The following is a 115,343-nucleotide window of genomic DNA, read 5'->3' on the forward strand; positions in this document are numbered from 1 at the left end:
AAACCAGAAGTATCGATCAGAAATTGAAAGTGAGTTGAAAGAAAGCAAACTAGAACTTAAATCTCAAGAAAATCGTTTATTACAAAGAGAACAAACGTTAGATCGTAAAGATGATTCTCTTGAAAAACGTGAAAACTCACTGGAAGAAAAAGAAGAGAAACTTGGTGCTAGACAGCAATTAATTGATGAGCGAGAAAAAGATGTAGAAGAACTAGTTGAAAAGCAACACCAAGAAATAGAGCGTATTGCTTCACTATCTAAAGATGAAGCAAAAGATATCATCATGAAATCAACAGAAGAAGAATTAAGTCATGAATTAACAGTGATGGTCAAAGAATCTGAACAACGTGCCAAAGAAGAATCGGATCGTAAAGCTAAAAATTTACTCTCTCTAGCGATTCAACGTTGTGCAGCTGATTCAGTTTCTGAAACAACTGTATCTGTTGTTAGTTTACCAAATGATGAGATGAAAGGAAGAATAATCGGACGTGAAGGGCGTAACATTCGTACATTAGAGACCTTAACAGGAATCGACTTGATTATCGATGATACGCCTGAAGCTGTTGTACTTTCTGGATTTGATCCAATTCGTAGAGAAATCGCTCGTATGACTCTCGAAAAATTGATTCAAGATGGCCGAATCCATCCAGCTCGTATTGAAGAAATGGTAGAAAAGTCTCGTAAAGAAATGGATGAACGTATTCGTGAATACGGTGAGCAAGCAGCCTTTGAAGTTGGGGCGCACACATTACATCCAGATTTGATCAAGATTTTGGGTCGTTTACGTTTCCGTACAAGTTATGGCCAAAACGTCTTAAATCACTCGATCGAAGTGGCTAAATTAACAGGTGTTTTAGCGGCAGAAATAGGCGAAGATATCCAATTAGCTAAACGTGCCGGTTTATTACACGATATCGGTAAAGCATTAGATCATGAAATTGAAGGTTCTCACGTTGAAATAGGTGCAGAATTAGCAGCCAAATACAAAGAAAATTCAACAGTCATCAATGCTATTGCATCCCATCATGGTGATGTAGAAGCGACTTCTGTTATTTCGGTATTAGTAGCAGCAGCAGATGCATTGTCAGCTGCTAGACCAGGGGCTCGTAGCGAATCAATGGAAAATTACATTCGACGCTTAGAAAACTTAGAAAATATTTCTAATGGATTTGAAGGAGTTGAATCTAGTTTTGCTGTACAAGCTGGTCGTGAAGTCCGCGTGATGGTCAAACCAGATGAAATCACAGATTTAGAAGCTGTTCGTTTAGTTAGAGATATTCGTAAGAAAATCGAAGACGATCTAGATTACCCAGGTCATATCAAAGTGACCGTTATCCGGGAAACGCGCGCAGTAGATTATGCAAAATAATTAAACAAAAAAGAAGGAACAGCTTAAGGCTTGTTGCTTCTTTTTTTACGTTTAAATTAGAAAAAATTCAGAATATTTTTACTAAACTGCTCATAGTGTTTAATTACGAATGCCCATTAACTTTGTTATATTTTGTATAGATTTTACTAAAATTGGGGGGTTTTTATATGAAATTAAAGAAAAGTGCCTTACTAGGAATAATTGCAGTATCCAGCATTGCTCTGGCCGCATGTGGTGGAAACGCTAAAAATGCCAATAGTGGTTCAGGCAGCGATGAGAAAGTATTTAGATTCATTGAAAGACAAGAAATGCCAAGTGCGGATCCTTCACTTGCAACTGATGAAGTAAGTTTTGTTGCGTTGAACAACGTTTATGAGGGAATTTACCGCTTAGATAAAGAGAGCAAACCTCAACCTGCCGGAGCAGCTGAAATGGCTGAAGTCAGTGAAGATGGCTTAACGTACAAAATAAAATTAAGAGAAGATGCAAAATGGACAGACGATAAACCCGTAACAGCGGCAGATTTCGTTTATGGCTGGCAGAGAACAGTTGATCCTGCGACTGGATCAGAATACGCTTATATGTTTAATTCTGTGAAAAATGCTGAGAAGATTTCTAAAGGCGAAATGAAAAAAGAAGAACTTGGTATAAAAGCTGTTGGAGATTATGAATTAGAAATCAATTTAGAAAAAGCGACACCGTATTTCGATTATTTGTTAGCCTTCCCTTCATTTTTACCACAAAGACAAGATATTGTTGAAAAATATGGTAAAGATTATACAACGGCAAGTGATAAAGCTGTTTACAATGGTCCATTTACACTAACAGATTTTGACGGACCAGGAACAGATACTAGTTGGTCTTACACAAAAAATGATAAATACTGGGATAAAGATACCGTTAAACTAGATAAAGTAGCAATTGACGTTGTAAAAGAGGCGCCAACTTCATTGAACCTATTCCAAGATGGTCAAGCAGACGAAGTACCATTATCTGGTGAATTAGCGCAACAAATGAAAAATGAACCTGACTATATTGTCTTAAAAGGTGCAGCAACTTTCTATCTTGAGCCAAATCAAAGAGAAGAAGACTCGCCTTACCGCAATGCCAATCTACGTAAAGCATTATCGTATGCGATTGATCGCAAAGCATTAGTTGATCAAATTTTAGCAAATGGTTCAGCAGTGCCGATGGGATTAGTTCCAGAAGGCTTGGCAGTAAATCCAAAAACAGATGAAGACTTTGCTAAAGAAGCTGGCAATGAAGCGATTTATGATGTTGATAAAGCAAAGGAATCATGGGAAAAAGCAAAAGACGAATTAGGTATTTCTACATTATCAGTCGATTTATTGATCGATGATACGGATAATGCGAAGAAAATGGCTGAATATCTTCAAGGTTCATTATCAGACACACTAGATGGATTAAAAGTATCAGTTAGTCCAGTACCATTTTCTGTTCGTTTGGATCGCTCAAATAAAGGAGACTTCCAAATCGCAGTGAGTGCTTGGGGTGCCGACTATGCCGATCCAAGCAGCTTCTTAGATTTATTTACAACGGACAACTCTTATAACAGAGGACATTATTCAAACGCTGAATATGACAAATTAGTAGAAAGTGCCGCTACAACAAATGCAAACAATCCAGAAGCACGTTGGAACGATATGTTGGATGCAGAAAAAGTGATCATGGGTGACATGGGTGTTATCCCACTTTATCAAAAAGCGGAAGCACACCTCCGTTCTGAAAAAGTCAAAGATGTTGTATATCACTCGACTGGTGCAAAATATGACTTTAAATGGACTTACATCGAAGATTAAAAAAAGTGGGTATTTGTCAACCAATGTTGGTGGACAAAATCCAAAGAATCAAATCGATTGTGATAAAAAGATTGGGACACAAGTGTTTCAAATTGAGAAATAATAAGAAATTTATGTGACCAAGTAGGTAATGTAAAGCACCAGTTCATTACATCCACTTTGCTTTACAGTTTCAGCTTATTTCTGTAGTTCCATCGTTTATTCGCCTTTAGGGTGTGAAACAAAAGTGGATTTTACTTTTGTCTCACACCCTTTGGTCTGTTCTTTTTCTAGAGAATTTTCATTAACATACAGAAAATATCGAGCTAAAATACAAGCATGGGACAAGTTATATATACTTTTGTCTCATGCTTGTGTTTGATTAGATTTAAGATAGGGGATGATGGTTTTCTCAAAAAAATTTTCAGAGATGAATGATAACTATACCATAACGATTATTAAAGGATCTTGATCGTTTATTTTGTCTTTAACTTCAAAGGCCTAAGCAAAAATATCCGTGACTTCTTTATTTAGTGAATTGGCTATATTAAAAGCTAATGAATCGGAAGGTTTATATTTTCCTTTTTCTATACTTTTGATCGTTTGAATAGAGACACTGACTTTATCAGCAAGTTCTTCTTGAGTAAGGTTATTACTTGTGCGGGTTTCTTGTAAATTATTTGTTTTTTTAATTGTTTTTTTCATACCGATGATGTCCTCTCTCTTTTATTATTTATGTTAGTAAGAAAAATAAATGATGGAGCATTTTAATTATTACTAAACCTAAAATAGCAATATTTTTAAAAAGATATACTAATTCACCCTTTATGTGGTATATTCAAAACGTAACAGTATATACATATCCCTCCTACTAGAATCAATTTAAATGAAAGAAATTACTTGTTGTATGACAAATTGTATCAAATAATACTTGAATAATAAATAGATATTCGTTAAAATTGTTTAAAATGATGAAAATAGAGACGATTATACATAAATATAGTATGACATTCAAATAATGAAGAAATTTCATGGCAAAATAGCATGAAAAGGAGAAGGCAAATGGAAATACATGAGGTTTTAAGATTTTTTAGAAAAACGTCGCATTTTACTCAGAAAGAAATTTTACCAAATTTAGATCCTTCTGTTTATTCTAGAATTGAGGGTGGAAAACAAGAAATTAAAATAAACGACATAAAGAATATTATGAATACTTTATCACTCGTTCCAGAGGAAATTTTTTCGAATGCTCCATTAGATTTGGAGCAATACAAATATAAAAAGCTTTTTTCATATTGTTCTGAAAATTTGCAGAATCAAAAGCAAAAACGAAAATTAGTAGACTATTATCAAACGCTCTCTTGCAAAAATAAGAATTTAAGGGAATTGTCTAATTATTTGGCTATTAAAAATTATTTTGCTCAATTTTGGGAAGAAGTCGACAAGATTACTGGAGAAGAATTACAAGAAATATACCAAATTCTATTGAATAAGAACTATTTCCAACACTATGATTATGCAATAATTCTGAATACTATACGGTTATTTGATAAAAAACAAATTGATCTGATTATGACAAAAGTTTTTTCTTCTAGAAATAAAAATTCTGATCTCATCTTTTTAAGTAATTTGGCGCATCATATTATTTTAAATGTAATCACCGTTAGAATTTATGAAAAAGATTATAACAGTGCGTTCAAATACATTTCTTTAGCTAAAAAACATGATCAAAGCGAACAGAGTCTCTATTACCGAATAAATTTTAAATATTTAGAAAACTTACTAGAATACTTAGTCACAGGTGACTATCAATATATGCAGCGAATTCAAGAATATATTCGGTTACTTAAGGATATTGGGGATAATGCTTTAGCTGAACAACTTGAAGCAGAAATAAAAGTAGTTATACACGGTATTTTAGTAAGTTCTAGTCAGAATACTTTTCCAGTTACTTTAATTAAAGGAGATTAAAAAATAGTTGACTCTTTTACTGAGTACAATCTTTTATAAACACTCTTTTATACAAAACTAGTTTTTTTAAAGATTAGCAAATTTCCATCCCTTCCCTTCCACTCCAAAAACCTCTATAATGAAAGCAGAAATCAAAAGAGAAGAGGAAGTTTTTTGCGTATATTATTTATAGGAGATGTAGTGGGATCATTAGGTCGAGATACAATAACGACCTATTTACCAAAATTAAAGAAAAAATATCGTCCTCAAGTAACAATCCTTAATGGTGAGAATGCTGCATCGGGTCGAGGAATTACGGGTAAGATCTATAAGAAGTTTTTACAAGACGGCGTAGATGTTGTCACCTTAGGGAATCACACGTGGGATAATAAAGAGATTTTCGAATTTATCGATGATGCCAAAAAAATGATCCGCCCAGCTAATTTTCCACAAGGGACACCTGGTCAAGGGATGGTATTTGTCAAGGTGAACCAACTTGAACTCGCTGTAATCAATATGCAAGCACGTGTTTTTATGGCGGACATCGATGATCCATTTCGCAAAGCAGAAGAATTGATCACAGAAGCACGTAAGCGAACGTCATTGATTTTCGTCGACTTTCATGGAGAAACGACAAGTGAAAAACAAGCAATGGGTTGGTTTTTAGATGGGAAAGTCAGTGCCGTTGTTGGCACGCACACACATGTGCAGACTAATGATGCTCGAATTTTACCTGCAGGTACCGCGTTTTTAAGTGACGTTGGTATGACTGGACCTTATGATGGAATATTAGGGATGAAGCGCGGACCGATCATTGAGAAATTTAGAACCGCATTGCCAAAACGATTCGAAGTGGTTGAAGAAGGTAGGAGTTTATTATCAGCTTGTGTGATCGATATTGATGATCAGACAGGACAAGCGAAAAAAATCGAACCAATCCAAATCAGTGAAGATCGCCCATTTATGGAATAAGGCATCTAAAAATAAAAAAGTATCCTAATTCATATAAATTAGAAGAGGTTGGGACAGAAGCGTTTATTCGGATTCCTTAAGGTTAGGATATAACTCGCAGAGTTATGTCCTAACCTTTTTTTGCTAAAAAGCAATTAAGCAGGTCTATCAATGGTTAGGTGCAAGAAGTTGGGTTCCTAATTTCGTTTTTTACCAACTATTTCAAATCTCAATCTTATAAACTATACGAATATGGGTTCTATTTTTCTCCACAAACTGTTGATTCTGTTTGAATTATGTTAAAATAAGTAGACTTGTTTTAGTACAAAATCTTACCCAGAATAAAGGTGTGAAATCATGGAGCCATCCATTACAGATAAAAAAATAAATGAAGAATTAACGAAATTATTGACCTTGCTCGGCGAGGACGAATTGATTCAGCGATATAAAGAACTAGAAAAAAAAGTTCAAAATAACGAGAAACTTACAGCCTTAGTTGAACAAATCAAAGCAGCTCAAAAAGATGCCGTTCAATTTGCCCATTACGACAAACCAGAAGCAGAAAAGGCAGCAATCAAGAAAGCGGATGAACTGACGAAAGAATTTGATGAACATCCCTTGGTTGTGGCATACAGAGAACAATTGATGGAAGCGAACGACCTCTTGCAGCACGTCACAGATATGATCCAATATAGAATCAACGAAGAACTAGAGAAGGAAGGGTAACAATGCCGCAAAAAACAAAACACACACCAATGATGGAACAATATTTAGCAATCAAAGACCAATACCAAGATGCTTTTTTGTTTTACCGATTAGGCGACTTTTACGAAATGTTTTATGAAGATGCAATCAATGCGTCGCAAGTGCTAGAACTGACCTTAACAAGCCGTAATCGCAATGCGGATGATCATATCCCAATGTGTGGAATTCCTCACCATGCAGCCCAAGGATATATCGATACATTGATTGAAAAAGGCTATAAAGTCGCTATTTGTGAACAGGTAGAAGATCCCAAAACAACAAAAGGGATGGTCAAGCGAGAAGTAGTTCAGCTAATTACACCCGGAACAGTTATGACCAGTAAAGGCTTAGATGCCAAGGACAATAACTATTTAACTGCTATCGTTGAAGAAAACGGGATTTTTGGATTAGCCTATGTTGATTTAAGCACAGGGGAACTAAAAACAGCCGTACTGAGTGATGAAGATGGTGTGATCAATGAGGCTTCAGCCTTACAAACCAAAGAAATCGTTTTAGGCAGTACATTATCAGAAACACTGCAACAAACGTTAAAGGATCGTTTAAATATTATTTTTTCAGAACAAAACCAAGCAGAAGAAAACGCGGAATTCAGCTTTTTAACGAGTGAATTGACTCATCCGCTAGAAGTAGATGTGACAGGAAAACTGTTGACTTATTTAAGTGTGACGCAAAAACGTGGGTTATCTCATATTCAAAAAGCCGTGGAATACCAGCCTGATCATTTCTTGAAAATGGATCACTATTCTAAATTCAACTTAGAATTAACACAGTCGATTCGGACGGGGTTAAAAAAAGGCACCTTATTATGGTTACTTGATGAAACAAAAACGGCAATGGGTGGCCGTTTATTAAAGCAATGGCTCGATCGTCCGTTGATTCAAGAAAAACAAATCCAAACCCGTCAAGAAATGGTTCAATCTTTATTGAATGCTTATTTTGAACGTGTTGACTTACAATCTACACTGACAAAAGTCTATGATTTAGAGCGTTTAGCTGGCCGTGTAGCTTTTGGCAATGTGAATGGCCGCGATTTGATCCAATTGAAGACATCATTAGAACAAGTACCATTGGTTCGTGAGCTGATCGTGGGCATCAATCAAGGAGAGTGGAATGACCTATTATTAGATTTAAATCCAGCCGAAGATGTCGTGGAGCTGATCAATCGTGCAATCAACGAAGAAGCACCGCTTGCGATAACAGAAGGCAATATCATCAAAGACAATTACAACGAAAAACTAGATGAATACCGGGATGCGATGCGCCACGGCAAACAATGGTTAGCGGAATTAGAAGCCAAAGAACGCCAAGAAACTGGGATCAAAACGCTGAAAGTCGGCTTTAATCGCGTGTTTGGTTACTACATTGAAGTGACAAAATCAAACTTAGCCAACCTAGAAGAAGGTAAATATGAAAGAAAACAAACCCTAGCGAATGCGGAACGCTTTATTACACCTGAACTAAAAGAAATGGAAACCTTGATTTTAGAAGCAGAAGAAAAATCAGTTGATTTGGAATATCAATTATTCCTAGAAGTCCGTGAACAAGTCAAAGCCAATATCGAGCGTCTGCAAAAATTAGCGAAAACAATCAGTGCAGTTGATGTTCTCCAAGCTTTTGCGACCGTCAGTGAAAGATACCAATATGTTCGTCCAACACTTAAAAGTAACAGCAAAGAGCTAAATATCGTTGAAGGACGTCATCCAGTTGTTGAGAAAGTTTTAGGACATCAAGAATACATTCCAAACAGTGTTCGTATGAGCAAAGACAATATTATTTTACTTATCACAGGACCAAACATGTCCGGTAAAAGTACGTACATGCGTCAATTAGCACTGACGGTTGTGATGGCTCAAATCGGTTGTTTTGTGCCAGCTGAATCTGCTGAATTACCTATTTTTGACCAAATTTTCACAAGAATCGGAGCATCAGATGATTTGATTGCGGGACAAAGTACGTTTATGGTGGAAATGATGGAAGCCAATCAAGCATTGCGTCACGCAACACCGAACAGTTTGATTTTATTCGATGAACTTGGTCGAGGAACTGCAACGTATGATGGAATGGCACTAGCACAAGCAATCATTGAATATATCCACCGTGAAGTCAAAGCGAAAACACTATTTTCGACCCACTATCATGAACTAACAGTCTTAGATGAAAACTTAGCTGGATTGAAAAATATTCACGTAGGAGCAGTAGAAAAAAATGGTGAGGTTGTCTTCTTGCACAAAATGATGGATGGTCCAGCCGATAAGAGTTACGGGATACATGTAGCCAAGATCGCTGGCCTGCCAAGTGATTTATTAGAACGCGCCGCAACCATTCTCTCAGCCTTGGAATCAGAAGAACAACCACTAGTTGTTGAATACAAAGACGAAATCAAAGAAGATACAGAACAGTTATCTTTATTTAAAGAAGTATCCACTGATGAATTAGGTGTGATCGATACATTGAAGAAGATAAACCTATTGGAAATGACACCGATGGATGCGTTAAATAAATTACATGAACTACAAAAAAGAATCTAAACGAACTTCAAAAAACTGAGCAAGGAAAGGATCGTAAAGATGGGAAAAATACAAGAATTGTCAGAGCAGCTTGCCAATCAGATCGCTGCTGGTGAAGTAGTAGAACGTCCTGCATCAGTTGTCAAAGAACTTGTAGAAAATGCGATCGACGCTGGAAGTACTCAAATCGATATTTTTATTGAAGAAGCAGGACTTAAAACGATTCAAGTCATCGATAATGGTGAAGGGATCGCAAAAGAAGACATTTTAAATGCGTTCAAACGCCATGCTACCAGTAAAATCCATACACGAGATGATTTATTCCGCATCCGTAGTTTAGGATTCCGTGGAGAAGCCTTGCCCAGTATCGCTTCTGTTTCCGAAATCATCGTAGAAACAGCTGTTTCTGAAGAAGAGGAAGGCAGCTATGTCCAAATGAAAGGCGGTAAAGTCGAAGAACATCGTCCGGCAGCATTAAGAAAAGGAACCAAAATCACTGTTTCAAACCTATTTTTTAATACACCAGCTCGTCTAAAATACGTCAAAACGATCCAAACTGAGTTAGCCAATGTAGGCGATATCGTCAATCGTTTGGCGCTAAGCCATCCCAAAATTGCCTTTCGCTTGGTTCATGACGGCAATAAAATGATGAACACAGCTGGTAATGGTGATTTGAAACAAACAATTGCTGGCATTTACGGCATAGGTACGGCGAAAAAAATGCTGAAGATTGAAGCCGAAGATTTAGATTTTCATTTAACCGGTTATGTTTCATTACCAGAAGTCACAAGAGCGAGTCGAAATTATTTGTCAACGATCATCAATGGCCGTTATATCAAAAACTTTGCACTGAATAAAGCAATTGTAGATGGGTATGGCTCAAAACTTATGGTTGGGCGTTTTCCTCTTGCGGTATTAGAAATCGAGATGGATCCATTGCTGGTGGATGTCAATGTCCACCCAACAAAACAAGAGGTCCGTTTAAGTAAAGAAAAAGAATTGATGACTTTGATCAGTGAAGCGATTCGAGAAGTACTAAGTCACGAGCAACTGATTCCAAATGGGGCAGATAATCTTCGATTTAAAAAGAAAGTCGAGCAACAGTCAGTAGAACAAATGGAAATCCCATTGACAGAAACAGGAGAGACAAGCAAACCTATTCGTAAACCAGGCAGCTTAAGTTATGATGCTAAAAGTGGAAATTTCTTTGTTAAAGAAACATCACCAGATATTCCAGCACACTCGCCTGCTAAGAACTATTCAAAAGAAGAACCACAGACCAAAGAAGAACAAGATAAAGAAGCGTTAATGGCGTATGCGTTTAGCTCACCTGTCGAAAGTGAAGAACCGCAAGTACCTACTAATGATCAAGTGATAGAATCAATAGAACCAGAAGAAATCACTCAGCCTGAAGAGACGACGATCGATGAACAAGTCTATGAAGAAGAATTAAGCCATCATCCTGAATTTGATTTTTCAACAACAAGGGCTAAAAATGATTTGAACAAAGTATTGAATAAATTGTCTGACGAACAGCCTAAAGAACGTTTTCCAGAATTAGACTATTTTGGACAAATGCATGGCACGTATCTGTTTGCCCAAAGTAAGGACGGTCTGTATATCATCGATCAACACGCTGCCCAAGAACGGATCAAATATGAATATTTTAGAGAAAAAATCGGTGAAGTGACAAATGATCTGCAAGAATTATTAGTACCTATCGTAATCGATTATCCAAATAGCGATGCGTTAAAAATCAAAGAGAAAAAAGAAATTTTAGTAGAAGTTGGTATTCATTTAGAAGATTTTGGCCAAAATAGTTTTCTTGTTCGCGCTCATCCAACTTGGTACCCAGCTGGTGAAGAAGAAACCATCATCCGCGAAATGATCGATATGTTTTTAACGACAGGTTCAGTCAGCGTGAAGAAATTCCGTGAAGCCACCGCAATCATGATGAGCTGTAAACGTTCAATAAAAGCCAATCACTATTTGAATGAACAACAAGCCCGTGTGTTATTAAAGGATCTAGAAACATGTGAGAATCCATTTAACTGTCCACATGGCCGACCTGTTTTGATCCATTTTACCAATTCAGATATGGAAAAAATGTTTAAACGAATCCAAGATCCACATTAAAAATAAGGGAAGAAGGTTTTATCTTAATGGCAGTAATATTAGCCTCCCAATCGCCTCGCAGACACGAGCTGTTGAGTCGAATTATTTCTGATTTTACCGTTATGCCAGCTGACATCAACGAAGAAGTTAAACGTTATTTTACGCCAATGGATTATGTCCTGACAATGGCAGCACAAAAAGCAGCCCACATCGCAAAACAATACCCCAATGATTTAGTGATCGGCTCTGATACGATTGTAACGATCGACAATGAAATATTGGGTAAACCAACTTCCAGAGACGATGCTTTTCGAATGTTGCGGCAGTTAAGTGGTCGAACACACAAAGTTTATACAAGTGTCGTATTAATGAAAGGTGATCAAGAATCTTCGGCTACCGTTCCTGCGACAGTCGAATTTTATGACTTGACTGATGAAGAGATCGATCGTTATTTAGATACAAAAGAGTACCAAGACAAAGCAGGAGCTTATGGAATTCAAGAACAAGGTGCGTTACTAGTAAAAAGTATTCAGGGCGATTATTATGCGATCATGGGGTTGCCGATTGCGACGTTATATCGGATGTTGCCAGCTTTTGATGCGTAATGGCCCAATGAAAGAAGGAAACAACAAATGAAATGTTCACAAACAAGAGCGATTCAAACACATATGATTACATATCCTCATTTAAATTTTCATAAGACCTTATTTGGAGGACAATTAATGGCTTGGCTAGATGAAACTGCTGGTATTTCAGCTGTTCGAGTATCTAGGGCAGCTATCGTTACAGCTTCTGTCGATCATTTAGATTTTCTAGCCCCTTTAAAAGCAGATCATTCTGTATGTATTGATACGTATGTATCTGGTGTTGGAACACGTTCAATGGAGCTATTCGCCAAAGTGATTGGGGAGGATTTATTTACAGGAGAACGTTATCTTGCTGGAACGTGCTTTATGACATTTGTAGTGCCTAAAGGAGCTAGTTTGCCCCAAAAAATCGAACCTGAAACAAAAGAAGAACGATTTATTTGTCAAGGTTATGAAGCGAGAAAGCAATTCAGACAAGCCAAAAGACAAGAAAGTATTGATCTTGCCGAAAATATCGATTTAGCTATCCCTTGGAACTAATATATAGAAGCAAACACTGACTTTCTAAACAGGAAGTGAGTGTTTTTTTCTCAATGGTGCTATGATAAGGGTAACTAAAATGTAAGGGTGTGAGTTGTCATGGAAAAACCATCTAAACAAGACTTAAAAGAAAAGCTATCCGATATTGAATATGCTGTAACACAGGAAAATGCGACTGAGCGACCTTTTACTGGTAAATATGATGACTTTTACCAAGAAGGGATTTATGTGGATGTGGTAAGTGGCGAACCACTTTTTAGCTCAAAAGACAAATATGATGCAGGTTGTGGCTGGCCGGCGTTTACCAAACCAATTGAAAAACAAGGCGTCAAAGAAAATTCTGATTTTTCATTAGGAATGCGTCGTGTAGAGGTCCGAAGTAAAGAAGCAGATTCCCATTTGGGGCATGTTTTTACAGATGGGCCGCAAGAACAAGGCGGATTACGTTATTGCATCAATGCTGCAGCTTTACGATTTATTCCAGTGGAAGAGTTAGAAAAAGAAGGATATGGAGAATATAAATTCATATTTGAATAAGTTAAAAGCCTATTTAAGCTAGTAAAGTCTGCTTAGATAGGCTTTTTTAGTTTAGTAAAATAAAAAATAGTTTGTTCGGTTATTTTTATTTTAAATGATTGCTATTTATGCTAATTTCCGTTATTATAAGAATATTCAGAAAATTAAATTTCAGAAAGAAAAATATTATTTATTGAGGAGAAAAAAATGAAAAAAACAACGATTACGAAATTAATCAGCGTTATGATGCTGTCTACATTAGTATTAGCAGCCTGTGGTGGCAATGACAAGACAGGTTCTACAGAAAATAGCAAGGATGGCAAAAAAGCGAGTGGGGAACAGCTTTTCAAATTAGTCGTCCAACAAGAAATGCCGAGTGCAGATTTATCGGTAGCAACAAATACAATCAGTTTTTCAGCGTTAAATAATATATATGAAGGATTATATCGTTTAGATGACAAAAGTAAACCACAACCAGCTGGGGCCGCAGAGCTTGCTAAGAAAAGCGATGATGGCTTGACCTATACATTTAAACTTAGAGAAGATGCTAAATGGTCAAATGGTGATCCTGTGGTAGCTTCTGATTATGTCTATGGATGGCAACGCACAGCGGATCCTAAAACAGCAGCAGAATATGCTTATATGTTTGAATTAGTCAAAAATGGCGCAGATGTCTCTGCTGGGAAAAAAGGATTAGATGAATTAGGGATCAAAGCTATTGGCGATCATGAATTAGAAGTGACGTTAGAGCAAGAAACCCCATATTTTGATTATTTGCTGGCATTTCCTTCGTTTTTCCCGCAAAATAAAAAAATAGTTGAAGAAAAAGGGAAAGATTATGCAACAACGAGTGATGCATCTGTGTATAACGGACCATTTACATTGACTGATTTTGATGGACCAGGAACAGATACCGAATGGTCCTATACGAAAAATGATCAATATTGGGACAAAGATGCAGTTCAATTAGATAAAATCGAGGTAAATGTGGTTAAAGAAGCACCGACCTCATTGAATCTTTTCCAAGATGGACAAGCAGATGATGTAATATTGAGTGGAGAACTAGCGAAGCAAATGGCTGAAGATCCAGAACTTGTGATCGAAAAAGATGCACGAACATCGTATCTTGAATTTAATCAAAGAGATGAAAATTCACCTTACCGAAATGCGAATTTAAGAAAAGCCATCTCTTATTCAATTGATCGCGACGCATTGGTAGACCGAATTTTAGGAGACGGTTCGATTGCATCTACTGGTCTTGTTCCAGCAGGAATGTCCTTCTCGCCAAAAGACAATAAAGATTTTGCTGAAGAGAATAAAAATGTATTGACACATGATACAAAAAAAGCGAAAGAAGAACTAGGAATTGATTCATTTAAATTTGATATTGTAGGCGATGATACAGATTCTACCAAAAAAGTCTTAGAATATATCCAAGGAGCAGTCAAAGAAACATTGGATGGTGTGGATGTAACAGTCACAAATGTACCATTTACCGTTCGTTTAGATCGTGGTAAAAATGGTGACTTTGAAGTTATCATGGGTGGTTGGGGCGCTGATTACGCAGACCCAAGTAGTTTTACTGACTTGTTCTTAACCGGCGGATCTTACAATAGAGGCCGTTACTCAAATGAAAAATATGATGAATTAGTTCAAGCATCAGGTAGTAAGGATGCTTCTAACCCAGAAAAACGCTGGACAGATATGGTGGATGCCGAAAAATTATTGATGGACGATATGGGGGTTTCACCCGTTTATCAAAAAGCTGAAGCACATATGCGCAGCAACAAAGTCAAAGGTGTAGTGGCTCATGGTGCGGGCGCACGTTATGACTATAAATGGACGTATATTTCTGAATAAAAAAATAGAAGTATTTAACCTAGAAAAATAAGAAGGGTTGCTTCTTCAGGCAATGTTTCACCGCATTTAGGGTGTGGGACAAAAGTAGATTTTACTTTTGTCCCACACCTTTCTTCTTTATTCAGCTACTGATTTTCTTGAATCTGTGCTAAAATAGAAACGTATGTGCGTGTAACGCATAAGAAATGTTGGTGCAAGAGGAGTAATTCCTTTTCCAACTTCAACGGTATCGAGAAAGGTGAAATTATGTACGAATATATCCTTGGTAAAGTGACATTTATCAGCCCTTATTATATTGTAGTAGAAACAAATGGCATCGGATTTCAGATTTCTGTAGGCAATCCCTATCGCTATTCTGGAAAAACTGATCAGCAAATTAAAATTTATGTCCATCAAGTCATCCGTGAAGATGCTCATTCTTTATATGGTTTTAGCGATTTAGATGAAAAACAACTTTTTTTAAAACTGATCAGCGTTTCAGGGATCGGTCCTAAAAGTGGTTTAGCGATTATGGCTTCAGAAGATCATGGTGGTTTAATAAATGCAATCGAAAGCGAAGATGCTGCGTATCTAACCAAATTTCCTGGCGTCGGTAAAAAAACGGCACAACAGATGATACTTGATCTAAAAGGAAAACTAGGTGAACTTGAAACCTCAGAAGCAGCTGTTGAAGCAATGGCTAAAACACCAACGAATCAATCAGTGAACCAGTCACTAACAGAAGCGCTGGAAGCACTAAGTGCATTAGGCTATAGCGAAAAAGAAATCAAACGAATCACACCAAAATTAGAAGAACTAGGCAAGTTAAAGACAGATGAATACTTACGTAATGCACTGAAATTCATGATGAAACGCTAAGGAGGAATCGCTATGACAGAAGATGAAAGACTACTTTCTGCTCAAACAAGCGCGGGGGAAGAGTCACTAGAAAAATCACTACGTCCGCAATTTCTCGAACAATATATCGGTCAAGATAAAGTTAAACAAGAACTAACAATCTACATTGAAGCTGCACGTAATCGGGAAGAAGCATTAGACCATACACTTTTATATGGACCGCCAGGTTTAGGGAAAACAACAATGGCCATGGTGATTGCCAATGAAATGCATGTCAATATCCGTACTACCAGTGGACCTGCAATTGAACGTGCAGGAGATTTAGTTGCAATTTTAAATGAATTAGAACCAGGCGATGTGTTATTTATTGACGAAATCCATCGTTTACCTCGAATTGTGGAAGAAATGCTCTATTCGGCAATGGAAGATTTTTATGTGGATATTATGGTGGGACAAGGAACGACCGCTCATCCAGTTCATTTTCCGCTGCCACCGTTTACACTGATTGGTGCAACGACTCGAGCGGGAATGTTATCTGCACCTCTTCGAGATCGTTTCGGTATTATTTCTCATATGGAGTATTATGAAACGCAAGACTTAAAAGAAATCGTATTGCGTTCGGCTGATATTTTCCAAACAGAAATCGTAGAAGAAGGTGCCTTTGAAATCGCCCGCCGTTCTCGTGGAACACCGCGGATCGCCAATCGTTTATTAAAGCGTGTTCGCGATTTCGCTCAAGTCCAGTCAAATGGTACCATCGATCGCAGCATTGCAGATCAAGCGTTGACTTTACTGCAGGTCGATCATCAAGGATTGGACTATGTCGATCAAAAATTATTGAAAACAATGATTGAACTATATGGCGGTGGTCCCGTCGGTTTAAGTACGTTAGCCGTGAACATCAGTGAAGAAACAGAAACGGTCGAAGATATGTATGAACCCTATTTGATCCAAAAAGGCTTTATTAAGCGGACACCAAGAGGACGAATTGCGACAGCTTTGGCCTATGAACATTTTGGTTATGAGTCTTATTATCAAGAATAGAAATAGAGCATAAATGTATGACGCTGGCAATGATCTCAAAATGAACTCTTAAAAAAATAGACTAAGACTAGAGGAGAAAACAGGCTCTTTGTCAACTAATGTTGGTGAAGAAAATCCAAAGAATTAAATCAATGATGAAGCCTAGAGGGAAATGCCTCTAGGTTTTTCTATTTGGTTGAAAAAGAACAGACCCAAAGCATAAAGTAATTCTCAATTTAAAATTATAGAAGTTACGGAAGCCGTAGGCATTTCTCTTTAATACTTTGATATGGTTATTCAAGCATTCTAACGGTCCGTTGGAATAAGGCAAATCCAACGCATTTTTAATGCCCGTTTGAACTTTTTTAAAGGTAGTAATTGTTGTTTGATAATAAGCTGGAAGCCTAGAATAATCTTGTTCTAATAACACGTGAAACCGTGTGTAATCTCTTGTTTGTATGGCATAGAGAAAATCCTGATAACAGGTATAGCCAGCTTTTAATTCTTCATCATAGGCAAGTAATCGATCCACGAGTTCGGTTTCTGTTAAATAAGCACGGAAGGAAGGACGCCATTGGCGTTTTTCAAAATGGAGCTTCGATTGATTCTTTTGAAGTAGTTTCCAGTATTTCTTCAAGTGACGGTATTTTTTTGCTTCTACAGATCCTTGATGGAGAAAGGTATTCATTCGTTGAATGCGGTGTTTTAAGAACGTTCGCCCAATATGTTGCACAATATGAAAGCGATCAAGAACAATCTGAGACTTGGGAAATAGTTTCTTAATTAAAGAAAAATAAGGCGCATACATATCGCAAACAATGTATTTTACACCTTCACGAACAGATAAAGAAAATCGTGAGAAATAGCGTTCTAAAAAAGGCAACTGGCGGTTTTCAACGACATCGAGTAATTGCGTTGTTTGTCCATCCATCATAATGAAACTCATAGAGGCAGCGACTTGTTTCACTGATTTAAATTCATCAAAACAAAGAACTTCTGGCAAGATGAGTCGATTGATTTTTTGGGGTTCGTAAAACTGTTTCAATACGCGATAAACAGAGGAAACAGAGACCTTCTTTTGACGGGCAATTTCGGTCATAGACGAAGTGTTTCGTAGACGCTCGGCAATCGAAAGCTTAACTTTCTTAGAGATCGAGCAACACTTTTCGATAAGACTTGTTTCAGCGACAAAAGTTCTATCACAAGAATGGCAGAAGAAACGACGTTTCTTCAAGCGTAAGTATGTTTGGTATTCAGAAACATCATTCAGTAAAATCAGACAGGTTGTAAAGCTCCAACGAATAATCGATCCGTCTTCATGGGCACCACAATGAGGACAGGAGTGCGCTAAATAGTCCAACGTACCAGAAAACTCCTGGCAGATCCGTCCTTTAATGCGTTCTTTTTTTAAAGAATTTTCATTAAAAGTAATGTTTAAGTCTAGAATATCTAAGGTTTCTTTGATAAGATTTGTATAGGACATCTTGATTTCCCCTTTTGATTGGTTTTAGACGACTTAATTCTAAAGGATATCAGGGTGTCTTTTCTATTATTTTGCATTAAAAAAGATGCCGGTGATTGTTCACCAACATCAAAAAGTATAGAGCCAGAAAACATCTCAATTGATGAGTTTTCTCTCTATTTTTTTGTCATTTTTTTATTCTATCCCAAATTGAGAGGCTATTTAAAATAATAGATAGAAATAATCCACAGTAGATACAAATCAGTTTTATTTTGGGCTTTAAATCCGAATAAAGGCTGTTGGCTCTGCCTTCTTTTTTGTTTTAAGGCTATTTTAAGTCTATTCAATCATTAAAGGAAAATGAGCAAATGATTCAAATAAATCGTATCATTTGCACAAAATATTTTCTGCTTTTATAGTTAGCAGTGTACTTAAGTTAATACAATAAAATGAGCGAAAGGATGGGAATTATGGAAAAGAATACGAGAAAAAAAGGGTTTGTATCGTACTTAACAACGCAAGATGAAGCAGGGGTAAATATCTCTTGGGGGGCAATCATTGCAGGACTGGTTTCCTTCTTTGCGATTTTCTTTACTTTGAGTTTGATTGGATCAGCGATTGGTTTTGGCATGATCGAACCAACGTCGGATAAGCCTTTAGATGGTGTGGAAACAGGACTTATTATTTGGACAGTTGTAACCTTTGTCTTTTCATTATTTTGTAGCGGATTTATTGCAGGGGTAGCAGCTCGTAGAGTTGGTTTAATTCACGGGTTCTTAACTTGGGCAACAAGTGTCTTAGTTTTATTAGCTATTCTATCTTATACAGCAATTGGTGCATTTTCAGCAATCGGTTCATTATTTGGTAACCTTGCTCAAGCAGCAGGAAGTGGTGTACAAACTGTAGCCTCTGGTACGTCAGATACAATCAGTAAAAGCTTTGAAAAATTAACTGATGGTGTTGGAACAGTGAATACTACTGAGCTTCAAGATCAAGTGCAAAAAGTTTTATCTGATACAAATGTTCCAGAATTACAACCAGACTACTTGAAAGATCAAATGAAAGAAGCAACAGATGAATTGAAAAATGCAGGAAAAGAAATTGTAAAAAATCCTGATAATGCAGATCAAATTTTCAAAGATACAGGTGATTCTTTAAAAGAGAAGGCTGAAAAAATAGGTGATTCAGTAGATCGTCAAGCAATTGCGAACGCTGTTGCATCAAATACAGATTTGTCACAAGAAGAAGCACAACAAGCAACTGACAATATTTACAATGAATTACAAACAGCATCTAAACAAGCACAAAAACAAATTGACAACGCACAAACAAGTCTAGAAGAAACGAAAGATGACTTAGATGAAACCATTAAAGAAGCAAGACAAACTGCGGAAGATACATCAAATACAGTAGCAAAAGCCTCTATTTGGGGATTTGTGGCAATGATTCTGGGGATGGTAATTACTTCTCTAGCAGGTTTATGGGGATCAAATTTAGTGAAAGATCCTGTCACTGAAAGTAAATTATAGACAAACATCTATTAGAATTTAAAGGAAAAAAATATAGCGTAGGCTATGCTCTTTCTATTCATTTAAATAATATCTAGTATAGTAACAAAAAATGATTTAGAGAAAATTTCTCTGAATCATTTTTTTTACTATATGATTGCGGAAAAAATTCTTGAACTAGAAAAGAATGAGCAATTTCAATAATTTTGCTATCTATTTTGCAAATCCTAGCACACTGTCACAACTCGGTCTGAACGAGAATTCTAACGGTCCCCTACGTAAAGATGCTCTCTCTAAACAGGTGAATGTTGATCAAGTGAAACACACATTTGTTCCAGCTATCGCTTCCAAAAGAAATCTTATATAGTGAGGTGGAATTTCTGGAGATTCAAACGTTATGAAAATCATGTCGAAATGTTAATTAACTAGTCGATGGTATTTTCTATCAATGAAGAGAAGAAAAAATTTAGTACTATTTGAATGTCAAACAGTGATGAAAGAGGAATAAACAATTTTTAAAATATTTCCATTAAGAAAGGCTATCTCATTGAGAGGCCTTTTTTTTACGGCTAAATATCGTAGATCAAACCCATGAGGAAATGATATTTAAAGTATAAAAAAAATATAAAATGTGTATTGTCATGAAACTTTATGCACTTTTCGTTATAAAATAATATTTATATATATTGTTATTTAAAAAAATATATATACACCCCAATTCAAGGGTCAGACCCCTGAAAATATATATAAATAAGCTATTTTAAGTAAAATAGCTCTATTATAAGTTCGTTGAAATTTATTGATAGATGTAAATGAGAGAGTAATTTATATCTTGGAATTTTATATACCAAGTAAATGATTGTGATTTCTTTGTTAATTATAGATAAAAAAAATGGAAAATACAATAGTTTTTTTATATGTTTCATAAAAAACATCGATAACCCTTTATTATCAAGACTTTACTCTACTTATTTTAATTCCGTCAAATAAGCCGTCAAGAAAGGAAGAACCACATGGCACGTAAAGGTGAAAATATCTATAAACGAAAAGATGGTCGTTGGGAAGGCCGTTATAAAAAAGGACGTAAAGAAAATGGCCAATTAAAATATGGCTATCTTTATGGAAAAACATATACTGAAGTGAAAAATCGCTTATATTCTTATAAATTGAAATACCAAACCATTGTTCAACTCCGTGGAGAAAGTACGTGTACTTATGAGGAATGGGCTCTTCAGTGGTTGACGCAACACCAACATTGCCTAAAAAGTGCTACTTACAGCACGTATCTTTATAAATTGACAAAATATGTGTTTCCAACGATCGGACTGATTTCGTTAAATGAATTAACAAGCGAACAGCTACAAAAACTGATCGATCAATGGCAATACCAGGGCTTGAAGCCGACCACCATCCATGTATTGTATCAAATCATCAAAAAATCATTAAAGGAGGCCTATGAACAAGGACGGATCATCCAAACCCCGTGTCAGCGAATTCGATTGCCCAAAAAGCAAAAAGTCCACGCAAAAGCATTAACCAGAGCTCAACAAACTAAATTAGAAACAAACGTCAAAGCATTACCGCTGTATAAAGGATTACCCGTTTTGTTAGCGCTGAATGCAGGACTCCGTATTGGAGAAATCGCTGCATTACGCTGGGAGGATATTGATTTAGAGCGCCGAACGATTCATGTCCACCAAACGTTTCAACGTGTGCCTATTATAGGAGGAGGAGAACGCACACAATTGATTTTTGATCGTTCAAAAACGGACTGTTCCGACAGAATAGTCCCTATAAGTCATACGTTGTATAAATACTTAAAAAAATGGAAGAGAAAGACCATAAGTAGATATGTCTGTTCGAATAAAAGTACCCCGTGTGAACCAAGACTATTGACCTATTATTTCCACAAAATTCGAAAGAAGTGTGGGATTATTTCCGTACATTTTCATCAATTGAGGCATACCTTTGCGACGCGATGTATCGAGGCCAACGGGGATGTCGCTTCCGTGAGCAAATTATTAGGACATAGTTCCACTCAGACGACATTGGATGTTTATACAGACTCGTTGATTGAAAGTAGACAACGAGTGATTGCACAGATGGATCAAGCAAAATAAAAAAATACAGTTGAAAGAGTAAATAAAAAAACAGTCGTTTTTATTTATGGCTTTTTGCCATACTCTTTTTTGGTAGCGTTTTCTATATTTGGTGTTTTATAAAAAATATGAACTATTTAGTATTGTTTTTTTTTTAAAAACAGATGCTTTTTTATTTTTCTTTTTCTTTTTAAGCCGTCATTTATAGTCATACAAGTAGTCAAACTGCCTGTGTAGCTTGACTTTAAAGTCAACGACTTAGTATATAAAATTCTAGGTAAAAAAAGATATAGATTTAAGCTATTTTATCGATTATTAGGATATTTACTCACTTTTTATAGAATTTAATAAAAAAATGAAATAGGAGAAATATTTATGCTAACTTTAGGAATTTTAGAAACAACATCGTCAACGTATGAAAAAATTAGTCAAGAATTTGAAACAGAACAATATCATTTAAAAAAAATAGAGCATAAAGAGCAAGTGAAAAATGTAGATGGACTAATTATACCTTTAGAAATAAAAGAACAATTGGGACAAGCTGTTGAATGGTTAGTAGCATGTCAACAATTTTCTGCGGTTTTCATATGGGTAATATCTAATGATTTTTTAGACTATGAAGAGAGTATTTTATTGGATCTTGGAGTAAATGCTGTAATTAAGACTGAAGAGAAAGAGTTTCTGCTAAAAAAGATCGTTAAAAATACTTTTAAAAGAATAGAAAATAGTAAGCCGTATCGTAACAATAACTCGTCAGAGTTCTCACTAAATGATGAAAATCAATCAATTATAGTAAAAGGAGATGAACAATTATTGACCGTAACAGAATTTAGGGTAATGAAGTTCTTATATAAAAATAAGAACAAGACAATTTCATATGATGAAATAATGCCCTATATGTGGCCAGGCACTTCATCGGAGAACATCTATAAGTTAACAAACATTATATTTCATATTCGAAAAAAATTAAATAAAAATGCTCCGTGTAGTATAAAAACTATCCGTTCAATAGGATATAGATTAGAACTAGAAAATGAATGTTCCGAGTGAAAATTCAATAATTTTTTGTAAGCAATTCAAAATTTAACTATGAAAGAGACATTTGATAAATATGAGGGAAAAAAAATATAGTTTTTTTAGTAGGAAAGTACGAGTAACTAGAGTGTTAACAATAGTAATGATGATTTGTTGGGTTGTATACAATTTTAAATTTAGTAGATTTTATGAATATTTATATTTTTATATTGATAAAAGTTTACCAAAAGAGTATCAAATTATTTTTTATTTTAGCGAAGAGTGGTCGCGGTCAATAATTTATCTAGTTAATTTTTTATGTTTATCTGTGATAACAATGTTTGTTATTGCCTATGCATATCGTACTGAGTCGAAATCAACAATGACTATTTTGTGTGTCTTATTATCTATAATTATGTTGTTTCTATTTAAAACGTTATGGTGTTTACTTTTTCTAGTTGAGCTACTACTGGCTTTCAGTATTTTCTACATTGTATATATTTTAACTTTTAAAAAATATTCAGAAAATTTAGAAGAAGATTAAAACGTAAACGATAAACATTTTAGTTTTGAAAAATTACTATTTCATGATGGAAAGAGGTTTAGTTTTGAGTAATAAAAAAAAAATTATTTTTGCATTAATTTGTTATTTAGGAATATTTACACCAATTTTGGCAAATGCGAATGAAGAGGATATTGGGTTCATAGTAGAGCCGATTCACAATAATAATCAGATCGATCCTGAGGTATCTTATTTTTATGTAAAAACTGTACCTGGAGAACAACAAGAAATTAAAGTGAAAATAAAAAGTACACGAAAAGAAGAAGTAAAAGTAAAAATCCATGTTGCGAATGCAATAACAAGCGAAAAAGGAACTATAGATTACTCTGCTGATACACAGACATTTAACGACACTTTACAAGCACCATTGTCAGCCATTGTTTCAATAGATTCTCCTGATGTCACAATCGGTAACTACGAAGAAAAAGAAGTGGTATTTAAAGTCACTCCTCCAAAAGAAGATTATCTGGGAGCAAAAATGGGAACGTTAGTTTTTGAAACAACTGAAGAATCTGAGGATGAAAGTAAATCTGGTGTAGATAATAAGTTTTCTTATAGAATCGGCTTAGTAGCCTCAGAATCACCTGATAGCTACATGGATGGTAAAACATTAAATTTGTTAGATGCAAAAGCAAGTATTAAAAGAGGGAAAAAAATGATTTTAGCTACTCTTCAGAATCCAGAGCCTAAAGTATTAGCTAATTTAGCTCTTACTGTAGAGTTAAGAAAAAAGAATGATGAACAAATTATAAAAAAAAGAGAGGTGAGTAACTATACATTAGCGCCTAATAGTAACTTTGACTTTGAAATTGATTATGGTAGTACTGCTATTTCTCCTGGAGATTATGTGCTGAGTGTAAAAGGAACAAATGGATTAAATAGTTGGAATTTAACCAAAGAATTTAATATTTCTGGCTCTCAAGCAAAAAAAATAAATGATGATTATGCGTTGAAAATAGTTACACCAACATGGATTAAAATCTATACGCTTCTCAGTTGTCTGATTACAGTTATTCTTGCATTTGTTTTGCGTAAACGAAGAGTTTATATGGAAGAACAATGGAAAGAAAAACGAAAAAAAATACGAAAAAAAAAGGAACAAAGGAGAGAGAGAAATGAAACATAGGAAAATGTTAGTAACAGCCATTACCGTAAGTATTTTTTTTTTGGAAGTCACAGCGAGGTTCAAGCAGAAAAAAAAGCTTCTACTGATGTAGGAATTTCGTTTGTACAATCAAGTGAGCTACCTAAGCCAATAAATAAAATAGAGCCGAATTTTCCGAACAATAATGAAAGTATGTCTAACACTGATAAGCTCCCTTCAACGGGTGAATTGGTAGGTTCAATTATTGTAGTTCTATTTGGATGTACGGTGATATTAATAGTTTTGGGTATTTTTTTGGTAAGAAAGATTTTTTTAAATAATACTTATGGGAGATGAAAAAATTGCTGGATTACATTTGGATTATCATTTTAGGAATTCTAGGGTTAATTTCACTGTTGATTTTTTTATTAAGTTTATCCAAAGATTCATTTTTAACAAACAAATTGAAAAGAAAGAAAACATTAGCATTAAATTTTTCTTTACTCGCTATTAGTTTAGGAAATTTAAGTGTAATTATTTACTTATTTATACTATTAAAGAATCAAATTGAGCTAATGAATATTTAATATATAGACAATAAAACAATTTAAAACAATAACTCTTTACACGATGTACTACAAAAGAAAAGGATGAACTAAATGAAAAAATTTATGATTATGGGTTTGCTATCAGTTTCAACATTGGCTATGTTTGCTTCAACGGCAGATGCCCAAACTAAAGAAGATAAAACAGATGTAGGTGTGAGCTTTAAATCGGACGGAGCGAACGATAATGGGGAAAATAAACCGTTTAAAAATAATTTATCCCTAGTATGGAAACCAACAGCATTTACTTTTGGAGAACAAAAAGCTGTTGGTGGAGTTGCGACCTATAATAACACCATCAAAGATAATCAATATTTAATCGTGAATGATGATAGAACGGATGCTACTGCTGGCTCTCAATGGCTATTATCAGCAAAACTATCAGATATGGTGGCATCTGATGAAACTAAATTAACTTCAAATATTACATTTAATCTAGGAGATGCGCAAAAATATACAATTGGGACAGCTATTGATCCTGATACAAATGACTATATTCCAGCAGTTCCAGACGCAAGCTCTTTATCTTCATTAGATAGTACTGCAGGAATTACAATTGGAGACAACCAAGTTAAAGCTATTAGTTTAGAAGCAGGAGCAACAGCTCCAGTAGCGCTTATGTCTAAGAAGACTAAAAACACTGTTACTGGTGGAGTAGCTACTCAAATTTCAGATACAAAACTAGTTGTCAAAGATAGTAAAAATGCGGCTGGTAAATCGTTTAAAGGATCAGTTACTTGGACATTAGACGATGCACCAGTGTTTAACTAAGAAAAATTAGTTACTTTAGTATTGGATGATACACCAATATTTAACTAAAAAATAAATAATTGTACGTTGTGTAAAGAGTTATTGTTTTGAATTGTTTTATTTAAGTATATAAAAGTAATTTTTTTATGTGGTTTACATTGTTTTATAAACCGTTTGTGATGTTAACGTATCTTTGTGAGAAGAGGGGTGATAGTAATGAGCAGGGAAAAAAAGTTTAAAATTATATTTATTTTCTTTAATATTTTCTTGTTTTTTATAGGTTCTAAAAACGCATTAGCTGATCAAATAGTTCCAAATAATTTATACGTAGCTTATCCTCAGAATGCTTCGAATCAGTATTTAGATATATCGCAGTCATTGGGAAATGATAGAAATTATCTAATTACTTATGCGGGACACGGTTTAGGAAATCAATTGATGGGCTATGAATATAGGCCTGAAAAAAAAGGTTATATAATTTATTCTGCTCAAGATCAGAATCAGCTAATAGGACAATCAGCTGATTCTGGAAGATCCGAATATATTAAGTCAACAAAATTTTCTGAACAAGTGAATAGTTTGACGGATATTCCAGATGAATTTATTTGGGATATTAACTTGGTTGATAGTTCAGAAGATTCATATACTATAGCAAATAGAAAATCTTCGTTATATATGACGGCTGTAAGTACGTCTAATGATTCTCTTATAAAGTTGAGTCCATACGCAAATAATAGTAATCAATTTTTTAAGCTGCGTACTAAAAATGGTATATATATTATTCGATCACGTAGCCAAAATAATATGGTTTTTGATATTGCTAATGGTGTTGCTGTAAACAATAATGTTATTGCCTACAATTATCATGGAGGGGACAATCAAAGATGGTTAGTCACTTATAATCCACGTAGTAATGCATATATGATAGCAAATTCTAGTAGGAGAAATTTACTTTTTAATCAACCATATAATTCTACTTCTATACCTAATGGCTCACCTAATGTAATAAATAATAACTTACCTTTTGAACGGGGAATACCATGGGGGACTGGATTCCAATTTACGACTGCAGGAGCCCCATTAAATAACAAAGAAGTTGTGAATGTCCAAAGTCAATTGGGAAACTATGTCATTAAAAAAGATAATGTTAATAGTGGTGTAAGTACACTTTCGGCAGTTGCAAGAGATTCTGCTTTGACAAGTCAGTGGGTTTTCGATTTAATTAGTCCGCTTCCTGAACCTACAGTAAGTAATTTAATTATAGACGGATCAGTTTCTGGTGAATCAAATAATTTCTTTGTTGGAGAAAAATTAACTATTTCTGGTGATGTTAGCGCTGTTGGTTTTTATAAATTTGATGTTTATTATAAACTCAACTTAAACTCTTCAACGTTGGTTTCACAAGATACATCTTTGAATAGTGCTTCAGCTGGAAAATTTAAGTATCAAATCGATACGTTAAGTTATTCTGAAGGCATAAACTCTATGGAATATTTTGTTAGAGCGGATAAGGCTTTTCTGTCGAATAAAATTCCTAAAAGATTAAATTTTAAATACCCGACTCCCACTGGAGATGCAGTGCCTCAAAATATAGATAAAAATACTCCTATAAGTAGTCTAGATTTAAGTAAATTTGTGGTCAATTTACATGATGAATTAGGTAATCCAGTTACAATAGATAGTATCAATAAGATTGATACTTCCGTTTCTGGAATACAACAATCTGAGGTGACACTACGAAATAAGTACAAAACATCCGTTGTTAAAGTACCAGTAAATATTATAGATAAAAGTGCACCTACAGGAACTGGTAAAATTACTGTAGTAAATCAAAATGATACTAGTATTTTGCAAGGTTCCGATTTAAGTGTATTTATTGATGATCTAGTTGATAAAAACGATGTTACTATTTCAATGAAAGAAGGGCAAGATATCAATCAATTAGTTTCAACTGTTGGTCCAACTTATTTTGATTTAGTTTTAACTAATACTAAAAATGGTTTATATAACGAAGTCAGAGTTCCTCTGTATGTTAAAAATGAAAATACAAAAGCAGCTTTTGATAAAAATAATTTGTTGCTAGGAAATGATATTTCTGTTACATCAGTAGAGGATTATCCTAAGAATGATTTAGAAATGTCTGAGTTTATTCAAGAAAATTCTAAAAATCAATTGTGGCAGAAAAATCAAATAGGAGAACTGACTGGTATAGATTCATCTGAGTTAGTGTTGAATACAAGTCTTTTACCTAAACCAGGAACTAGTCTTACGGATGGTGATTATGCGTTTACCTATACTTATGGGACACTGAGTTTAAATTTAAATTTAAATATTAAGATTGATATATTACGAATAATAACAGTTTTATTTGTAGATGAGGCTAACAAGAATATACGTGAACCGATCAAATTAGAATATCATACTTCTCCGAATCCATCGAAGCCGCCTGTAGCTGATTTATCTATGTCACCGGAGATAAACGATCAATTATCGGATTTAGAAAATGATAATTATTTAATTGTTGAGCGTCCAGAAAATGAGAAGCATGTCTCTCTTGACACTGATTCTACCATGATTTATCAATTAGCCGGAACATTATCTATCAAATCTTATCCACAAAAAATTAATTTCGGGCAGCAACATCTGATATTACCTTTCATAGATGATGATAAATTTTCTTATGATGCACCATTGATAATTTGGGATAATAGAAAAACAAAAGATAATCAAAGAAAAAATTGGCAATTAACAGCAACATTAACTAAGCCGCTGACTAGTGAAGTTGACCCTACAAGTATTATTTATGATGCACTCTATTATCAAATAAATGATAAAAATATCAAGTTGCCTCTAATCCAAGATCAGGCTCAAACGATCAAAGAAAACAAAAATGATATTAATCAGCCAGAATTTAATTTAAGTAAAGAATGGGAGAATAAAAATGAAGGCTTACAATTACAGTTATTCAGTAAGCAAGTAAATCAAGAAGGGAACTATACGGCCTCAATACTATGGAAAATTGGAGATTTGCCATAGTATTGTAGAAAGGTATCTCAAGAAAAAATTGCATATTGCGACTCAGAATGTATTTATTCCGAGTGATAATTTTCTAGTATTCGGAATTCATTGATCTAAAATTTTGTATAAGTAAATTTTCCCTTGTATTATTACTTCGAATAAGATAACAATGCCAAAGGGAAATTATTGCACAAATTATCATAAAAAACTAATTGAATAAATAAAATTTGTAATAAGGTTGGGACAGAAGTGTTTACTTATGTTTAAACCGTTTATTCGGATTCATTGAGGCTGAGGTATGACTCGTAGAGTTATGTCTCAGCCTCATGTACATAGAAAAATACTATAGAGTAAGCGAGGTTTAGTATGAAAATAGTTACAGTTTTTAGAGAGCAAAGACTTAGTATACTTTTAAGTTTCCTGATTGTTGGGTTCTTCCTTTTTCAAACCAATTCCAGTTACGCTGTAGAGGAGAATCTTGCAGGTGCAACAGGTTTTAACTACAGTATCAAGTTTCCCGATAATCAAATAGACAAAGAATTAGGCTATTATCATTTAAAAATGGATCCAGGACAGCATCAAAAACTATCGATCATCTTAAGTAATCCCAATAAGGAGAAAGTGACGATAGATGTGAAGGTGAATGGAGCGAAGACCAATCAAAATGGTGTCATTGAATATGGAGAGTCGACAATAGAAAATGATCAATCGTTGAAATTTGACTTTACGAATCTTGTAAAGGCACCAAAATCTGTCGAACTGGCGCCAGGGGAAACTAAAAACTTAGAATTAACGGTTGATATACCAGAAACAGGCTATGATGGGGTTATCGCTGGAGGTATTCAGTTGATGCGTGCCGAACAAAAAGATACTACAAAAAATAATAATAAATCGAAAATCGATAATAAATACGCTTATATTATTGGGATGGTCTTACAAGAAAAGGAGATGGAAGCCAGTCCAAATTTATCTTTAAATAGTGTAAAAGTAGGTCAAAATAGTTATAATAATGCCATTTTCATCAATTTTTCCAATATAGCAGCTGTATTTTTAAACAATGTGACTGTGAATGTACAGATCACAGAAAAAGGAAAAGAGACGGTTTTATTCGAACGTAAACAATCAGAGATGCGAATGGCGCCAAACTCATTCATTGATTTTCCTATCAGCATGAATGGAGAACTGATAACTCCAGGTAATTATGAAGCTGACATCTTGGTGACCTCAGGAGATAAGAAATGGGATTGGAAAGAAGACTTTGAAATTACAGATGAAGATGCCAATAAATTCAATGAGAGCGATAAGGAATTTGTACAAGAAAAAGGATTGAATTGGCGAATGATTCTTCTATTAGTGGCGGCTTTTGTATTGATTATGATGGTTCTTTTTTCGCTTTTACGCTTTCTTAGAAAAAAAAGCAAGTCAAAAAAGCAACGGAAAAAGTATGTAAAAAAGCCATGAAAAAAACTAAAGAATTAATTGAGCCTAGAATCTTAAGATAATGGCTATTCTAGATTTGATTTTAACTATAGTTAGCGTGCTAATTATCGTAATACTCCTAAAAATCTGTCTATTTTTTGGTTCAAGTCTTATGAACACAGCAACGAGTATTTAGGAACTACACTTATATTATTCTTTAGGTAAAAGATAGAATGAGTCTTTCTGTATCAAATTAATAAGCAGTCAAAGTGATTTTGTGTAGTTGTAACGAAATCACTTTCTTTTTTTTATTGATAGAATGAAAAATAAAAGGTATTCTCCAAAAAGGTGAGACGTCCTCTCGCAGGAAATTATGCAACTAGTCAATATTAACTATATAAGCTGTTTTGATTCGTTTTTTCACTTAATTTATTAAAAATAGCAATTATTTTTGAAAATTTTTTAGAGTTAAATAGCAGCAAATAAATGATTTTTAATGTATTTAGTGCGCTTTTAAAAGGTTAATTCACTCATAAAATGCTGAAAGTACAACCGAAATAAGTCTTTCCGTTGCCAAAACGAATGAATGGACGTTTGAGGTACCAAACAATTCCATTAACCGTTGTCTCAGACGGATAACCAATGAGTGACAAGTACAATAACTAGAGAATGTAATATAAAAAATAACGAATTAAATTTTTCAAATGAAGCGACAAGTATTTTTTCTTTTTCATTCCATAGTAAAGACGTGAGGAAAAATGTATTCCCTTACTTTATCAACCATTAACAATCCCTAAAAATCCCTCAAAACCTTATATTTTCCCAAATTTTTTTGGTATGATGTACCTAACTAAAAAAAGTGAGGAAAAAAACATGAGCGAATCACAGATAACCAAAAAAGCCATCTCATCCGCATTGATCGAATTATGCGATCGAAAACTGTTCAATAAAATCAGCGTCCAAGATATCACGAAAGAAGTTGGTCTCAACCGACAAACTTTCTACTATCATTTTACGGATAAACAAGACCTCTTACGTTGGATATACACCCACGACGCATTGATCTACCTAGATTCATCTGATGTCAGAATGAACAACTGGGAAGAGCAAGCGCTAAAAATGTTAAAAGCGATCCAATCCAAAAGTGATTTCTACTATAATACAGTCATGTCAGATTCAGACATCTTAAGAAACTGTTTTTCAACGATCACCAATAATTTATTTATCAATCTATTCGACCAAATGGATAAAGAAAAACAATTACTTCCTGAAGACAAGATATTTTACGCACGATTTTTTTCATACGGCTGTAGCGGTGTCTTGATTGACTGGATTTTAGGAAATTATAAAGAATCTCCTTTAGAGATTGCGACACAGCTATTTCGTTTAGCTAAAGACACTGAATTTTTCTCTTATCGACTATATGCGCAAGAAAATGAATTGTTGTGACAAATCGTCCTTGTTGTCTAAAAAGAAGACGGAATGATAATGCTATCACAAGACATTTATCTGGAATCATTGTACGCTAGATTCATAAATTGAATCGGGGGGATTTTCATGAAAAAAAGTCATATGGGATTAGCTGCAGTAGGCGCAGTAGGTGCAGCTTTACTAGCTAAAAAAGTATCTGCTGACAAGAAAGTAGGGAAAGTTGCTGAAGTAGAAGAAGAGATCAACAGTCGTTATTATGGGGACAAACAGGTTTACTTAATTGGCGGTGGGATTGCTACAATGGCAGCAGCAGCTTACTTGATTCGCGATGCAAATTTCAGTGGGAAAAATATCCATGTAATCGAAGGCATGAAAATTCTAGGTGGAAGTAACGATGGAATCGGTACGAATGAAAAAGGATTTGTTGCACGCGGCGGTCGTATGTTGAACGAAGAAACCTATGAAAATTTCTGGGAATTATTTGATAGCATTCCCTCACTTGAATGGCCTAATCATAGTGTGACAGAAGAAATCTTGAACTTTGATCATCTGCACCCTACGCATGCACAAGCTCGCTTGGTAACGAAAGACCGAGAAATCCTTGATGCACATTCAATGGGCTTTGATAATGAAGATCGTCTAGCGATGACGAAATTGTTAGCTACTTCTGAAGAAAGTTTAGATGGTGTAACAATCGAAGAGTGGTTTGGTTCACATTTCTTTGAAACGAATTTCTGGTATATGTGGCAAACGACATTTGCTTTCCAAAAATGGAGCAGTGTATTTGAATTGCGTCGTTATATGAATCGAATGATTTTAGAATTTTCTCGTATCGATACCCTAGAAGGGGTAACACGAACATCATTGAATCAGTATGATAGTGTGATTTTACCATTGAAATCATTCTTAGAAAAACATGGAGTAGATTTCACTTTAAATGAAGATGTCGTCGATCTTGATTTCAAACCAGGCTCTGATATTACCGTAACAGCTTTAAAACTAGGAAATGGTGAGATCATCGAGCTGGATGAAGATGATGTTGTGATCATGACCAATGGAACGATGACAGATAGTTCTACAGAAGGAGATTGGAAAACACCTGCACCAGCGGTCACAGAAGAATCAAGATCTGCTAGACTTTGGCGTAATATTGCGAAGAAAAAAACAGGGTTAGGTAATCCTGAGCCGTTTTTTGGCAATGAAGCGCAAACAAACTGGGAAAGTTTTACTGTCACTTGCCGTGGCGATAAGCTATTAAAACGAATGGAAGAATTTTCAGGCAATATCCCAGGTTCTGGAGCCTTGATGACATTAAAAGATTCAAGCTGGCTGATGAGTACAGTCGTTGCGGCTCAACCCCATTTTAAAAATCAAGATCCGGGGACAACGATTTTCTGGGGCTATGGTATTTATACAGACAAAGTCGGAGATTACGTAAAGAAACCAATGCGTGAATGCTCGGGAGAAGAAATTTTGTATGAATGGATATGTCAAATGGGCTGGCAAGCGGATTGGGATGAAATCATTAAAGACGTGGTAAATGTGATTCCTGCTTATATGCCATACATTGATGCACAGTTTCAACCACGCAAAATGACAGATCGACCTCAAGTTGTTCCAGAAAATAGTACGAACTTTGCTATGGTCAGTCAATTTGTAGAAATACCGAAAGACATGGTGTTTACAGAAGAATATTCAGTACGTGCAGCAAGAATTGCAGTGTATACACTATTCAATATCAATAAGGAAATTATTCCTGTGACGCCATATAATCGCGATCCTAAAGTATTAGCAAAAGCTACGCAAACCATGTTTAGGTGAACCTAAATGTTATTAAAAAAATTTAAATGGAGTTTTAATAGAAGATAAGCAACATTTCTTTATAAAATACCAAATGAAAAACCTAACCTGATTTTGACAATAATCATCAAAATCAGGTTAGGTTTATATTTTAACGGATTATTATCCACACTCTTTTAGCGATTGGTTAAAGTAGAAAACAAAAAATAATCAAAGGTACTGTACTCGTTTGTAAACTAAGAAACTAGTTTAGAATAAAGTATACAATCAATAACCCAGATGAGTATAAATTATTCTCAGTTCCATGATCTTCAAAGTGTTTGTAGCGTTACTTTTATAATTGGAGTAAGAGTAATTTATCAGATTTAGGCTTCCTTCTTCATAGATTAGCATAAAAAAACCAACGAAATTCTGCTAAATAACAGTAATTTAATTGGTTTCAATAAGAGTATGGTGGAAAATTAGAAGCGCACCACTATTTTTACAACGTCAACTGTTCCATTTGGAATGCATCTGTCATAGCTTGTGTTGCCTTTTTTATCGGTGTCACAGATTCCAATTCGCCTTGAACCGCAATTCGTGTTGTTGCATACATATCCCCACAAGTGATCAATGTAATCATCTTCTTACCAGGCACATCGTCGATCAACTCCACACGAGAAGGATCGATTTTTTCAACATAAGTGATTTTATATGTATAAACATTATTTAAATCAGTCGTATAGATCAATTCTCCAGGTTTAGAATATTCTAATGGTGAAAATAAAGAAACCATATCTTGTACACGGTGGCTGGCTAGTGCGTAATTCCCTTTACCCATTTCTTGGTCAGGTTTCATTGTTCCAGCTCCCGTTAGTAAAACAACATTATCGAGTCCTCTAAAAATCGGCAAGTTGATCTTTACATCAGGAAGTGCGACAGCACCAATAACAGGCAAATTTTTATTTGCAAGCTGGGCTTTGAGAACCGCTTCTGTGCTAAGAGATTCAACTGCGTCAAAATCGAACGAAGTGTCCGTTTGATTGTTTTTTTCAACAATTTCAGGGGTTAATTTCTCTACTGCATAGGCTTTACCATTTTGCTGGATCAGCATATTTCTGATTTGTGTATTAAAGACAAGTGCTAAACCAACAACCAATAATAAGAATAGGAAGATATTGATCAGCCAATTTCTTTTCTTATTTTTTTTCTTTTTAGAGCGTTCTTTTTTCGAGGCCATAAGCTTCCTCCTTTTTTTACTTAAGTGTATCATATTTCAAATTGAAACCCTAGTTTAAAATCTTTATTTTTTTATTAATATTATTCTTTAAAAAGGAACCTTAAAAATATTAGGATTTCTTATTTTTTTAGCGTATATCCTTTATTTGATAGGAAAATGACCCTATTATAACGCTTTGTAACTGAATCTTAAAATAAAAGACACAAGCTTTTCTCACAGAAATATTGTAGAATGGAATAGAAGATAAATAATGGGGGTGATGGAACAAATGTTGGACTTGATTTATGTACATATTGATATGACAAGTAATGCAGTATTATCAAAAGGAATCACACATACAGACTTTACGAATTCCATTGTTCATCACCCTAAGAACTTGCTATTACTGAATCCTTCTGCTGAAGAAGGGGAATACGATATGCATAGTGGAATGAAGATTATTCGCGGACAAGAAGCTGTAGAACACTATTTTTCGACTGCTCATCGTCGGAAAATGGATGAAGAAATTAAATGGATCGATTTTTCTGATGTTGCGATGTTGAAAGAATTGACACCTATGGAGATTTCAGAGCTGCTGTATTTTGGGCATATGAAAACGAGTCTGCACTCACCTTTCTTTTATAAATTACAAAATGATTTCGTCTTTTTTGAATTTGTCGATCATATGACAAGGGTTTATTATCGATATATAGATGAGTTCTATCGAATTTTAGCGGATAAAATCACTCGGGTGATCTTGGAGAAAGTAAATGATCGGAAAACATTTTTTAAACGAGCCGTTCCAGTTGAGAAGTTGGACGTAGAATTACTGAAAGAAATGAAGCCGATTTTACAAGAAGGGGTTGTTTTTTGTTTCGACCAAATGGATATCAAAGGGAAAGAGTATCATATCCCGATCCATGTTGTGGAAGATTCATTGTGGAAGACAAAAAACTTTGCTTATCGAAATGAGCCGGTCATTGCAATATTGATTTACAATACGGGCAAGCGGACATGGCGTTTGATGCAAGAAGATGAGTTTGGATTTACTGAATTGCCGAGACGGGCATAAAAATAATCAGCGCAAAAGGCCAATAACAACATTTTTAGTTATTCTAAAAATGGTTGTTATTGACCTTTTTGAATTGTTTTAAAGTACAGAAAGTTTTATTGTGTAATAAGTCTTACGGATTCCCTGATATTTAAGGTGGGCAGAATTTGTTTATGAATTAAGGGATCATCGTTAGTCTTGATGCGTTTGATCAATGTTTGAACAGCTACTTCCCCCATATAAAAAAGATTCGTTGAAACATTAGTGATGGGAGGGCTTGCCATTCGCGTAAATTCAGTATCATCATAACAAATAATATTAATGTCATCTGGGATCATATAGCCGATTGACTGTAAGTAAGAATTGAGCATAAAAGCTAGTCCCGAATTAGCGCAAAACCAAGCATCTGGCATTGTTTCGATTTCTTTCAATTTTGTATAAAGGGCACCTTGGCTTTCTTCAATAGAGGTGATTTCAATACTTTTATCTTCAACAAGATCCATATCAGCTAAGGCTTGTTTATACCCTTGATAACGTTCGAGATAACTAGGAGAAAAGGCAGTGTCTCCTATAAAGCCGATTCTTTTATTATTATTTTGAAAAAGAAGAGAGATGGCATGATAGGTTCCGTCAGTATTTTTAGATAAAATAGCATCAGCATGCAAAGATGGATCATGATGGTCCACTAAGACGCAAGGCAAACCGTAGTCGATAATTTTTTTTATATATAAGTTGTCACTATGAGATAGGATAATGATGCCTGTAAATTCAGCAATGTTATTTGGTAAACTGAATGTACGCAATGCTTCTCTTGAGAGGGATTCAGTAACAAGTTGATAACCGTTTTTTTCACAATTTTTTCGAATACTGTCTACTATTTCACCGAAAAAACTTTTTTGAGAAAAAACAAAGGTTGTTGCGATTAATAATATCTTACCCAATTGCTTGTTTGTTTGTTTTTCACGGTATTCATAACCTAAAGAGTGAGCAGTTTCTATGACTGCTTTTTTTGTTGCTTCACTGACCCCATCTGTATTTCGTAAAGCCTGTGATACAGAGTTTCTTGAAATACCTAATTGATCGGCAATATCTTGCATGGAAACTTTTTTCATGGCGATTCTCCTTTTTTATAAACTAACGTAATTATATCATATTGCTTTTTTATTTTGTAATGTTTTGTAATCATCGTTATGTAATGTTGACATTTGTTGAGTGCGGATGATATTATGGGTTTATAAAAAGAAAGCGTTTGCTTACAGGGGGAGAAATTATGAAGTTGAAAAAAATTTTACTTGGCATGTCGATTGGTTTAATGGGAATGTTGCTTTTAGTCGGTTGTGGTTCATCAAATAAAGAAGGGGCTTCTTCTGATGGAAAAACAAAGATTACATTTTGGGCAGCGCCTAATCCAACCCAATTAAAATATTGGGAAGATATGGCGAAAGAGTTTGAGAAAAGCCAAACAGATATTACTGTCGAAGTGTCTCAAATGAAAGAAAGTCCATCTTCAGAAGCAACGATTCAATCAGCGATTGCCTCTAAAACGGCACCAACATTATCTGAAAATATTAATCGAAGCTTTGCAGCTCAACTAGCTGCGAGTGAGGCAATTTTACCCTTGAATGAACAAGAAGGTTTTTCAAAAGCAGTCGAAGAAAGAAAAATGAGTAAAAGTATCAAGAGTTGGGAATTTTCGGATGGCAAACAATATGTTTTCCCTGTCTATTCTAATCCTATTTTATATGCTTGGCGCATAGATACATTAAAAGAAATTGGAGTCGATGAAATTCCAGAAACCTATTCTGAATTATTAGAGGTAGGAGATAAATTATCGAAACAAAAAAAAGACGTAGCGATTTGGGCCAAAAAAGATTTGACGGATCCTACTGCTTGGATGCGTTGGTTTGATTTTTTCCCATTGTATAATGCTGCCAGCAAAGGTGCTCCTTTTGTTCAGGAGAATAAGTTTGTTGCTGACCGCACAGCTACAGAAGATGTCTTTGGTTTAATGAATGAGCTTGCCAAAAAGAAATTACTACGTACAGGTGAAGCGACTGATCCATTTGAAAATGGCGATAGCTTGATGGCTGAATTAGGACCGTGGACATTCCCTAACTGGGAAGAAAAATATCCTGAATTGACATTCGATGAAAATTATACGATAACTTCTCCCGTTGTGCCCGATTCAATGAAAGGAGAAAAAAATATCTCCACATATGCCGATTCTAAAGGAATCGTTATGTACACACAGGCAACTGAAGATGAACAAAAAGCGGCGATGAAGTTTTTATCTTTTGTTTATGGGGATGAAAAAAATGATGTGACTTGGCTTGAATTAACGAGTTTGATTCCTGCTAGAGATGATGCAACAGAAAATCCTGTATTCAAAGAATACTTTACAGAAAACCCTGCGATGAGAGTGTTTGCAGAAAATGTTCCTAACGCTGTCCCAGCAATGGATAATGAGAAATACAATGACATTCAGCAAGTTTTTGGTGAACAAGCATGGGTTCCTGTTGTAAGAGGAGAGAAAAGTCCTCAAAAAGCTTTTAAAGATGGAGAAAAAGCAGTTGAAGGAGCGCTTCGGTAATGAGAAGGAATAATAAATTAGGCTGGTTATTTACGAGTCCTTATCTGATCTTTACACTAATTTTTTTCTTGTTACCTTTGTTATGGTCTTTTTGGTTGGCGCTAACTGACTGGGATATGATTTCCCCGACAATTAATTTTGTTGGGGTTCAAAATTTTATGACTGCCGTAAAAAGTCCAGCCGTTCAATCCGCTTTTTTAGTTACTTATAAATTTTTACTGGTATTTGTTCCGCTGGCGTTGGTCTTATCTATGGTGATTGCTTTATTGGTGAATAGTTTACCGAAATTTAAAGGCCTTTTTATGGTTGCTTTTTTCTTACCCTATCTTTCAAGTGGTGTAGTAACTTCTCTGATTGTGAAAGGATTGTTATCGTATAATGGCCCATTTAATATTTTTTTACGGAATACATTCGGTTTGGATATTGATTGGTTGGGCGATCCGAAAGTAGCCATTTTCATCGTATCTTTGATGATTGCTTGGAAAATGTCAGGTTATTATGGATTGATTTTGATTTCAGGTTTATCAAATATTAATCATGAAATCTATGAAGCAGCAGCGATAGACGGGGCTTCGAGATGGACGATATTTTGGAAAATTACGTTTCCTATGATGTATCCAGCATTTTTCACAGTTACAGTACTAGCTGTAGGTGTGAGTTTCGGGATCTTTACCGAAGTTTATCAGTTGACAGGTGGTGGACCTAATTTTTCTACGAATACATGGCAGATGGAAATTTATAATCAAGCATTTGTTGGATTGAAATCAGGTTATGCATCCTCTATTGCTTTGCTTTCGTCAGTTGTTACGTTTGCTTCTATTGGTGTTATTCGTAAGTTATTAGAAAAATGGGGTGAAAAAAATGGTTGGTCGTAAGAATACTAAGTTATCAATGAGCATCAAATATCTTGTGACAACACTTTTGATGTTGATCATGACATTTCCTTTTATTTATTTAGTTATGCACTCTTTTGCTTCATGGGATGAAGTCGATCGTAGATTGATTCCGAGTCATTTTGATTTAAGATCGTGGGAATGGTTATTCGGAGATGCCTCTACTTCGGCTAATGCACCGTGGATCGGCGCTTTTATAAATACGATTATCGTTGCGACTATTGCGACGTTTTTGATGTTATTATTTGCGCTGACAGTTGGTTATGCCTTAGCAAAAATTGAATTTAAAGGAAAGAAATTTGTAAATAACTTTATTTTATTTCAAATGTTTTTTCCAGCGATCATCTTATTGATTCCCCAGTTTTTATTGATCACGAAAGTTGGTTTGCTTGATACCTATGCTGGAATGATCGTTCCGACAGTGATGAGTCTGTGGGCTATCTTTATGTATACAAATTTTTTCAAAGCGATCCCAGATACGTTGATCGAGGCAGCTAAATTAGATGGTGCGAGTGATATAGCGATTCTTTTTAGAATAGTATTGCCGATGTCTAAATCGATCACTACGGTTATTTTTCTATTTTTGTACACGGATCGTTGGACAAATTTATTATGGGACATGATCGTTTCCAAGAGTGATAGTACAACCACGTTAAATGTTTTGATATCTCAGATGTTTGGTCCTTATGGTACGTATCCAGGTCCAATGTATGCGGCGTCAGTTTTACTAACGTTACCGTTAATTATCTTGTTCTTAGTTTTTTCTAAACGATTCCAAGATGGTATGCAATTTACATTAAAGTAAGGAGATCACTATGAGTTGGTGGGAAAAATCAATTTTTTATGAAATTTATGTTCCATCTTTTAATGATAGCGATGGTGACGGTATCGGAGATTTAAAAGGAATTAGCGAAAAAGCAACTTATTTAAAAGAACTTGAGATTGATGGGATTTGGCTAACACCGTTTTTTCCTTCTCCCAAAGTGGATAATGGCTATGATATTTCAGATTACTACAGCGTAGATCCTATTTATGGAGACATGTCAGCGATGGAAACTTTAGTAAAATGTATGCATGATGTCGGGATAAAAGTCATCATTGATCTAGTTATTAATCATACCTCTGATCAACATCCTTGGTTTCAAGAAGCGAGGATGTCGAAAAATAATTCCAAAAGAGAATGGTATATCTGGCGTGATAAGCCAAATAACTGGGCATCTTTTTTTGGTGGAAGTGCTTGGCAATTTGATGAACAAACGCAGCAATATTATTATCATAGCTTTTCTAAAGCACAAGTGGATCTTAATTGGACGAATCCAGAAGTGAAAGCAGCAATTTTTGATGTTATTGATTTTTGGATTGAAAAAGGAATCGATGGCTTTCGTTTAGATGTCGTCAATAATTTAACCGTTGACATTGAATGTAAAGACAATCCTTATGATGAAAATGGGACACAAATTCATCAATATGATGTGAACCAGCCAGGTATCATAGAAACGATAAAAGATATAAAAGCCTTTCTTACCTCCAAAAATAGTCAGCTGTTTACTGTAGGTGAGATTAGTTCTGATAAATTAGAAATAATCCAGCAGTATGCAGGAAGAGAACTATTCGATGTGACGTTCAACTTTAATTTTGGAAGTGTCGAATCCTTTGATGAGAAAAAAATTGTGCAAGAATTGACCGAAATGCAAAAAATATACGGAGCGCAACGTTTGCCAACGTTATTTTTCAATAGTCATGATATATCTCGTTCTTGGAATCGTTTGAGTCAGGAAAAGACCTCACGCTATTTACAATTAGCTGCGCTGTTACTTTTAAATAGAGGGGTTGCATTTTTATTTCAGGGGGAAGAATTAGGCGTGGGCGATTATTTACCAGCTGATTTTTCTGATATAAGAGATATTCAAGCAATTAATAAGTTTGATGAACTACGGCTACAAGGGGATTCCCATGAAGAATCGATGAAACAAGCAAATTTGGTCAATCGAGATCGTTCGAGAGGGATGATTCCATGGGATACAGCTAAAGATAATAGCTGGATAGGTTATGGCAAAAAAAATGCAGAGTCAGACACTATTTTTACTTGGTATCAAAAACTAATTACGCTTCGTAAAACGTATTTGCAAGAGACTGACTGCATGAAGATACTAGAAAATAAAGACGGTTTATTGATGTATCAACTCTCAGGATTAGTAATCATCGTAAATTTTTTGCCAAACTGGAGTCCTCCTTTTAAGCTTTCAGCACAACATACAATGTGTTTAAAAAATGGAGAATTAGTCAAAAAACAAAAAAACTATTATTTATCTGGGTATGGTATTTGGATAGGAAGGAACTAATAATGATTGATATAGAGCTATTATTGACGCATCACCGTGAAAGGAAAGTGAAAAATAAGGCAGTAAAGCTTCAATTTTCAGGAGTTGCAGATCAAGATGTATACAATATAACTGCCCCATTTAGCATAGGGGATCGAGAAGTTATCGCGGGTCGTATCGAAGCTAGAACAAATGAAGTAGCACAAATTGGCTTGTTCGAAGAGGTAGAAGAAAACAAATGGAACTTGATTGAGGGAGCTATCAAACTAGCGTTACAAGATCCATTTGTTACAACAATCGATGGAACAGTTATTTTAGGTGGTGTAGAAGTCTTTTTTGATAAAGAAGGAGCGCGTTGGCGAACTATTTTATATCGACTAAAAAGTATTAATGAAGCTGAAAAAATTTTTGAAGGCCCATTTGGAATGAAAGACATCAGATTGAAACAATTACCTGATGGAAAAATTTTAGTTTTGACTAGACCACAAGGAGAAAAAGGGGGTAGAGGCAAAATTGGTATTGCATGGGTAGATACGTTAGCACAACTATCGCTAGAAATAATCGAAGAAGCAACGCTGCTTAAACAGCAGTTTTCTGATGTTGATTGGGGTGGCGCAAATGAAATTCATTTAATTGATGAACGAATTTGTGTACTAGGCCATATTGCTTCCTTTGATCAAGTTGGAAATCGTCATTATTATGCTATGACATTTGAAATAGATAAAAAGAAAGAGACAATGGAAAATCCGAAAATCATTGCTGAAAGATCGGATTTTTTACCAGGTCCATCTAAAAGAAATGATTTAATCGATGTAGTTTTTAGTGGGGGCTTAGTTTTACATGGCAAAGAAGCGACATTTTACGCTGGAATTAGCGATGCTGAGGCTCAAAAAATAACTATCCAAAATCCATTTTAGAAAAGGAAGAAAAAATATGACTATTTATCGTTATGAAGAAAATCCGCTTATTACTCCGTTAGATGTTCCTCCATTGCATAAAGATCATGAAGTGATTGGTGCATTTAACGCCGGAGTAGCCAAATATAAAGACGAAATATTATTATTATTGCGCGTTGCAGAAAGACCGATTTCAACGTCTGAAGAGACGATCAAAGCGCCGATCATTCATCCTGAAACAAAAAAATTGGAAATCATAACGTTTGATCGAACAGATCCTCAGTATGATTTTGAAGATCCACGAATGATTCGATTAGCAGATAACTTAGATGGGTTTGTCTATTTGACGTCACTTTCATATATTCGAATTGCACGGAGTAAAGATGGTCGCCAGTTTACAGTTGATGACAAAGCGTTTTTATATCCATTCAATGAATATCAAACATTTGGAATTGAAGATGCTCGGTGTACGCAAATTGGTGATACGTATTATGTGAATTTTAGTTCTGTGTCACCAATGGGCGTTTGTGATTCAATGATCTGCACAACTGATTTTGAGCATTTTGAAGATATGGGAAATATTTTTGCACCAGAAAATAAAGATGTCTTATTATTTCCTGAAAAAATCAATGGAAAATATTATGCTTTGCATCGTCCATCATTAAAGAGTATTGGGAACTACGATATTTGGATTGCCTCCTCTCCTGATTTACAAGCTTGGGGGAACCATAAACATCTGATTGGTATACAACAAGATAGTTGGAACAGTGGGCGTATCGGTGGTGGGCTAGTTCCTATAAAAACAGAAAAAGGCTGGCTTGAGATTTATCATGGGGCAACCAAAGAACAACGTTATTGCATGGGGGCAGTCCTATTGGATCTTGATGATCCGACAAAAGTAATTGCCCGAACAAAGAATCCAATCATGGAGCCTGATGCTGAGTATGAGAAAAAGGGATTCTTCGGAGATGTGGTTTTTGGTTGTGGTGGTCTTGTCGATGGAGATAAGCTAATAATGTATTATGGCGTTGCAGATACCTCGATGGCGGGTTGTGAATTAAGCATTAGTGCAATTCTTGAACAATTAGACAAAGAAGGTTGATCTCATGAGTTGGAAAAAGAAATATGCTGAGTGGTCAAATGCAGAATGTCTATCAGATGAATTAAAAAAAGAATTGGCTAACATTGAGAATCAACAGGAATTAGAAGACCGTTTTTACCAGTATCTTTCATTTGGAACTGGAGGAATGCGTGGGGAAATTGGCGTTGGAACGAATCGTATCAATGAGTATACGATTAAACGTGCTGCCTTGGGTTTAGCACAATACATTGAGAAGAAAGGGATAGAAGCTCAAAAGGCAGGTGTGGTTATTTCTTATGACAATCGTTTTTTTTCAAAAGAATTTGCGCAATGGACAGCGACCGTTTTAGCTTCAAAAGAGATAACCGTTTATTTATCGAGTATGATGCGTCCAACACCTGAATTATCTTTTTTTGTAAGGGAATTAAATGCTTTTGCAGGAGTAATGATTACAGCGAGTCATAATCCTAAAGAATATAATGGATTTAAAGTGTATGGTTCTGATGGCGGTCAAATAACGCTAGAAACAGCGACCGAACTGATGCACATTTTGAACAGTTTAACGAATGAATTAGAGATCGATCCCTTTTCGCTGTCTGATTGCCTTAAAATGGGACGTATTCATTACCTCGATGAAGAGATGGATAGTCTGTATTTAGAGAAGCTGACTTCCGTTTTACAAAATAAGAAGAACGTTAAGCAAAATGGCGATGAAGTATCTATTTTATATACACCTCTCCATGGTTCGGGAGAAAAATTAATTCGAAAAGGTTTTGAAAATGTAGGATTTAGTGATCTGTCCATTTTAGCGTCACAATCCGATGGGGATCCTGCTTTTTCAACGGTCAAATCACCGAATCCAGAAGATCCTGAGGCGTTTGAGTTAGCTTTAAAAGAGTCAGAGAAGAAAAAAATAGATTTGTTTCTTGCAACAGATCCAGATGCAGATCGATTAGGCGTAGTTATTCTAGATGAAAAAGAACAGCCAGTACTACTTAACGGGAATCAAATTGGCGTTTTATTATTAGATTTTTTAATTCGACATAAAAAAAGTGAAAAAGAAAACATGTCAAACTATTTTATTGCTAAAACAATTGTAACTTCTGATTTAGGTGAGAAGATCGCAGCACAAGCTGGGATAGAAACGAGAACCACATTGACCGGGTTCAAATTTATCGGAGAACAGATCGCGTTATCTGAAGAAAAAAAAGACAAAGAATTTCTTTTTGGCTATGAAGAGAGTTTTGGTTATTTGATCAAAGCGTTTGTGAGAGACAAAGATGCGATTCAAGCAGCTATTTTAATGGCTGAGCTGGCATTGGAGTGTAAACAAAGAGGAGCAACCGTGTTAGCGCAGCTACAAGCTATTTATCAAGAGCATGGTTTTTATCATGAAACGTTAGAAAGTATCACTTTCAAAGGGAAACGCGGACAAAAAGAAATGGAAACGCTTATAGAAACGTTGAAGCAGAAAAATTTGCAAAAGATAGGTTCTAAAAAAATAAAATTGCAAGAAGATTACAGTATTGGATGTAAAAAAAATCTCGTGACAGGTGAGATAGAAGCGTTGAAGTTACCTCAATCAAATGTACTAAAATACATTTTTGAAGATGGATCGTGGGTATGCATCAGACCTTCTGGGACAGAGCCGAAGTGTAAAATATACTATTCAGTACATTCTGAAACTGAAGCACAATCAAAGAAAGAATTAGATATTTTGCAAAGGGAAGTGAAACAACTTCTTTTGCAAAAATAAAATTGAAATACAAATAAGCGACTTAAAAAAGGGCTGGGCTATGACTCGTAGAGTTATAGCCCAGCCCTTTTTTAAATCGTATTTTTAGAGATAACTGCATTTTAAAATAGGAACACTAAGAGTTTTTGCTTTGAATTGTTTTTTCTTCAGTCTCATTTTCTTTATCTTTCAATGCATCTTCAATTTCTTTATGCAGGAAATAAGAAATGACTGTTCGGATCACTACTAAAATAGCCAGTTTTAAAATGTCTTGAAAGGTTGGTTTGATAATCGATTCAATAATATCTGCGGCAATTAGTATTTCTAAACTAAGTAGAATATAACTACCTAAAAAACTTTTAATAAAATTATTTTGTCGGGCCATCACAATACGATTTCGATTGTCTTTTTCACTTTTTATAAAATCAATCCCCGCCATAATAACCCCCCAAATCAAGACGAAGATAGAGAAAATGTTCAAGGCTAAAATAAAGAGATCAAAAAACGGAATCAAGTGGTTCATGATATTTTGGGCTAAATCGTGCATTCGAGATTCCTCCTCTGGTTTGTAGTAGACGATCGAAGTGGTTTAGTCATGTTGTGTTACCTTTTTGGCTGAAACCAAAAGCATCATTGGTCTACGCAGCTCGTTGCGCATTTCGGCACTTTCTTTTAGCAATTCAGGAGCAGGCATGGGTTCGACGATTCTTGTAAGCTGAAAACCGTTTGTTAATAAGCCGTCTAGGTAAGTTGTTAATGTCTTGTGGTATTTCATTACTGTCTCACCTAAAAAGGTTGTTTCACGGATGCTTTCGTCAAAATAGCGGTCAACAGGCCAATAAATCGGTTGTCCCTGATCGTAAATCCAATCTTCCGTTCCTTGTGCTGTAAAAATAGGATGCTCAGCAGAAAAAATGAAATGGCCACCAGAATTTAAAGAGTGATTGACCTTCTTGGCGATTTCATCGAATGAAGGAACGTAATGAAGTGCTAAAGAGCTGATCACAATATCGAATGTTTCGCCCAATCCATCGATTTCTTCCATCCCCATTAAATGATAACTGATTTTTGGAGAATCCGTCATTTCCATGGCTTTTTCGATCATCCGTTCAGACAAATCGATGCCAATAACTTTTTCAGCACCATTCTCAACTGCGTAACGGCAATGCCAACCGTAGCCGCATCCAAGATCAAGAACTGTTTTTCCAGTAAAATCAGGTAGCAATTTTTTTAATTCATGCCATTCACCAGCTCCTTCTAAGCCTTTTCTAGAACGATCCATTTGGCTATAAGTTTCGAAAAAATTAGGATTATCATATTCATTGTTCATGTTTTATCTCCTTTTTAACGTGTGTAAGTGCGGTCTCTTTTATTGTATCAGATTGTCAGAATAATACCCATAAAAGAGAATAGAACAAATTATTGAAATGTATGGCCGCAATCCTGTAAAACATGAATAGCTTTTTCTTTATCTTTGTTTTTAATTAAAAGATAATCAGTGTTATAGGTGGATAAAGAAAAAATTGAAATTTTATTTTCAGCTAATGGATTGGCTAATTGAGTCAAAATACCAACTAAAGAAAAATCTAGTTCACCGACAACTTGAATAATAAACCAGTCATCATCGACAGAAAGCGCTAAGTCCGTTTCTAATGTGTTAGAAGGTACGATAATGGAACATTCATCATCTGTATAAGTAATACTTTTGAAAGCATTTATCTCATGAAATGAAGCAGGGATCTCGGTATGAGTAGGAAATTTCATGATTGTATAGTTTGTTTTGTCTAATAGTTTTAGCTGCATAGGAAGTTCTCCTTAATAGTTTAAAATAGGAAGCTGTAAAAATACTTGAGAGTCTTAAACAAAAAGACTTAAAGAACTTTTTTTAGTTTATCATAAAAAATATAGGGATTGCATAAAGTTAGTGTTTTTTCTCTATACTACTATGTTATTTAGACAAAAAAACAGCCAACGCGAAATAACATCGTTGACTGTTTAGTTTATTTAATAAGTCTTTTGTCATTTTTAGACAAGGTACTCACTTTTTTTATATGTTCAACAGTGATCATCCGGATTTGTTGGCTGTCTTCTTGTAAACGCAGCATGATCGAATCACCTATATTTTTGGAAACGATCCAACCTGAAACGGTCTCAAACTTTTGAGAAGTCGGCACTTCTTTTAATTGTAAAACAACTAAACTTTTTTGAGCAGAAGCGACTTGTAATTTCTTAAGAATTTCTTCACGCTCTTTATTTTTGCTCTGCTTATCTTTAGAGTCATCTAAAAATGCCGAAAAGAAACTTTGGGAAGATTGGCTTATCAATTTTGAAATGCTTTTCATTGTTGATTTGTGGTTATTATCCATTCTTCTACCTCCTTCACGAATTTACTGCTAGTATCAGACTCTGAATAATCAGTTACTATCATTCTACCTAAAAATTGGAAATAATTCAAGAAAATATGTTCGTAATCATTTCAAAGATAATTATTCTTACTTGCTTTTTTTGTTAGATTCAGTAATATTAGAAGTATTGATTACTATTTATCTAATTCGTTTGAAAGTGAATGGCTCTAGTAAATCTTTCAACTTAAAAGAAGGAGATATACATGAAACAAACAAAGAAATCAAAAGCTTATATCATAGCATTATTAGTAATGGCTACATTTTCAGGAGCAATTTTAGCGAAAGTGACGCCATTGGAAGAAGGACATGGTTTTTCATCTGTGTTTTCTGAAGAAAAGATTGCTGAAGTAAAAACATCTGAAACAAGTGAAGTCAAAAAAGAACCGGAAAAAGTCAAAGAATTGACGTATACTGAAAAAATCAATCAAAATATCAGCGAAAGTAAATTTGCTGACCGGATGCCAATCAACTTGCTATTACAAACAGATGATAAATGGAAGACAACACCATATGGCATGGAAAATCCTGATGGTAATACATTAGAAATCAACGGTTGTGCGATCCTTTCTTTAGCAATGGTATCTTCGTACTTAGATAATAAAACATACATACCTCAAGATATTCTAAATTGGTCAAAAAATGATTATTTTGTAGATGGAGAAGGTACGGCTTGGTCCATTTTCTCTGATTTTGCGATGATGAAAGGGTATCAATTTGAAGATCTTGGCACAGACATTGCAACTGTTGAAGAGCAATTAAAACAAAAACACCCTGTGATCATTTCGGTAAAACCAGGTTTATTTACAGAAACAGGACATATTATGGTACTTAGCGGTACGAATGATGGGAAGTTCTGGGTGAACGATCCAAACGATTCTGAGGCAAAAGGACATTCCAAAAAAGAATTTACAGCGGATGAATTAATGAACGAAGCATTGAATTTTTGGACTATTTACAAATAGAAAGTCAATACAAATCGAGCATGAAATAGACGATATTTTTTCTTGTCGATCATCCAATTTTAGAATGTAGAGCGCGACTGATTTTCTGGTTTTGCTATCCATTCTTTTCTGTTTTCAATAGTGAAAGGAAGAAACTTCTCTATTTTTTATATACCATTGACATGGGATGGTTCCCATACGATACAATGAAGGTATAAAAAGGAAATGGAGTGAATCAAATGAAAATTATTATTGAAAAAGACTTTGAGGCAATGAGCGAAACCACAAAAAATATTTTATTTGGCCATATGAGCCAAGATAAGCGTGTCAATCTATCTATTACAGCCGGAAACACTCCTGTTGGTGTCTATAAAAAAATGGTGGAGACAGTAAAAGATTCGCCAGATTACGCGAACGTTCACTATTATAATTTTGACGAAATTCCTGTATCAGGCCAAACAGAAGGGCTGACTATTACGGATTTACGAAAATTATATTTAACACCCGCTAATATTGATGAAGCTAATATTCATCCGTTGACTGTGGAAAATTATGAAGAACAAGATAAACGTATAGCGATGGATGGCGGTTTAGATGCCATGTTGATCGGCTTAGGTGGAGATGGACACTTCTGTGGGAATATGCCTACAACGACAAGCTTTGAAAATTTGACTTATAAGATAAAAGTAACAGGTGACGAACCTTGGTTTGTGCCAGATATGATGGAAAAAGGGATGGAATTCGTTACTATGGGACCTGTTAGTGTAATGCGAGTTAAACAGTTGATTTTGATTGTAAACGGCGAGAAAAAAGCTGAAATGGTAAAAAACGTATTGCAAGGACCAGTAACAGAGGAGTTTCCGGCATCTGTTTTGCAACTTCATCCGAATCTTACGGTTATTTTAGATGAAGCAGCAGCAAGTAAATTAAACAAGTAAACCGCAAATGAAAAAAAACGAGATAAAAGTATTTAGCTCCGAGAAATAAGCTGCTTTTTTCTCACTGTGTATTCGGATTTAGAGCTTGAAACAACACTGATTTTTAGTGATGTTCCGAGTTCTTTTTTTTATCTCGTTTACAAACATACGTTCTCATGTTATTCTTAGATAAAAGAAGCTAAGATAGGAGTCGAATATGGAAAGAATCAGGTGTGATTGGGCAAATGGAACTGAATTAGAAGAAAAATACCATGATGAAGAATGGGGAACAGCAGAACATGAAGATCAAAAACTTTTTGAAATGCTAACCTTAGAGAGTATGCAGGCGGGGTTAAGTTGGTCGACGATCCTTAAAAAAAGAGAGACACTAACTAGTGCTTATGATCAATTTGACTATGTGAAAATTGCTGAGTATACCCAAGAGAAGATTGATGCTTTACTAGTAGATCCAGGAATTATTAGAAATAAGTTGAAAATCAATGCTACAATCAATAATGCACAAGCTTTCATGAAGATCCAAGCAGAATATGGCAGCTTTGATCGATTTATTTGGGCTTATGTGGATAGAGAAACTATTAAGAATCGTTGGAATAATATCAAAGAAGTTCCCTCATCAACAGAATTATCGGATAAAATAAGTAAAGACTTAAAGAAAAAAGGTTTTAAGTTCTTAGGGACAACAACTGTCTATGCTTTTATGCAAGCAACAGGGATGGTAGACGATCATTTAGCTCATTGTTTTAAAGCGCTAAAGTAAGATGATCGATCTGTAGTGTCCTCGATATATAAAGATCGATCATCTAGAAGTAAGCATATCTTTCATTTACAGAAATATGAAGTATTTCATAAAGAGTTGCTTCATTGTGAATTGGTTTTTCAGCATAAAATCCAAGTATGACCGCTTGCCATTTGTCTGGATTATAGATGACAAGTTTTCCCAGACTTTTTTTGGGAAAAGTTTTTTGGATGTCCACTAGTTGCTTCGGGGTATTAGTCAACGTTTGCTGTTCCGTGATTGTAATCGTTTGTTCTAACAGGTAAGTCGCATCTTTAAAATTATCCTCTAGATTTATGGTGAAAGGAACACCAATTTGAATGGCTTGCCAACCAAAATCGCGAATAATAGCGTCGTAAAATCCTGTAAAGATAAATTGATTCATTCCTTCAACATTTTCCCATACATATAAAGGAGCATAGGAATTTGAAATTGCCCCTTGTACTTTTTCTGAAATAAGATAAGATTTAAAGAGTAGACTTTGGAAGTTATCTGTTTTGTACCCATTTTCTTTTACTCGTTGTCTAATCAGTGACATGTCATAATTATCCGGTAAAATTATTTTATATTGCATAGCGTTCATCTAAATCAGCTCCTATTAGCTCAAATCGATGAAATTGAAATGCATTATAAGAAATTACCAATAAAAATTGGTTGCACACAAACAATCGCATCTAATTACTTTGAATTGACAGATGTCATCAATTATCAGCCGGCAATCGAATTGTTTATCGACACAACAGATCAATTAGAAAAACTATATCAAAAAAAAGAATTGGATGTGTTGATCACAAATAAGAGGACTGCCTTTGATAACGATGTGTTATTTAGCGAAAAGATTGGCTGGCTATCTGCAATAGCTGCGCAAGATGTATATTTGATGAATCGTGATAAGGAATGTCCATATAGAAAGATGATGCTATCTTTAATCAATCCGCAGACGTGTAAATTTGTTGAAGTTGACTCTATTTACTCGATGATCGACCTTATAAAAAAAGGAGAAGGTCGATCGATTTTACCTAATCGTTTCTTTCTGGAGGAACAGAATCAATCGTTGCATTTCAGCAAAATAGAACAGGAAGTTCCTATTTATATCGTTGGAAATGAAAGGAACAATCACTATGTTCGTTTATTTTTAAAGGATAGCAACGGTTTGGAATGAGAGGATTTGATTTGTGTGAGTGATATTTATAAAGATATCAATTCAAACTATGAGAGATTATCGGAAGCTGAACGGGAAGTCATTGAGTTTATTCTAAGATTTGAGGATATTGAAGGGCTGAAATTAAAAGATATTAAAGATGCGCTGTATATATCTAATTCTACTGTCATCAGAGCGGGGAAAAAATTAAATTACCCAACATTTAAGGAATTGAAATTTGGATTCGTTCAAGCTAGAGAACAGAAGAAAAGAAGCTCTCCAGTAAAATCTGATTTTTTATATGAAGTAAATAGTATCAAAAAAGATACGTTGACAACCTTGGAATTAGTAGATGAAAAAAATATCGACAAAATATGTAATTGCCTAATTAATGCAAGGAGAATTTTTTGTATTGGAACCGGTTCAAGTTCTCAAATGGCGTCTGAATTTAATTATAAGCTTAAATCAATTGATCTTTGGACAAATAATTTTTCAGATCCCTTTTTGGTTGAACGTATTCCTCAAATCAGCACGTTTCAAGACGTGATTGTTGTTTTTTCATTAAGTGGTCAAGTAGATGAAATCAATGAGATCATGATTAAAGCTAAGTGTAACAGAACGACAATTATTGTGATTACGAATATGGCAGAGACCAAACTAAGATCAATCAGTACATACTCTATAGTGACAAGCAACCCTAGTAATAAAAAAAAGCTTTGTTCAAGATTAATGCTGTATATGATGAGTAGTCTGATTTATGAAAAATTGCTGACGAAAAAAGAGCCTGAGACAAAAGCGTTCAGCTTCGAGAAATAAGAAGGAATCCACAGGACCTATAGTTCAATTTTTTGTGACTAAGTAAGTATCATGAACTGTCAGTTCATCACGATCACTGAATGTTGTGACAATTTCAACGTATTTCAGAATCCGTTGAATCTTTGTACTTTAGCACTCGATTTATTCTCAACGCAAAGGTATTCTTATTTTGTACAAAAAATCAAGAGCTTGGGACGTAAGTCCCAAAAACCTTAAAATAAAAGACCGAAAATCGTAAAAAATGATTTTCAGTCTTTTATTTTTTAGATTATTGGGAGAATCCTTCATGTTTTCTAGCTTACTTAGCCTATATTTCCTTAAATTTACTGCGATTAACGCGAATCCAATTTCATTGTGTGCCTGTTGTTTCCCTCGAACAGAGAACCGAGTGAACCCTAAACAAGCCTTCAAATGTCCGAAAGCTGGTTCGACGTCAATTTTTCGTTGACGATAGAGTTTACCTGTTTCTTCTTCTGAAAGCAGCTGTTGAATTCTTGCTTTAAAGTATTCCCAATTCATGTTCTTTTGAATCTCACGATTCTTGTCACTCTTCGCTTTTGTACACTGGCTTCGAAGAGGACAATTCGAGCAGTCTTCACATTCATACCGTTTTAAATAACGTTTAAAGCCATATTTATCTGTACGAATAGAATAGTTTCGAAAATTCATTTTTCGTCCGTTTGGACAAAGAAACGTATCATCTAATTCCTGATACGACCAGTTTGCTGGAAGGAACGGATTTTGTTTAAACTTTTTCTTCTGTTCTTTATGGTACATGGCATAAGTGATGAGTGGTGTTCGCTCGTGATCCTCTAAAACCGCTTGATAGTTTTCTTCTCCTCCATAGCCGGCATCTGCGACAATATAGTTTGGCAGATCAAAGAAACGCTCTTTTAAAGTGGTTAAAAAAGGGCGCAATGTTCGTGTATCTGTTGGATTTGAGAAAAGATCATAGCCTAAAATATACTGACTGTTCGTGGCGATTTGAAGATTATAACCTGCTTTCAACTGACCATTTTTCATATGATCGTCTTTCATGCGCATAAAAGTGGCATCTAGATCAGTTCTAGAGTAACTGTTTCGTTGCCCTAAAATCTGTCTATGTTTTTGATAAGCGAGTTTTCGCTCTTTAAAGTCCTTGAAAAGTGTCCTTAATTTTTTAGGAATTTTTCGTTTAGAACGGATTGATTTGCGCGTAATTCCATCCTCTGCTTGTTCGATTTTTTCTGTAAACTTTTCGACAACATGCGCGAGATTTTCTTCAATCTTACCTAATTCAGTGACAGATAATTCTTTTGAGGACTCTCGCTCAATTTCAGGAATAATTTGATTCTTTAACAATTCATCGTAGAGAAAATTTGATTTTTCAGTAAGCTTTTTATTAAAGTTATCAATGGATTTTCTCCAAACAAAGGTGTATTTATTGGCGTTGGCTTCAATCTTTGTACCATCGATAAAAATGGCTTCTTCATCGATTAATTGTTCCTTGACTAATTGGCTACGGAACTGGACGAAGCACTCCCGAAGGAGTGCATTCACTAAAGGATTCACTCGAAAACGATTGATGGTTCGATAACTAGGTTGATAACTTTGAGTAAGCCACATCATGCGAATACTGTCTTTCGTCAAGGCTTCAATCTTGCGACCAGAAAATACAGATTGTGTGTAGGCACATAAAATCATCTTCATCATCATTTTCGGATGATAAGAAGAAGGCCCCATTTGATGATGAAAAGGAAGAAAGCGTTCCTCCGGAATACTTTCAACTAATTGATCAATGACAAACGCAATATCGTTTTTTTCTAACTGAAAACTAAAATCTAGAGGAAGAACGACTTGATTTGTGGTATAATTTTTAAACATAAGAACACCTCGCTGACTTATTTGTTTAGTCACTTTTATTTTAGCAAAGGTGTTCTTATTTTTGTACAAAAAAACAATCCAGATGCCAATCAATTTGACTGGTATCTGGATTTTTCGTTAGTACTTACGTCCCAAGCTCTTTTTCGTTAAGATCTATGTCTTAAGCTCCTTTTTTTTCGTTTTTTGGATCAGACTTTTCATATGATCTATAGCACCGATTCAACTGCTATCTTGAAAACCCCGTGGGTAAACTTGCTGAACGATGGCTTCCTACTACCAAAGGTTTTTCGTTTTTAGCTGAGCCATTTTTTTCTGTTGCATCTACGGACACGGCAAATCCATAGGGTGTAAGCTCAATGATCTCTTTGTCGAGTGAATGCATTTGGGTTGAAAATAAAACGCGCTCTTTTTTGATATAAACAGGAGATTGACCTGTGTTAAAAATACTGCGGATCATTTTTCCTTCATGTTCGTAAGCAAAGTCGAGAATTCCTGTTTCCTCATCGATTTCGTGCCAGCGCAGTTTGCCTTCCGATAGAAGTGTTTGATGTTCTTTTCTAAACGCAATCAATGTTTTTAAGAATTCGTACATATCTAAATCTTGTTTATCAGATTCCCAAATCATACATTTGCGGCAATCTGGATCGTCCGCACCATCCATTGCATATTCGTCTCCATAATAAAGACAAGGCACACCTTTTTGTAAGTAGGTAAAGGCCAAAACTTGCTTCATCAGTTCTTTATTATTTTGAGCGATTGTCAATAAACGTGGTGTATCATGAGAATCCAGCACATTAAACATAATTTGATTGGTTTGTTCACGATAAAGCATTAATTGGTGATTTAGCTCAGAAACTAGCTGGCTTAATGAAATCGTTTGATAGATAAAATAAGAAAGAATGGCATCTGTAAAAGCATAATTCATGACCCCATGAAACTCATCTCCTTGAAGCCAAGCTTGAGAAGAATGCCAAATTTCACCTAAAATATAAATATCCGGTTTTGCTTCTGTACAAACGTCGTGGAATTTACGCCAAAAACGATGATCTACTTCGTTTGCCACATCTAAACGCCAAGCATCGATATCAAACTCCATAATCCAGTAGCGAGCAATTTCTAATAAAAAGTCCTGTACCTCTTTGTTTGCCGTATTTAATTTCGGCATATGTGGCGTGAAGGCGAAAGTATCGTACGTAATAGCATCAGAGAATTCAAAATCAGCAGTCGGTGTGTAAGTAACTGGGAATTTATGAATGTGGAACCACTTTGCATACGGTGAATCCTCACCATTTTTGACGATATCTTGCCACTGAGGTGAAAAATCACCCATATGATTGAAAACAGCGTCTAACATGACACGGATACCTCGTTTATGACATTCGTCTACGACTTTCTTAAAGAGCTTTTTATCTCCGAAAGCTGAATCGATCTCGAAATAATCAATCGTGTCGTATTTGTGATTACTGGTGGCTTGGAAAATTGGACAGAAATAAATGCCATTGATGCCAAGATCTACAAAGTGGTCTAAATGATCTAAAACTCCCTGCAAATCCCCACCGAAAAAGTCTTCACGTCCGGGATGTTCTTTGCTGCCCCAAGGTAAAGTACCTTTCGGGTCATTAGTTGTGTCACCATTAGCAAAACGTTCAGGAAAAATTTGATACCAAATCGTTTCTTTTGCCCATTGAGGTGCTTTGAAACGGTCTGTTTCATGAAAGTAAGGTAGTTTAAAATAATTGCTGGCTGATTTTAATGTAGAATCTTGGTAAGGAAAGAATCCGTGATCGCCGTAAAATAAGACAGTTCCATCCATACCTTCTATTTTGAAAGCGTAACTTAGGCGTCTAAATGGTGCAGAAGTCTCGATTATCCAATAATCATGTGTCGTAGTAGATAAATATTTTTCCATGGGGATCGTTGATCTGAACCACTCGCTGTGTTCAAATTGATAGGGGTCACCATTTAATAGTTCCACACGTTTAATATCTCCTCTACCTGTTTTTAGCCGGATGTGCATTTTGTCTGATGTGTATAAATAAGCATATTCACTTTCTGGTTGATGATGGATCGCTGCAGTATTCATCTAATTTCTCCCTCTGTAATCGACTTCGTATTTTATTTAGTCATACTTTTCTAAAAACCACTCATATTATGACATATAAGAAAAACGTTTTCAATATATTTTTTCGCAATCGCTTGCGCTTTGTTTTCTTGATTTGATATTTTACTTGATAAATAAAGAGAATCATCGTAAAAAAGTTCTATTTTAGCTTTTTTTAATTGATAATCGTTGTTTTATCAGTATTTTTCTATTTTGGAAGTAAGAACTTTAACCCCTTTTTTATTGGGAATAAAGAAAAAAATACAAATTTATTTATATATCTCTTGACAATTAATGCAAACGATTGCACAATATAAGAGAATAGAAAAGTAAAAAATTCCTAGGAGGAACAAAAGATGAAAAGAAAGATGAAAAAACTTTTGACATTAGGGGTAACAATGACAGCAGCGGCGTTCTTACTTGCAGCTTGTGGTGGTGGAGCATCGGAAGAAAAAACTTCTGACGGAAATGAAAACGCTTCTATAAAGTTGTGGGTGGATGTAGCATTTGTTGATACGTACAAACCATTAGTAGAAGAATTTGAAAAAGAACATAAAGATTGGAAAGTGACTATTAAGCCAAGTGAATCTGCAACAGCACAGGAAAATCTGAAAAAAGATCCTAGTGCCGCAGCAGATGTTTTCATGATGCCTCACGATCAACTAGGTCAGATGGTGGATGCTGGAATTATTTATGCCAATACAAAATATGAAGATAGTGTGAAAGACAATAGTACTGAAAGTGCCGTTGAAGCGGCTACGTATGATGGTAAATTATATGGCTATCCATATGGCGTGGAATCACAATTTTTATATTATAACAAAGAAAAATTGACTGAAGAAGATGTAAAAAGCTGGGACAGTTTAACAGCTAAAGGCAAATTAGGCGCAAACTTTGGAGAAGCGGGTGCAAACTATATCTTTACGCCATTATTCATGTCAAATGGCGATGAATTATATGGTGAAAATGGCGAAGATATCAACGGAACGAACTTTAATAATGATAAAGGTGTCCAAGTTTTAAAATGGATTCACGCACAAAAGGATAATTCTGGTGTCGTTCAATCAAATGCTGATGCGCTTTCTAATTTAGGAAATGGTAAAATCGATGCTTTCTTATCTGGTCCGTGGTCTAAATTAGATGTAGAAAAAGCATTAGGAGATAACTTTGCGGTAGCGCCGTATCCGACTGTTGATTTGGGCAATGGTCCTGTTCAACAAAAAGCATTCTTGGGCGTGAAATTATTTGGAGTGAATGCATCAACGAAAAGTCCAGTTGCGGCAATGGCACTAGCTGACTTTTTAACAAATAAAGAAAATCAATTAATCGTTTTTGAGAAAAATGGGACAGTACCTGCAAACAAAGAGGCGCAAACAGATGGTAAAGTGACCTCTGACAAGGTAGCAGAAGCTGTAATGACAATGAGTGATGCAGATCATTCAGTGGTGATGCCAAAACTTCCAGAGATGGTTTCATTCTGGGGTCCTGCTGATGCGGTAATCAATGATACGTATAATGGCAAAATTGCTGAAGATCAATACTTACCAAAATTAGATAAATTAGTCAAAGATACTAGTAAAACAGGAAAATAATTCTTCACCATTTTCAAGGTGACCTTGAGGCTGGAACGAAACTCTATGAGCTTTGTCTCAGCCTCATTTCTTATTTAAAGAACAGGAAGTGAAATGCTATGAAGCAAAAGGCAAAAACTGAGGGGTCGATTTCTTTTAGAGAGTTATTCAAAAACGGCGATAAATCAATCAAGCTTTCTTATTTATTTATGGGGACAGCGAATATCATGAATGGGCAAATCGTCAAAGGTCTGGCATTTTTAGCGTTGCAGATTGGATTTGTAGCATGGTTGATCATTAATGGATTTCATGCATTGTCGATGTTGCAAACGTTAGGGACGAAATCTCAAGGATGGGTCATGGATGAGTCACTTGGGATCGAGGTGCAACAACCAGGTGATAATTCGATGTTACTATTATTGTTTGGGATCGCTGCAATTATTCTTATTTTACTTTTTATTTTTTTGTACATCATAAATCTGCGAAGCGCCCGTAAAATTTACACGTTGAAACAAACAGGGCAACCTTTGCCGACATTAAAAGAAGATGTAAATAGTTTGCTGAATGAAAAATTTTATGTGACGTTGATGAGCATTCCGTTATTAGGTGTGTTGGCATTTACCATTTTACCGTTGCTTTATATGATTTCTATTGCCTTTACTAACTATGATCATAATCATTTGCCACCAAAAAATTTATTTCATTGGGTAGGTTTTGCTAATTTTGGGAATGTACTCACAGGTGATATTGCTGGAACCTTTTTCCCGGTGCTTACTTGGACATTGATTTGGGCAGTTTCGGCGACGGCGACGACTTTTTTCTTTGGCATTTTACTAGCTTTATTGATCAATGCTAAAGGAGTAAAAGGGAAAAAAGTTTGGCGGACGATTTTTGTGATCACGATGGCGGTCCCGCAATTTGTTAGCTTGTTGTTGATGGCAAACTTATTTAATGGTTCGGGTCCAGTCAATGCAATCCTGCAAAACTGGGGATTGATCGATCAGCCAATACCATTTTTAACTGATGCTTTACTAGCGAAAGTCACCGTTATTTTTGTGAATATGTGGGTTGGAATTCCAGTAACAATGTTAGTTGCCACTGGAATTATTACGAATTTACCAACGGATCAAATAGAAGCAGCAGAAATCGATGGAGCGAACAAATTTCAAATTTTTAGAAACATTACGTTTCCGCAGATTTTGTTTGTTATGGCTCCTAGTTTGATTCAGCAGTTTATTGGAAATATCAATAACTTTAATGTGATTTTCTTATTGACTGGCGGACAACCAGCGAACAGTAATTTTCACTCGGCTGGTGAGACGGATCTTTTGGTCACGTGGTTGTATAAATTGACAGTTACCGCTGCGGACTATAATCTTGCATCCGTGATTGGGATCATCATCTTTGTTCTTTCGGCAGTCTTCTCGTTATTCGCCTATACACGAAGCAGTTCATTTAAAACGGAAGGGGCGTAAATAAGCTTATGAAATCGAAAAAAAGAAAAAATTTAGTTTTTTATTATATCTTATTGACGATTTTATCGATTGTCTGGATTTTCCCAATCGTTTGGATTGTTTTGACTAGTTTTAGAAGTGAAGGCGGAGCTTTTGTGACGTACTTTATCCCTAAGCAGTTTACTTTTGAGAATTATAAAATGTTGCTGACAAGTTCGACGTATCCTTTTGTGCAATGGTTTTTAAATACGCTATTTGTAGCAATATGTAGTTGTATTTTATCGACGCTGATCACGATTGCAATGGCCTATTCACTGAGTCGCTTACGCTTTAGAGCGAGAAAACCGTTTTTAAAATTAGCATTAGTATTGAATATGTTTCCAGGCTTTATGAGCATGATCGCTGTTTATTATATTTTAAAAGCAATGAATTTGACAGGAAGTTTATTGGCATTGATTTTAGTTTATTCATCTGGAGCAGCACTAGGTTTTTATATTGCGAAGGGATTTTTCGATACAATTCCGATGGCGTTGGATGAATCTGCGATGATCGATGGAGCGAGCAAGTTTGAGATTTTCACGAAAATTACATTGCCGTTGAGTAAACCGATCATTGTTTATACCGCATTGATGGCGTTTATGGCACCGTGGATGGATTTTATTTTTGCGAAAATCATTTTAGGCGATAACGTGAACAAATATACGGTTGCGATTGGGTTGTTTACAATGCAGACGAAAGATAAAATCGATCAGTACTTTATGGCGTTTACAGCAGGTTGTGTGTTGATAGCCGTTCCGATCACATTGTTGTTTATCTTTATGCAGAAATATTATGTAGAAGGAATTACGAGTGGTTCGGTGAAAGGGTAAGAGGAAGTTTTGTCAAAAGTATATAGCTCTTAGAAATAACAAGAAATTTACGAATAAACGGTGGAACAGAAGTAACTCCGAGAAATAAGTTTGCATTCACAAGAATTTGAAGAGCCGTTTTCGTGAATTCTCTCTTATTTCTCGGAGTTAAACGCTGTTCCAATTTCTTTATTATGTTCTTCTTTTCGTGAAACGAGAGGATTGTCCTTCAATGACGTTGGCGATTTCTATTGCCAGCTGTTCTCTTGAGAGGGGGTCGTATCCTTTAACGAGTTTTCTGAGGCCTGGAATTTTTTTAAATCCTTGGATCAATTGACCACCAATAATAGAAGAATAACGTTTTTTGTCCATAACTAAACTAGGATAAAAAATGACGTTTTGCTCGGTTTGTGCTTTGATTGATTGTTCTGCTTGAAGTTTAGCATCCATATATTTTCTTAACGGAAAGGGAGCACTGTTAGCAGATAAAAATAGAAATTTAGCTGGATTTTCTTGTGTATCTAAATAGGTTAATATGATTTGAACAGGTTTCAAAATAAATCGTTCGTACGTGATGTTTTTAGAAGGGATTTCTTTAAGTATTCCAATCGCATCGATGATCCAGTCGGCTTCTTTTGCAGCAGGATGCCAGTTTTTATCTGTTAAAATATCAGAACGAAGCCAATGAACTTTTTGTGCCCAAGCAGTTGTTAGGTCAATTGGTTTGCCACTTCTAGAGACACAAGTTACGCTGTGACCACGCATTATCAATTCTTCTGAGAGTTTTTTTCCAATAAAACCGCTGCCGCCAAAAATAGTTATCTGCATTTTCTCTACCCACCTTTTTAAACTTAATAGGATAAATCTAGTTTATAACTAGTGTATCATTATCCTTCGAAATGAAACAAAAAAACGTACGAAAAAGAGAAGGTTTTCTCTTTAACGTATGTTTTTATTTTGTTGAATGAGTGCTGAAACACCGAAATGATCGCTGATAACAGGGGCGTTTTTTTCATCAAAAACGATTTCGTAGCTAGAAATCGTTAAATTTTTTGAAGTGAAAATATAGTCGATCCTCAGTTTTTCCTGATTTTCTCCCCAACCATCGATTGCTTTTTCCACGGTGTGTTCACCGATTTTTTCACTAGCTGTCAAAAAACTGTCTTGCAATTGTAATGAACTGTTTAGAACAAGATCATACCCCATTTGTTTTTTTGATGCTGGATTGTTAAAGTCACCCATGATCAGTAAAGGAGAAATATGATTTTGTAAGGCTAATTCGGTTTTTCGCCATTCATCTGCAAAACCGTCAGCTTCAGACCACCAAGAGTAATGGCAGCTTAAAACAGTGATGTTTTTCTCGTCTAATTTTGTTTGTCCTATCAGTAAGACTCTTCTGCGGTAATCACTGGGCTCTTTTTCTGCGGAAATGACGACTGCTTGCGGTTGGATCGGTTGTTTTGAAAGAAGAGCAACACCTTCATGGTAGATCGAATAGCCAATATGGTTATATGTCCAGCTCCAGTGATAGTCTTGTCCGCGTTCTTTCAAAAACTGAACTAAAAGATAAGCGAAATTGTCTTCATGGATCGGTAGCTGAGTTTCTGTTGGATGGAAGTTATGCGTTGAAATAACAGGTAAGCTATCAATGCGTTGATTAACTTCTTGTAGAGCGATCAGTGCGTAATCTTCTTGAATGATTTTCTCAGCCAACTGTTGTAATTTTTCTATAGGATGACTTTCTAGCCAGCTGTGGGTGTTCAGTGTAAGTACATTCATGTTTATTTCTCCTCCAGTAAAAGAAAAAGGAGTGGCATAAAGCCCATAGAGGTTTATGCCGACCCGTTTAAGTTTTCTTATATTAAATATCTAAACGACCAATAGGAGTTCCAGGTTCTTGTTTACCTGTTTTATCTAAATGGAAACCATTGATTTTTTCGCCATTTGTAAAGACGACGATCATGGTTGTTTGTTTGCCTGAAGCTTTTATTTTTTCTATATCAGCGGTAGCGATTTTTTCACCTGCAATAATTTTTTGTCCTTCAGTTACAAGAATTGTAAAAGCAGATTCTGTCATTTCGATCGTATCAAGCCCCATATGGATCAACACTTCGATTCCTTCAGAAGTTGTAATACCTAGCGCATGTTTTGATGGAAAAATACTGCTGATCACACCATCGATTGGTGCGTAAATCGTCGTATCAACGGGGATAACGGCATAGCCATCCCCCATCATTTTTTGTGAAAAGACAGGATCATCGACTTGATCGATGGCAATCACTTCACCATTTGCAACAGGTACGATTATTTTGGTGATACCTAGATATTCAGTTGACTTAGATGATGGATCGGTTATTTCTGTTTGTTTAGGTGCTGGGATCGTAATGCCAGAATCCAATAAATCTTGGATATCTGATTTTAGCACATCTGCTTTTGGTCCGTAAACTGCTTGAACCCCGTTATCTTTAATGATCAATCCCATAGCACCAGCTTTTTTCCAAGCATCTTCCGCTCCGACTTTATTCTTATCTGTAACACTGACTCGTAGACGAGTCATACAGGCATCAACATCTGTAATGTTTTCTTTTCCGCCTAATAAATGAACGATTTCAATGATTTGTGGATCGATTCCGTCTGTATTTTGAGTATTTACTTGCGTTGAATCGTTCGTTTCATTATTATCGTAGTTTCCATTTCTGCCAGGAGTAGCAAAATTAAATTTTTTGATCATAAAGTTAGCGATAAAATAAGTGAGAACACCGAATGCAATAGTGCAAAGAATGAAATTCAGTAAATCACCGCCTAGCCCAGCTTTTATGGCTAAAGGTGTTCGAGTCAAAAGCTCAATATTTCCGAAAGAGTGAACACGCAATGCAATGATATCTGCCATGGCAAATGCTGCACCTTGGATTATGGCGTAAACAACATATAATGGGACGGCCGCAAACATAAACATGAATTCCAAAGGTTCAGTAACACCCGTTAGAAATACAGCTAAAGCAGCTGAAAGGTACATTGATTTATAACTTGCGCGTTTGTCGGGATCGACATTGCGGTACATGGCTAGAGTCATTCCCATTAAAATACCGGATGCACCGATCATTTGTCCGACTTTAAAACGAGCTGGAGTCCAATTTGCCAAGACATAATTGTATTGGGATGTGTCACCGGTCCCTTTTAAATTAACTAAATCAGTAGCCCAAGCAAGCCACAATGGATCTTGTCCAAAAACTTGCGTTCCGGCCTGTGCCCCGGACAAAATTTCGTATGTTCCGCCTAGTTGAGTATAGTTGATAGGGATCGTCAACATATGGTGTAAACCAAACGGCAATAGCAAACGTTCTAATGTTCCGTATAAAAAGGGAGCTAAAATTGGCGCTGTATCTTGTGACTGAGCGATCCAAAGACCAAAATTATTGATACCGGCTTGAATGTATGGCCAAATAATGGCTAAAAGAATAGAAACGATCGTCGACCAAAGAATCACAACGAATGGGACGAAACGTTTACCATTGAAAAAAGAAAGTGCATCAGGTAATTTGCGATAATTATAATATTTATTGAAGGCCATCGCGCCGACAAAACCTGCGATGATTCCCACAAAAACCCCCATATTTAAAGCTGGCGCCTCTAAAACGCTGGTGAAAAATCCTTTGACCATGATTTTTGTACCGAACAATGTGTGAGTAAACGCTTTATCATCTGCTAACATTTCACTTGTTACGCCGAAAATTGAACCTGTGATTCGGTTGATCAAAATAAAAGAAAGTCCTGCAGCGAATGCACCACCTGCTCGTTCTTTCGCCCAACTACCACCAATCGCAAGGGCGAACAAGATATGCAAGTTACTGATGACACCCCAACCAATGTTTTCAATGACGCCGCCTGTTGTAGCAAGTGCGGCCCAATCTGGGTTGATCAAAGGAATAGTCTTACCGATACTGATCATTAATCCCGCAGCGGGCATCACGGCGATCACGACCATCAGTGCTTTACCAAATTTTTGCCAAAACTCAAAACTAAATAACTTTTTCATCTTTTTTCTCTCCTTTGCAATAATAGCGCAAACGTTTTCGTTGAATGTAGTATAAATCACTTCTTTATTTTTGTAAACCCTTAAAAAAATCAATTCCCTTTTTATGTCTATAAATCAATAGTATCATTATAGACATAGTTATTCTAATAAATAAGCTGTTTGGTAAAATAAATATTTGACAATGCAAGCGGTTGCGTTTATTATGGTGTTAAGGTGCGGAACGTTTACAGGAGGAGAGAGAATGAATCATTTATTTGAAATAGACCCATGGAAGATCGCTACACATCAGTTAGAGCGGAATGAACGTCGATTACAGGAATCGCTGACTTCAATGGGAAACGGTTATATGGGAATGAGAGGGAATTTTGAAGAACAGTATACAGGAGATCATCATAAAGGAACTTATTTAGCAGGTATTTGGTATCCAGATAAGACTAGAGTTGGCTGGTGGAAGAATGGTTATCCAGAGTACTTTGGGAAAGTCATCAATGCAGTGGATTTTATCGCAATGGATATTTTTGTGAATGGGAAAGTAATTGATTTGGGTATTCAAGACCCGAAAGACTTTTATTTAGAATTAGACATGCGCAATGGTCTGTTGACGCGTACATTTATCCTTGATCATGAGGATACGAGTATTAAATTCCGTTTTGAGCGTTTCTTGAGTATTGTGCAACAAGAATTGGCTCTGATTCGAGTAACAGTAGAAGTTCTTGAAGGGACCTCAGATATTGAGATTGTATCAAAAATCGACGGCGATGTTCGCAATGAAGATAGTAATTATGATGAAATGTTCTGGGAAGCACAGCAGTCAGGTTTTGAAGAAGCCGTCGGGTTTTTAACGACGTCTACGATCCCTAATCCGTTTGGAATCGAACAATTCAGTGTAACTGCGGCAATGAAACATGTAACCGAAGCTAAAGCAGGTTTAGCTGAAACAGAACCATTAAAAGTACAACAAGTATTTCATGAAACTTTGCAAAAAAACGAGAGCATGACAGTAGAAAAACAAGTGATTGTTTTGACCAGCCGTGATGTTCCAGAAACAGAGCAGCAAGAAAAAGCGATTCAATTATTGAAAGAGAATACCAAAAGTTTTGATGAACTATTAAATGAACAAAATGAAGCTTGGGCGGCACGTTGGGCACTTTCCGATGTTGTGATCGAGGGTGACGATGCGGCGCAACAAGGCATTCGTTTCAATTTATTCCAATTATTTACCACATATTATGGTGATGATGAACGCTTGAATATTGGCCCTAAAGGCTTTACGGGTGAAAAATACGGTGGGGCTACTTATTGGGATACCGAAGCGTATGCTGTTCCTCTTTATTTAGCTTTGGCTAAACCTGAAGTGACAAAAAATTTATTGAAATATCGTTATAACCAATTGGAACAAGCTAAGTACAATGCACGTCAACAAGGCTTAGCAGGCGCCTTGTATCCGATGGTTACATTTACCGGTATCGAGTGTCATAATGAGTGGGAAATCACATTTGAAGAGATCCATCGAAATGGTGCGATTGCCTACGCTATCTACAATTACGTGAATTATACAGGCGACAACGAGTACTTAAAAAACGAAGGGTTACAAGTTTTGACTGAAATCGCACGTTTTTGGGCAGATCGTGTTCATTTTTCTAAACGGGCTCAAAAATATATGATCCATGGTGTTACCGGGCCAAATGAATATGAAAATAATGTCAACAATAATTGGTACACAAATACGATTGCAGCCTGGGTATTGCAATATACCTTAGATAATTATGCTAAGTACAAAACTGAAACCCCCGTTGAAATTACAAAAGAAGAACGAGAACATTGGCAAGGAATTATCGAAAATATGTATTATCCATTTGATGAAGAGCTGGATATTTTTGTACAGCATGATACTTTCTTAGATAAGGATTTGATGCCGAGAACCGCTATAACACCAGCGGACTTACCATTGAATCAGCATTGGTCTTGGGACCGTATTTTACGCTCTTGCTTTATCAAACAAGCGGATGTATTACAAGGAATTTATTTCTTTGGTGAACGTTTTTCACGAGCAGAAAAAGAGCGGAATTTCTTGTTTTATGAACCAATGACCGTCCATGAATCCTCTTTATCGCCAAGTGTTCATGCGATTTTAGCGGCTGAACTCGGGATGGAAGAAAAAGCAGTGGAAATGTATCAACGGACCGCTCGTTTAGATCTAGATAACTACAATAACGATACGGAAGATGGGTTGCATATCACCTCTATGACTGGCAGCTGGCTTGCCATCGTGCAAGGGTTTGCCCAAATGAAGACTGCTGATGAGAAATTAAGTTTTGCACCGTTTTTACCAAGTACATGGACAAGCTACGCTTTTCATGTGAATTATCGTAACCGCTTGTTATATGTAACGGTGGATAAAGAAAATGTCCGTTTGCAACTTATTTCCGGAGCAGAGTTGCCTCTCTCATTATATGGAAACAAAGTGGTTTTAGTAGATGAATTAGTGAGTGTGATGAAAACGAAGAATGAACATGTTTAAAGGTATTTTAGCTGATTTAGATGGTATGCTAATTAAATGATTATTATGTATAGAGGCTTCAAAAAATCAGTCCAGCTAATGTTTATTCCGGAAGATCCAGACTTGTTAAGACATTTAAAAAACAAGGAATCAAAATGTCGATAGCAACAAGGTATCAATCTGTGGTATTATTTTCTACGATAGAATGATTTATTGATGAATTTATAATGAACCGCGAAAGGAGTGGAAAAGATGACGATTACAGTGAAAGATGTTGCTAAAAAGGCTGGTGTTGCGACTTCTACAGTGTCCAGAGTAATCAATGATCACTCCAGTATTTCAGACGCTACGAAGAAAAAAGTCTACAAAGTAATGGAAGAAATGGGGTATGTTCCAAACATTGCAGCCAGAAATCTTGGAAAACGTTCTTCAGGAGCTGTGGGTGTGATCTTGCCGCCGCTAGATTCTCGTGAGCGAATGGGAAATCCGTTTTACTTAGAGATTATTGAGTCGATCAATGATGAAGCACGTAAACATAGCATGACAACGGCAATTGCAACGGCGCAATCCTTTGAAACTTTACTGGAAAACGTTCAACTAATGCACCGACAAAAACAAGTCGACGGCTTTATTCTGTTGTATTCAGATAAAGAGGATCCAGTTATCGATTACTTATTCAAAAATCAAGTTCCTTTCTCCTTGATTGGTCAACCTTATACAAATGAAGACAAAGTTATTTATGTAGATAATGATAATCAGCTATTAGGAAAACATGCAACTGATTATTTGATTGAAAATGGACACAAAAATATTTTATTTATTACAAATACAACGCATGAAAATGTTTATTATGAACGCTATTTTGGGTATCAAAAGGCTATGATGCTAGCGAATTTAAAGGTATTGCCTTCAGTTGATATGGAAAAGCCAGAAGATTATGTTGCATTTGAGGAACGTTTAAAAGAGACAAATGCAACGGCCGCTGTCGTGATAGACGATATCTTTGCGATGCGGATGATTCAATTAGCGCAAATGTATGGTTATCGAGTACCGGATGATTTTTCGGTGATTAGCTTTAATAATTCTATTTATGCGACATTAGTCCATCCTTATCTGACAAGTATCGATATTGATATTGCAGAACTAGGCAGAACAGGTATGCAAAAACTGATTGAATCATTACAAGAAAAAGAAGCAACGGGCGTTCGAATGGTGATTCCGCATAAATTGATTAAGCGCGAGACGGTACTCAAATTGAGAAAGTAGTTCGTTATTTAATGCGAAGAAGGAATAAAGATGTATTTCCAAAGAAGAGTGTGATAAAAGTATTTTCTACTTTTGTCTCACTCTTTTTACGCTCATTTTTACCTAGTTCTATTGAATCGGTTGTTTTATTTATCTTTCATGGATAAGTGTTTTATCAAAAAAAATCTATTATATTTTAATAAAAAATAAAAGGCTGAAACGATGTTTTTCAATGGTTTGTAGTATACTTAACAAAAGCAAAGAAGTACGCGTTGGAGGGAAGATTATGGTAGAGAATTCAACAAAAATCGAGACGACCGAAGGCATTGACGAAGCCAGTAATGATTTAAATATAAAAGTCCTTATTATATATGGGAAATTGATGTTAGAAAGTAATTATGGTGTATCTGAAGTGCGAAGTAATCTCATTCAAATGATGTTATTTATGGGGATCAATTCTTTTTCTTTCTATATTACACCTACAAACTTAATGTTGATCAATCAGCAAACAAATGATGTGAAAATGTTAAGCATACAAAAGTATTCGTATAATTTTGAAAAAATGAGCCATATAAAGACAAAAGTCGATGCATTTTTAACAAAAAAAATCACAACAGATGAATTATACAAAGAATTTAAGCAGATAGATAAACACGATTATGCGTTTCCGCGACATGTTCAAATTTTTGTAGCAGGTATTATTTGCGGATCTATGTACATTTTGATCAATAAATTATCTATGGCTGCTTTTTTAGCCTTTCTAGTCGGTGTGGTCGGCTATTTTTGCTATATTATTTTAGAAAAGTACATCAATATTAAAATTTTCTCAATATTCTTATACTCAACGATTGTCTCGACTTTGGCGGTGTTGCTGGTGAAAAATAATATCACACAAGATTCTTTTTCTTTGACCCTCAGTTGTATGATGCCGCTATTGCCTGGGGCTACCTTAGTCAATGCAATAAGAGATAGCATTGATGGTGACTATTTATCCGGTATCTCGCAAGCCTCTGAAGCAATCAATACCGCATTGATGTTGGGGCTACCAGTCGCGTTCATATTGACAAACTTTTAATAAGGAGGCATAGCAATGCTTACACAAATCATTTTTAGTTTTTTAGTTAGTGGCAGTACGTCCATTTTAAATAATGTTCAAAAAAAATATTTTGTACTTTGCGGAATCTCGGGTGTTATTGCGGCACTTGCTTATAATTATTTTATTGCGCATAACAATGCGGCTATTTCTTCTTTAATCTCTTGTGTGATCCTATCGATTTGCAGTCAATTCTTTGCCCAAATGACAAAAATTCCTAGTATGGTTTTTACGATTTCTGGTATTATGCCGATCGTTCCTGGAAGCTTGCTGTTCAAAGCATTCAATTCGCTTGCTGAAAATAATTATAATCAAGCTATTAATTTTGGGACACAAGCAATTTTAGTTGGTTTTTCAATTGCCATTGGGTTTTTAATTAACGAAGTCCTCTCTTCTGTTCTATTGAATTTAAAAAACGCAGTTAAAAAAATTTAACTGCGTTTTTTAGTATGTAAATTTTTTTTTAGTATGTAAATTTTGATTTTGACGTTAGTTGTCTTCTTTATTTCTAGTATCTCAGCGTAGAAGATATATTTTGTTTATAGAACCTTATCGTCGTATTTAAAAATAGAAAATGTCATTGCCTTTGTATTTTTTCGATGGAGGAAGGATCGTTTATCTTTCGTTTCGTAAGTTTACTTATTGTACTATATAAATTCATAGGGAACAATCTGAAATGTTGAAGCAGGCTTAATCACGAAAGAAAAATAAGAAGTGTAAATATATTTTATTTTTTTGTTTTTTGTTTATATTAGATTATTTGATTATAAAATAAGTTAGAGTGTTTTCTCCAGAAATTGGGATCGAAAAAACTTTCGATGGTGTCTTGTTCGCTTCAAAAAGTCTAGTACGTTGATTTTGAGAGTGGAATTATGGGGAGAGTTTTTAATAACTTATTTCTGGATGAACTTATAAAATTTTTCGGAATATCAACAATAATAAGGTATTAAATGAATTTAAATTTTGACTAACTGATATATAGTTGATTAATGGAGCGAGTGATTCGCCAAAAAAAGTACTGATAGTTCAATGCACAATTAGCTTGAAAAAGTTTTTTTATTTTTCCTATCGATTACAATTAAAATATATGTTTTTTAGTATAATATCGTTATATAAATAAAATTTTCAGGTTGATTTATATTTTTCCTGTGATAATATGGGGTGGTAATACGATTGGAAAATCATAAGAAGGAGAGAAAAAAATGTTTATGAAGAAAAAGGGAATGACAAAGTTATTGATCACTACTGGATTATTAGTAGGTGCGTTCTTAGTAGGACAATCAAAAGTCGACGCAGCATCGCTAACGTTTAACGAAGATTTAAAGGGATATGACGCGACCATCAAAACAGAAAATGGTAAAAATGTATTGAGTACAAGAAAAGGTACTTGGGATCTTGACGAAAATACACAAATATTTAGTTCAAAAAACCTAAAAATTTATTTGAATAATACAGAACCTGTAAACATCAATTCAATTTATTCAAAACATGACTTGGAATTCAGAGGTAGTGGTGAATTAACAGCAGATACAGATGGCCAATTTGGTATAAATGTTGGTGGTTATCTAAAAGCATTTAAATATACTAAAAATGGTGTAGGAAAAGTTGTAGGAAAAGGAACGGAGTCAGGTATCCGCGCATACAACGAAATCCAAATGGAAGGAGGAACACTGGAAGGGTATGGAGTAAATTATGGTATTTGGACATATAACGACATAAAACCTTATTACAGTGCGAATCTAAAAGCAGTTGCTTCTTCAGAAAATGGTGTGGGTATCTGGGCGTATAGAGATATTTATGCTTGGAAAGGGGCTAATGTCTATGGAGAAGGAGGCGCTAGCGGTGCTTATACAGAAATCGCACACATCCAGGCAGAGAATGGAAGTACTATAAAAGGTGTTTCTAGAAATATCAACAGTCCGTTAAGTGCATTACACGCTCAAAAACAAATGCCTCGTGCGTATAGCAGTGCTAAAGTTATTGAAGAATATGTCTTGACCAGACAAGATACTATTCAATGGAGACCTAGACAAACAATTGCTATTACTGATTACACTTCAATAAAACGTAATATGAGCAACGTACAAAATTACGTTTGGAGTACGAATGGAACTGGGCAAGTAGTAGCGGTTCCTGGAGGACTGCAATTTACACCTCCTATGGCTCGAGCTACTGTGCAAGGCGTACGTTCTACTGCTGTGAAAAGTGAACCAACGCAATTGAAGACACAAGGTTCTCATATTATTCAACTAAGTAATGTTTCATTGGGCGGATTTTAAACATTTAGGAACGCTATAAATTATTTAACAAATTTTGGACATAAGCTACAAAGAAAAAAAAGACCAGAAATCGAAAAAGATTTTTGGTCTTTTTTTGGTTTCTCAAGTACTAGAGTAAAGAAATATCAGTTTTCATTAGTTCTCGTTTTATCGACTGGATTTTTGTGTTGACAAATAGGATATTCTATCTTAATATAAAGAAGAGATATAACGACTACAAATATAGTCGTATCTGTTACGAGCATAAAAAAACACTCAAGCAAAGGAGAGGGACTAAATGGAAGCAAAAACATTTGATATAGAAGGAATGACGTGTGCTTCATGTGCGCAAACCGTAGAAAAAGCCACTACGAAACTTACTGGTGTGTCAAAAGCAACAGTCAATCTAGCAACAGAAAAGCTAAATATTGAATACGATGAAACCAAACTTTCAGAAAGTGATATTCAAAAAGCAGTTGCAGATGCTGGGTATGAAGCGCTAAGTAACAATCAACAACGAACATTTGATATAGAGGGCATGACATGTGCCTCATGTGCACAAACAATCGAAAAAGCAACAAGTAAATTAGCAGGTGTCGAAAAAGCCTCTGTAAATTTAGCAACAGAAAAAATGGTCGTTGTTTTTGATCCGTCAGTACTAAATGTCTCTGATATTACCAAGGCAGTATCAAATGCAGGCTACGAGGCTGTGGAGCAAATCGATTCAACGGATACAGTAGATCAAGACCGAGAGAAAAAACAAAAACACATCAAAGACATGTGGCAACGTTTCTGGCTATCAGCAGTCTTTACTGTTCCTTTATTATATGTAGCGATGGGGCATATGATTGGGTTGCCGTTGCCGACATTCTTAGATCCGATGATACATGCTGAAACATTTGCTATGGTTCAATTGATTTTAACGATTCCTGTCCTGTATTTAGGTAGAAGTTTTTTTATAGTCGGTTTCAAAGCACTATTTAAAGGGCATCCAAATATGGATTCTTTAGTTGCGCTGGGAACAAGTGCTGCTGTTGCCTATAGTTTATACGGAACAGCGATGATTTTTGCTGGAGATCCACAATTTACGATGGCACTGTATTATGAATCTGCAGGTGTAATTTTAACATTGATCACATTAGGAAAATACTTTGAAGCTGTTTCAAAAGGAAAAACCTCAGAAGCAATCAAAAAATTGATGGGTTTAGCACCGAAAAATGCCCGTGTTTTCCGAAATGATCAAGAATTCGAAATTCCAATTGATAGTGTGCAAGTGGAAGATATCATTGTTGTACGTCCAGGTGAAAAAATTCCAGTAGATGGCGTTGTGATTGAAGGTTCTTCTGCAATTGATGAATCCATGCTGACAGGTGAAAGTATGCCCGTTGAGAAAAAAATTGGAGACAATGTAATCGGTGCAAGCATTAATAAAAATGGTAGCTTCCGCTTTAAAGCAACAAAAGTCGGCAAAGATACAGCGCTATCTCAAATTATCAAATTAGTAGAAGATGCCCAAGGTTCAAAAGCACCAATCGCTAAAATGGCGGATAAAATCTCTGGTGTGTTTGTCCCGATTGTAATGATTTTAGCTATTTTATCTGGTTTCGCTTGGTATTTTTTAGGACAAGAATCATGGGTCTTTGCTTTAACGATCACCATTTCAGTTTTAGTTATTGCTTGTCCCTGTGCTTTAGGTTTGGCAACACCAACAGCAATCATGGTCGGAACTGGAAAGGGTGCTGAAAACGGTGTACTAATCAAAAGCGGGGATGCACTGGAAACGACCCATAAAATCCAAACGATCGTTTTCGATAAAACAGGAACAATCACAGAAGGGAAACCGAAAGTGACCGATATTATTACAGCAAATGGGATGGATCAAGATGAGTTACTGCGAATAGCTGCATCTGCTGAGAAGGGCTCTGAACATCCGCTTGGTGAGGCAATTGTCAACGGAGCGCAGGCAAGAAACATGACCTTTGCGCCGATAAAAGACTTTGCTGCTATTCCAGGTCTTGGAATCGAAGTAGAAATTGAAGGAAGTCGTTTATTACTAGGAAATAGAAAATTGATGGATGATCGTAATATTTCTTTAGCAAATCTACTCAATACATCAGATCAATTAGCTGAACAAGGGAAAACACCAATGTATATCGCAAAAAATGGCAGTATTGCTGGAATTATCGCAGTAGCTGATACGATTAAAGCAAACAGTATTCCAGCAATTAAAAAGCTGCAACAAATGGGTATTGAAGTTGCGATGATCACAGGTGATAACAAGCGAACAGCGCAAGCTATCGCCAAACAAGTAGGGATCGATCGTGTGTTAAGTGAAGTTTTACCAGAAGACAAAGCAAATGAAGTCATGAAACTACAAAAAGAGAACAAAAAAGTTGCGATGGTCGGGGATGGAATCAATGATGCACCAGCTTTAGCACAAGCAGATATCGGAATTGCTATTGGTTCTGGAACAGACGTTGCGATGGAATCTGCTGATATTGTATTGATGCGAAGTGATTTGATGGATGTACCAACAGCTGTTGAATTGAGTAAAGCGACAATCAAAAATATCAAGGAAAACCTATTTTGGGCATTTGCTTATAACACATTAGGAATCCCTGTTGCTATGGGTATTTTATATCTATTCGGTGGTCCGTTATTAAATCCGATGATTGCAGGAGCTGCGATGAGTTTTAGCTCGGTGTCTGTATTATTGAATGCATTGAGATTAAAAAGATTTAAGCCTTCTGTATTGAAAAAGTAAAGAGATAAGCTGTCAGGACGGGTGAGCTAAATAAGAAAGAGGCTGGAACCGAAGCATTTAAGCTCGAAAGAGTTGCTTGTGTTCCATCCGTTTATAAGCATTTAGGGTGTGAAACAAAAGTGAATGTTACTTTTGTCCCACACCCTTTTTTACTGCGTTCTCTTTTTTTGTAAAAGAAAAAATCAAGTTATTTTATAAAATATCTTCAAAATACGAAATATATTGATATTTATATACAAAAAATAAAAATATTATAACGAAAAGGTGGAATTTTAATAGTATATTGTTATAATCAGATTAAATAGATGTGCTAAGAAATTTCTTGAACGTATCAAGTATAAGAAAACAGTGAATCTACTTACTCTGAAACTGCATTATCAATCCAACTATAACTTCATTCTATCTTAAAAATAGAGAGTAGTCTATAATGAAAAGTTCGTTTTTTTATCATTTTTTTGATAATTTTGATAAAAAAATGAGAATACTTGTATATTATTTTTATTTATAGGTGAATTTAGTGGTGTAATATCTTGTTTTTATTTTATTTTGTCTAGTAAATAATCATACGGATATATTGAGAAAATAGATTCATATTTTTTAGCCGTCAAATAAGCCGTCATTTTTTTTCGGAAAGGGTGTTAGAGGTTGAGTAGAAAAGGTGAGAATATTTATAAAAGAAAGGATGGTCGATGGGAAGGACGGTATATGAAAGCAAGAAATGAAGAGGGAAAAATTATTTATGGGTACATCTATGGAAAACGCTATACTCATGTAAAAGAAAGATTAGCTGAATTGAAAGTTCGCTATTCTCTTACCCGGAGTAGTATTGATTTATACGAAGGAACTGTTCAAGATTGGCTAAACCATTGGTTGAATGTATTGATGCGCAAAAAAATCAAGTTATCAACCTATTCAAGTTATCGTTTGCGTATGGATAGATACATCATTCCTTTTTTAGGCAAAAAGCAATTGACATTACTGAAAAACCGCGATATAGAAGCGTTTGTTAATTATTTAATGAACTTAAATTTATCTCCTTCGACAATTCATTCTATTGTGACCGTTTTAAAAAGCGCGATGAATAGAGCTTTATTGGAAAACTATATTCTGTCAAATCCTTGTCAAAATCTATTGTTATCAACAGTACCAATGAATGAAATTTCAGCACTAAGTTTGAAGGAACAAGAACAGCTGGAACAAGTTGTTTTGAAAGAAAAAAACTGTTCTGCTGTAATTTTGGCTTTGTATACAGGATTAAGGATCGGTGAGATCAGTGGATTAAAATGGAGTGATATTGATTTTGAAAAAGATATTATTTATGTGAAAAGAACGCTTTATAGAATTCCTAATACTATAAATGATAAAAAAACTGAGATCATTATGGCCGAACCAAAGACGAAAAATTCTAAACGATCCATACCTTTAGCAAAAAATCTAAAAGAATATCTATTGGAAAAACAACAAATCACTGTTTCTGAATATGTGATTTCATGTAAAAATAGTTTTGCTGAACCAAGGGTCATCAGCTATCGGTTTGGAAAAAGTCTTGAACAAGCAGGAGTCAGGGCCGTTCATTTTCATATTTTGCGTCATACCTTTGCGACAAGATGTGTTGAACAGGGAATTAATATCGCTGCACTTAGCAAATTATTAGGTCATGCTTCTATAAAATTGACTCTGGATACGTACACTGACTCTCTTTGGGAAAATAGGAAAGAAGCTGTTTCGATCATTGATACTAAACTTGATATTACTACTGTTAGATCTTAGAAAAAGAGTAGTTCCATATAAAAAGAAAACACGCCCGATTTTGACAATTAATATCAAAATCGGGCGTGTTTTTACTATCTTCATTTTTTTTAGCCGTCATAAAATGGTCAAAGAGGAATTTAAACATAGATGAATAAACACGAAAATCATCTTTTTCTTATATTTGATACGTTCAAGAAAAAAACAGGCCAACTATCTGATTCCCAGATAGACCGTTATCGTCTATTTATTTAGTCCTTAGCTCGATAAATAGACGTATAAATATTATAGTCGGAAATCATGAATTTCTAAACTCTAACGACTTCAAAAGTGTAAAAACTTTACAAAAAACCTAAATAAAATAAAGAATCAAAAAAGCAGTGATGGGAGGGAATCACGAATGTACAGGATTGGGTACATCTCATTTGATAATGAATTAAGTGAACAATATCAAGAAGTTTTCAAAGCACTTCAATGTACAGTCCAGATCATAAAAAAAGAAAAAGTCAATCGATTGCTGGAAACAGAGAACAACACATTACAATTATTTGATGCATTGATTATTGACGATACAGAGTTGAACAATATAAATTGGGTTTGTGAGTTCATTATAAAAATACGTACGCAAACAACGTTACCTCTTTGGATCTTAGTTTCCTCCGAAAGTATAAATCGAACGAACCGAATTGTCTATTTACAATTAGGAGTAGATGGGATTATTGATCAAGGCCACGAGTTAGATGAATCCGTATTAATGATGAGAAACCAACTAAAACGAGTTAAAGAACAGGAAGTATCTTTAGAAGTCTCGAAAATATCAGAAATCAGAAAACCTACTGAATTTAAATTGATACCGCAAAATCTAAGTGTGTGTGTAGACGAAGGCTTAGAAGTTAATTTAACAAAATTAGAATTTTTAGCTATTGAATATTTACATAAAAATGTACGTCAAACAATGACTTATGAGGATATCTATAAAAATGTTTGGAATGATACTTGCCGAAACAGAAAATACCGAGTGTCTAATTTAATCTTTCATTTGAGACAAAAACTTGAAATAGATATCGATAAACCAAAATACATCAAAACGATTCGCTCTAAAGGGTATATGTTGAATATTTAGTCCTAACGGTCGTTAAAAACATCATGTAGAAAATACTGAGAATCGGCTGATGTAAAGCATACTCAGTATACATAAAAAAACATATGTTTTTTATGAAGATAGGAGGAAAAGGTATGCGTACACTTTTGATGTCAGTCAAAAAAATAATTTGCGAAACTGGTTAGAAATAACGAGTGCGGCAAGTAGTTGCTCGTTTTTCTGGAAAGGAGGAGGAGTAAGAAGCGTTTCGTTAAAACATACATTTAGTTTAGGAGGAAGAAAATTGAAAAACACACAAGTAATAAAAAGAAGCTTATTCACTCTAGCTGCAACCGTAGCATTAGGAGCAGTCGTTTTAACAGTTCCAGCACCATTTTCAGGTCAGTCAGTTGTTGCTTATGCAGCGGAAGGAACAGCAGAAGTAGCAACAATTGGAGAATTTGAAGCAGCCTTGAAAAACCCAACGATCACGGTGATCAATGTGAATCAAAGTATCCAATTTAAAAAGAACATCACAAATATTCCAAACCGCGATCTGACGATTAACGGGAATGCTGATCAGGGTGTCGTGATCAATTCAGCACACAACTCAATTTATGGTAAACAAAATACAAAAGGGACTAACCTTATCACAATTACGAATGCAAACATCGTTGGTGCTGATGGCGACGGTCGCTTTTTTACAGGCGGAGCAGGTAACGGACCTTCAAGCTATGGTTGGAATGTTTTAGCACAAGACGTAACATACACAGGTGCCCGTTTTGTTCACTTGAGTGAAGGTAAATTAACTTTTGGCGGAACAAATACGATTACGACCCGTGCTGAAAATGCTTGGGTCCATGACTTAGAATTCTTGCCAGGAACAGTTTATAACGGAATTGCTGCCAACAAAGACCACGGTCAATTTAGTGCGTTTTACTTTAATGGTGCATTGATTAAAGGAAAAGCAACTGGCGAAGTGAAAATTGGAAGCCAAGCGAATGTCAATGTCAAAATTGGCCCACAAAGTAATGTAAATCATTACTACCCAGTATTTTATGACAAAGTACAAAAAGTTGATATTGATTCAGGGGCAACTCTTGATGTAGATGCTGCAGGTGTAGCGTTTGAATTTATTCCACGTGCTGATTACGTAAATAAATTTCCTTCACTAAACTTGGCAACAGGTGCCAAAGCATACTTTAATGGCCGCGGTGGTGGAGACTATCCAGCAATGTATCTTCAATACTACGGTACGCAAGTAAACTTAAGTAGAGGTTCTGAACTTGTAGTCACTGGTAATAGTAAAAAAGGTGCTGTAAGAAGTGAATACAAAGGGGCGCAAATCAATCTTGATTCTCCAAGAAACTTTGAAATTACAAATAAGAAACCCGGTGCACAACTATTCTACAGTACAAATACAACGATTAATGCTAAAAATGTAGGACGCTTGTCAACATGGGGAAGAACAGGTGGAGAGTATTTAGATCCTGCTGAGACAATTTTCGCAACACGTGATTTCTCTGTAAACTTTGGCAAAATCATTAATAGTAAAACTTTATCAGTCACGGGCGTAACATCAGGTGACTTCCGTATGGAAAATTACGGAAAGATTTCATTACGTAGTGGTGGATTTTAAAAATTTTTTACTACAAAGTGAAAGATTGAGTACGAAATATTCCAAGAAAGGAGGTGTCTTTTATTGGAAAATAAAAGAAAAAAATATTTATTAGGGTTGATAAGTGTTTTTTGTTTAAGCGTAGTACTGGGAATATATTTTATGAATCCCTCACAAACAAAAATTTCGGCGGCAACACCATTACCTGGGTATACAATGATGAATCAGGCGCCAGGAATTAATCTGGTTTCTACTGGTCCAGCTAAAAATGAAATCTCAGGAGATTATGGATTCTCACTCAAGCTCACTGATGCAGTTTCATATGCTCCTATTGGAGGGCCAAAAGTAGTCGACGGTTATCCTGGCAGTCCTACTAAAGTTTACAAATTTAACAAAGAAGATGCTGCAAAAGCAGACGAATACGGCGTATGGATACGAAATGCCGGATTGTATAATGGTCGTAGTGTTGACGTGAAATTTTTGGTGGATTCTATGGATGTTAAGCCAAATGCAGATAATAAAGGGGCAAATCCGGAATTTCAATTTTTTGCCGTTGATGCAAAGGACAGAGATAAAAAGACAGATGCGACTGTAAGTCCTGATGGTAGTCAAGGGACATGGTCTATGGCTTATTTTCAGACGGGATCTGGTTATATTGATCATTACGTGTACTACAGTTTTGGAGACAAAATTAATTTCCACTATGAATTTTATTACAATGACACGAATGAGAAATTACCACTTAAAGGATCGTGGAATTACAATAATTTAAATGGTCTCAAAACAACGACAACCACATTCGCTGAACCTGATTTTAAAAACTATTTTGTAATGGATAATACAAAAATTTCATATAAAGTAGAAAATGGTCTTCTTGAAATGTCAAGTTCTGATGACTATGCTCTAAATGTTCCTGAAATACAGCTGACGCAATTGTTTGAAAAAGAACAAATACCTATCTCAATGGCGTACAATCCTGCTGACTATAATGGCGCAATGGCTATACTGTATTCTACCGAATCCTTAACACGAATTGCTCCAGCTACTCCAATTGTCTATGGACAAAGAAATTCTACCGATCATACTGATCCAGCATACAAAGAGTTAAAATACTCTATCTTGCAAGGTGTGGCGGATAACAGAAAAGAAAATAGAAATGACAAAGTAATTATCGATACTGAAGTACCTGACTTCTATGATATTACAGATGTAAAAATAGTAGAATATGGCACTACAATTGATAAAACTAATCTATTTACACCAAGTATAACTGGCTCAAAACTAACATTGACATCAAAAGATTCAACATCAGATGCGTTTAACGGTAGCTTGTTTGATATTCAAATTACAGCAAAACCAAATAGCAAATTTAAATTTGATCGTACTGATTATGGTTATGTAAATGATGCAGCAAATCTTGATGACAATGGGTTTATGCTTTTCGAGTTAGGTGGTTCAAAGACTAAAACAACGTATACCTATAATAATTTAGCCAAACCTACCAATGAGTTACAATCTCAGGTAGTAAAAGGCCAATCTGTGTCTCAAGTTCTTTATGAAGGAATACCTTATGGAACGGCTAAAACAGATGTGACCATTCCGATGGGTGGAAATATTGCAACAGCATTTCCAAATCCTAAAGATCTACTTGAGTCATATGATGTAGATACGGATAACGATATTGATCGCCCAGTTACTGTTTCATATAAAAATGGAACACCGCCAAGTATCAATGCAGCGCAACCAGGCGATGTAATACCAGTAGAACTAATCATGACTTCTGCAAAAGGGATTGAAATGCCTATTACGGTAAATATCACAGTAACTCAAGTAATGTTTGAGTTGGATATTGAACATTTAGATGCGGAAACAGGTGCGGTGATCGGTACGACGAATCCATTACCAAGTGGGGAAAAAGACGTAGAATACACAGCGACATCACAGCCGATTGCAGGCTATATTCCTACGGCGGTATTGGTAGATGGTGTGGATAAAACGCCTTCAGTTTTAACAGATCCGTTGACGGTTACAGCGAAATTTGTAACAAACAAAAAAGTAACGTTTAAGTACACGAAATTAAGAACACCAGTGATTACAGCTGATTTCGAAGTAAATCATACGACGGCGCCATTAGGTGGTCAAGTGGAATATACGGCTAAGCTTCAAAATACAGCCGAAACACCTTCGAAATGGCGTAACGTTTCTTATAAGGTGGATACCGCTTTTCCAGAAAAAATCACACCTGATGTCACAAGTATTACAGTGAATGGTGTAGCTGTAGCAGCAGGTAAAGCTGTGTTTAACGAAACAACTAGAGAGTTTAGCATTGATCTGGGTGATTTAGACCAAACGCAAGTGATCATTAAATACAAGGTTATTATTGCACCAGATGCTGCTTTACAAGTTTTGAAACAAACGTATACGGTATCTGGCGATGAAGGGTCAAAACAATCAAATGAAACGTCTCTAAATGTTATTGCTGGTGAAAGCCAGCTGACGGTCAAGTATATGAAAAAAGATGGAAATAATAATGATGTGAAAATGGATCCGGATTATGATAATACGACAACAGAAAAAGATGGTACAGCGTTCGATATAGAACTAAAGACCTTTGATGGTTATGTGCTGGATAAAATTGTTGTAGATGGTACGCCAATAACTGGCACTTTACCAAGTTCAATTAAAGGAAAATATGGTGAGGTTTCCGTGATCGAATTCCATTATAAAGGAACATTACTAATTACCTCTTCACCAGATTTACTTGATTTTGAGATGCAAGAAGCAAGTGCTAAAAAACTACGTGTAGAAAGTGCTAAAACGGATAAAGATTTAGTGGTTACAGATACACGTTCAACTAAACAAAGATGGTATTTATATGCCAAAGTAACAGAAGATTTTAAAACAACCGATGGATCAAATAAAACTCTTTCAGGAATTCTGCGCTATAACGATGGCGGAATAAATGAGAAGAAGTTCCCAGTAAATCAAAATCAACTATTGACTTCGCCTGATAATTTTTCAGAGACACAATATAACATTAGCCAGTCGTGGACTGCAGGTGGTAAAGGATTTAAAGTTGAAGTTCCAAGCGATTATGTTAAACAGCTTGGAGAATATCGAGCAAAAATTGTGTATACATTAAGTGAAGTGCCTGATCTTCCTTAAAGCGAAGGAGAGAAAGTCAATGATGAAGAAAATGAAACATGCGTATGTTGGCCTAATTTTACTCGCATTAATAGGAGGATTCTTGGGTATATTCACTACTGCCTATGGAGAAGAAGCTGCTGTACAAACAAATGGTGAGATTGTTTTTTCTACTGAAACGACAAGTACATCAAGTAGCGAACCTGTCGAAAAACCAAGAGGGAAATTTCCTTCAACTGGTGAACTTGTTGTGAAAAGTTTTGTTATCAGCGGAATAGTCTTAGCAGCATTTGTAATACTCTTTTATCTGATTAAAAGGAAAAAAGACATGAGTGAAAAGGAGGGGTAGATAATGAAAAAAAAGACATGTATCAAAGCTGCTTTTCTTTTAGCCCTTCTTTTTGCAACTGCTCAAGCGAAGACTTTTTATGCGAAAGAATCGTCATTACCTGGGGATGCGACTATCGATTTAAAAGGATATAAGGAAGAAAATCCAATTATTCGAGATCCGGAAAATCCAGAAGTGGAAGTGGATCCAGGAGAGACGCCACAAACTGATGGCGAGCTACGGATTGATTTTGTGCCGAAGCTGAATTTTAGTACAGTAATGATCTCAAAGGAAAATACCGTTTTTCCTGTAAATGCCCAACTCTTTCATGGCAATACATCTGCTCGTGGGAATTTTGTTCAAGTATCAGATTATCGAGACGATCCCACAGGATGGACGTTGCAAGTTAGACAAGAGAATCAATTTAAGCATGCCACTAAAGCTGGTGCACAGTTGAAAGGCGCGGTCATCTCCTTTGATCAAACTTGGGCTAATTCTACAAGAGATTTGGCGAAAGCACCAATGGTATCTAAAGACGTTATCCGCATGAGTAATGTAGGTGAAACGTATAACTTAGCTGAAGCACAGCTAGGCAAAGGTACGGGAACGTGGAGCATTGTGTTTGGAGCATCAGAGGAAAATCATAACGAACGTCCAAATACATTACAAATTAGAAAAGACGGTTCTGGTAAAGAAATGACAGATCCGATTTTCAAAAAGCCTGTGTACACCAATCGAGCAGTTACGCTCTTTGTACCAGGAGCGACTGAGAAAGAGGCAGGAGCATATTCAACGGTGCTAACTTGGGTATTAGCCGAGTTACCATAAATAGAACAAAAAACTTAGGGGGAAATACAAATGAAATTAACACACAAATTATGTGGTGCAGCATTATTAACTGTACTTGGGGTAGGCCTGGCAGCACCAGGAGCAACAAAAGCGGCAGAAGACAATTCAAAAGCTGGAGATGCAGATATCCAGTTCACTAAACCTACGTATGGTTCTTATGATTCAACAGGTGGTGTAATTCCGCCGGATACTGATAAACAATCAACTACAGATACAGATCCTACTAAATTAGTAGATGGTGAATTTGTTGTTCAAGGGATGTCAAAATTAGTATTTAACGAGCAAGCTGCTACAACAGGTGCTATTAAATCTTTTGCAAAACCAACGACTGCGAATGATCCAGCTGCAGCAGATTATGTTAGCCAACGTGCAAACTGGGTTCAGTTTAAAGATGACCGTCTTGTAGATGATCGTACGTATGAATTGACAGCTAAACTTGTAGATACAGATGGTAAAGGTGCATTTAAATTTGATGATAATGGAAAAATAAGAAATATCGCGGGAACAACAATCGATTATAAAAATACAAAAATTGTAGCCCATGAAGACAACGTTAGTCTTTTACCTAGTACTTCAGGATTAAAAACGTCGATTCATTTAGCTGAAAATGTACCTGCTAAATTATTTACAGCAACTGAAAATAATACGGGTAAAGGCCGTGGTAAATATGCGGTTTACTTTGGTGATACACTAACGAATACAGATACTGAATCAGTTGAACTAAGCATACCAGCAAATCAAGCAGATGATATTCGTGATGGGAACTATTCAGCAAAAGTTCTTTGGACATTGTCAGAAACACCAATGCAATAAAGAAAATAGTTAAACAACGGTTAAATTGAGGCAGAGTCAAAAACACTTAGCTTTGAGAAATAAGAAGGAATTCACAAAAATTGTTCATAAAATTTTTGTGAATTTCGCCTTATTTCCGAATGAGTTGCTTTTTTCTCGTCATTTATTTAGATTTTGAGCTGGAAATAAAACAGATTTTTTGCTTCGTTCCGGTTTTATAATGAGAGAGAGGATAACAAATACATGAAAAAAAGAATTTTATTAGGTCTCTTTTTATGTTTATACATAGTTTCAATTTTTGGTTTTTCAAACAAGGCTTATGCTGAATTACAATTTGCATATGAAACTGTACTTCCTGAAAATCAAAAAGGAGACGGACGCTATTTTGACTTACGTATGACTCCTGGGCAGGAACAAAAGGTTCAAATAATGCTCACGAATCGTGCAGACCAGGAACAAACGATAGAAGTTTCTTTAAATGGAACAAAAACAAATTCTAATGGTGTCTTAGAATATGGTCCTAGTGCCTTAAAAAATGATGCATCTTTAAAATATGATTTTAAGGATATCGTTAAAGGTCCATCGGAAGTAACCTTGGGTCCCAATGAAACAAAGCCTTTAGAACTAACCATTAAGATGCCGGCGACAAGCTATGACGGCAAGATTGTTGGTGGTATTTATTTGAAATCAAAACCGACAAAAGAAGAAGAAGAAGCAAATGAGAAAGCCAAAGGTGTAATCAATGAGTATGCTTTTTTGGTTGGAATGATGCTGCAGGAAACAGATGAGCCTGTAACCGTTGATTTAAAATTAAATAAGGTCTATGCAGGACTGTCAAATTATCGAAATAGTGTATTTGCTAATTTTTCAAATATAAAAGCTGAATATTTAAATAATATGACGGTAGAGATGGAAGTAATGGCTAAAGGATCAGATGCTGTTTTATACGATACAAAAAAAGCAGATATGAAAATGGCGCCTAATTCAATGATTGAGTTCCCTTTAGAACTAAACGGGGATGAGATGGTAGCTGGTGATTATAAAGCGCACATTTTAGTTACAAGTGGCAAACAGAAATGGGAATGGACGAAAGACTTCAAGATCACCAATGAAGAGGCAGATAAATATAATGCGCAAGATGTTTCTTTGATCCAAGAAGCTGGAATTAATTGGAAGCTCGTTGCTTTGATTGCTGTAGGAATTTTTGTAGCATTTTTACTTGTTTTCTTTATCGTTCGGACCGTCAACAAGAATAAGAAGAAAAAGAAGGGAAATAGGAAAAAAAAGAAAAAATAAGTTAAAGGAGGTTACCGTAATATGGGTCTATTAGACTGGCTTTTCATTGGATTACTTTCCTTTGCGACCCTTTGCTTTTTATTTGTCTTCTTTTTCTTTTTCTATTCGTTCTCTACTCGAAAAGAACTAAAAAAAATGAAGTGGCGAAAACGACCTAAAAATAAAATGAAACGAAAACGTTGGATGAAAGTGCGAAAACAATTGGAAATGCGCCGGAAACGTTCTGACAGAACAATCATCATTTTAGTTTTACTCGCTGTTGTAGCATCAGGAAGTGCGTTTTATTCTCGTTATTATCAGATGACCCATTTAACAGCTGAAGATGCTAAAGGAGTCGTTCAAGGTTATTTTATGACAGAAGAAATCGAAAATAAATTAATCACAATGAGAGACGGCGGTAGTATCGAAAAAGAATATCCCACCTATCAGGAAATTAGTTCTTTGATCGTAACTTACAGTAATAGATCTATCTCTGATGGACTATCTGAAGAAGGTAAGAGAGTATTGACCCGTTATAATGTCGGCATGAAAAACTTAGGATCAAATCTGCATAGTTTAACAGAACAACAGTTAGAAGATAAAGAAAAGATTGAGAGTTATTTGAAAGATATTCAAAAAATGAAGAACCAACAGAAAGAAGTCTTCAAGTATTTTAGGGTCAATGAATCAGCATTGAAACAAAAAAGTTAAAGCCAACTGATTTTTGAGGGAAACCACATGAAGCAAAAAGAGAAAATAACTAAAAAAAAACGCGCACAAAAAGAGTTATCAAATAAAAAAATGGAACAATCAAAGAAACGAAAAAAAACGATCAATAAAACCAAAAAACGATCGAAAAACAAAAAGCTAGCTAAAAAGAAACGCAATCGAAAAAAAGAAAAACGTCAGCAGTTTATAAAAGAAATTAGTATTAGTTTGTCAGTATTGCTGGGATTGTTATTTTTAATTCAAGTCTTCTTTTTTTCTTTTCCAAGCGTTGAAGGATACGGCATGACTCCCTTTTTGAATGATGGAGAACGAGTGATCGTTATAAAAAAAAGGCCAGTTAAACGATTTGATTTAGTTTATATTCGACAACCAGGGACACAAAGAATGTTGATACGGCGCGTGATAGGCTTGCCTGAAGAAGAAATTGACTACCGAGAGGATCAATTGTTCATAAATCAGCAACCTGTCGTAGAACGCTTTTTAAAAAATGAACAAAGTGAAGCAAAAGCTGAGAATCGATTATTGACCGATAATTTTAGTCTAAGAACGGTGACAAATGAACATCGATTGCCTAAAAATAGCTATTTTGTATTAGGTGATAACCGTCATTATGCGGCGGATAGTCGAAATTTTGGCTGGGTTGAAAAAAAAGATGTTCTAGGTGTTGTAAAAGTAAGAGTCTTTCCTCTTCACCAAATGACACAATTTTAAGGAATCAGTAGGAGGGCAGATATGGCAAAAGCACCTCATTTTTCTATGCGAAAAAAGCAGACAAAAACGTCTTTAAGTCCAAAAAAAGTAAGAGCGCAAAGGCTGAGTGACCCCAAAAAAAAAATGAAAAAGGAAATAAAGCGTAGGAAAAATTGGCTATCGGAAAGCCTGTTTTTCTTGTTGATTGCTGTAATTATTCTCTTTTTCTGGGGATTTAAAACGCATCGAGTTTCTGGAGAATCAATGAAACCAACATTTGAAACAAATGATCGAATTATCGTGAAAAAGAATACACTCCCTAAACGATATGAAATCGTAACATTCGATCCAGAAATTCCAGGTGACCCAAGTTATGTGAAACGAGTAATTGGCGTTCCAGGTGATCAAATTTGGACGGACTCACATGCAATTTATATCCGTCCATCCAACGCTACGCCGTGGAAACAAGAGGAAGTGTCAGAAATGGTTACGAGCATGTTACCAGATAGTACGCTCAAAATAATAACCAGCGATGAAGTGGCATTGAATCTAAAAGGTATTGCAACAATTCCAAAGGGCAATTACTTTGTACTAGGAGATAATCGAGCTGCGTCAAAAGACAGTAGAAAATTAGGACTAATCAAAGAAAAACAGGTTGAAGGTATTGTCGTATTTCGTTATTTTCCGTTCAATAAGATGGGGTTTGTTCATTGAGAGTATTAATTGAAGATGTAGTATTTAATAAGTATCGGTACACAACGATCGATCAAAAGATTAGAAGGTTGCAAGTAGGAGGAAGTAGGGCATGAAGATAAAAAACTGGCTTGAAAGAAAAGGTTGGGCATTTCTTTTAAGTGTACTTATACCCATTGGAATAATGGTAGCTGTTTATTTAACGATGGGCATTTATCCTACAAGCGAGAGAACTGTTTTGGCTAGTGATGCGTTGTCTCAAACATCTAATTTTTTTGCTAGTTTCAACAACGTTTTGCATGGTGAACAGAGCATTTTTTATACATGGTATGGCTCTTTGGGATTAAATTACTGGTCGTTTATGGCCTATTACATAAATGGGATTTTTAGTTTCTTAGTTGTTTTTTTTGATAATCAACATATTCCAGATGCCCTTTATTTTATTTTACTACTTAAATTTGGGGCGATCGGTGGTACGTTTTGGATCATGAGTGATCGTTTATTTAAATTACCGCAAATAGCAAAAATCATGTTGAGTATTAGTTTTGCTTTATGTGGTTTCAGCATTGCGTATTCTCCGCAACAAATGTGGTTGGATGGGCTAATTTATTTACCGTTAGTTATTTTAGGGATACACCTTTTAATGGATGAACGCAAACCAAAACTTTTGTTTATTAGTTACCTGCTATTATTTTTATCAAATTTTTATATGGCGTTTATGGTTGGTGTATTTTCATTTTTATATGTATTTTGTCGATTTTTGACAGAGCCCAAACGCTACAAAACGGCGTTGCTTCCTTATTTGCTTACTTCTTTGTTGGCCGGTGGTGCTTCAATGGTCACGATTTTACCGACTTTGCTAGATTTGAAAAATAATGGAGAAGGGTTGACACCAATCTATAGCTTTCTAACAAAAGATACTGATATTTGGGACATACCTGCTAAAACGATGGTTGGTTCATATGATACTAGTAAGTATGGGAGTGCTCCTTTTATTTATTTTGGTTTAATAGGATTGGTCTTTTGTCTCTTTTATTTTGTGAGCCGTAAAATTCAGTTACGAAATAAATTGATTTATGGTGGTTTGTTTTTGTTGTTGATTGCTAGTGTGTATATTGAACCAATGAATCTTTTCTGGCACGGCATGCATTCACCGTACATGTTTCTATTTCGTTTTAGTTTTCTAATCTCTTTTTTAGGACTTTTATTAGCTGGATTTGGATTAGAAAAAGTGACGAAAGATGATGTTAATCAATTAATAAATTGTATGTTGGGTTTGGTTTTGCTTTATGTCTTGATCAGCTTTGTTGCTAATCGAAAAAGATATGAGTATTTAGATCAGAAAACAGTACTGTTTACATTATCTTTAGCACTGGTATATCTACTACTAGGTGTACTTATTCAAAAGTGGCCGAGACGTATGATGCTTATCAGTGGTTTATTTTGTGTGATTTTTATAGGAGAACAATTTATAAATGCACAACGAATTGTGAGCGGAATTGCAGCAGAATGGAACTATCCAGATCGTAAGGCTTATGATGATCATTTTTCAGATATTCAAACATTGATTGATGTCACAAAAGAAGAAAATACAAGCTTGTATCGAGTGGGAAATGTTGACCCCACTTCTCGAAATGAAAGTTTTATTCATGGTTATAGTGGTGTTACGATGTTTTCTTCTATCCGAAATCGTCATTCATCCCAGTATCTAGATCAGTTAGGGTTCCGCTCGACTGGAACCAATTTGACGATTCAATATGAAAACAACACATTGATCATGGATTCATTATTAGGGATTAAATACAATCTTGCAAAAGAAGATTTGATGAAATATGGTTTTACAGCGAAGAAAAAAGCAGGGGCATACACACTTTATGAAAATCAATTTGCACTACCCTTGGGTATTCTAACAGATAAAGGGATTTACAAGAAAAATGCTGTGCAAAACCAAACAGAATTACTTCAATATCTTTCAGGCGATAACTCAAGTATATTCACTTTTGCTGAAGTCGAAACGATCAAGGAGAATAATGTCAACGTAGAAGAACAAGAAGGGGGCGTCTATTATTCAAGAACTTCTATATCGAATAGAGAATTGACCTATTCGGTAGATGTTCCCGCCGACTCACAAGCCTATCTCAGTTTATATGGAAAAGGATCAGGTGTAGATGTAATAACCAAAGTTAATGGGATCCAACATTTAGGAAGCTTGGATTCTAGTGGTCAATACTACAATTTGGGCTATTATAAAGAAGCGACAACGATTGATGTTCAAGTCGTATTTGCGGGTGAAAAAGTTGTTCAGCTCGTTCAGCCAAAAGCTATGTTTCTTAACAGCGATCGTTTTGAAAAAATGATGAAAACAATACAAAAGCAAGGAGTTCCTTTTGAAACAACGGGCCGAACTGCGGAAGCAAAAGTGAATTTGTCTAAAGAACAAGTAGTTTTAACAACAATTCCTTATGACAAAGGATGGAGAGCATACATCGATGGCAAACGTGTAGAAATCCCTACCTTTAAGGATGCCTTTTTAGCCCTACCAGTTCCTAAAGGGAAGCATACAGTGAAGCTTGTGTTTTTACCGGAAGGATTTAGCGTTGGACTGTCACTATTTATTAGCTGTATTCTTCTTTTTATAATATACAATTGGTGGGAAGTAAAAAGAATGAAGCGACAGACACTTTTAAAGAAGGAGAAAGAACGATGAGAAAAGCAACATGGTATTTTCCGATTTTAATGTCTATTTTTATTATAATAAGTGGCTGTTCCGCTAAACTATCCGATAAAAAAGAACCCTTTGAAGCAGACGGCATTGATTATCAATTTCAGCTCCCAAGTACTTGGGAACCAACTAAAGACTACAAAACCACGTACAATAAATCAGCGGTATTTGGAGCAAAAGATAAAAAAAGTAACTCTTCTTTATTTATTTTAGCCTCTCGCAAAGAAGAGGTTGACTTAAATGATTTTGGTAAACGAACACGTAAAGAATTAGCCAAATTATATAACTATAAACCAGAAGACATTTATCTGAAAGAATCTAAGGTTGGGGGCTACAAGGCCTATAAATATACACTTTATACTACCTTTGAGGACCGTTCTTATTGGCTTCATCTCTATTATATAGAAACTGAACATGGATTTATTCAACTGGATTTTTATTCTGCAGATGACGGGAATTATAAAAAACGTACGGCTGTCATCGATTCTTCCGCATACTCGATCAAAGAAGTAAAAGATAACGGACCAGAAAAAGAGGAAGACGAAATTGCCTTTGATTCACCTATGTACAATTTAAAAGTAACGGGTGTAATGGATTTAGCTGGTGACAAAGAAACTTCTGTTTATGCAATACGTTATGCGTTTACGAACAAAGGGGATAATGGAGATGTTACACCAGAAAAATGGAACGAGCTGATTCAAGTGACACAAAACGATCAAGTATTAGTAGAAGGAAAAGCAAAAGAGGACGAGCAAGTAGTTGATATTTCAAAGTTATTGAAACAAAGAGCCGAAAAAATTCCGACTGGAAAAACTATCGAGGCAGTCGTGGTATACACTTTGAAAGATAAGAAAAGCAACATCGAGCTCACCCCATCGAAAGAGATATTTAAAGATGCTGAATCTGTACAGCTAACACTTTCAACTACTGGTGGAAAGGAAGACGAAAAGTGATGAGAATAAAGAAAGGTACGTTATTTTGTCTAGCAACTATTGTTTTATTTGGATTAAGTGCCTGCTCTGACAACCAGAAGGATATTTCGATAGAGCAGGAACAATTTATTTGGCATGAAACAAGAGAAAAACCATTCGGACAATTCGATTATCCAAAAATTTCAAAAAATGAAGGCCTTTCGTTATTAAAAGACAAATTTAAGCTAAAGGTACCTACTCTAATCGCTCAATCAGAGACATTAATGGAAAAAGAGTTGGTCACAGATGAAGTGAAAGCTGATACGCCTGAATATACACTTTATGCAGAAGGGGATGAACTAAGGATAAAGGGATACTATCCTTTGGTAAAAGGAGATCAGTTAGAAGCGATTGTAGCAATAGAATTCAGCTATCAGTTTAATCAGAAAGAAAAAGAAGTTCGATTAAAAAATCAGAGTTTCACTGTTGTTAATGCAGGAGCAAGTGCTGAATTTCCTCAAGAAAAGTTTATTGAACTACTAAAACGTACAGTAGATTTGATTGACGTACCTAAAACAACTTCAGAGCGTTCTATTAAAAATTTTGAAAAGGAATATGAGCAGCCAGACGATCGTCCAGAGGGACAACGTGTAAAAGTCTACAGTAATAATGAAGAGATGGAAGAGAAAAAAGGGATTTCACAGACTATCATCGTAGAGTTTAATGGGCAAAAAGGAATGAGAGGGATTCAGGCGTTGATTGTGGATAATACAGAATAAGGGAGTAAGCTGCTAAATACCGCAATCATTGACGCTATTTTTTGTTAAAACTCTCGTTACACCATAATAATCTGTATAAATAATCTCTTTAAAACCATCTTTACCTTGATAAACAAAGACAAGTGTCTCATTGATTTTTTCTGTTTTAAACACAATACTGTTAGAATCAGCGTACACTTGTTTCAGTCTTAGTTTGTAGTGAACGTCATATAACTTAGGGACAATCAGAAAGAGCTCTTTTTGTGCAACGATTTCAAAAGAAGTAGAATCTGCTGCTTCATATAGCCCGATAAATTGTTCAAAAGAAATAGCTGATGTCGTTTTTATGGGATAGGATGTTAGCTTGAATGTGTTATCAAATTTCAAGTGTGCAATTTCTTTTGTGATCGCACTTACTGGGATGATATCAAGGTTGCTCAGAAAAATGATGGTTAATTCGTCTGTTTTAAATTGCTTTATAGAGCTAACAAACCCACTGATATCTCCAAAATGCTGTTGGCATACTTGACCGTTGATCTTAGCAATATCCCAGCCACAAGCATAACTTCCTTGATTAGGTGTAAACATCAATGTAGTCAGATTTTCTGGAATCAGTTGGTGCGTTCTAAGAGCTCTATCCCAAAGATATAAATCGTTTGTCGTCGAATAAAGGCCATACGCACCTAATGGAAATGAGTTGTTTGTCTGCGGTGTATGGATTTCCTTTTCCCAGTAACTATAATTCGCAGCTAAATTTAGAATAATATCTGTTTCATTCATACAGCCAGTATCTGACATGTTTAGCGGTGTAAAAATATGCTCTTTTAAATACTGAGCGTAAGTCTGTCCGGAGATCACTTCAATGATTTTTGTTAAAACTAGATAACCAGAGCTAGAGTAGGCATACGCAGTACCTGGGTCAAATTCTAGGGGTAAATCTTTAAATAGCGCCAACAAATCATCTAATGTCCAACTAAGCCGCATCGTAGTTTCCCAAAAATGGTCAAATGAAGCGAAATCAGGAAAGCCAGAGGTGCATGTCATGCAGTGGTAAATAGTTATGTTATCCCCATTTGGGAAATCAGTTAGATAGGTATTGATAGAGTCATTAACAGATAAAGCCCCATGATGTTGTAATAGTAATAACGCCATAGAGGTAAAAGCTTTTGTTAACGACCCTATTTGGTATTTCGTATCATCCTTGTTAGCAATTTCGAATTCAACGGAAGCTAATCCGAAACTTTGCTTCAAAAGGATACCCGTTTTATCTGCAACAAGTAAATTTCCATGAAGGTAGCCTTGTTGTTCATAGGTGTTTACATAGTCCGTTAATTTCGTTTTAAAATCCATCTGTCCCCCTCATTTCTCTACAAATTCATCATTTTCAAAAAACTGAGCAGAAAATGCTTTATGCATCGTCCAAACATCTTGCCCTAGATTACTCATGATCGTAATAGCTAAAGTTGAAACTGGATCATAAGAAGAGATAAACGAAACACCCGGATCGTGCCCTTGCATATAAGGGAAAGGGTGCTCATTTTTTTTAGCGATCCAAAAACCGTAACCATAATAATCAGAGGCTTGTGTGGTTTGCATCATATGGACTGCTTGTTTAGAGATAATCTTTCCCTGAGAGAATACCTGCCAAAAACGTTCCAGATCTTTTAACGTTGTAAAACAGCCACCTGCCCCAGTACCTTTGGCGTCTATACTATAAATATTACTGTAATAGTCCTCTAATTTCTCATCGTAGACATACGCATTTGCAACATTAGCCGGCAGTCGGTCTAAAGAAAAGTAACCAGTTGAAGACATACCAGCGGGTTCAAAAATAAGTTTCTTTAAATAACTGTCAAACGGTTGTTGAGTCAGTTCTTCAATGATCGCAGCTAATAGGACATAGCCCGTATTATTATATTGAAATTTTTCCCCAGGAGCAGCTGTCATTTTTTTATCAATAAAAAGGGGGAGCAAATCACTATTTTTGCGTATTTTATAATTAGGGAAATCTTCCCATAATTCAGCATAATCCGTTAGTTCGTCTTCATCGTAATAATCTCCGATACCTGAGGTGTGATTCAGCAGCTGATGAATAGTGACGCCAGGATCGATATTAGGCAAGGGATATGAGATGATTTGATTGATCGGCTGATCAATCCCAATTTTCTTTTCTTCAATCAGTTTCATGATGGCAACCGCAACAAATGTTTTGCTGCCAGAAGCTGTACCGAAAATCGTATCAGCAGTATTTTTTATTTGATTAGGAAGATCGCGATTGCCGAAAGCCTCAAATAATACTGGCTCATTATTTGAAGTGATCTGAATAAAACCACTGAAGTCTGGTGGGATAGATTGTTTCAAGTTCATGAGTATAGCTCCTTTAGTTAGAATGTTTATTTGCTTTTTATGTATTATGATAAGTTTATCATTAATTGATGGGGAAAGGGTTTGTTTTTTTTTTACTTTCTAGAAATAGTTTGAATTGACAAGGAATTTAAATGATTGGAGTCCTGTTTTTTTACAATTGAAATCAGATTAGGTTTTATGCTACCATGAGAAAGATGTGAAATGACCGTATAAATGAAAAGGAAGTGATTAGCAGATGGATACCTATAAATTAATATTGATTATGCTCCCGCCGCTTCCCGGAGATAGATGTTTTTTTTCAACCCTTTAATTTAATGAACTGGTGAAGTGGACTAGTTCCGACTGAAAAAGATAAAAATCGAATGAGTCAAAAAAGCGACTCAATCAATTTTTCCTATTTTCAGACGAGACTGAACAAGCCCGCTTCGCTTTTAATTTAGGAGGAACTTTCTTGAAAAAAAGCATCAAAACTCGTGTGCCATCGTTACTATTACTGATTGTTTTAATTGGATTTCCACAAATCAGTGAAACGATTTTTACTCCGTCGCTGCCAGATATTGCCCATGATTTTCAAACGTCAATGGCAAAGGTTCAATTAACGTTGAGTATTTATTTTCTAGCTTTTGCGCTAGGTGTGTTCTTTTGGGGCTGGTTGTCTGATTTTGTTGGACGACGTAAGGCGATGCTTTATGGCTTGTTGTTTTATGGAATGGGTAGTTTTCTTTGTTTTCGTTCAGAGACGATTGAGCTATTGTTAGTAGCTCGATTTGTTCAAGCATTTGGTGCTAGTACGGGTTCTGTCATCACTCAAACGATATTGCGGGAAAGCTATTCTGGCAATCAGCGTCATGCCTTATTTGCGCAAATTTCTGCAGCGCTTGCTTTTACCCCAGCGATAGGACCGCTGATTGGTGGTATTGTTGATCAATATTGGGGATTTAGAGCAGTTTTCCTTGTATTAGTATTAATGAGTGTGTTGATTTTTTGCTACGCTTTTTTACGTTTACCGGAAACGTTTGAAATAGATAAACGAGTACCAGTGAAATTAGTGCCTGTTATTAAACGGCTCTTAATGAATCCCAAAGTTTTGACTTATGGATTTTTGATAGGTGCGATCAATGGCGTATTATTTAGTTACTATGCAGAAGCACCATTTATCTTTATTGAACAATTTCATTTATCAACAGCAATGTATGGATTTTTAGGCATTGGTGTGGCAGGGGCTTCGATCCTAGGATCTTTATTGTCTAAACGGTTATTGCCGATTTATCAGCCGGAAAAAATCATTCTGATCGGAATCAGATGTATGCTGCTTGGAGCTGTTTTCTTGTTTTTTGTGAGTGCAACAACTATTTTGCCGGAAATGGTTCAATTTTGGTTGATGTTGATGGGTATCTTTATTTTGTTGACTGGGACAGGAACGGCGTTACCTAATTGCCTTAGTTTGGCATTATCCGATTTTCAAGATGTGATTGGAACGGCTGGCGCTTTCTTTAGCTTAGGCTACTATCTATTGGTTAGTCTATTTACATTTGGCATGAGTAGACTCCATAACGGAACGTTACTTGTGATGCCAATGTATTTTTTGGCTATCGGCAGTCTGATGTTGCTTTTAGCAAAAAAATATCTATTGCCTAGAAATAAATAGTGAGACTAAGACTATTTTAAGCATATGAAAATAGAAAACATCTGCGTAAGAAAAATTTACGTGGATGTTTTTTGACTCTTTATTATTAATGATTTATATTTACTGTCCACTTTATTAGATACTATTCAGTATTTACATTTCTTCCATGGTTCTTTTTAGAAGCTACTTCGAGTAGTTCCACAGGCGTACGCTATGCTGTAATTCGTATTCATGGTAAAGAAGTCGATCGATTTAACCTGGATGAAGTTAAAGAGCTGACAAAGACTTATTATCCAGGTAAAGATCAATATAATACTATAGAAATTAAAAATGGAGAAATTAGAGATAAGGAGGATAATAGTCCAGATCAAATTGGTGTTAAGAGAGGTTGGATATCAAAAAAAGGGCAAACAATTATTTGTTTACCCCACAGCTTATTAATCGAGATTCATCAGGACGGTGTTGAAGATTACTATATATATTAAGAAAAATTGATGATTGAGTCCTTGATATAACAAATATAAAAATCGTATTTCAAAAAGACTAGTGGTAATAAGTCAAGTTAAAGATCAGGAAAAATTTGATAGGAAGTGCTAATTTGAAACGCACTGAACTAGACCCGACCAAAAATCAATTTTTTTCGGGCCGATTCCAAGGATTGCGTCAATAACTAATCGTTATTTATCTATCACGCTCCTTGGTGGCATGTAGAGTTGATGGTTACGTAGTAGCGTATCCACCAGACGCACAAATTTTCTTGCAGTTAGTACGAGTGCTCGTTTGTGTTTATGCTGGGGTGTCTCTGAATATTTCTTTGTGTAATATGCTTTATAGTCGGAATCGTATTTTTTTATCGAGTTGGCGGCTTCAACTAAATAATAGCGCAGATAACGATTCCCTCGTTTAGCGATGGGTGTATGTTCATATTCAGTGTTCCCAGATTGATTTTGTCTCCAATAAAGACCGGCATATTTAGCGATCTTGGTTTCATCATGAAATCGTTCAATCTGACCGATTTCAGCTAAAATTCCTGCTGCGTAAACTGGACCAATACCAGGTATGCTAGTTAGGCATTGATATTCAGGTAAAACAACAACTAAATCATTAATTGCCTTATCAAGGTCTTTAATAAGTTTTTCGAGGCTGCGGATTTCCCTAGCTAAAACACCCAGAACAATATCAACAGATTCTTGGTGTAATTTTCCAAGTTTATAGGAATTTCTAAGTGCACTAGAGATAGCCTTAGCTATTTTTTCAGGGTTCTTAAATTGATATCTACCAAGTTTTTGAATTAGGTCTGCGAACTCCTCTAAAGAGAGTTCCGCCAACTGTCCCATTGTGTATTCTTCTGTCATGAGAGTAACCAATGTTGCACTTAAAATAGAACTACCTTCAGATTTTAGTTCTTTAGATAAGGTGTTACACTTGTAGTAAACATTCTCGATGAAGTGTTGTTTTGTTCGGACAAGATGTTTGATTAATTGATAACGTGTTCTGGTAAGGTGTTGCAGTGCTAGATACTCCTCTTCTCTTACTATAGAAGTTGCCTGGCGTTGGATACGAAAGTAATCGGCAATGTAGAATGCGTCAATTTTATCATTTTTGTTTTCTTCAAAAATCATTCGATACTTTTTGATTTTATCAGGTTGTTCTACAGAAACCGTAAGGTTGAATTGATTTAAATCATAATCTTCCTTGAAAAACATAGCAGGATGAAAACTATATAATGATGTGGCTTCCATACCAATGACTAACCGTTCGATCTCTAACTATTGAGAAAGTTCTAGAATAATCTCTTTGATCCTATTCGCTCCAAGTTGACTATTTTCAATAGTGGATTCGTTTAGAACAGACATGGTATCGTCGTCGGTCATAAAGCAGGCGTCTAGTTTTTCTGAGCTGACGTCTAAACCTACAAATAATTTCATATGGAAGGACCTCCTTTCATGTGTATTAGGAAATGCTTGGATACTGTGGGATATCCCAGAATCACGTTGCCTAACGACAGCCTCGCATAATAGAGTTCAATTCATTAAACTTCAAAGCCACACCAATCCCTACTAGGGTTGGTAGAAGTCAATGGACTCAGCTAGTGTGTTGGATGTTTTATCAACGGTTCGGGTCACAGTCTTTTTGGGGCAGTCGAGCTGCAGGATCAGTCAGTATTTTCCCGTAAGTCCTTTCCAAGACTTATTATTCAGGAATATCCTACAATATCCAAGCTTTTTTAGTTATTTAAGTGAAAAAAATTAGGAATAGCCCTTAAGGGTGATTGAAGGAATAAAAGCTCCTTCTAAATATATATTACGAGGATCAATAAAGGAGATAGAACATTAAGTAATTTTCAAAATTAATATTAAATAAGAAAAGAGGTTTCAGAATTGATTAAAAATAGTTATTCTCCACAAATCAGCACATTATTGCAAGACTTTACTCAGAAACATCCTCAAGTTAATATAACTGTGGGAATGTTGAAAAAAAATAAAATAGTTTTAGATGCTTGGAATTCAAAGAATGAGAGTATTTCAACAAATTTATCCTATGATATAGGTTCAATAACTAAGCTTTTCACAACATCACTGTTGAGCAAACATCTCGTAGATAATAATATTGATTTAGATACGAATTTAAACCATTATATTAAGATCCTACCAGACCGTTTTTATCCGACAATCATGCAACTTGCAACGCATGCTTCTGGTTATCCAAATCAGCTACCATTCACTAAATTTGAAACATACAAAATGTTATTACAGTTAAATAAACCTAATGGTTTTTTACATGAGAATCCTTTCCATGGAACTTTAAATGAAGAAAAAATGCTTGAGATATTAAGCGATACGATTATTAAACCAAAGCAGTATAAATTTGAATATAATAATTTTGCTTTTGGAGTTCTTGGATACATACTAGGACAGTTTTCTCATCAAACAAGTTATGAAGCAATTAATGAGTTTGCTTTCAAAGATTTAAAATTAAATGAAACTCAGGCAGGAAATACTGTAAATATGTCTGGTCATGATAGAAGAAAGAATCCTACAAAAAATTGGAAATGGGATCATAATGATATTATATCCTCCGCTGGCTCTTTGGTTTCAACAGCCCGTGATCTCCTGCTGTTTGCACATGCTCACTTGCATAATAGACTGAATTATTTAGAATTGACTCATCAGAAATATACAAATGGCAATAATAAATGGGATATGGGTTTAGGTTGGCGTATTGATAAGAAATCAAGTGTACATTGGCATGATGGAAATGCAGGAGGATTCAGTTGCATACTAATGCTTGACTTAGAGCGTGAAACGGCTGTTGTCATAATGACCAATTACGGAATGTTAAATTTGAAGGAGCTGGGCTCAGCTCTTTTATCAGAGTGCAATAATTCTGAAGTCTTTGAAAAATTAATTTTTAACGGTGCCAATATACACTCTATATAAGTCTATTTTTTTAAACCTCAATTAATTTGTAAGGATCAAAATTTGAGAATACAGTAGCAGCTTCTTTGTTCGCTCCAGTTAAATTCACAGGTTCCTTTTTTTGAACTAAGAATTTTTTTGTATCAGTATTTTGAATAATAAATACCATAAGATCATCTCCAGTTCTATTGTGTCAATATGTAAGAACTATTCAAACGATTTTTACTAAAAAATGAAGTAAATAATTCTAAATATGATATACTAATCAGTGTAAAAAAGTTATGAGGGTGGCTACTTCCGAAAGGTGGTGGTGCTTATGAGAATAAGTTCTGAAGTCTATGAAAGTAGAAAGCCTTTTGTCCGCATTAGAAACAATTCAATTGATTCTAAGTTTTGGTATGTTTACCATAGCTTTGATTAAATTGATTGTAGACATGCTTAAAAACGACAAAAAACATATTAAGATTAGTTATGTAAGCTAAGGCATTGGCTTACATAACTATTTTTTTTATAGTTAAAGTGAAGAATAACTCGAACGGTTATTAGAACGATAAGTTCGTAAAAAAAACAGGGTGTCTTTACTATCTCTAATTGAATCAGTTTTTAATATGTTGGATCTACAAGATCGTGTAAAAGAAAGTGGAATCGGTAGAGCTAGGTAAAGTTCTTCAACTAATTAATGTAGGAGGATATTTTATGAAGTATGTTGCAGCGTTTGATATTAGTATGGGAAAAAGTTTTATGGTTTTATATGATGAAGAAAATTGTATTAATCAAGAGTGGATTCCGCACACAGTTGAATCGTTCATACATTTAAAACAGTTGTTTGCGAAATACACTAAGGTTGATTCAAACACGTTAGAAATAGTATTTGAAGCCACGGGTGTATACTCCAAAGCACTAGAGAGATTTTTTATGGAAGAAGGATATCGCTATACAAAATTGAATCCTTTGGAAGCAAGTTTTCAATCTAAAACTTTACGTAGTAATAAAAATGATAAAGTAGATGCTCATAACCTTGCTTTGTCTCATATGAAAAGTAAAAGTAATTTTTATAAAAAATCTGATCAAAAATATGACGAATTAAAACAGCTTTCACGGTACTATTCTGAAATAGATGAGGAACTTTCGGTTATGAGGGGGCGACTTCATAGTTGTGTTCAAGTCACATTTCCCGAATTAGAGCAAGTATTCACAACTAAAAGTTCTTTGTTTTTAAACATAGCACAGATATATCCACATCCTAATCTTGTTCTTAAGGATTCTAAAACCATTATCAAAAATAAAATATTAAAAAATACTAAAAAAAATCTATCTTCTTTTCGAGCACAAAAAAAGGCTGAAATGCTAATTACAGCAGCACAAAATAGTTTTCCAGCTGTCGATGAATTCCATCCAGTAATTTTACAAGTTAAACACTATGCCTATAGATATCAAGAACTTGTAGATCAAAAGAATGAAATTACGGAGTTAATGGATAACATAGCTCAATCATTACCTGAGTATAATGTTCTCCTTAGTTTCCCTGGAGTAGGCATAAACTCTGCAGTAAGAGTAATTGCTGAATTAGGGGATATTAGACGTTTTGATAATTCAAAACAAATAAATGCTTTTGTTGGGATAGATATAAGAAGATATCAGTCAGGTAAGTTTCAAATGCGTGACAAGATAAACAAACGAGGAAATAAGATTCTTAGAAAAATTTTATATCAAGTAATTATAAATATGATTCGGACAAAGACTATAGAAGATAATCATATCAAGGAACACTATTATAGATTAAAATCAGAGCCAATGAATAAATGTCATAAAGTTGCAGTCATAGCTACCATAAATAAATTCTTAAGGATATTATTTTATTTAATAAAAAAAGAGACTTTGTATAGTTATGAAAAAGCTATAGCTTAATAAATTTTTTGAGTATTGGGCTAGGTTTATTTACTGTACCCTTTTTACAAGATATATGATTTTACTAAAAAAACTTCTATAACGTGTTTAAACTTAGAAAAGATTGTTATAATAAATCTGTATAGGCTAGATATAAATAGTGAACTAATCTATCTAATTAATGAATACTTTTAATAAGGACAAGATAAATATGGATGATAAAACTGAAAATGTCAGCTCCAGGCAAATATATATTCGATTAATAAATAAAACTGAAGATTACATAGAAAATAACTTGAAAGAAGCAATATCATTAAAAGACTTAGCACGAAATGCTCATTTGTCTGAATTCCATTTCCATAGAATTTTCAAAAAATATTCTTCTGAAACAGTAAATGAATTTGTGACTAGGTTTAAAATGGAACGCGCTGCCATTTTTCTATGTGTTAATCCTAAGATTTCCATAATTACTATTTCTGTGGAATATGGATATAATGACTCTAGTTCATTTAGTAGGACATTCAAAAAACATTTTGGAATAAGTCCTGTTAATTACAGAAAACAGCAAGAATTGACAAGAAAAAGTAATTGGTTCATGAAATAATAGGTATATAAAAAATAAGGAGGAATTATTATGATTGAACCAATCAATATCACTACAGAGGAACTAAAAAACCAACGAATTATCTACATTCGATTTAGAGGAAGTTACGTTGAGTTTAGAAGAAAGAGTAAGAAGCTATTCAATGAATTATTCGATTTTGCTACTACAAATAATTTAATTGACCCTGACAAAACAAAAGTTTTGACAATTTATGATGATAATCCGTTCATTACAGATGAAAAAAATCTTAGAACCAGTGTGGGTATGACTATACCGAAAAATGCAAAAGTTGTTGAAAGTGGAAACATTTGTGAAACTAGCATTTCAGGAAAATTTGCTGTGGGTCATTTTGAAATGTCAAGTAACCAATATGGAGAAGCTTGGCAGTATATGTATCAAGAATGGCTCTTCAAAGATAAAGCTAAACCAAGAGATGCAGTACCATTTGAAATGTATATAACAGAACCACCTAAAAATCTAAAGGATAAGAGTTTTACCGATATTTACATTCCAATTGTTTAAAATAGGTTAAAAGGCAATAAAAAAAAGGCTAATTTCAATAAAGAAAAAAGACCACTTTTGCTATTGACTAATCGTAAGAAAATAACCGTTCATATCTTTGGCCAGATTACGGTTATTTAATATAATATAATTTTTGCTACCGTCTTAAACGGTTCTACATAAGAGGGATATGTTAGCGCATATCTCTCTTTTCATTTCTATTATAGCATTATCTAAGCTTAAATTCCAATAGCTAGGCTACAATACAATAATTTGCATTAAAACAACACTACTAAAGTCATTCATTAGTAGTGTTGTTTTTTAATCTTTCTTCTACCCATTCTAAAACTAATTGAAAATCTTCTTCAGTAGCGGTTTGTGTAATAAAATTTTTAGTAGCCGACTTTTTGTTTCTGTACTGTTTAGCTTCTGGATTTCTTTGTTCATAATTTTTGGATGCTCTTCGTTGGGCTTCAGTAGTTGAGTATTCATTTTCCATAGAAATATCCACTCCTTTATTTTTACATAATAACATAAAAATATCAGGATATCCACATATTTCCCTTTACAATATAGGGATATCCTGATATAATAAGTATATAAGATAAAGAGAGGAAGAAGTTTTGAAATGAAAAAATTAAGTGCAAAGTACACCAGTGAAATGGAGCAGGCACAACTATTGTATTCTGAAAAATATGGAATCATAGAATCAATGCGAATTAAGAACCGTATGGTTTATTACACTTCGTACCCTTCACAGGGACAAGATAAGAAAATTACTTACAAAATAACTGTTGATTTAGAAAATTTAGAAGAAATAGAGCGTACAGAGCTTAAGAGGTACTATAAGAAAGGTGAAGTCAATATGTGCTTATAACGCATATTGACTTCAGAGAGGACGATATAAATTGTATATAGAGTTAATGGAAAAGGAAAAACTACAACAACGAATGTTTTATGAACTAGAGAATTTAATTGAAAACTTACACTACAATAATCAAATAAACTTAGTCGAATATACAATCGCCCGTGATATTTTATGGGATTGCACTGAAAATCATCACTGCATATCATTAGAAAATAATATCGCTCAAGACTTTATTGATAATTCTGAAAGATTTGTTAGCAATTTACACAATGGATATGCAAACTTTAAAAGTGATTATCCTGATGTGGATGGTTGGGTACACGATGAAATAAACGATATTTCAGCGGACTATAGATGCTGTGCATACAATTAGTATTCTACAAGCCCCAATATAATGGGGCTTTAGAACAAGCACTGGCACGGGGAGTAAAGTGACCTACAAATGTTGATTTATAATCGACGGTTTTTGGAAGAGGTGAAAAGATGGCTATAAAAAAAGAAAACAAATGCGTACAGTCGAATTTGAATCCTAAACTACAAAACGAATTGTCTCACTTAACTAAGAAGTACAATAAAAGCGAATCAAAAATAATGGCCATTGGTTTGGAATTACTTGCTGAACAAGATCGAGCAGGCTTTGACATTCCGAAGCTAAATAAAAAGTGATGTTACTTTTATATGTTTTTCGGAAAAAGTGACATTACTTGAATAACTACGGTTTTTGGTACATAAAAGAAAGGATGATGACTTTGATATTTACAAAAAAGCAAAAGATACTGAAACTAATAGAATTAACTACCGACAATATTATTGTATACGAGGAAAAATATTTTTTAAATGAGCTTACTTTATCTGCAGTTAGTATCCACGATACTTTAAAAGAACACATTGTTTTTCCTTTGAGAGTAAAAAGTAAGATATTTAGTTTACTGGAGACAAACAATTGCCAAATAATTGAATTTGATGAATGGGTAAAAATCAAAGTAGAAAAGCAGTTTTCAGGGTTTTCTAAATAAAAAAAGCATGCTCTTAATAGACGGTTATTGGAAAGGAGAATATCATGAAATTTGTGTGGTACATGATTACTCATACGTCTTCAGATATCGATGTCGAATTATTTTCTTCAAAGAAAAAAATGAATAAAAGAGTTGAATCACTCTTAAATGAATTTAATGATCATTCAACTTCTCTAACTGTAAAGATAGATGATAAAGGATTTTCTGTTTACGACGAAGATGAAATGTTGATTACAGCCGAGGTTGGAAGGAAACGCATTAAGTAATTTTTGGAAAGGATAGAATGATCCTTTTATTTTATCCTTTTTATGTAAATTATGAGTATAGTCATAATTGAATTTATCTGGAGCTGATTCTAGTAGCTTTTTAGTGTTAATTTTAAATATAAACTAATTGTATTTTGTTAAAAGATACAAAAAAATTTACCAATTGAATTAATTATTAGTATATGGTATATTTTACGTTAGTAAGAGTTTGAAATCTACTAGAGGAGATGTTCAATATGAAAGGTAAAATAGTAGGCTTTTTAGTAGTCACTGTATCAACTGTATTGTTAGGATCAACTTTTGTTCTCAGTAAAGGTAATGCATATACTAAAAGTTCAGATAAAGTTATTATTAGTGAAGAGGTATCAAATATCAATTCGAGTAGTGACTCGGTACCTGAAAGTAGTAGTATCGAAGAAAATGACTCGATTGTTGATTTTAAAAATATAAATGGTGAGCAACTTTATAATACTTTTAAAGGCCCTAATGCTTCTGAAATTGTAAATCTGCTAGATCAATTTCATGTTGATTCGGATCGAGTTGTTGTTACTTCGTATGGAGAAATTCTAAGTGGTCAGATTGATTTTAAAGCAGAAGGGTCTAATAAAAGAAAGATAGATACTTCAACTTATCCAAAAGGCATAACTATTTACGACCTAAAGGCATTGGTTGAAACTCATAAAGATGAAATAAATGAGTTGTCTGAAAAAAACAGTCAATAAATTTATATAAATAACAAAAAAGGAGTTTAAAAATGAAAAAAATATTATTAGTTATATTATTGAGTCCAGGTCTGTTTCTTTCAAATACTCTAACGGAAGCTGCGGAGTATAAAGAACCCACGAAAGTAGCCCAGAGACCAACAGAAGACTTCTTTTTTCCTGGGTTAAAAGATACAGATAAAGTTGTAAGGTTAGAAAATGGAACGTTTATTTATGGTGAAGCTACGGTAGGAGAATTTGGATTAAGAAAAAACTTGTTAACTATCGTGAACAGTGAGACAGATCCAAATTCTATAACGGTTGAAACAGCTAAAAAGATATTAGAAACAGAAAAACCTGAAGATAGCAATAAAATATCACCTAGAGGGATTACTTCTTCTTTTAATTATGTGGGATTAAGACACGGTGGACATGCAGAAGGGCATTTTTCAAGAAGTGCTGGATGGAATTCTCTAAATACAGTTTATCAATCTACAGCCAATGGTCCATATCTACGGTATTATTCAGGTTACGATTCAGCAATGGTTGGTACTGCGCAGCAAGCATTACGCACGTTTTCAGGTGGATATGCAGGTAATTTTCTATCAGCAAATTCATATCAATACTTTTCAGGTATAAACACGATGTATACGTATTACGGAAGTGCTAATGTCCAATGGCAGGCGTATCAAATTATTAATATTTAATCCATCTAATAAATTATAATCATTTTTGGGCTCCTGTTTTTAAGGAGCTTTTTATATTGATTAGGTACCGGTTATGCATTATGGGAGATTTTGGGGAGAGAATCAACAGGTTAGATGATATTGTTCTTGTTATACTCAAATCATATTATTGCGCAGTGATATAAAGATTATAACAAGAAAGTGGGATATATATGGATCAAATGGTTTTTGAAACACAAAAATGGTTAAATAAAACTTATTCTTTTGAAACTGGTATGGTACCTCAAGATGGAAAAACTGGATGGCGAACTATTTATGCTTTAAGAAGAGCGTTGCAACAAGAAATGGGGATCACAGCTACCTCTGATAATTTTGGACCGACCACAGAAAAATATTTTACAGAGAAAGTGGAACCGACATTTAAAGATAGAGGTACACCAAAGGTAAATATTGTAAAGATTTTACAAGGTGGATTTTGGTGTAAAGGAATTAATCCAGGTGTTAGTGGGACTAATCCCTTAGATGGTAAATATACTAAGTATACAAAGGATGCTGTTTCAGAATTTCAAGAAAAGGCAGGATTAAAACCAGATGGTTATTTAACAGCAATGTTAATGAAAGCTTTATTGGATATGAGTGCTTTTGATCTAATTGGAGATCCGAAGATCCGATTGATGCAACAAGAATTAAATAGAAACTATAATGAATATTTTGGCTTACTTCCATGTGATGGAATTTATCAAAGGGATACAAACCAAGCGATTATTTATGGTTTACAATGTGAAATGGGCATGTTTGTAGGTTTTGCAAATGGTTATTTTGGACCTAGCACAACAGTGGGATGTCCTACGATTTACGTCGGACATCCAAATAAAGCGAATATCAAATTGTTACAGTATGCATTATATGTAAATGACGAATACAAAGGGCCTTTTGACGGAGTATTTACTCAACAGGTTGCAGAAGCAGTTCGTAACTTTAGAAAATTTATGAAGATTGGAGATGTAGAGCGAGGGAGTGCAGATATGCCAGTAATAAAGGCGTTGCTAGCGACGACTGGAGATACTGAACGACCAACGAAAGCATGTGATACTTCGATGCAAATTCTAAAACAATCACATGTAGATATCCTAAAAAATGCAGGATATAACACGATTGGTAGATACTTAACAGGAACCGTTGGAGTTGGTGCGCAAGAGCGACCTAAAAATCTTACCGTGAATGAAATAAATCTATTAAAGAAAAATAATTTTAAAATTTTTCCAATTTATCAGGATGGCGGTTGGTATTTAGAGTACTTTAAAACAGCAGGTCAAGGCTGGACAGACGCTCGTTTAGCAGGGGCTGCAGCAAAATCATTAGGATTCAAAGACCATACAACCATTTATTTTGCCTGTGATTTTGATGTTTTAGGTGATGAAATTCCGTATATTATTGCTTATCTAAGAGATGTAGTTGATTCTATGCGTCAACACTATCCAGAGTATAAAGTTTCTTTGTATGCACCAAGAAATGTCTGTGCACAAGCAACAGACCAGATTGTTCAAATCACTAATTGTTTTGTTTCGGATATGTCTTCAGGGTTCAGTGCAAATTTAGGCTATAAAATGCCAAGAAATTGGTCATTTGATCAGTACCATGAGTATATGTTACAAGGAATTCCGTTGGACAAAGTTGCAATGTCAGGTTTGTTTGATGTTGGCCAAAGTACATTTAACAAACCACAAAGTGTTGATGAAAATAACGTATCTTTAGATATTAAGGCAGCAAAGCAAGCAGAAATCGCTAATGAAATTGCTAATCGACTAAAAGCTTTTCGTGAAGTTGTAGGACTTGATTTTAAATCAGAGATTGAGCATACTGTTTATTTTGGACAAATCAAGATGATTTTAAAATTAGAAAATGAAATTTCAAGTAGTGGCGATGCAGATGCAAAATTTGTTATTAAAAATGGAAAACCCGAGGTTAAATTTGCTAATGAATTAGAGGAACTTCAAAATGCATTGGATATTGTGGGGGCTGATGATTCATTAGTAGAAACAATTAATCAGTTAGCTGATATTGCAAACGAAGGAGAAATCAAAGTGCGATTTAAAGCCGATTCGTTTACTGAAGTGGGAATGGAAATTTATTTTACAGGAACTTATGTAGTTGGGAATATTGATGGGCAAGATGTACCATATGATTATCAAGTTACTCTAGGGCTATTTGTCGATCCTGGGAAATTGCCACCTGGTATGAATGCAGATGTTGATCGGATTCAAGAGTCTATGAAACGAGTTGATGCACAATTAAGAGTCGCAGGTTTCGTTGGCTTAACAGGATTAGCGTTATGTGGTGGCTTTATTGTAGCATCAGGAGTTAGTTTTGGAACAGCTGTAGCAACGACAGGTACTTCTATTATTCAATCAGTCGCTAGCTTTTTTGCTACATTGAAAGTAGTAGGATGAGTTAAAGGAATGTAGGAAAACAGTTGTAGTGTCCACAAAAAGATATTTTTTGTGGACACTATGTTTTTATTTAGTCGCATTTTTTCTTATAAATTGATATTATTAAAAAAACAACTTTACAATATATGGAGGAATGGATAAATTGAAAACGCAAAAATATATTTTTGTAGTATGTAGCATACTTTTTTTTATGATAACAGGTTGCAGTGATCAGAGGCAATTAGAAGAATATAGAACTAAACTATCCAGTGTAGAGGAAGAAATAAAAGAGGATCAGCTGGTAGAAAACCACGATTTAGCTACAGAAAAAAAGGAATATGGCATTAATGAGCGAGTTGTCATAACAAAAGCAAATCAACCCTTAGTAGCATTTACTATTACGAAAGCAAGTAGCAGATTGAATAATCCTAGAAGCGATGTCATATATTCTGATGAAGTTAAACATGCAATAACAATTAGCATAACATATGAAAATATTAGTTACCCAGAACCATATAAGATGAGATGGACTCTTTTAAGTAACTCGAAAATAACTGACAATAAGAATGAGCTAGTAAATTTTGGTGGTAGACAAAACGATAAAGATATAAATAAAGGTGAAACGAACAGTATGACATTCTCAATAAAAACCAAACAGTTAGCAAGTAAAGTAGATTATCTTACATTTAAATATTATTATCCTCAAAGTTTATTGAGTGGTACCTATTCTGAAAAAGATTTTTTAATAATAAAGGTACCAGTTGAGCATTGATTGGAAGGTAGTTCTTTGTATATTGATTTTTGTTAAATATAAATAAGTAAAATGTTCAATAGAGTATAGGTTATTGATCATTTTTTGAACGCCGCTGTTATAGGATTGTTGAGTGTTCAATAGAGTTGCCCAAAATAAGTGAGCGATAACAATGAATGCTGACAAAATGTTTGTTAAATTAATCTTAACTTTAAAAAAGGAGAGATTACAATGTCAAACACCCAATCAATTCAACATGAGTTAGTTGTCGTAGCTACTACAAATGCAATGAGGTTTCCTGAAATCCAGTTCTTTTATCAACCATGTCGAAATACAAGAGATTATTCATTCTTATTTGCATTCGAGGAAGACGATTTAATTGTCAAAGGACTAAAATTATTTTCTAGAGGGTCTGTAGCAATTTGTAATTTGGAAACGAAAAAAGTAACACTGATGCAAGGAATATTTACGCTATTAGATGTCAATGAAGAGCAGATAGAAGAGTACAAAAATCAATATGAAGAAATTAGGCAAAGAATAAATCCTATCTTATTTGAATTTCAAACTTTAAGAAGAGAAGAATTAGTCATTCATTAACTGACTATTGAATTTGGAAAAGACTATTTTTAATAGATAGTCTTTTTTCTATACCAAAAACATTCGTTTTAGGTATAGGTAAATTCTTCGTTTTTAGTACAGTGTATTTTTTTAGGGAAGAGTTGACAATGTTTTAGAAAAACTTTATAGTGTACTTATAAAGTGCATATAGGTACACTATAAAGAGGATGTTGAATATGGGAAGAAAACGTGTTTTTGAACCAGTAGTAACAACAATGATAGCAGCAGATCGCGCTAATCATGCAGAATGTATTTTCTTTAAAGTTTCATACGGATTTGAGTTAGACAACCCGAATGCAGTTTTTAAGGTTCAAATGGTTGGGGATGGGTACATTAAGGGGAGACAAGCACCTTCTTACGGTGATAATGATTTTGATAAAATTATCAAGATAAGAGAGATCCTGAAACAGAGATTTGAAAGTATGGATAAACGTTTACGAGATATTGAAATTTCAGAAGAGGAAATCGAGCAATTACTTTAAAAACAAGTAATTGAACTAAACGAGTAAACTTTTTTACTCGTTTTCTTTTCAGCGGCGTTTCTATCAAAACTCAAAAGTATCGATCGAATAAAATCAAGCAATAGGAATCAGGATACTAAGCTATCAAAAGATACGATCATAATTTAAATAATAATAGGGCTGGCACAAAAAAAAGTATGTCAGTTTCTCTAAAATGTGCGCTTCCCAAAAACATTCAATTTTGGTTGATGTTGATGGGTATTTTTATTTTGTTGACTGGGACAGGAACGGCGTTACCTAATTGCCTTAGTTTGGCATTATCCGATTTTCAAGATGTGATTGGAACGGCTGGCGCTTTCTTTAGCTTAGGCTACTATCTATTGGTTAGTCTATTTACATTTGGCATGAGTAAACTCCATAACGGAACGCTACTTGTGATGCTATTGTATTTTTTGGCTATCGGCAGTCTAATGTTGCTTTTAGCAAAAAAATATCTATTGCCTAGAAATAAATAGTGAGACTAAGACTATTTTAAGCTTATGAAAATAAAAAACATCTGCGTAAGAAAAATTTACGTGGATGTTTTTTTATTGAAATCGGTGAGGAATAGAATTTATTTTGCTATACTTTATGTTACTGTTAGAACTAGATAAGTGAGGGGCGAGTTAGGTGAAAGAAATTTTAGTCCAAGCGATTGGATTTTGTTTTATGATATTTTTGGGGTATTTAATGAAACGGATTGGTTTATTAAGTAAAGCAGATGGTGGAATGCTATCTGTCATTATTGTAAATCTAACGTTGCCTGCAACAGTCATCGTTAGTTTAGCCAGCGTGGTTGTTTCGGGAACGTTGTTTTTTTTGTTGATAATGGGGATTATTATGAATGTTTTAGTGATTTTGATTGGCGGACGAGTGAGTAAAAAGCGTCCCGTTTTAGATCAAAAATTTCAAATGTATTCGATGTCTGGGTATAATATCGGCAATTTTAGTTTGCCGTTTATTCAAGGTTTTTATCCTTTAGCTGTCCCATTTCTGTTGATGTTTGATATTGGAAATAGCGTGATGCTGACAGGAGGGACTACCTTACTCATCGATAAAGTAGTGGGGTCAAAAGAAGAGACAACGCTAAAAAAAATTCTATTGTCTTTGTTAAAGTCTGCCCCGTTCACCGTTTATATGGTCATGTTGTTACTTAGGATTGTTCAAATCGAATTGCCTATAGAATTGTTGGGTATCCTAGAAATGATTGCAAAAGCAAATGGTTTTTTATCGATGTTTATGATTGGTTTATATTTTGAATTGAGGTTACCCAAAAAAGCGCTTCATTTAGTGAAAGAAGTGCTGGCTTGGCGCTATTTATGCGGTGTAGCATTTGCGTTATTGTTTGCTTTTGTAATCCCCTTAGACCCACTATTACGAATCGTTCTAGTCGTGCTGAGTGTAGCACCGATGCCAACATTTTCGGTGATTAATAGCGTTAAGGCAGGCATGTCAGAAGAAACCGTTGGGTTTACCTCTTCAGCAAGTATTTTAATCAGTTTGGTACTGATGACGCTTATAATGATGTTGATGGGCTAAACTAAAAGAGGCTGGAACAGAGGCTTATTTCCGAAAGAGGTGCTTCTGTTCTCATCGTTTGACCACATTTAGGGTGTGAAACAAAAGTGAATTGTACTTTTATTTCACACCCTTTTTAGTTTAGGATCAATTGTTCGGCAATCTGGAAATCACCTTCATAGAGGATATCTTTTCCACCGATTTTTTGATATAAGTCAGCCCCCTTACCGGCTAAAACAACTGCATCTTCGGGTAGGCTCAACGATAAGGCTTTTTTGATTGCTTCACCGCGATCAAGTACTGTTTCGATTTGGATATCTGTCGTGATATGGGCTGCAATCTCAGCACAGATGTCAGCGGGATTTTCATCAGCAGGATCATCTGTAGTTAAAATTGCAATATCTGCTAATTCAGATAAAACAGTACCAAAATCTTTACGTCTAGAAATCGCTTTGTTTCCTGTGCTACCAAGTAAAACAAGTAAACGACCCTTAGGATGTTCTTCTTTGACAAATGTGAGAAGGTTCTTTAAACTATCATAATTGTGAGCATAATCCACATAGACTTTTGCACCATTTTTATTTGTTAATAACTCCATTCGACCAGGAACGGTTGTGTCATTGATTCCTTGTCGACAATCACTACCTGTGGCGCCGACTAGAGCACTTGCAATAGCTGCACTCAATGCATTACCTTTATTGAAATCACCGCCTAAACGGACGTGATACTCACCAGAAATGGCCAGTGCATCGTTTTTTGCTGTGACAGAAAACGCCAATGAATCATTTGGATTGCTTTGATAGCTATAATCTGTATCTGCTGAGGCTTGATTGCCATAAACGATATAAGGTACTTCATGAAGCTCGGCAGTTTCTTTCAATAATGGAAAATAATCAGAGTCATGGTTTAAAATCATCGTTTTTGAATGTTTGATCAACTGGCGTTTGCAATAAAAGTAATCATCGAATGTTGGATGTTCAATTGGGCTGATATGGTCAGGTGTGATATTTAGGAAAATTCCTACATCAAAAAATAATCCATACACTCGATTCGTTTTATAAGCTTGAGAGGATACCTCCATAATGAAATGAGTCATGTTATTATTAACAGCTTCTGCCATCATTTGATAAAGATCAAGAGATTCAGGTGTTGTTAAATGTGATTTGAAAAACGTATGCCCATCCAAAGTAGAATTCATAGTAGACAACATCGCTGTTTTTTTATTTGTGGCGTGATCTAAGATAAATTTAGAAAAGTAAGCAGCAGTTGTTTTTCCTTTCGTACCAGTAAAGCCGATCAGTTTTAATTTAGTTTGTGGATAATCAAAAAAAGCCATACTTAAGACAGCCATTGCTTTTTTGATATCGGTCACAATGATACCTAATGCTGCAGGTACCTCATAAGGTTGTTCTGCTACATAAACGTCAAGTCCAAAATGGACTGCTTTTTCTAAATACTCAGATTTGAAGTTCATTCCTTTACAGAAAAATAGTGTGTCAGCTGTTACTTTACGGGAATCATAGGAAAGAGTAGTAAACGTTTTAGTATTCAACGAGCTAGGTAAGTCCAAAGACCAGCCTTCTGCTGAAATAAATTCTTTTAATAGATGTTCTTTTAGTAAACATTCACGGATTATTTCTAGAGAAATAGTCATCATTACGCCTCCAAGCAGTATCTAAATCAGAATGTAAGCTTTTTTCGAAAGAAAACTTTAGAAGTTCATCATACAATTTAAACGGCAAAAATTCAAGATGCTTGCTAGCAGCGAAAGAAAATATCAATAGAGTATTAAAATAAGATAGATTTGATTTTATATGTAATAACTTGATTAAAATAACAAATGAATAATAAACATATTATAGTGAATTGTTAAAAAATATGTAAATACAAACGGATATCTGGTATTTTTTATCCGAAATATAAATAAAAAAGAAATAGTTATAAATGAGGGTACTATTTGCTTTTTGGATATTTTAGAAAGGAATACGACCGTTTTTTTACAAAATCTGTGAGGAAAATATAAATAAGTTAATTTATTCGAGAAAGTCGTTGCATATACTTGATTTAACAATTAAAATAAAGGAAGCATGTTCAAAGAAAGATGGAGGAGTTAAATGATAAATCAACCAAATCCTGCTGATCAACCGATCTTGACCAATCAAGAGAAAATGGTTAAAGGATCGGCTTGGATGACAGCTAGTAATATAATTTCTCGTTTGTTGGGTGCGGTATATATTATCCCATGGTATGCATGGATGGGAGAACACGCCAATGAAGCAAATAGCTTATCTTCAATGGGGTATACCGTATACGCTCTCTTTTTATTAATATCTACAGCAGGAATTCCTGCCGCTATCGCTAAACAGACCTCTTATTATAATTCATTGAATGAATATAAGCTCAGCCGACAGCTTTTTTACAAAGCTCTTCAATTGATGGCAGTCTTAGGAGCAATTTTTGCTATCGTGATGTATTTAGCTTCGCCGCTTTTGGCAAAATGGTCTGGCGGGGGAGAGGAACTGATTCCAACGATGAGGTCGCTGAGTTTAGCTGTTCTAATTTTCCCATGTATGAGTGTAGTTAGAGGGTATTTCCAAGGGAATCAAGATATGATGCCATATGCTTTGTCACAAATTGTTGAACAAGTTGCTCGTGTGTTCTATATGCTGTTGACCGCTTTTATCATCATGAAGGTGATTGATGGTAATTACGTCGATGCAGTAACACAATCAACATTGGCAGCATTTGTAGGAATGTTGGCGAGTCTTGTTGTTTTATTTTACTATTTCCATAAACAAAAACCAATGTTTGATTATCTTGCATCACATAGCGCTAATGAACATCAAGCATCAACGCGGGATTTATTGACCGAGACATTAAAAGAAGCCTTGCCATTCATCATTGTAGGTTCTGGTGTGACTGTCTTTAAATTAGTCGATCAATTTACATTTTCTAATTTTATGGGTACATTTACTACGTATTCAGGTAGTCAATTACGAACACTTTTTGCGATTTTTAATGCAAATCCAGATAAGCTAACAATGGTCGTGATTGCTTTAGCAACATCAATATCCGCTACGGGTTTACCGTTGATCACGGAAGCAATCACTTTGAAAAAATACCGAGATTTATCAAAATTAATCAGTAATAACTTGCAGTTATTTATGTTTGTGATGTTACCAGCAACATTTGGTATGATCGTTTTAGCAAAACCACTTTATACAATGTTTTATGCACCAGATGCTTTAGGTGTATCGCTCTTGATCCAAGCATGTTTGGCAGGCTTATTTATGGGACTGTATATGTTATCGTCAACCATGTTGATGGGAATGTATGAGAACAAAGCTGCAATTAAGTATTTTGGATTAGGATTGGTCTTGAAACTGGTCGTTCAGTATCCAAGCATACGACTTTTCGAAGTATACGGTCCAATGATTGCCACAATGATTGGATTTACGTTATCCTGTGTGCTGATCATGAGAAAAATCAAAAAAGTCAGTCATTTTAACTTTGGATTGACTTTCCGACGTGGCTTATTGATTTTCTTGATCACCTTAGTTATGGTGGTTGCAGCGATTGTTATGAGGCAATTCTTGTACCTATTCTTAGATCCAACCCGTAAATTCCAATCATTTATGATTATCATAATCGTAGCAGCATTTGGTGGAGCTGTTTACGGATATATCACACTAAAATTACGCTTAGTAGATAAGCTATTAGGAGCACGAGTAGGGAATATTCGTCGTAAGTTGAAAATAAAATAGAACAAATCAAGTAGCGGGACAGAATGTTCCGCTTTTACTATATCTAGCTTCACAGGCTTGTTCTTCAGAAAAAAGATGAATGAGGAAAGAGGTAAAAAGCCCCTCAGTCCTAATTCCCTATTTTTCATATAGAACAGGACGAGCCTGTTCCGCTTTTAAATTGGGAGGATCATATGCGTTTAGATAAATTTCTTGCAGAAACAGGAGTCGGTAGTCGTAAGGAAGCAAAGCAATTGCTGAAAAAGGGCTTGGTAACGGTAAATGATCAAATCGTCAAAGATGGTAAAACACAGATCGATGAAAAACAAGCGATCATTAAGTTTGCTGGAGAACAATTGATCTATCAAAAATATTATTATTATATGCTGCATAAACCGAATGGCGTGATTTCAGCAAC

99 protein-coding genes and 1 pseudogene (2 of these 100 only partly in view) are annotated in these 115,343 nt (G+C 35.1%); 80 read left to right on the forward strand and 20 right to left on the reverse strand.

What is annotated here, in order from left to right; genetic code table 11:
* Both rny and IGI43_RS11485 read left to right on the forward strand, forming a co-directional pair.
* A protein-coding gene (rny, locus tag IGI43_RS11480; RefSeq protein WP_438757924.1) for a ribonuclease Y crosses the window boundary here: on the forward strand, window positions 1-1,369 show its 3' portion. 188 nt of this gene lie to the left of the window's left edge; only the last 1,369 of its 1,557 coding nucleotides appear in the window; its start codon lies off the left edge, out of view; the stop codon is at window positions 1,367-1,369.
* 167 nt (window positions 1,370-1,536) lie between these two features.
* Window positions 1,537-3,189, forward strand: coding sequence for a peptide ABC transporter substrate-binding protein (locus tag IGI43_RS11485; protein WP_438757925.1), 1,653 nt, complete (start codon window positions 1,537-1,539; stop codon window positions 3,187-3,189).
* A 480-nt stretch (window positions 3,190-3,669) separates the two neighbouring features.
* Here the strand turns inward: IGI43_RS11485 and IGI43_RS11490 are convergent, their stop codons facing one another.
* Window positions 3,670-3,873, reverse strand: a complete 204-nt coding sequence (locus tag IGI43_RS11490; RefSeq protein WP_438757926.1) for a helix-turn-helix transcriptional regulator — start codon at window positions 3,871-3,873, stop codon at window positions 3,670-3,672.
* A gap of 357 nt (window positions 3,874-4,230) precedes the next feature.
* Between IGI43_RS11490 and IGI43_RS11495 the strand changes: the two genes are divergently transcribed.
* The 11 genes from IGI43_RS11495 (at window position 4,231) to ruvB (ending at window position 16,840) form a co-directional block, all read left to right on the forward strand.
* Window positions 4,231-5,139 (forward strand): helix-turn-helix domain-containing protein, encoded by a 909-nt coding sequence (locus IGI43_RS11495; protein WP_438757927.1) that lies wholly within the window; start codon window positions 4,231-4,233, stop codon window positions 5,137-5,139.
* Between the two features lie 153 nt (window positions 5,140-5,292).
* Window positions 5,293-6,090 (forward strand): TIGR00282 family metallophosphoesterase, encoded by a 798-nt coding sequence (locus tag IGI43_RS11500; RefSeq protein ID WP_438757928.1) that lies wholly within the window; start codon window positions 5,293-5,295, stop codon window positions 6,088-6,090.
* A 336-nt stretch (window positions 6,091-6,426) separates the two neighbouring features.
* The gene (locus IGI43_RS11505; protein ID WP_438757929.1) at window positions 6,427-6,795 is read left to right on the forward strand and encodes a YlbF family regulator; all 369 of its coding nucleotides are present in this window, start codon (window positions 6,427-6,429) and stop codon (window positions 6,793-6,795) included.
* Window positions 6,796-6,797: 2 nt separating this feature from the next.
* A complete protein-coding gene (gene mutS / locus IGI43_RS11510; protein WP_438757930.1) occupies window positions 6,798-9,362 on the forward strand; it encodes a DNA mismatch repair protein MutS in 2,565 nt (854 codons plus the stop codon).
* A 39-nt stretch (window positions 9,363-9,401) separates the two neighbouring features.
* Window positions 9,402-11,477, forward strand: coding sequence for a DNA mismatch repair endonuclease MutL (gene mutL, locus IGI43_RS11515; protein WP_438757931.1), 2,076 nt, complete (start codon window positions 9,402-9,404; stop codon window positions 11,475-11,477).
* Window positions 11,478-11,503: 26 nt separating this feature from the next.
* The gene (locus IGI43_RS11520) at window positions 11,504-12,061 is read left to right on the forward strand and encodes a Maf family protein (RefSeq protein WP_438757932.1); all 558 of its coding nucleotides are present in this window, start codon (window positions 11,504-11,506) and stop codon (window positions 12,059-12,061) included.
* 27 nt (window positions 12,062-12,088) lie between these two features.
* Complete coding sequence (locus tag IGI43_RS11525) at window positions 12,089-12,583, forward strand: acyl-CoA thioesterase (protein ID WP_438757933.1); 495 nt, start codon at window positions 12,089-12,091, stop codon at window positions 12,581-12,583.
* A 99-nt stretch (window positions 12,584-12,682) separates the two neighbouring features.
* Window positions 12,683-13,120, forward strand: coding sequence for a peptide-methionine (R)-S-oxide reductase MsrB (gene msrB / locus IGI43_RS11530; protein ID WP_438757934.1), 438 nt, complete (start codon window positions 12,683-12,685; stop codon window positions 13,118-13,120).
* 186 nt (window positions 13,121-13,306) lie between these two features.
* Entirely contained in the window at window positions 13,307-14,959 is a 1,653-nt protein-coding gene (locus tag IGI43_RS11535) for a peptide ABC transporter substrate-binding protein (protein ID WP_438757935.1), read from the forward strand.
* Window positions 14,960-15,205: 246 nt separating this feature from the next.
* Entirely contained in the window at window positions 15,206-15,817 is a 612-nt protein-coding gene (gene ruvA, locus IGI43_RS11540; protein ID WP_438757936.1) for a Holliday junction branch migration protein RuvA, read from the forward strand.
* A 12-nt stretch (window positions 15,818-15,829) separates the two neighbouring features.
* Entirely contained in the window at window positions 15,830-16,840 is a 1,011-nt protein-coding gene (ruvB, locus tag IGI43_RS11545) for a Holliday junction branch migration DNA helicase RuvB (RefSeq protein ID WP_438757937.1), read from the forward strand.
* Window positions 16,841-16,997: 157 nt separating this feature from the next.
* Here ruvB and IGI43_RS11550 read toward each other — a convergent pair whose 3' ends face one another.
* Window positions 16,998-18,302, reverse strand: coding sequence for an ISL3 family transposase (locus IGI43_RS11550; RefSeq protein ID WP_438757938.1), 1,305 nt, complete (start codon window positions 18,300-18,302; stop codon window positions 16,998-17,000).
* 449 nt (window positions 18,303-18,751) lie between these two features.
* Between IGI43_RS11550 and IGI43_RS11555 the strand changes: the two genes are divergently transcribed.
* From IGI43_RS11555 to IGI43_RS11595, 9 genes are all read left to right on the forward strand, one after another.
* Complete coding sequence (locus tag IGI43_RS11555) at window positions 18,752-19,810, forward strand: hypothetical protein (RefSeq protein ID WP_438757939.1); 1,059 nt, start codon at window positions 18,752-18,754, stop codon at window positions 19,808-19,810.
* A 992-nt stretch (window positions 19,811-20,802) separates the two neighbouring features.
* The gene (locus IGI43_RS11560) at window positions 20,803-21,909 is read left to right on the forward strand and encodes a tyrosine-type recombinase/integrase (protein ID WP_438757940.1); all 1,107 of its coding nucleotides are present in this window, start codon (window positions 20,803-20,805) and stop codon (window positions 21,907-21,909) included.
* A gap of 354 nt (window positions 21,910-22,263) precedes the next feature.
* Complete coding sequence (locus tag IGI43_RS11565) at window positions 22,264-22,938, forward strand: winged helix-turn-helix domain-containing protein (RefSeq protein ID WP_438757941.1); 675 nt, start codon at window positions 22,264-22,266, stop codon at window positions 22,936-22,938.
* 572 nt (window positions 22,939-23,510) lie between these two features.
* On the forward strand, window positions 23,511-24,590 hold the full coding sequence (locus tag IGI43_RS11570; protein ID WP_438757942.1) for a DUF916 and DUF3324 domain-containing protein: 1,080 nt from the start codon (window positions 23,511-23,513) through the stop codon (window positions 24,588-24,590).
* Window positions 24,591-25,207: 617 nt separating this feature from the next.
* Window positions 25,208-25,924 (forward strand): WxL domain-containing protein, encoded by a 717-nt coding sequence (locus tag IGI43_RS11575; protein ID WP_438757943.1) that lies wholly within the window; start codon window positions 25,208-25,210, stop codon window positions 25,922-25,924.
* A 195-nt stretch (window positions 25,925-26,119) separates the two neighbouring features.
* Complete coding sequence (locus tag IGI43_RS11580) at window positions 26,120-28,939, forward strand: RICIN domain-containing protein (RefSeq protein ID WP_438757944.1); 2,820 nt, start codon at window positions 26,120-26,122, stop codon at window positions 28,937-28,939.
* A gap of 348 nt (window positions 28,940-29,287) precedes the next feature.
* Entirely contained in the window at window positions 29,288-30,382 is a 1,095-nt protein-coding gene (locus IGI43_RS11585) for a DUF916 and DUF3324 domain-containing protein (RefSeq protein WP_438757945.1), read from the forward strand.
* Window positions 30,383-31,213: 831 nt separating this feature from the next.
* Window positions 31,214-31,789, forward strand: a complete 576-nt coding sequence (locus tag IGI43_RS11590; protein ID WP_438757946.1) for a TetR/AcrR family transcriptional regulator — start codon at window positions 31,214-31,216, stop codon at window positions 31,787-31,789.
* A gap of 108 nt (window positions 31,790-31,897) precedes the next feature.
* Window positions 31,898-33,592, forward strand: a complete 1,695-nt coding sequence (locus IGI43_RS11595) for an oleate hydratase (RefSeq protein ID WP_438757947.1) — start codon at window positions 31,898-31,900, stop codon at window positions 33,590-33,592.
* Between the two features lie 460 nt (window positions 33,593-34,052).
* Here the strand turns inward: IGI43_RS11595 and IGI43_RS11600 are convergent, their stop codons facing one another.
* Complete coding sequence (locus tag IGI43_RS11600) at window positions 34,053-34,790, reverse strand: class A sortase (RefSeq protein WP_438757948.1); 738 nt, start codon at window positions 34,788-34,790, stop codon at window positions 34,053-34,055.
* A 268-nt stretch (window positions 34,791-35,058) separates the two neighbouring features.
* On the opposite strand from IGI43_RS11600, the gene IGI43_RS11605 reads away from it, so the two are divergent.
* Window positions 35,059-35,841, forward strand: a complete 783-nt coding sequence (locus IGI43_RS11605) for a hypothetical protein (protein WP_438758851.1) — start codon at window positions 35,059-35,061, stop codon at window positions 35,839-35,841.
* Between the two features lie 95 nt (window positions 35,842-35,936).
* Here the strand turns inward: IGI43_RS11605 and IGI43_RS11610 are convergent, their stop codons facing one another.
* Window positions 35,937-36,932, reverse strand: a complete 996-nt coding sequence (locus tag IGI43_RS11610) for a LacI family DNA-binding transcriptional regulator (protein ID WP_438757949.1) — start codon at window positions 36,930-36,932, stop codon at window positions 35,937-35,939.
* 158 nt (window positions 36,933-37,090) lie between these two features.
* Here IGI43_RS11610 and IGI43_RS11615 point away from each other — a divergent pair, with 158 nt between their 5' ends.
* Genes IGI43_RS11615 through IGI43_RS11645 form a run of 7 tightly spaced genes read left to right on the forward strand, consistent with a single transcriptional unit; the run spans window position 37,091 to window position 45,357 of the window.
* Window positions 37,091-38,410 (forward strand): ABC transporter substrate-binding protein, encoded by a 1,320-nt coding sequence (locus IGI43_RS11615; protein WP_438757950.1) that lies wholly within the window; start codon window positions 37,091-37,093, stop codon window positions 38,408-38,410.
* Window positions 38,410-39,285: a carbohydrate ABC transporter permease gene (locus tag IGI43_RS11620; RefSeq protein WP_438757951.1), complete on the forward strand. Its 876-nt coding sequence runs from the start codon at window positions 38,410-38,412 to the stop codon at window positions 39,283-39,285. The genes IGI43_RS11615 and IGI43_RS11620 overlap by 1 nt, the downstream gene beginning before the upstream one ends.
* Entirely contained in the window at window positions 39,272-40,108 is an 837-nt protein-coding gene (locus IGI43_RS11625) for a carbohydrate ABC transporter permease (protein ID WP_438757952.1), read from the forward strand. Before IGI43_RS11620 ends, IGI43_RS11625 begins: the two co-directional genes overlap by 14 nt.
* Window positions 40,109-40,118: 10 nt before the next feature.
* The gene (locus IGI43_RS11630; RefSeq protein WP_438757953.1) at window positions 40,119-41,645 is read left to right on the forward strand and encodes an alpha-amylase family glycosyl hydrolase; all 1,527 of its coding nucleotides are present in this window, start codon (window positions 40,119-40,121) and stop codon (window positions 41,643-41,645) included.
* A 2-nt stretch (window positions 41,646-41,647) separates the two neighbouring features.
* Window positions 41,648-42,541: a DUF1861 family protein gene (locus IGI43_RS11635; protein ID WP_438757954.1), complete on the forward strand. Its 894-nt coding sequence runs from the start codon at window positions 41,648-41,650 to the stop codon at window positions 42,539-42,541.
* Window positions 42,542-42,557: 16 nt separating this feature from the next.
* Entirely contained in the window at window positions 42,558-43,622 is a 1,065-nt protein-coding gene (locus IGI43_RS11640; protein ID WP_438757955.1) for a BtaManbiosPhlase, read from the forward strand.
* Between the two features lie 4 nt (window positions 43,623-43,626).
* A complete protein-coding gene (locus IGI43_RS11645) occupies window positions 43,627-45,357 on the forward strand; it encodes a phospho-sugar mutase (protein WP_438757956.1) in 1,731 nt (576 codons plus the stop codon).
* Between the two features lie 115 nt (window positions 45,358-45,472).
* Here IGI43_RS11645 and IGI43_RS11650 read toward each other — a convergent pair whose 3' ends face one another.
* From IGI43_RS11650 to IGI43_RS11665, 4 genes are all read right to left on the reverse strand, one after another.
* Window positions 45,473-45,883, reverse strand: coding sequence for a DUF1622 domain-containing protein (locus tag IGI43_RS11650; RefSeq protein WP_438757957.1), 411 nt, complete (start codon window positions 45,881-45,883; stop codon window positions 45,473-45,475).
* Between the two features lie 42 nt (window positions 45,884-45,925).
* The gene (locus tag IGI43_RS11655; protein ID WP_438757958.1) at window positions 45,926-46,666 is read right to left on the reverse strand and encodes a class I SAM-dependent methyltransferase; all 741 of its coding nucleotides are present in this window, start codon (window positions 46,664-46,666) and stop codon (window positions 45,926-45,928) included.
* Window positions 46,667-46,755: 89 nt separating this feature from the next.
* Window positions 46,756-47,139, reverse strand: coding sequence for an ACT domain-containing protein (locus IGI43_RS11660; RefSeq protein WP_438757959.1), 384 nt, complete (start codon window positions 47,137-47,139; stop codon window positions 46,756-46,758).
* Between the two features lie 197 nt (window positions 47,140-47,336).
* Entirely contained in the window at window positions 47,337-47,702 is a 366-nt protein-coding gene (locus tag IGI43_RS11665; protein WP_206847146.1) for a hypothetical protein, read from the reverse strand.
* Between the two features lie 242 nt (window positions 47,703-47,944).
* Here IGI43_RS11665 and IGI43_RS11670 point away from each other — a divergent pair, with 242 nt between their 5' ends.
* From IGI43_RS11670 to IGI43_RS11680, 3 genes are all read left to right on the forward strand, one after another.
* Window positions 47,945-48,703: a C39 family peptidase gene (locus IGI43_RS11670; protein ID WP_438757960.1), complete on the forward strand. Its 759-nt coding sequence runs from the start codon at window positions 47,945-47,947 to the stop codon at window positions 48,701-48,703.
* Window positions 48,704-48,921: 218 nt separating this feature from the next.
* A complete protein-coding gene (locus IGI43_RS11675) occupies window positions 48,922-49,620 on the forward strand; it encodes a glucosamine-6-phosphate deaminase (protein WP_438757961.1) in 699 nt (232 codons plus the stop codon).
* 196 nt (window positions 49,621-49,816) lie between these two features.
* Entirely contained in the window at window positions 49,817-50,377 is a 561-nt protein-coding gene (locus IGI43_RS11680) for a DNA-3-methyladenine glycosylase I (RefSeq protein WP_438757962.1), read from the forward strand.
* A 43-nt stretch (window positions 50,378-50,420) separates the two neighbouring features.
* Here IGI43_RS11680 and IGI43_RS11685 read toward each other — a convergent pair whose 3' ends face one another.
* The gene (locus tag IGI43_RS11685) at window positions 50,421-50,978 is read right to left on the reverse strand and encodes a DUF4865 family protein (RefSeq protein WP_438757963.1); all 558 of its coding nucleotides are present in this window, start codon (window positions 50,976-50,978) and stop codon (window positions 50,421-50,423) included.
* A gap of 39 nt (window positions 50,979-51,017) precedes the next feature.
* Between IGI43_RS11685 and IGI43_RS11690 the strand changes: the two genes are divergently transcribed.
* Both IGI43_RS11690 and IGI43_RS11695 read left to right on the forward strand, forming a co-directional pair.
* Window positions 51,018-51,557, forward strand: coding sequence for a hypothetical protein (locus IGI43_RS11690; RefSeq protein WP_438757964.1), 540 nt, complete (start codon window positions 51,018-51,020; stop codon window positions 51,555-51,557).
* Between the two features lie 15 nt (window positions 51,558-51,572).
* A complete protein-coding gene (locus IGI43_RS11695; protein WP_438757965.1) occupies window positions 51,573-52,352 on the forward strand; it encodes a MurR/RpiR family transcriptional regulator in 780 nt (259 codons plus the stop codon).
* Between the two features lie 147 nt (window positions 52,353-52,499).
* On the opposite strand, the gene IGI43_RS11700 is transcribed toward IGI43_RS11695, so the two are convergent.
* Together IGI43_RS11700 and IGI43_RS11705 are read right to left on the reverse strand one after the other, a co-directional pair.
* A complete protein-coding gene (locus IGI43_RS11700) occupies window positions 52,500-54,215 on the reverse strand; it encodes an IS1182 family transposase (RefSeq protein ID WP_438757966.1) in 1,716 nt (571 codons plus the stop codon).
* A gap of 226 nt (window positions 54,216-54,441) precedes the next feature.
* On the reverse strand, window positions 54,442-56,298 hold the full coding sequence (locus IGI43_RS11705) for a glycoside hydrolase family 13 protein (RefSeq protein WP_438757967.1): 1,857 nt from the start codon (window positions 56,296-56,298) through the stop codon (window positions 54,442-54,444).
* A 374-nt stretch (window positions 56,299-56,672) separates the two neighbouring features.
* On the opposite strand from IGI43_RS11705, the gene IGI43_RS11710 reads away from it, so the two are divergent.
* The 3 genes from IGI43_RS11710 to IGI43_RS11720 all read left to right on the forward strand — a co-directional run bounded on the left by IGI43_RS11710 (window position 56,673) and on the right by IGI43_RS11720 (window position 60,210).
* Window positions 56,673-57,908 (forward strand): extracellular solute-binding protein, encoded by a 1,236-nt coding sequence (locus IGI43_RS11710; RefSeq protein ID WP_438757968.1) that lies wholly within the window; start codon window positions 56,673-56,675, stop codon window positions 57,906-57,908.
* Window positions 57,909-58,006: 98 nt separating this feature from the next.
* Window positions 58,007-59,362 (forward strand): carbohydrate ABC transporter permease, encoded by a 1,356-nt coding sequence (locus IGI43_RS11715; RefSeq protein WP_438757969.1) that lies wholly within the window; start codon window positions 58,007-58,009, stop codon window positions 59,360-59,362.
* Between the two features lie 8 nt (window positions 59,363-59,370).
* Entirely contained in the window at window positions 59,371-60,210 is an 840-nt protein-coding gene (locus IGI43_RS11720) for a sugar ABC transporter permease (RefSeq protein WP_438757970.1), read from the forward strand.
* 171 nt (window positions 60,211-60,381) lie between these two features.
* On the opposite strand, the gene IGI43_RS11725 is transcribed toward IGI43_RS11720, so the two are convergent.
* From IGI43_RS11725 to IGI43_RS11735, 3 genes are all read right to left on the reverse strand, one after another.
* Window positions 60,382-61,017, reverse strand: coding sequence for an NAD-dependent epimerase/dehydratase family protein (locus tag IGI43_RS11725; RefSeq protein ID WP_438757971.1), 636 nt, complete (start codon window positions 61,015-61,017; stop codon window positions 60,382-60,384).
* A 111-nt stretch (window positions 61,018-61,128) separates the two neighbouring features.
* Window positions 61,129-61,968, reverse strand: a complete 840-nt coding sequence (locus IGI43_RS11730) for an endonuclease/exonuclease/phosphatase family protein (protein WP_438757972.1) — start codon at window positions 61,966-61,968, stop codon at window positions 61,129-61,131.
* Window positions 61,969-62,050: 82 nt separating this feature from the next.
* Window positions 62,051-64,225 (reverse strand): PTS transporter subunit IIBC, encoded by a 2,175-nt coding sequence (locus tag IGI43_RS11735; protein WP_438757973.1) that lies wholly within the window; start codon window positions 64,223-64,225, stop codon window positions 62,051-62,053.
* Window positions 64,226-64,406: 181 nt separating this feature from the next.
* Here IGI43_RS11735 and IGI43_RS11740 point away from each other — a divergent pair, with 181 nt between their 5' ends.
* From IGI43_RS11740 to IGI43_RS11835, 20 genes are all read left to right on the forward strand, one after another.
* Window positions 64,407-66,746 carry a glycoside hydrolase family 65 protein gene (locus tag IGI43_RS11740; RefSeq protein WP_438758852.1) on the forward strand — a complete coding sequence of 780 codons (2,340 nt, stop codon included), beginning with the start codon at window positions 64,407-64,409 and terminating at the stop codon, window positions 66,744-66,746.
* A gap of 231 nt (window positions 66,747-66,977) precedes the next feature.
* On the forward strand, window positions 66,978-67,991 hold the full coding sequence (locus IGI43_RS11745; RefSeq protein ID WP_438757974.1) for a LacI family DNA-binding transcriptional regulator: 1,014 nt from the start codon (window positions 66,978-66,980) through the stop codon (window positions 67,989-67,991).
* A gap of 265 nt (window positions 67,992-68,256) precedes the next feature.
* Window positions 68,257-69,045, forward strand: coding sequence for a threonine/serine ThrE exporter family protein (locus tag IGI43_RS11750; RefSeq protein ID WP_438757975.1), 789 nt, complete (start codon window positions 68,257-68,259; stop codon window positions 69,043-69,045).
* Window positions 69,046-69,060: 15 nt separating this feature from the next.
* Entirely contained in the window at window positions 69,061-69,498 is a 438-nt protein-coding gene (locus IGI43_RS11755) for a threonine/serine exporter family protein (protein ID WP_438757976.1), read from the forward strand.
* A gap of 767 nt (window positions 69,499-70,265) precedes the next feature.
* Window positions 70,266-71,342 (forward strand): hypothetical protein, encoded by a 1,077-nt coding sequence (locus tag IGI43_RS11760; protein ID WP_438757977.1) that lies wholly within the window; start codon window positions 70,266-70,268, stop codon window positions 71,340-71,342.
* A gap of 277 nt (window positions 71,343-71,619) precedes the next feature.
* On the forward strand, window positions 71,620-74,085 hold the full coding sequence (locus IGI43_RS11765; RefSeq protein ID WP_438757978.1) for a heavy metal translocating P-type ATPase: 2,466 nt from the start codon (window positions 71,620-71,622) through the stop codon (window positions 74,083-74,085).
* A gap of 705 nt (window positions 74,086-74,790) precedes the next feature.
* Window positions 74,791-75,855, forward strand: a complete 1,065-nt coding sequence (locus IGI43_RS11770; RefSeq protein WP_438757979.1) for a tyrosine-type recombinase/integrase — start codon at window positions 74,791-74,793, stop codon at window positions 75,853-75,855.
* A gap of 379 nt (window positions 75,856-76,234) precedes the next feature.
* Window positions 76,235-76,957: a DNA-binding response regulator gene (locus IGI43_RS11775; protein WP_438757980.1), complete on the forward strand. Its 723-nt coding sequence runs from the start codon at window positions 76,235-76,237 to the stop codon at window positions 76,955-76,957.
* A gap of 262 nt (window positions 76,958-77,219) precedes the next feature.
* Entirely contained in the window at window positions 77,220-78,554 is a 1,335-nt protein-coding gene (locus tag IGI43_RS11780) for a pectate lyase-like adhesive domain-containing protein (protein ID WP_438757981.1), read from the forward strand.
* Window positions 78,555-78,695: 141 nt separating this feature from the next.
* A complete protein-coding gene (locus IGI43_RS11785) occupies window positions 78,696-81,698 on the forward strand; it encodes a MucBP domain-containing protein (protein ID WP_438757982.1) in 3,003 nt (1,000 codons plus the stop codon).
* Window positions 81,699-81,717: 19 nt separating this feature from the next.
* The gene (locus IGI43_RS11790; RefSeq protein WP_438757983.1) at window positions 81,718-82,026 is read left to right on the forward strand and encodes an LPXTG cell wall anchor domain-containing protein; all 309 of its coding nucleotides are present in this window, start codon (window positions 81,718-81,720) and stop codon (window positions 82,024-82,026) included.
* A 3-nt stretch (window positions 82,027-82,029) separates the two neighbouring features.
* Window positions 82,030-82,833 (forward strand): WxL domain-containing protein, encoded by an 804-nt coding sequence (locus tag IGI43_RS11795; RefSeq protein ID WP_438757984.1) that lies wholly within the window; start codon window positions 82,030-82,032, stop codon window positions 82,831-82,833.
* Between the two features lie 30 nt (window positions 82,834-82,863).
* Window positions 82,864-83,667, forward strand: a complete 804-nt coding sequence (locus IGI43_RS11800; RefSeq protein WP_438757985.1) for a WxL domain-containing protein — start codon at window positions 82,864-82,866, stop codon at window positions 83,665-83,667.
* Window positions 83,668-83,889: 222 nt separating this feature from the next.
* Complete coding sequence (locus tag IGI43_RS11805; RefSeq protein ID WP_438757986.1) at window positions 83,890-84,942, forward strand: DUF916 and DUF3324 domain-containing protein; 1,053 nt, start codon at window positions 83,890-83,892, stop codon at window positions 84,940-84,942.
* Between the two features lie 21 nt (window positions 84,943-84,963).
* Entirely contained in the window at window positions 84,964-85,632 is a 669-nt protein-coding gene (locus IGI43_RS11810; protein ID WP_438757987.1) for a hypothetical protein, read from the forward strand.
* A gap of 27 nt (window positions 85,633-85,659) precedes the next feature.
* Window positions 85,660-86,361, forward strand: a complete 702-nt coding sequence (gene lepB / locus IGI43_RS11815) for a signal peptidase I (protein WP_438757988.1) — start codon at window positions 85,660-85,662, stop codon at window positions 86,359-86,361.
* A 21-nt stretch (window positions 86,362-86,382) separates the two neighbouring features.
* Window positions 86,383-87,054 (forward strand): signal peptidase I, encoded by a 672-nt coding sequence (gene lepB, locus IGI43_RS11820; RefSeq protein ID WP_438757989.1) that lies wholly within the window; start codon window positions 86,383-86,385, stop codon window positions 87,052-87,054.
* Between the two features lie 91 nt (window positions 87,055-87,145).
* A complete protein-coding gene (locus IGI43_RS11825) occupies window positions 87,146-89,740 on the forward strand; it encodes a YfhO family protein (RefSeq protein ID WP_438757990.1) in 2,595 nt (864 codons plus the stop codon).
* On the forward strand, window positions 89,737-90,708 hold the full coding sequence (locus IGI43_RS11830) for a DUF5067 domain-containing protein (RefSeq protein ID WP_438757991.1): 972 nt from the start codon (window positions 89,737-89,739) through the stop codon (window positions 90,706-90,708). Before IGI43_RS11825 ends, IGI43_RS11830 begins: the two co-directional genes overlap by 4 nt.
* Window positions 90,708-91,445, forward strand: a complete 738-nt coding sequence (locus IGI43_RS11835; protein WP_438757992.1) for a hypothetical protein — start codon at window positions 90,708-90,710, stop codon at window positions 91,443-91,445. The genes IGI43_RS11830 and IGI43_RS11835 overlap by 1 nt, the downstream gene beginning before the upstream one ends.
* A gap of 12 nt (window positions 91,446-91,457) precedes the next feature.
* Here the strand turns inward: IGI43_RS11835 and IGI43_RS11840 are convergent, their stop codons facing one another.
* Together IGI43_RS11840 and IGI43_RS11845 are read right to left on the reverse strand one after the other, a co-directional pair.
* The gene (locus tag IGI43_RS11840) at window positions 91,458-92,774 is read right to left on the reverse strand and encodes a serine hydrolase domain-containing protein (RefSeq protein WP_438757993.1); all 1,317 of its coding nucleotides are present in this window, start codon (window positions 92,772-92,774) and stop codon (window positions 91,458-91,460) included.
* A 9-nt stretch (window positions 92,775-92,783) separates the two neighbouring features.
* Window positions 92,784-93,791: a serine hydrolase domain-containing protein gene (locus IGI43_RS11845; RefSeq protein WP_438757994.1), complete on the reverse strand. Its 1,008-nt coding sequence runs from the start codon at window positions 93,789-93,791 to the stop codon at window positions 92,784-92,786.
* Between the two features lie 451 nt (window positions 93,792-94,242).
* Here IGI43_RS11845 and IGI43_RS11850 point away from each other — a divergent pair, with 451 nt between their 5' ends.
* Together IGI43_RS11850 and IGI43_RS11855 are read left to right on the forward strand one after the other, a co-directional pair.
* Entirely contained in the window at window positions 94,243-95,439 is a 1,197-nt protein-coding gene (locus IGI43_RS11850; RefSeq protein ID WP_438757995.1) for a multidrug effflux MFS transporter, read from the forward strand.
* Between the two features lie 95 nt (window positions 95,440-95,534).
* Window positions 95,535-95,903 carry a NusG domain II-containing protein gene (locus IGI43_RS11855; protein WP_438758853.1) on the forward strand — a complete coding sequence of 123 codons (369 nt, stop codon included), beginning with the start codon at window positions 95,535-95,537 and terminating at the stop codon, window positions 95,901-95,903.
* A gap of 192 nt (window positions 95,904-96,095) precedes the next feature.
* Here IGI43_RS11855 and IGI43_RS11860 read toward each other — a convergent pair.
* Window positions 96,096-97,346 (reverse strand): annotated as a pseudogene (locus IGI43_RS11860) (IS110 family transposase).
* A gap of 453 nt (window positions 97,347-97,799) precedes the next feature.
* Between IGI43_RS11860 and IGI43_RS11865 the strand changes: the two are divergent.
* On the forward strand, window positions 97,800-98,858 hold the full coding sequence (locus tag IGI43_RS11865; RefSeq protein WP_438757996.1) for a serine hydrolase domain-containing protein: 1,059 nt from the start codon (window positions 97,800-97,802) through the stop codon (window positions 98,856-98,858).
* A 10-nt stretch (window positions 98,859-98,868) separates the two neighbouring features.
* Here the strand turns inward: IGI43_RS11865 and IGI43_RS11870 are convergent, their stop codons facing one another.
* The gene (locus tag IGI43_RS11870; RefSeq protein WP_438757997.1) at window positions 98,869-99,006 is read right to left on the reverse strand and encodes a hypothetical protein; all 138 of its coding nucleotides are present in this window, start codon (window positions 99,004-99,006) and stop codon (window positions 98,869-98,871) included.
* A gap of 169 nt (window positions 99,007-99,175) precedes the next feature.
* On the opposite strand from IGI43_RS11870, the gene IGI43_RS11875 reads away from it, so the two are divergent.
* From IGI43_RS11875 to IGI43_RS11890, 4 genes are all read left to right on the forward strand, one after another.
* Window positions 99,176-99,319 (forward strand): putative holin-like toxin, encoded by a 144-nt coding sequence (locus tag IGI43_RS11875; protein WP_438757998.1) that lies wholly within the window; start codon window positions 99,176-99,178, stop codon window positions 99,317-99,319.
* A 214-nt stretch (window positions 99,320-99,533) separates the two neighbouring features.
* Complete coding sequence (locus IGI43_RS11880) at window positions 99,534-100,745, forward strand: IS110 family transposase (RefSeq protein ID WP_438757999.1); 1,212 nt, start codon at window positions 99,534-99,536, stop codon at window positions 100,743-100,745.
* Between the two features lie 190 nt (window positions 100,746-100,935).
* Window positions 100,936-101,328: a helix-turn-helix domain-containing protein gene (locus IGI43_RS11885; RefSeq protein ID WP_438757323.1), complete on the forward strand. Its 393-nt coding sequence runs from the start codon at window positions 100,936-100,938 to the stop codon at window positions 101,326-101,328.
* A gap of 30 nt (window positions 101,329-101,358) precedes the next feature.
* Window positions 101,359-101,850 carry an AraC family transcriptional regulator gene (locus tag IGI43_RS11890; protein WP_438757321.1) on the forward strand — a complete coding sequence of 164 codons (492 nt, stop codon included), beginning with the start codon at window positions 101,359-101,361 and terminating at the stop codon, window positions 101,848-101,850.
* Between the two features lie 277 nt (window positions 101,851-102,127).
* On the opposite strand, the gene IGI43_RS11895 is transcribed toward IGI43_RS11890, so the two are convergent.
* Window positions 102,128-102,328: a hypothetical protein gene (locus IGI43_RS11895; protein WP_438758000.1), complete on the reverse strand. Its 201-nt coding sequence runs from the start codon at window positions 102,326-102,328 to the stop codon at window positions 102,128-102,130.
* Window positions 102,329-102,457: 129 nt separating this feature from the next.
* Here IGI43_RS11895 and IGI43_RS11900 point away from each other — a divergent pair, with 129 nt between their 5' ends.
* The 13 genes from IGI43_RS11900 to IGI43_RS11960 all read left to right on the forward strand — a co-directional run bounded on the left by IGI43_RS11900 (window position 102,458) and on the right by IGI43_RS11960 (window position 111,203).
* The gene (locus IGI43_RS11900) at window positions 102,458-102,706 is read left to right on the forward strand and encodes a hypothetical protein (RefSeq protein WP_438758001.1); all 249 of its coding nucleotides are present in this window, start codon (window positions 102,458-102,460) and stop codon (window positions 102,704-102,706) included.
* A 31-nt stretch (window positions 102,707-102,737) separates the two neighbouring features.
* Entirely contained in the window at window positions 102,738-103,070 is a 333-nt protein-coding gene (locus tag IGI43_RS11905; RefSeq protein WP_438758002.1) for a hypothetical protein, read from the forward strand.
* A gap of 110 nt (window positions 103,071-103,180) precedes the next feature.
* The gene (locus tag IGI43_RS11910) at window positions 103,181-103,363 is read left to right on the forward strand and encodes a hypothetical protein (RefSeq protein ID WP_438758003.1); all 183 of its coding nucleotides are present in this window, start codon (window positions 103,181-103,183) and stop codon (window positions 103,361-103,363) included.
* Between the two features lie 83 nt (window positions 103,364-103,446).
* The gene (locus IGI43_RS11915) at window positions 103,447-103,713 is read left to right on the forward strand and encodes a hypothetical protein (protein WP_438758004.1); all 267 of its coding nucleotides are present in this window, start codon (window positions 103,447-103,449) and stop codon (window positions 103,711-103,713) included.
* 44 nt (window positions 103,714-103,757) lie between these two features.
* Window positions 103,758-103,979 (forward strand): hypothetical protein, encoded by a 222-nt coding sequence (locus IGI43_RS11920; protein ID WP_438758005.1) that lies wholly within the window; start codon window positions 103,758-103,760, stop codon window positions 103,977-103,979.
* A 236-nt stretch (window positions 103,980-104,215) separates the two neighbouring features.
* Entirely contained in the window at window positions 104,216-104,701 is a 486-nt protein-coding gene (locus IGI43_RS11925) for a hypothetical protein (protein ID WP_438758006.1), read from the forward strand.
* Between the two features lie 32 nt (window positions 104,702-104,733).
* A complete protein-coding gene (locus tag IGI43_RS11930; RefSeq protein ID WP_438758007.1) occupies window positions 104,734-105,387 on the forward strand; it encodes a hypothetical protein in 654 nt (217 codons plus the stop codon).
* A gap of 191 nt (window positions 105,388-105,578) precedes the next feature.
* Window positions 105,579-107,816, forward strand: a complete 2,238-nt coding sequence (locus IGI43_RS11935) for a glycoside hydrolase domain-containing protein (protein WP_438758008.1) — start codon at window positions 105,579-105,581, stop codon at window positions 107,814-107,816.
* A gap of 133 nt (window positions 107,817-107,949) precedes the next feature.
* Entirely contained in the window at window positions 107,950-108,567 is a 618-nt protein-coding gene (locus tag IGI43_RS11940) for a hypothetical protein (protein WP_438758009.1), read from the forward strand.
* A 210-nt stretch (window positions 108,568-108,777) separates the two neighbouring features.
* Complete coding sequence (locus IGI43_RS11945) at window positions 108,778-109,143, forward strand: hypothetical protein (RefSeq protein ID WP_438758010.1); 366 nt, start codon at window positions 108,778-108,780, stop codon at window positions 109,141-109,143.
* Between the two features lie 197 nt (window positions 109,144-109,340).
* Window positions 109,341-109,646 carry a hypothetical protein gene (locus IGI43_RS11950; RefSeq protein WP_438758011.1) on the forward strand — a complete coding sequence of 102 codons (306 nt, stop codon included), beginning with the start codon at window positions 109,341-109,343 and terminating at the stop codon, window positions 109,644-109,646.
* A 233-nt stretch (window positions 109,647-109,879) separates the two neighbouring features.
* Window positions 109,880-110,140 (forward strand): hypothetical protein, encoded by a 261-nt coding sequence (locus IGI43_RS11955; RefSeq protein WP_438758012.1) that lies wholly within the window; start codon window positions 109,880-109,882, stop codon window positions 110,138-110,140.
* Between the two features lie 154 nt (window positions 110,141-110,294).
* A complete protein-coding gene (locus IGI43_RS11960; protein WP_438758013.1) occupies window positions 110,295-111,203 on the forward strand; it encodes an AEC family transporter in 909 nt (302 codons plus the stop codon).
* Between the two features lie 115 nt (window positions 111,204-111,318).
* On the opposite strand, the gene IGI43_RS11965 is transcribed toward IGI43_RS11960, so the two are convergent.
* The gene (locus IGI43_RS11965) at window positions 111,319-112,836 is read right to left on the reverse strand and encodes a UDP-N-acetylmuramoyl-L-alanyl-D-glutamate--L-lysine ligase (protein WP_438758014.1); all 1,518 of its coding nucleotides are present in this window, start codon (window positions 112,834-112,836) and stop codon (window positions 111,319-111,321) included.
* 460 nt (window positions 112,837-113,296) lie between these two features.
* On the opposite strand from IGI43_RS11965, the gene IGI43_RS11970 reads away from it, so the two are divergent.
* Window positions 113,297-114,946, forward strand: coding sequence for a putative polysaccharide biosynthesis protein (locus IGI43_RS11970; protein ID WP_438758015.1), 1,650 nt, complete (start codon window positions 113,297-113,299; stop codon window positions 114,944-114,946).
* 173 nt (window positions 114,947-115,119) lie between these two features.
* Window positions 115,120-115,343, forward strand: partial view of a pseudouridine synthase gene (locus IGI43_RS11975; RefSeq protein ID WP_438758016.1) — the start only. Its footprint extends 499 nt past the window's final position; 224 of the gene's 723 nt are visible here — the first part of the coding sequence; it begins with the start codon at window positions 115,120-115,122; its stop codon lies off the right edge, out of view.

The sequence above is a fragment of the Enterococcus sp. AZ126 genome, assembly GCF_051714545.1.
GTDB lineage: Bacteria > Bacillota > Bacilli > Lactobacillales > Enterococcaceae > Enterococcus_L.

Excerpts from the sequence above, each read along its gene's own strand:
- IGI43_RS11920 (WP_438758005.1), top strand. The coding sequence starts at position 103,758 with ATGAAATTTGTGTGGTACATGATTACTCATACGTCTTCAGATATCGAT.
- IGI43_RS11485 (WP_438757925.1), top strand. The coding sequence starts at position 1,537 with ATGAAATTAAAGAAAAGTGCCTTACTAGGAATAATTGCAGTATCCAGC.
- IGI43_RS11895 (WP_438758000.1), bottom strand. The coding sequence starts at position 102,328 with ATGGAAAATGAATACTCAACTACTGAAGCCCAACGAAGAGCATCCAAA.
- IGI43_RS11970 (WP_438758015.1), top strand. The coding sequence starts at position 113,297 with ATGATAAATCAACCAAATCCTGCTGATCAACCGATCTTGACCAATCAA.
- IGI43_RS11745 (WP_438757974.1), top strand. The coding sequence starts at position 66,978 with ATGACGATTACAGTGAAAGATGTTGCTAAAAAGGCTGGTGTTGCGACT.
- IGI43_RS11840 (WP_438757993.1), bottom strand. The coding sequence starts at position 92,774 with ATGGATTTTAAAACGAAATTAACGGACTATGTAAACACCTATGAACAA.
- IGI43_RS11875 (WP_438757998.1), top strand. The coding sequence starts at position 99,176 with ATGAAAGTAGAAAGCCTTTTGTCCGCATTAGAAACAATTCAATTGATT.
- IGI43_RS11825 (WP_438757990.1), top strand. The coding sequence starts at position 87,146 with ATGAAGATAAAAAACTGGCTTGAAAGAAAAGGTTGGGCATTTCTTTTA.
- IGI43_RS11610 (WP_438757949.1), bottom strand. The coding sequence starts at position 36,932 with ATGAAAAAAGTTTCCATGCAAGATATTGCCGATCAATTAGGTATTTCA.
- IGI43_RS11645 (WP_438757956.1), top strand. The coding sequence starts at position 43,627 with ATGAGTTGGAAAAAGAAATATGCTGAGTGGTCAAATGCAGAATGTCTA.
- IGI43_RS11535 (WP_438757935.1), top strand. The coding sequence starts at position 13,307 with ATGAAAAAAACAACGATTACGAAATTAATCAGCGTTATGATGCTGTCT.
- IGI43_RS11590 (WP_438757946.1), top strand. The coding sequence starts at position 31,214 with ATGAGCGAATCACAGATAACCAAAAAAGCCATCTCATCCGCATTGATC.
- IGI43_RS11615 (WP_438757950.1), top strand. The coding sequence starts at position 37,091 with ATGAAGTTGAAAAAAATTTTACTTGGCATGTCGATTGGTTTAATGGGA.
- IGI43_RS11720 (WP_438757970.1), top strand. The coding sequence starts at position 59,371 with ATGAAATCGAAAAAAAGAAAAAATTTAGTTTTTTATTATATCTTATTG.
- IGI43_RS11755 (WP_438757976.1), top strand. The coding sequence starts at position 69,061 with ATGCTTACACAAATCATTTTTAGTTTTTTAGTTAGTGGCAGTACGTCC.
- IGI43_RS11770 (WP_438757979.1), top strand. The coding sequence starts at position 74,791 with ATGAAAGCAAGAAATGAAGAGGGAAAAATTATTTATGGGTACATCTAT.
- IGI43_RS11665 (WP_206847146.1), bottom strand. The coding sequence starts at position 47,702 with ATGGATAATAACCACAAATCAACAATGAAAAGCATTTCAAAATTGATA.
- IGI43_RS11700 (WP_438757966.1), bottom strand. The coding sequence starts at position 54,215 with ATGTTTAAAAATTATACCACAAATCAAGTCGTTCTTCCTCTAGATTTT.
- IGI43_RS11845 (WP_438757994.1), bottom strand. The coding sequence starts at position 93,791 with ATGAACTTGAAACAATCTATCCCACCAGACTTCAGTGGTTTTATTCAG.
- IGI43_RS11900 (WP_438758001.1), top strand. The coding sequence starts at position 102,458 with ATGAAAAAATTAAGTGCAAAGTACACCAGTGAAATGGAGCAGGCACAA.
- IGI43_RS11830 (WP_438757991.1), top strand. The coding sequence starts at position 89,737 with ATGAGAAAAGCAACATGGTATTTTCCGATTTTAATGTCTATTTTTATT.
- IGI43_RS11930 (WP_438758007.1), top strand. The coding sequence starts at position 104,734 with ATGAAAAAAATATTATTAGTTATATTATTGAGTCCAGGTCTGTTTCTT.
- IGI43_RS11675 (WP_438757961.1), top strand. The coding sequence starts at position 48,922 with ATGAAAATTATTATTGAAAAAGACTTTGAGGCAATGAGCGAAACCACA.
- IGI43_RS11810 (WP_438757987.1), top strand. The coding sequence starts at position 84,964 with ATGGGTCTATTAGACTGGCTTTTCATTGGATTACTTTCCTTTGCGACC.
- IGI43_RS11580 (WP_438757944.1), top strand. The coding sequence starts at position 26,120 with ATGAGCAGGGAAAAAAAGTTTAAAATTATATTTATTTTCTTTAATATT.
- IGI43_RS11575 (WP_438757943.1), top strand. The coding sequence starts at position 25,208 with ATGAAAAAATTTATGATTATGGGTTTGCTATCAGTTTCAACATTGGCT.
- lepB (WP_438757988.1), top strand. The coding sequence starts at position 85,660 with ATGAAGCAAAAAGAGAAAATAACTAAAAAAAAACGCGCACAAAAAGAG.
- IGI43_RS11775 (WP_438757980.1), top strand. The coding sequence starts at position 76,235 with ATGTACAGGATTGGGTACATCTCATTTGATAATGAATTAAGTGAACAA.
- IGI43_RS11595 (WP_438757947.1), top strand. The coding sequence starts at position 31,898 with ATGAAAAAAAGTCATATGGGATTAGCTGCAGTAGGCGCAGTAGGTGCA.
- IGI43_RS11965 (WP_438758014.1), bottom strand. The coding sequence starts at position 112,836 with ATGACTATTTCTCTAGAAATAATCCGTGAATGTTTACTAAAAGAACAT.
- IGI43_RS11955 (WP_438758012.1), top strand. The coding sequence starts at position 109,880 with ATGGGTATTTTTATTTTGTTGACTGGGACAGGAACGGCGTTACCTAAT.
- IGI43_RS11685 (WP_438757963.1), bottom strand. The coding sequence starts at position 50,978 with ATGAACGCTATGCAATATAAAATAATTTTACCGGATAATTATGACATG.
- IGI43_RS11795 (WP_438757984.1), top strand. The coding sequence starts at position 82,030 with ATGAAAAAAAAGACATGTATCAAAGCTGCTTTTCTTTTAGCCCTTCTT.
- IGI43_RS11950 (WP_438758011.1), top strand. The coding sequence starts at position 109,341 with ATGGGAAGAAAACGTGTTTTTGAACCAGTAGTAACAACAATGATAGCA.
- IGI43_RS11680 (WP_438757962.1), top strand. The coding sequence starts at position 49,817 with ATGGAAAGAATCAGGTGTGATTGGGCAAATGGAACTGAATTAGAAGAA.
- IGI43_RS11605 (WP_438758851.1), top strand. The coding sequence starts at position 35,059 with ATGTTGGACTTGATTTATGTACATATTGATATGACAAGTAATGCAGTA.
- IGI43_RS11835 (WP_438757992.1), top strand. The coding sequence starts at position 90,708 with ATGAGAATAAAGAAAGGTACGTTATTTTGTCTAGCAACTATTGTTTTA.
- IGI43_RS11550 (WP_438757938.1), bottom strand. The coding sequence starts at position 18,302 with ATGTCCTATACAAATCTTATCAAAGAAACCTTAGATATTCTAGACTTA.
- IGI43_RS11585 (WP_438757945.1), top strand. The coding sequence starts at position 29,288 with ATGAAAATAGTTACAGTTTTTAGAGAGCAAAGACTTAGTATACTTTTA.
- IGI43_RS11690 (WP_438757964.1), top strand. The coding sequence starts at position 51,018 with ATGCATTATAAGAAATTACCAATAAAAATTGGTTGCACACAAACAATC.
- IGI43_RS11800 (WP_438757985.1), top strand. The coding sequence starts at position 82,864 with ATGAAATTAACACACAAATTATGTGGTGCAGCATTATTAACTGTACTT.
- IGI43_RS11565 (WP_438757941.1), top strand. The coding sequence starts at position 22,264 with ATGCTAACTTTAGGAATTTTAGAAACAACATCGTCAACGTATGAAAAA.
- IGI43_RS11650 (WP_438757957.1), bottom strand. The coding sequence starts at position 45,883 with ATGCACGATTTAGCCCAAAATATCATGAACCACTTGATTCCGTTTTTT.
- IGI43_RS11750 (WP_438757975.1), top strand. The coding sequence starts at position 68,257 with ATGGTAGAGAATTCAACAAAAATCGAGACGACCGAAGGCATTGACGAA.
- IGI43_RS11715 (WP_438757969.1), top strand. The coding sequence starts at position 58,007 with ATGAAGCAAAAGGCAAAAACTGAGGGGTCGATTTCTTTTAGAGAGTTA.
- IGI43_RS11670 (WP_438757960.1), top strand. The coding sequence starts at position 47,945 with ATGAAACAAACAAAGAAATCAAAAGCTTATATCATAGCATTATTAGTA.
- IGI43_RS11740 (WP_438758852.1), top strand. The coding sequence starts at position 64,407 with ATGCAAGCGGTTGCGTTTATTATGGTGTTAAGGTGCGGAACGTTTACA.
- IGI43_RS11710 (WP_438757968.1), top strand. The coding sequence starts at position 56,673 with ATGAAAAGAAAGATGAAAAAACTTTTGACATTAGGGGTAACAATGACA.
- IGI43_RS11940 (WP_438758009.1), top strand. The coding sequence starts at position 107,950 with ATGGATAAATTGAAAACGCAAAAATATATTTTTGTAGTATGTAGCATA.
- IGI43_RS11640 (WP_438757955.1), top strand. The coding sequence starts at position 42,558 with ATGACTATTTATCGTTATGAAGAAAATCCGCTTATTACTCCGTTAGAT.
- IGI43_RS11790 (WP_438757983.1), top strand. The coding sequence starts at position 81,718 with ATGATGAAGAAAATGAAACATGCGTATGTTGGCCTAATTTTACTCGCA.
- IGI43_RS11870 (WP_438757997.1), bottom strand. The coding sequence starts at position 99,006 with ATGGTATTTATTATTCAAAATACTGATACAAAAAAATTCTTAGTTCAA.
- IGI43_RS11760 (WP_438757977.1), top strand. The coding sequence starts at position 70,266 with ATGTTTATGAAGAAAAAGGGAATGACAAAGTTATTGATCACTACTGGA.
- msrB (WP_438757934.1), top strand. The coding sequence starts at position 12,683 with ATGGAAAAACCATCTAAACAAGACTTAAAAGAAAAGCTATCCGATATT.
- IGI43_RS11785 (WP_438757982.1), top strand. The coding sequence starts at position 78,696 with ATGAATCCCTCACAAACAAAAATTTCGGCGGCAACACCATTACCTGGG.
- mutS (WP_438757930.1), top strand. The coding sequence starts at position 6,798 with ATGCCGCAAAAAACAAAACACACACCAATGATGGAACAATATTTAGCA.
- IGI43_RS11490 (WP_438757926.1), bottom strand. The coding sequence starts at position 3,873 with ATGAAAAAAACAATTAAAAAAACAAATAATTTACAAGAAACCCGCACA.
- IGI43_RS11520 (WP_438757932.1), top strand. The coding sequence starts at position 11,504 with ATGGCAGTAATATTAGCCTCCCAATCGCCTCGCAGACACGAGCTGTTG.
- IGI43_RS11635 (WP_438757954.1), top strand. The coding sequence starts at position 41,648 with ATGATTGATATAGAGCTATTATTGACGCATCACCGTGAAAGGAAAGTG.
- IGI43_RS11765 (WP_438757978.1), top strand. The coding sequence starts at position 71,620 with ATGGAAGCAAAAACATTTGATATAGAAGGAATGACGTGTGCTTCATGT.
- IGI43_RS11730 (WP_438757972.1), bottom strand. The coding sequence starts at position 61,968 with ATGAATGTACTTACACTGAACACCCACAGCTGGCTAGAAAGTCATCCT.
- IGI43_RS11655 (WP_438757958.1), bottom strand. The coding sequence starts at position 46,666 with ATGAACAATGAATATGATAATCCTAATTTTTTCGAAACTTATAGCCAA.
- IGI43_RS11890 (WP_438757321.1), top strand. The coding sequence starts at position 101,359 with ATGATTGAACCAATCAATATCACTACAGAGGAACTAAAAAACCAACGA.
- IGI43_RS11620 (WP_438757951.1), top strand. The coding sequence starts at position 38,410 with ATGAGAAGGAATAATAAATTAGGCTGGTTATTTACGAGTCCTTATCTG.
- IGI43_RS11735 (WP_438757973.1), bottom strand. The coding sequence starts at position 64,225 with ATGAAAAAGTTATTTAGTTTTGAGTTTTGGCAAAAATTTGGTAAAGCA.
- IGI43_RS11910 (WP_438758003.1), top strand. The coding sequence starts at position 103,181 with ATGGCTATAAAAAAAGAAAACAAATGCGTACAGTCGAATTTGAATCCT.
- IGI43_RS11505 (WP_438757929.1), top strand. The coding sequence starts at position 6,427 with ATGGAGCCATCCATTACAGATAAAAAAATAAATGAAGAATTAACGAAA.
- lepB (WP_438757989.1), top strand. The coding sequence starts at position 86,383 with ATGGCAAAAGCACCTCATTTTTCTATGCGAAAAAAGCAGACAAAAACG.
- IGI43_RS11805 (WP_438757986.1), top strand. The coding sequence starts at position 83,890 with ATGAAAAAAAGAATTTTATTAGGTCTCTTTTTATGTTTATACATAGTT.
- IGI43_RS11630 (WP_438757953.1), top strand. The coding sequence starts at position 40,119 with ATGAGTTGGTGGGAAAAATCAATTTTTTATGAAATTTATGTTCCATCT.
- IGI43_RS11885 (WP_438757323.1), top strand. The coding sequence starts at position 100,936 with ATGGATGATAAAACTGAAAATGTCAGCTCCAGGCAAATATATATTCGA.
- IGI43_RS11660 (WP_438757959.1), bottom strand. The coding sequence starts at position 47,139 with ATGCAGCTAAAACTATTAGACAAAACAAACTATACAATCATGAAATTT.
- IGI43_RS11600 (WP_438757948.1), bottom strand. The coding sequence starts at position 34,790 with ATGGCCTCGAAAAAAGAACGCTCTAAAAAGAAAAAAAATAAGAAAAGA.
- mutL (WP_438757931.1), top strand. The coding sequence starts at position 9,402 with ATGGGAAAAATACAAGAATTGTCAGAGCAGCTTGCCAATCAGATCGCT.
- ruvB (WP_438757937.1), top strand. The coding sequence starts at position 15,830 with ATGACAGAAGATGAAAGACTACTTTCTGCTCAAACAAGCGCGGGGGAA.
- IGI43_RS11705 (WP_438757967.1), bottom strand. The coding sequence starts at position 56,298 with ATGAATACTGCAGCGATCCATCATCAACCAGAAAGTGAATATGCTTAT.
- IGI43_RS11525 (WP_438757933.1), top strand. The coding sequence starts at position 12,089 with ATGAAATGTTCACAAACAAGAGCGATTCAAACACATATGATTACATAT.
- IGI43_RS11935 (WP_438758008.1), top strand. The coding sequence starts at position 105,579 with ATGGATCAAATGGTTTTTGAAACACAAAAATGGTTAAATAAAACTTAT.
- IGI43_RS11625 (WP_438757952.1), top strand. The coding sequence starts at position 39,272 with ATGGTTGGTCGTAAGAATACTAAGTTATCAATGAGCATCAAATATCTT.
- IGI43_RS11555 (WP_438757939.1), top strand. The coding sequence starts at position 18,752 with ATGGAAAAGAATACGAGAAAAAAAGGGTTTGTATCGTACTTAACAACG.
- ruvA (WP_438757936.1), top strand. The coding sequence starts at position 15,206 with ATGTACGAATATATCCTTGGTAAAGTGACATTTATCAGCCCTTATTAT.
- IGI43_RS11880 (WP_438757999.1), top strand. The coding sequence starts at position 99,534 with ATGAAGTATGTTGCAGCGTTTGATATTAGTATGGGAAAAAGTTTTATG.
- IGI43_RS11925 (WP_438758006.1), top strand. The coding sequence starts at position 104,216 with ATGAAAGGTAAAATAGTAGGCTTTTTAGTAGTCACTGTATCAACTGTA.
- IGI43_RS11725 (WP_438757971.1), bottom strand. The coding sequence starts at position 61,017 with ATGCAGATAACTATTTTTGGCGGCAGCGGTTTTATTGGAAAAAAACTC.
- IGI43_RS11495 (WP_438757927.1), top strand. The coding sequence starts at position 4,231 with ATGGAAATACATGAGGTTTTAAGATTTTTTAGAAAAACGTCGCATTTT.
- IGI43_RS11945 (WP_438758010.1), top strand. The coding sequence starts at position 108,778 with ATGTCAAACACCCAATCAATTCAACATGAGTTAGTTGTCGTAGCTACT.
- IGI43_RS11560 (WP_438757940.1), top strand. The coding sequence starts at position 20,803 with ATGGCACGTAAAGGTGAAAATATCTATAAACGAAAAGATGGTCGTTGG.